Genomic DNA, 115,343 nt, shown 5'->3' on the forward strand with positions numbered 1-115,343 from the left:
TGAAACAAACACATCCCACATAGACCGCCGACCGCGCATCCCTTCCAAATTCATATTAACAATGTCAAAGAACAGGCAACACGGTATCGAATCTCCCTGCCGGTTGTTCCGGCGAGGCGACCCAGCCCCGTGCTGCGGGGCGGGTTATATGCCTGAGGCCCTAGGGTGTCAAACCCTTTTGTTGCATTTTTTTTGCTGTCTTCGGGCCACCCTGGCGCTAGCGGGCGAAAGCCGCTGAATTCTGCGGCTTTCCGTCGAATTCATCATTTGATTACGCTCATTTGCGCACCGCGATCACGGCGCGCCGAAACCGGATTATGTGATTCGCCTGTAACGACTCGAAGAGACGCTGCCACATCGCTTTATAAGACCGGCCTATTTCCTGCTAAAATAGCGGAACAAACAAAGGGGGAAGCGTTTCCGTGAGCAGGATAGACCGTATTGAGATCCACGAATTCACCTTCGAGGTCGAAAACCTCGGCCTCGAGAGCGAATCTGAGAAAGCCGTCTATAACATCGGCTATAAGCCGGGCGGCAGGATCGAACTCTCGAAATACGCCGTGATCATTCGCGCCGACGACGGAACCCAGGGCGAATACGTCACTCATTGGGTCGGCACCAAAGCGGCCCTGGCGCAAAGCCTGATGATGGCACCGAACCTCATCGGCCGCGATCCGGAACAGCGCGAAGGCATCTTTGACGACCTGAAAAGAGAGTTCCGGCAATACGATCACATGGGGCATGGTCCGCTGGATATCGCGCTCTGGGATCTTGCCGGCAAGAAATACGGCACCTCTGTCGCCAAGCTGCTCGGTGGATACCGTGATCGGCTGCCGGCCTACGCCAGCACCTATCATGCCGACCGCTGCGGTGGCCTGGACAGCAAAGAAGCTTTCGTCGACTTCGCCGAACACTGCCATGAGCTCGGCTATCGCGCCTTCAAGATCCACGGCTGGCACGACGGGGACGCGCGCGAAGAATCCGAGAACGTCCGCTATATGGGTGAACGAATCGGCGACCGCATGACCCTGATGATCGATCCCGCCTGCGAACTGCGCACTTTCGCCGATGCCCTTTATGTCGGGCATGCCTGCGACGATGCGGGGTTTTTCTGGCTCGAGGATCCCTTTCGTGACGCCGGCACCTCGGCCTTTGCCCATAAAAGGCTGCGCGAGAAGATCAAGACGCCCCTCCTGCAGACGGAACACATCCGCGGCATCGAACCCAAGGCCGACTTCCTGCTGGCCGGCGGCACGGACTTCCTGCGTGCCGACCCTGAGTACGACATGGGCATCACCGGCTGTATGAAGATCGCCCATCTCGCCGAAGCCATGGGCGTGGACTGCGAGATCCATGCCTGCGGGCCCGCCCACCGGGCCTGCATGTCTGCGATGCGGAACTCAAACTTCTACGAGGTGGCTTTGGTGGGGCCGGATTGTCCCAACGCCGTCCCGCCGGTCTATACCTGCGGTTACAGCGACGAGCTGGATTCCGTCGATGACGAAGGCTGTGTTGCAGTGCCAAATGGGCCTGGCCTGGGAGTCGCCTACGACTGGGATTTCATTCAAAGCAGGCGCACGGCCTTGCATAGCTTCGAATAGCTTAACTCTCGACGGCAATTGACTTTTTGCACAACAGATTGCCGGCAAAGGGCTCTGTCACGCCACAACCGATGGATAAGGATCCGGCAAGCCTTGCGTCACGCTGCACAGCAATGACACAGGCGGAACAGAGATTTTACACGGACGACGCCCGCTAAGGCTTTGCTTTCAATCGCAAATAATCTTGGGACTTCACCAAAAATTAATGTATATGGTTAACCTTACTAGGGGGGCCGGAACTCGGATTCGGCTAATGTTACACGGAGAGTTCGAGTTTTGACGTTTCGCCAACCCACTAACCTGTCTGTTCTGGGCAAAACCACCAGTATTTTCAGCACCGGCAAGTTCGAATCAAGCAGCCTATCGCAGCTTAAGCACAACTTGCTGGCCGCAGGCGTCGTGACGGCGGGCCTGATGGGCGTCTTTACCTTCGGCGTTGGGGCCTGGACCATCGGTGGATGGGTTTTCGGATCCGATACTGCGAGCGTCCAGACGGCCGAAATCTCAAGCCAGGCCACGACCTCAGCCCAAGCGGGGACCTCAATCCAAGCCAGTACCTTAACCAAGAGCGAAAATACCGCGGAACCGGAATCCGCCCCTGAAAGGGAACTCGTGGTACGGGTCAGCGACGACAGCGACCAGAACAGCCAGCCACCCGAGAAACCTGAAATCACGCAAACCGCCGCCCTCAACGACGTCGCAGGCGTCGAAGAGAAAATCGACAATGGCGAAGAAGCGACCGACTCTGTACCGGCTGGCGGGAGCGCGGCTGCCACTGCCTCTAACATCACGGCTCAATTTGCCGAAGCTCTCGCAGGCGTCGGCGACGACACGCGAATCTCCCGCGAAGACAGTATCGCCTTCGCCATGCCCACGCTGGACGCCGATGGCACAAGCACACTGGAGCCCAGAACCGTTACGGTATCGCGCGGCGATACACTGATGGGTCTGATGGTTGGCGCCGGTGCCGGCCGTTCGGATGCCCATGAGGCGATCACTGCGCTGCGCGACGTTTACAGCCCGCGCCGCCTCCGGCCCGGGCAGGATATCGAGCTGGTTTTCGCTCCCATCTCCGAAAACGACGAAGAAGAAGCCAATGCGCAAGGCAGCGTCGACGATACCGCCGGTGGCGGTCAGTTGATGGGTATGAGCCTGCAGAGTGCCGTGGACGAAATCGTCCGGGTTGCCCGCGCGGCCGCAAGCGACGACTTTGTTGCCGAAACGATTGCCCGCCCTCTTGACCGTCAGGTCCTGCACGGCAGCGGCACAATCGATAGCAGCCTCTTCGTCGCAGCGCGCAATGCGAACATTCCCAACTCGGTTATGATCGAGTTGATGCGGGCCTTCAGCTACGACGTGGACTTCCAACGCGAAATCCAACCCGGCGATAAATTCGACCTGCTGTACGAAGCCTTCTACGATGAAGACGGCAAGATGGCGAAGACGGGCAATATCCTGGTCGCGTCGCTGACATTATCGGGTACACCGCTCAACCTTTATGGCTTCACGCCGTCGAGCGGCTTCACGGACTTCTTTGACGAAAAAGGCCAGGCAGTGCGTAAGGCGCTTCTGCGTACGCCGGTTGACGGCGCCCGCCTGTCGTCAGGCTTCGGCCGCCGCAAGCACCCGATCCTGGGATATACCCGCATGCACAAGGGCCTCGACTTCGCCGCGCCGCGCGGTACGCCGATCTATGCGGCTGGTGACGGTGTGATCGAACGGGCAGGCCGGAACGGAAGCTATGGCAAATACGTTCGTATCCGCCATCACTCCAGTTACAAAACCGCTTACGCCCACATGAAGGGCTTCGCCAAGGGCGTAAAAAAAGGCAAGCGCGTCAAGCAAGGTCAGGTCATCGGTTACGTGGGAACCACCGGCCGCTCGACTGGCCCGCACCTGCACTACGAGGTGCTGCGTGACAACAAGCAGGTCAATCCGCGGAAAATCAAGCTGCCGGCCGGCGAGAAGCTGAAGAAAAAAGACCTGAAGAACTTTCAGTCCCATCGGGCCGAAATCGACCAGCTCCGCGAAGACGTCATCGCCCGTAACGCACAGATGGTTCAGGCCAAACCGGCCGACTGCAAAGCGCAACGGACCGTCGATGAAAGCGGCAGTACCACCGCAGATGCCGCCAGCGCCGACGGCTGTTAGATCCTGAGCATTTTTTAGGTTCTCTGGCGACCGCACCGTTTTCACTGAAGCAGTGAAAACCGTGGGTCAGCATCAAGTGCATCGTCAAAACTGTGATTGAACAAGGCCCGCGCAAGGGCCCGCGGCAATTCCAATTCGGCCGGCTCAACGCCGTATGCTGCCGCGCCTTTCATCATCGACACCCTTCCACGGGAAAAGCTGAACGTCCGATGAACGGAGCATTCAGAGAAGGCTCAGCCCCCACCTGATACCAATTGGGCAATCGGGTACGGCAAGGGAGAGCCACAGCGATGAGATGCCTCAAAACACCAGTGCTTTGTTTTCTGTTTGGATTGCTTTTCGTTTTTGCGGTTCTCGTCAACGTTTCTGCGGCTTCCGCCGACGACGACGATCATGATGACAGGCGTCACGCCCATCAAAGTGAATGGCACCATCATGGGCATCACAAAAAACATCATCATGGGAAAGGCCGAAAATATCGCGGGCAACACTGGGTTCGTCACTACGATGACGACGATCACGACGAGAACTGTGAATACGAAGTTGGCCGCTCACATCGCCATCACAAGGGCCACGGGCACGGCGGCCGCAAACACCGGCAATACGACGAGTATGAGTATCAGTCGGACGAGCGTTATCTGGACGACGATCAACCTCTAGATATCCGGCCGGAAGATACCGTCACTTGGCGAAACCCGAGCCTGCCCAGTCAGGAACCGCGTCAGCCAGAGGTGCGCTTCGACAGCGAGACCTCCGAATCTGGTCCTTGCAGGGAATACACTACGACAGCGAGAGTTGGCGGCCGGCTGCAGCAGATCTACGGTCACGCCTGCCGTCAGCCGGATGGGGCCTGGAAATTTGTCCAGTGACCATAAGGTAAGCCCAGAGCGAAATAGCTTGCACATAAGGAGCGCTTGGCGGAATCAGGCAAAGCGCGCAGGCCTGCTGGTGCTGACCGGTCTTCTGTTTGTCTGCGCGTCGATCGGCTATTTTGCCTACGATCTGCCCCTGGCATCGAATCTCGAGACACCGTCAGGGCGTTCGTTCAGCTTCACGAACACCGACGGTAACGGCTTTGCCTTTCGTGGTGTCTACCAGGGCGAAGCGCAGACCTTTGAAGCCCTGCCTGCAGATTTCGTACAAGCCGTAATCGCGATCGAAGATCGCCGGTTTTTCGATCACGCGGGAATTGACTGGCGCGGCATTGCCCGCGCCACCTGGACCAACTTAAGAGCCGGCGGAGTTCGCCAAGGCGGCAGCACTCTGACCCAGCAATACGTCAAGCTCGCCTACCTGTCGCCGGAACGCAGCTTGCGCCGAAAAATCCAGGAGGCGATCCTCGCGGTTTGGCTCGAGTCCAGGCTGAAGAAGAAAGAGATCTTCCGGCGCTACGTTAACCTGGCCTACTTCGGTGCCGGCGCCTATGGCGTCGATGCGGCTGCTCAGCGCTATTTCGGAAAGCCTGTCGGCAGATTGGACCTCGCCGAAAGTGCCATGCTTGCGGGCCTGATACGCGCACCGTCTCATCTGGCGCCGACGCACAATCTCGAGGCGGCACAAGCGCGAGCAGGAACCGTGCTTAAGGCAATGATACAAACAGGCCGCATCGAAGAAGACCGCGCCACCAAAGCCATCGCCCGGCCGGCAAGTCCGAAGACCCTGGCCGGCACCTCAGCTTCAGACGCCTACTTCGCCGACTGGGCACAAGGACAGACGCGCGAACGCCTGGGAGCCGCCTATGGCGATTTCAATGTCCACACCACTTTGAACCCATCGATGCAGGCCATCGCCGAATCCGTCATCAACGAACGGCTCGCACAGTCGGGGCAGAAGCTTGAAATCGGACAGGCGGCTCTGGTGGCCATGACACTCGACGGTGCGGTCGTTGCCATGGTCGGCGGAAGAGACTACCGCACGAGCCAGTTCAATCGAGTCACGCAAGCACGACGCCAACCCGGTTCTCTGTTCAAACTGTTCGTCTATCAGGCCGCTTTCGATGCGGGGTTCTCACCTGACAGCAGATTGACCGACAAAGCCATTACCGTGGAAGGCTGGAGCCCGGAAAACTACAGCAAACGCAACCTCGGACCGGTGACGCTGCGCGATGCCTTTGCAAAATCAATCAACACGGTCGCCGTCCAACTCGCGGAAAAAGTCGGCCGCGAAAAGATTATCGAGGCCGCGGTCGGAATGGGGATCACGTCGCCCCTTACGGCAAACCCGAGCCTCGCGCTGGGAACTTCGAGCGTGAACCTCCTGGAGATCACCGCTGCCTATGGCGCGGTTGCTGCCGAAACAGCGCGCTTGGAGCCGTATGGCGTCCGCGCGATCGACGCCGGCGGGCAGCCGCTGTTCCAGCATCAGACAGCCGGAGGCACGAAGCCGGCCAATACAAGGCGCCGGACCCGGAAGGTCTTGCGCGACCTCCTGGCGTCAACGGTCGAACATGGCACAGGGCGCGCCGCAAGAATCGGCGAAGCGGCGGGCGGTAAGACCGGCACCAGTCAGGATCATCGCGATGCCTGGTTCGTCGGTTTTTCGAATGATCTCGTAGTGGGAGTCTGGGTCGGGAACGACGACAACCGACCGATGAAGGGTGTCACCGGTGGTGGATTGCCTGCTGAGATTTGGCACGACTTCATGCTGCGCAGCAGGCCGTTCCGTCATCAGGCGGCCACCAGAATCAAACTGACAAAGCTCCCCCATATCTCCGCGCCGGCCGATATCACGGCTCGCGGCAAAGACAAGAGAGAAGACGCAGGCCTCCCCGGCTTAAAGTCCGATACAGCAAAAAAGCCACTCCCATTGGGTTCGCAGCAACAGCAGCCTCGGAAACCGGAACGCTTCAGGGGTTCGCCCAAGGTCATAGACACGGCAACCCTGCGGTTCGGTGAAACCGAGGTTCGCCTGGTGGGCGTCGGCAGAGGCAGCGAAAGCTTCATCGGCAATATGACGAGCTATATCGGCGAGCGGCAGGTGCTCTGCAAGCCTTACACCGTACAAACCCACCGCTGCGAAGTCGGCGGCTTCGACCTGTCAGAAGTCGTGATTTTCAACGGCGGCGCCAGGGCTGCAAACGACGCCCCCGCCTATCTTCGAAAAGCCGAGAAAAGGGCGCGCAAAGGCCGGCGTGGTATCTGGGCAAGATAGCGCCGGCCCCTCGCGGTTCAGGCAAACCCGTTACGCCGCGGCAACCAGTTCGCCGTTGATAGTCAAACCGCTCCCATCCGTCGAGACGTGAACCAGATCGCCCTCTGCGATCTTTCCGGCGAGTATGAGACCCGCAAGCGAGTTCTGCAGCTCCCGCTGGATCACCCGTTTCAGAGGTCGTGCGCCATAGACCGGGTCATAACCCTTATCAGCCAGCCAGACGAGTGCCTGGTCATCCAGTTCCAGGCCGATCTTGCGCTCTTCCAGCATCTTACGCAGGCGATCAAGCTGAACCTCGACGATGCCGCTCATCTGAGCACGCGTTAGGCGATGGAACAGCAGGGTTTCGTCCACTCGGTTTAGGAACTCGGGCCGGAAAGCCATGCGTACAACCTGCATAACCTCGTCCCGTACCTGGTCACTGTCCTGTCCCTCCGGCTGTCCGGCGAGTATCTCGCCGCCCAGATTGGAGGTCATGATGATCAAAGTGTTCTTGAAATCGACCGTGCGGCCATGTCCGTCGGTCAAGCGTCCATCGTCCAGAACCTGCAGCAGGATATTGAAGACGTCAGGATGCGCCTTTTCGACCTCGTCCAGAAGCACCACCTGATAAGGCCGGCGCCGCACTCCTTCCGTCAGGGCACCACCTTCCTCGTATCCGACGTAGCCGGGCGGCGCACCGATCATGCGGGCCACACTATGTTTTTCCATGTACTCGGACATGTCGATCCGCAGCATGGCGGTCTCGTCATCGAACAGGAATTGCGCAAGCGCCTTGGTCAACTCTGTCTTGCCAACGCCGGTCGGACCGAGAAACAAGAAGGAACCGATCGGCCGATTGGGATCCTGCAGGCCGGCACGCGCTCGGCGCACGGCATTTGAGATTGCCGAGATGGCCTCTTCCTGGCCGATGACGCGATGGCCAATGACCGATTCCATGCGCAGCAGCTTATCGCGTTCGCCTTCCAGCATCTTATCGACCGGGATGCCGGTCCAGCGCGAAACGACGCCGGCGATGTCGCTTTCGGTGACCTCTTCGTTCAACATCTTGCGGCCTTCGGCGCTTTGCGACTCATCCAGTTGCCGTTCGATGTCGGGGATCACGCCGTACATCAGTTCACCAGCGCGCTGAAGCTGACCCTGCCGCTGGGCGATTTCCAGCTCACCCCGGGCGTGATCCAGCTGTTCCTTGAGCTTTTGAGCGCCCGCGAGCTTGTCCTTTTCAGCAGTCCAACGGCTGGTCAGCTCTGCCGACTGACGCTCCAACTCACTGATCTCGCTCTCCAGCTTCTTCAAGCGGTCCTTTGACGCCTCGTCGCTTTCCTTGCCCAGCGCGGCCTCCTCGATCTTCAGTTGGATCAGGCGGCGATCCAACTCATCAATCTCCTCCGGCTTAGAATCGACTTCCATGCGCAAGCGGCTGCCGGCTTCGTCAACGAGGTCGATCGCTTTGTCCGGCAAGAAGCGATCGGTGATGTAGCGATTGGAAAGGGTCGCGGCAGAGACGATCGCCGCATCCGTAATCCGCACACCGTGGTGCAGTTCATACTTTTCCTTCAGACCGCGCAAAATGGAAACCGTCTCCTGTACCGAGGGCTCGCTCACTACGACCGGCTGAAAACGCCGGGCCAGGGCGGCATCCTTTTCGATATGTTTGCGATATTCGTCGAGGGTCGTTGCGCCGACGCAGTGCAGCTCACCACGAGCCAAAGCGGGCTTTAACATGTTGGACGCATCCATGGCGCCGTCTGCCTTACCCGCCCCCACAAGCGTGTGGAGCTCATCGATAAAGACAACGATCTCACCGCCGGCTTCGGCAATTTCGTGCAGCACCGCCTTCAGGCGCTCCTCGAATTCACCCCGGAACTTGGCACCGGCAACCATGGCGCCGAGATCGAGGGACATCAGTTGCTTGTCCTTTAGCGTCTCGGGCACGTCACCGTTAACGATCCGCTGTGCCAGCCCTTCAACGATAGCTGTCTTACCGACACCGGGTTCGCCGATCAGGACCGGATTGTTCTTGGTCCGGCGCGAGAGAACCTGAACGGTCCGCCGGATCTCTTCATCACGCCCGATCACCGGGTCCAGCTTGCCTTCGCGGGCCGCCGCAGTCAGATCCTGGGCGTACTTCTTGAGCGCGTCGTAACTGTCTTCCGCCGAGGCCGATTCGGCCTTCCGCCCTTTGCGCAGATCATTGATCGCCGAATTTAGCTTTTGCGGCGTCAGGCCGGATTCCTTCAGGACTTTACCGCTCGCTGTTTCCGCCGACATGGTAAGCGCGAGTAACAGACGTTCGACCGTGACGTAGCTGTCACCGGCCTTATCAGCAAGCGTTTGCGCCTGATCCATCAGACGCGCGAACTCAGGGGTCAGGTAGATTTGGCCTGATCCGCTGCCTTCGACCTTGGGTATCTTGTTGAGAGTCTGTTCGACCAGTTCGAGACAGCGCGCCGGATCGCCTCCGGCAGATGCCATCAACTTGGCCACAGTGCCCTCGCGGTCATCCAAAAGCGTCTTCAGAAGATGTTCAGGTGTCAGGCGCTGATGATTGTTGCGGAGCGCTAGACCTTGAGCAGCCTGAACAAACCCGCGGGCCCGATCAGTAAATTTGTTCAAATCCATATTTAGAGCCTTCCTCGTCCGCGCCCGATAAATCTGGCACGCAGTCGACGATGCAAAGAGTTTCTCTGACCATGCCCACAGGATAGCAGCACACGGTAACCACGACGTTGATGAAGATCACCCGTCAAACTGCATATGGGACTGTTGCATAAAAGACACAAGATACGAATCGCCGCATTCGATGCTTATGTGAAATTTCGAACTCCATCTGCCCCGACAACCCAGTATTAGATGATCGTTGGACCTAATCTCTTTGAGTTGTTAGGGTTCCGTCCTCCATTAAGAGAACCCGGCATTCCGCACAGGATTCCAACCCGCCAGACCACTGCACGAATTTCTGGATCTATCGACCAGACGGCCTTGGTATGGCCACCACAAGCGGATCGGTCGGCGCATCAAAGAACCAGCAGGGGGCGCCTTCGATGGCGATCACGATCACAGATATCCGCCGCTACCCGGTCAAGGGAATGTCTGGTCAGCAGCTCGACAGGATCAACGTTACAACCGGCCTCGGTCTGCCCGACGACCGCCGCTTCGCTCTGGCGCACGGCTCGACTTCGTTCGACAGCAAAGATCCTCAGTGGATGCCAAAGAGCAACTTCCTGATGTTGGCCAAGAACGAAAAACTCGCACAACTAAAGACGGCTTTCGATTCGGAAACCGGACATCTGTCGATTGAGCGCGGCGGCAAACAGGTGGTGAACGCCAAAATCACGGATCAGATGGGACGAATGATCGTTGCCCAGTTCTTTGCCGGTTTTCTAGGTGACGAAGCCCGCGGCGCGCCCAAATTGGTGGAGTCGCCGGGTCACATGTTCAGTGACGTGCGCGAAAAATGTCTGTCCATCATAAATCTGGCGTCGGTTTTGGATCTCGAGCGGGTTGCCCGGGCTCAACTGGATCCGATTCGCTTTCGCGGCAATATCATGATCGAGGGCACGCCGGCGTGGAGCGAGTTCGACTGGGTCGGCCAGGAAATCGAAATTTCAGGCGTCCGCTTGAAGGTTCTCAGCGAGATCAAACGCTGCCCTGCAACAAGCGTCAATCCTTCGACCGCCGAGCGCGACATCAACATCCCACTCACGATTCAACGGGGATTCGGACACTTTAATATGGGAATCTACGCCGAAGTGTTGAACGACGGCGAGATATCGATCGGCGACAGCCTTGCCGTGGGAACTGCCTAGTACACCTGAGGTCGCTTCAGGATTTTCACTGGTTCGTCGAGAAACGTGAAGCCTCTACGCAATAGGCATCGAATCCGAACCAGCGATGAGTTCCACCCATCGGCACAACAAAGCCCGCCAACAACTTCGTAAAGTGTCATGGCGGGCTTTGTCATGTTTCGATGGTCGTGCCAACCAGAGTTTGACTCACATTCTCGATCTCTTCCGTCGAGAATGATTGTGCTCTATGCGTTGGCGGCGTTCGGTTCGTCCGAACCTTCATCCTTTTCAGCGGCAGGAGCAGCCTCCACAACCACTTTGCGGGGACGACCACGCCGCTTCGGCGCGGGAGCAGGCTCTGCTGTGTCGACCGCCGGGGCTGCTTCCACGACCGGTGCACCAGTCGCTGCTGTCTCCTGGGTCTCTTCCAGAGGACGTTTCCTAGGCCGGCCACGCCGCTTAGGAGCCGGCGCTGCTTCAGCCGCAGGCACGTCGTCAGCTGTCGCTTTTGTTGAGGCTTCCGTTGCGGCGGCGACAGGTTTGATCGCGGCAGGAATAGATTCTTCCAACGAAGGTGTCGCCGGATCCGGCGGCCTCTTTGACTCCGCTCGCGCTGCTGGCGCCGGCTGAGACTCGGTGGCCCTGGGACGTCCCCGGCCGCGTTCGCCTAAGCGGCCGCCCCGCGGCGCCCGGCGTTGACCTTCATCGCCAGACAGAGGAAGTTCGTTTTGCGAGTTGCGCTCGGAAAATGCAGGTGCATTGCCAGGTGTTACCTCGGGCTGCGGTTCAAGACCTGGGACCTCAGTGTCGTTGCGCGCAGGGCCGCGGCCGCCACGCCGATCCTGATAGCCGGACCGTTCAGAGCGCCCTTGTTCAGACCGACTCTGGTCCGAGCGTCCCTGATCTGAACGACCCTGATTGCCACGGCCGGACTGCGTGCCCTGAGGAGACTGATTGACCTCGATCTCGCCATTTGCCTGAGGTGCCGCGTTGCCTTGCGCCATCTGCGCACCGGTGCCGTTTTGGCTTGGCGCGGTATGGGCACGATGCGAACCTGCCGACTCCGGATCGGTGCTGTCATTGACGATGCGATAATAGTGTTCGGCATGCTGATAGTATGCCTCAGCCGCTATTCGATCACCTGACGACGTCGCGTCCCGGGCGAGGCCAACATACTTTTCGTAAACCTGACTCGCGTTGCCGCGAATCCGGCCGTCTGGGCCGTTGCTGTCATAGGTTCCCGAACGATGCTGGCCACCGCTGTGTTGCTTGCGATTGTTCGTACGACCGCGCGGTCGCCGACCGCCATTAGAATTTTGCTGTCTCATCGTTCACTTACTTAAGAACGGAATAAATGCCGCTCGCACCACTGTCTTCTCAATCGAAAGCTCAGTCTAGCGAGAATGAACCACGCACACTTTTCAGGATCGTGGGGCGCCCCTCAGGACGCAAGAGCAATTGCTCGGCAAAGCCAACCTAGCGGTCCGACTCCCCATTTCCAACTACTTTTTTGCCTTGACTGCAAAACAACAGCGTTCGACCCCGGAAAGATCACACCTCCGCCAGGGCAAACCAAGGCCGGCGTCCAGCAGCATCGCCTCAACAGCCTCCGCCTGACCAACGCCGACTTCCAGTGCCAACAGGCCGGAGTCTTTCAGCAACACTGCGGCTTCAGGGATCAGAATCCTATAGTCCCGTAGACCATCCGGCCCTCCCGTCAAAGCCTGCAAAGGATCGTAGTCCGCGACCTCCGGCGCCAAATCCGCAATTTCGGATTCGGCAATGTACGGCGGGTTGCTCAGAATAATATCCCAGGTTCCAATCAGGCCCGATGTCCAGTCGTGGCACGCGAAATCAGCTCGCGACCCAAGCCCGAGGTTTCTTGCGTTTTCCTCTGCAACTGCCAACGCCTGCCTGGACATGTCAACACCGAGTCCTCTGGCATTGGGCAATTCGGATAACAGTGCCAAAAGCAAACAACCCGTCCCCGCACCCAGGTCGAGAATCCGCAGAGGCTGTGCTTTATCCTCGGCCCACGCAAGAATCCCCTCGATCAGGGTTTCACTGTCGGCGCGCGGGTCCAGCGTGTCAGGGGTGATTTTGAACGTGAGACTCCAAAACTCGCGCTCGCCGAAGATGCGTGAAACGGGCTCGCGTTTTTCCCGCCGGCATACCACAGCTTCAAATGCCTGCTGCTCAGACTGCGTCAAAGCCTTGTCCGGTTCACGCAGCAACGCCGAAGCACCTCCAGGAAGAATCGCTGCCAGCAAGAGGCGGGTGTCGCGGCGGGGGCCTTCGATCCCCGCAGTTTTGAGACGCTGGGATGCAAGATTCAGCGCCTCCGCTGCCGTGATGGTCGTAGAATCGTGCATCGATGAAGCTTTTGGTGCAAGAATCATTGAATTTCGGCGAGCTTTGCCGCCTGATTTTCGGCAATTAAGGGCCCAATCAGCTCCCCCAAAGCCTCTCCGGTGATCACTTTATCCAACTTGTAGAGCGTCAGATTGATGCGGTGGTCGGTGACGCGGCCCTGGGGGAAATTGTAAGTCCGGATTCGCTCGGAACGGTCACCGCTCCCGACCTGGCTGCGGCGATTCTCGGCGAGCTCGTCCTCTTGCTGCTGGCGCATGTGATCGTAGAGACGGGCGCGCAGCACCTTCATCGCCTTGGCCTTGTTCTTGTGCTGGGATTTCTCGTCCTGACACTGCACCACGACCCCGGAGGGCAGGTGAGTGATGCGAACGGCCGAGTCGGTGGTGTTCACATGCTGGCCACCGGCGCCCTGAGCGCGGTAGGTATCGACGCGCAGATCCTTGTCCTCGACGTGAACGTCGACATCTTCAGCCTCCGGCAATACCGCCACCGTTGCGGCTGAGGTATGGATCCGCCCGCCCGATTCGGTCACCGGAACCCGCTGAACACGATGGACGCCGGATTCGAACTTCAGTTCAGCGAAAACCCCGCGGCCTGAGATGGCAGCGCTGGCTTCCTTGACGCCGCCGATGCCCGTGTCGGAGAAATCCAGCACTTCGAAACGCCATCCGTGGGAATCCGCAAAGCGCTGATACATCCGGAACAGCTCCGCTGCAAAAAGCGCGGCTTCGTCGCCGCCCGTTCCCGCCCGGACCTCCAGGATGGCATTGCGCTCGTCGTCCTTGTCCTTTGGCAGCAACAGCAGCTGCACCTCGTGCTGCAGCTTGGGGATCCGTTCCTTGAGGCCGTAGAACTCCTCCTCCGCAAGCGCCTTCATTTCGGCATCGGAGTCGCCATCGGTCATCATTTCGGCGAGATCGGCCATCTCATTCTGTGCCTCACGAAGCTGCGTAATCGCCTCGACGATCGGCGTAACGTCGGAGAACTCCTTGAGCATGGCCGTATAGTCGCTTGAGCCCGGATCATTATGGTGCGCCAAAAGGTCGCGCAATTCGTCATGGCGCGCCGCTACGGCATCAAGCTTTTCGTCCAGGTTCACGCCCTGCTACTCCTTCAAACTCTCGTCACTACGAGCCAAACTCTCGCCGCTTCCAGCGGCTTCACCGACGGAATCCGCGCTTTCATCAGCCTCGTCCACATCGTCTCTGACGCCTTGCGCCAGCCCAAACAAACGCCGGGCCGCGGAAGAAAGGCGTTCCTCATCCGGTCTCTCGGGACCTTCATCAGCGGCATTCTCGCGCAGCACCTTTGATGGTTCGTGGAGAAGCCGATTGATCAGCAAGCGTGTCGCACCTTCGGCGTCCAGCTTTCCTTCGCTTAAAACCTGGTCCCGCACAACTTCGAAATGACGGCGCAGATCCGCGACAGCCGGACCAGCCGCCCGCTCAGCCCAGCGGCGTTCGAAGCGCAGCAGCTCTTCGCCCACAATCTTCCAGGCTGCCATCGTCGCTGTCTCGCGCGAAACCTTACCGGCCAGCGCCAGCTTCTCCAAGTCGTCGAGATCGTAGACGTAAACGCCATCCATCTCGCCGACCTCAGGGGCAACGTCTCCCGGAGTCGAGGCATCGACCACGAAGATCGGTTTCTTGCGCCGTTGCCGGAGCGCCGCCGCTATCATCGCCGGCTCAAGGCTATAGCGCCCGCCCCCTTCGGCCGTGATAACGATATCGGCAGCCGCCAGAGCCAAATCGAGCTGTCCCCAGGGGCGGGTATGACACCCGAACCGATGAGACGCAATCTCTGCCCGGCGGTCGGAGCTGTGCAGAACCGTCAAATTCGCGAGCCCGGCAGCCCGAAACTCGACCGCAAGCAACTCACCCATTTCGCCGAGGCCAACCAGGAGACCCGCACATCTTGCAAGATCGCCGTGCAGGTCCCGCGCGGTTTGCAGTGCCGAAGCAATCAGGGAAACGGGCTGCTGGGCGACCGGTGTCTCGCTGCGCACGCGTTTCGCCGTGGCGAAAGCCGCCTGCATGACCGATTCGATCAGCGGTCCGCCCATGTCCTGTTCGATCGCCTGCCGATGGCTCGACTTGACCTGTCCAAGAATCTGCGGTTCGCCAATCATCTGGCTGTCTAATGAGGAGGTCACCGCGAAGACATGACGCAAGGCCGCACGTCCCCGGTGAAAATAACCCTCTTCATCCAGGATACGATCGTCGCCGCCGATCCGCCGCGCCATAACCTTACGTAAAGCGGATTCGGTCGTGCATTCCGCCTCGGCCCCAGTCATGCGGTCGCCGACTGATTGAGACGCAACAATATCGAGCCTCTCGCAGGTCGATATCACCAGCGCTTCGCGCAGACCCACGGCCTGCAGGTCATCGAGAATAAGCGACTGATCGGCTTCTTCGGCAAAGAGCTGTTCGCGCAGCGCCAGCGACGCTGTCCGCTGGCTGATGCCAATCACGACAAGACGTTCGGTAGGAGGCAGGTCTGCGGCGGCCACAATCCGCCCGCTAGCGATACCGGGCGAGGTGCTCGATCACTGCATCCAGGGAAACGAGTTCCTGTTCGCCTGAGTCCAGATCGCGGATCGTGGCGGAGTTGTTCGCCAGTTCGTCCTCACCCAACAGCACGGCGGCGCGAGCTCCCAGTTTGTTTGCACGCTTCATACGCTTGCCGACATTACCACTGAACCCCAGTTCAACGCCATATCCGGCATGACGAAGCTTCTGAGTCAGCGTCAGAGCGATTTCTTCGGTTGCCTGCCCCACGGGAATCACCGCAATTGGCCTGGGTACCGGCGGATCACGATCCATCAACATGGAAAGCCGCTCGATACCGGCGGCCCAGCCAACACCCGGCGTCGCCGGCCCGCCCATGGTTTCGACCAGACCGTCATAGCGGCCGCCGGCCAGCACCGCGCTCTGGGCGCCGAGCAAGTCCGTCGTGAACTCGAAGGCCGTGTGACAGTAGTAGTCCAAACCGCGGACCAGACGGGTGTTGAGCTCAAAGGCTATGTTCAGACGTTCGAGGCCCTGTTTGACCGCCGCAAAAAAGTCCTGGCTCTCCGCATTCAGATAGTCACTGAAGACGGGGGCCCCTGCGACCAACTTCCGGTCGCCTTCATTCTTCGAATCGAGAATCCGCAAGGGGTTGCGTTCCAGCCGGTCCCGGCTGTCGCTCGATAAGGCATCACTGTGATCAGAGAAATACTCGACGAGGGCGGCACGGTAGGCCTGGCGGCTGTCGGTATCGCCAAGGGTATTGAGTTCCAGCTTGGTATTCTCGTAAACGCCCAGCCCTGAAAGAATATGCGCCCCCAGTGCAATCAGCTCAATGTCGCCCTGCGGTTTCGGCACCCCAAGAAGCTCGGCACCGATCTGGTGGAATTGGCGCTGACGGCCTTTCTGCGGCCGCTCGTGCCGGAACATGGGGCCGGCGTAGAAGTACTTCAGCGGCAATTGCTGGCTCAAACCGCCAGACATCAGGGCGCGCGCCACTCCGGCCGTGTTCTCCGGACGCAAGGTGATCTGCTCCCCCTCCTTCATGGAAAAGGTGTACATTTCCTTGGTGACAATGTCGGAGGTATCGCCAAGCGTACGCTTGAAGACTTCGGTAAACTCGAAGATGGGAGTCGCCATCTCCAGATAGCCGTAACGCTCCGCGGTTTCGCGCGCGATATCTATGACGGCGCGCTGGCGCCGCATCTCGTCAGGCAGTATGTCGCGTGTGCCGCGGACTGGTTGCAGGGCTGACACTTTTTTTCTCCAGGATTCTCTGAATTTTTAGTCTGAAATCTGTGCGGACCGCGCTCTATTCCGCGGCGGCATTCCGCCCGGTACCGGCAGCCTTCTCAGCCTCCATCTCGGCCTCTATCTCTGAAGCCTTGGCTTCGACCAGTTCGACCAGATGATCGACGATATTCTCGTCTTTCAGGCGGTGGTCCTGCAGGCCGGATACATAGACCTGGTGGGTACCGTTCCCGCCACCGGTAAAACCGATGTCGGTCTCCCGCGCTTCGCCGGGTCCATTGACCACACAACCGATCACCGAAAGGGTCATCGGCGTGGTGATATGCGCGAGCCGTTTCTCCAAGACCTCGACAGTCTGGATGACATCGAACTGCTGACGGGCACAGGACGGACAGGAGATCACGTTTACACCGCGATGCCGCAGATTGAGCGATTTCAACAGATCGAAGCCGACCTTGACTTCCTCCACCGGATCCGCCGACAGCGACACCCGCAAAGTATCGCCGATACCGGCCCAAAGCAGAGCCCCCAGGCCGATCGAGGACTTGATGGTTCCGATGCGCAATCCACCGGCTTCCGTCACACCGATATGCAGCGGGTAGTCACAAACATCGGCCAGGCCCTGATAAGCCGCCACCGCAAGAAATACGTCGGAGGCCTTGCAGGAGATCTTGAATTCGAAGAAATCGTTGTCCTCGAGAATACGGATGTGATTGAGCGCCGAATCGACCATCGCCTCCGGGCAAGGCTCGCCATACTTTTCGAGCAGATCGCGCTCCAACGATCCGGCATTTACACCGATCCGCATGGAGCAGCCATGATCTTTCGCGGCTTTGACCACCTCGCGAACGCGTTCGCTGCTGCCAATGTTGCCCGGATTGATCCGCAGGCAAGCGGCGCCGGCTTCGGCGGCTTCGATGGCCCTTTTATAGTGAAAGTGGATGTCGGCAACGACCGGAACCGAAATCTGAGGAATGATTTTCGCCAGGGCTTCCGTCGATCCCTCATCCGGACAGGAAATGCGCACGATATCCACACCGGCTGCTTCCATTGCCTGGACCTGCGCGACCGTCGCGGCAACATCAGTCGTCAAGGTGTTGGTCATGGACTGCACCGTTATGGGTGCATCGCCCCCTACTTTGACCTCGCCAACACTGATTTGACGGGATTTGCGGCGATAGATATCCCGATAGGGCCGAACACTCATGATTTCGCTCTTACCCGTAGTTCTGTTGCTGTGTAAGCGCCGAATCCTGCCGTCTTTTCCCGCGCCTAACATACCTGGCCAATAAGGATGACGGCAGCCTCCGGGAAGAGGAGACAAGCTGGATGGCCCGCAGTGCGTTTGCAGGCGGGAAAATGCGCTCTTTGCACCCAAACTTCAAGGGTGGAGGCACTTCAGGACGATAGGAGGCATACCGGGACTTGCGCCTGCCCGATGACTACTGGGGTGTTGCCCCGGCCAGGAGAACCTGAGGATCGAGTGCCAGATCGCGGCGAACCGAGCCGACCGGCCCCAGGGGCGCCAAAAGCGTGCCATCAACCAGGACATCGATACCGCCGGCGTTTCCAGTCAGGAGAGTCAGGCCCTGTTGGTTGGGAACCCGATAGGTGTCGCCCTCACGCAGAACCCGCGTCAAAAGCAGCTCATTCGTGCTGTCTCTGACCTGAACCCAGGCGTCCTGTGTCGCGCGGAGGATAATCCGTGCATCCGAGTTGTCCTCGCCGTAAATCTGCGGCTGGGTGGCATCGGGTATCGCCACGAGCTGTGTCGTCACGGGTGCTGCCGGCGCCGCAGGAATCTCTGTGGAAGCAGCAGTCTGGTTGGTTGCGGCCTGGTTGGCTGCAGCCTGGTTGGTTGCGGCCTGGTTCGTGACGCTCTGGGATGAAATTACGGTGGTGCCGGTTCCGGAGGAGGTTTCCGATACAGCCGTATCATTCGACGTTCCGGACTGATTCTGCGGTAAAGGCGCGGCCAAAGTCGCAACGGCAACGGTCCCTTGGCCAACCCTATTGCCTGCTGTCGCGTCACCTGCCTGACTACTGGTCGGCACGCCAGAACCGCTCTGGCTGGAGGTTTCGGCAATTTGAGGAGAAACGGGACTAGCCGTCACGGCATCTTCCGTCCCGCTCCGGCTAGATAAGGAAGGCACTGCGGGTTCGGCCTCGCCAGACCCGGTCGTACCAGACCCGGTCGTGCCAGACCCGGTCGCACTGCTCGAAGCACTTTGCGTAACCGTCGGCAATGCGGCCGCGGCCGTAGAGGGCTGTGCTTCACTCTCCTGAGGCTTTGGAACTTCAGTTTCGGAAGATTGCGATTCCGCGACCGGCATAGCTGCGGCATCTGAATTCCCGGCGGTCATGCTATCGGTGGAAAGCGCCTCGCCGCTCGCTGTATTGTTGCCGGATTCGGCATCAGCAGCCCCGGGTTCAGCGTCCGCAGTTCCGGCAACGGCAGTGCGTTCAGAATCAGGTCCAATCGTCAACTCGCCGTCGAAAAGCGCCTGTAACCGATCGGGCAGGGCCGGAATGAAATCTGCGAAACCGGAATCCCGGTTGGAAAGATAGTGCCAGCCGCCATAGGCCATGGAGCCCATAAGCAATGCCACGAACAGGATTGCACCGCCCGGAACCTTGCCTTCGGGAACCGGCGACGGAAACACCAGTTGAGTCTGGTCATCAAGACCGTCAACGTCATCCCGGAAGCGTTGCACGATCTCTTCTTCATCGAGATCGAGATACTCGGCGTAGGTCTTGATGAAACCGAGCGCGTAGGTCGGACCAGGCAAGGCGTCATAGCGCCCCTGTTCGATCGCTTCCAGATAAACATAGCGGATGCGCAGAGCCTCAGCGACTGTTTTGAGATCCTGTCCCAGGAGCTTGCGATGACGCCGCAAGGTCGCAGAGACGGTCTCACGTGGGGCGAGGCTCACGTCGCCGACATTCAGTACAGGTTCTTGATCGTCTTTTTTAGGCTTCACGATATGATTCGCGCCATGATGTTGATTTGAGTGACATAGAAAACCTAAGCATCACGGAAATCTAGAGCATCTTGGTTAACAATGGGTTTTTATTTTGTGTCGCAAAACAGCAAACAGGTCTAGGAATTTCAATGCATTCCTCTATCGCGCCCGGTGCCGTTTCGTTCGGCCACCCGTCTTTTAGCAAAGATAACGTGCCGGCAGCAATGGGCTAGACCTGGACGATGATTGCCGGATCAGATGATAGTATCCGCAATACCGGGGCTTGCAGGCCTGATGCGGCTCCTCGCAACTCACGATTTGACACAAATATGACGTCATCAAGTCCGAGAGAGAGTCTGATCGCTTTTCTCTGAATCGGCGACAACCGTGAATCAGTCCGCCATTCATATGGCTAGAGTTCAACACCCTGCTCTTTAGCGTAGCTCCGCAACCGGTCCCGCAGGCTGTGGTCGGGCAGTTCCAGCCAGCTCGGCAGCAGAGTTTTCAGCGGTGCCAGATTTAAACTGCGGATCATGGTCTTAACCGGCGCAACGCTCGGCGCGGGCATCGAGAGGCTTTCAAAGCCGCAGCCAAGAAGCGCCATGGCTTCCAGGGGATGCGCCGCCATGTCACCGCATAGAGAAAGTGCGACTTGCTTCGCGCTGGCCTGGCTGGCGATGCCATGCAGGAGCTTTAAAAACCCAGGTGCAAGCACGTCATAGCGCCGCACCAGCCGCGGGTTTCCACGATCGGCAGCAAAATGAAACTGAAACAGGTCATTGCTGCCGACCGAAACAAAATCGACTTTGTCCAAGAGTGCCGGTAGTTGCCAATACAAAGAAGGCACTTCCAGCATCACACCTGCCTTGACCATAGAGGGCAGGGTCCGTCCTTTTACGCCTTCGCGCTCAATCTCCCGGTCCAGCAGTGCCCGTGCCGTTTCAAACTCGGCAACATCACTGATCATCGGGAACATGATCCGCAGTTCGCCGCCTTGCGATGCCCGCAACAGCGCGCGAATCTGCTGACGCAGAACCGCCGGACGATCCAGTCCGATTCGTATTGCCCGCCAGCCCATGGCCGGATTTTCGTCAACTTCGCCCTGCCAGTACGGCAAAACCTTGTCGCCTCCGACATCCAGCGTCCGGAAAACAACAGGCTTGCCATCCGCCTGCTCGACGACGCGGCTGTAGAGTTCGGTCTGCGCGGTCACGCCCGGAAAAGTATCGCGGACCATAAAGGCAATTTCCGTGCGATAGAGACCGATGCCGTCGGCGCCGCTGTCGTGAAGGTGCGGAATATCGATCAGCAGCCCGGCGTTGATGTTCAGAGCAATCCGCAGACCATCGAGCGTCACCGGCGGCAGGTCGCGTGTCGCGGCAAAAATCTCCTTGCGCCGGTCCCGCTCTGCGATCGTGCTGGCAAAGGTTGCCTGAACTTCTTCATTGGGACGCAACAGCACCTGTTCGTTGTCGGCGTCAACGACGATACGGTCGCCGGGCCGGGCGGAAGTCACGATGTCCCGGCAACGGCCGATGATCGGAATGTTCAGGGCGCGGGCCATAATGACGACGTGCGCGGTCGGCGATCCTTCCTCCAGAACCACAGCACGCAATCGCGTGGCGTCGTAATCCAGCAGTTCCGCCGGCCCGAGATTGCGGGCGATAAGAACCATATCGTCAGGTAAATCCTGAGGGCCGGTCCCATCGAGCTCCAGCAGGTGGTGCAGGAGCCTGTTTCCGAGGTCCTCCAGATCCGAAAGACGCTCCTTGAGATAAGGATCCTTTACCTTCGCCATGCGGGTGCGGGTATCGACCTGAATTTTCTCGACAGCCGCTTCAGCCGTCAGTCCGCTGAGAATCGCTTCGTCGATCCGGCCGATCCAGCCTTTGTCCTCGGCAAACATCCGATAGACTTCAAGAATCTCGCGATGCTCACCGAGCTCCGCGATATCGGCACGTGCCAGGAGATCATCGATCGCCCCCCGCATTTCAGCAACGGCGGTGACCAGTCGCTCCCGCTCCTCTTCCGGATCATCGGCAATCACCTGAGAGATCACGATCCCGCGGGTATGCGGCACAGCCTGTCCGATCGCGAGGCCGTCGTTCAGCGCCAGGCCGTCGAGGCGCATGGGCTTACCCTGGCCGTCATCGCCAGCGGCGGTTTCATCCAAGAGAGCGATTTCACCACCGGCGAAAAGCTCGGCCAGCAGCATGGCGACGGTTTCGAGGGCTTCAACCTCTTCATCCGTGTAGTTGCGCGGCGTTACGTTTTGGACCGCGAGCACACCGATCACGCGGCCTGCGCGCTGAATCGGGACGCCCAGGAGCGACTGATAGTTCTCCTCTCCGGTTTCCGGCCGGTAAGCGAAGTTCGGGTGCTTTTGGGCATCGGACAAAGCCAACGGCAGAGCCAGGGCTGCGACCTGCCCGACGATACCTTCCTCGACGTGCAGCCGCGTCTGATGAACGGCCTCGGGCTTCAGGCCCATGGTCGCGAAGAGCTCAAGCACGTCACCCGAGCGCAAAACGTAAATCGAACAGACCTCTGCAACGATATCCTGTGCGATCAGCTTGACGATCTTATCGAGCTTCATCTGGCTGCTGCCGCGCTCCTTCATCAGGTCGCGCAGCAGGCGGAGCAGGCGCCGGGATCCGGCCCAATCATGAGACCGGCCGTCGTGAGGCTTTGAATCGGGAGACTTTCCTTCAGGCACCTTGGCCGAAGGACCTGGCTTGCTTTTATCGCTCAGCGGTTCTGCATCCGTCGAATCGCTCACCGCAGGGTCTATTCGACCCCGATTCTGCATCGATGGGTTGCGAGGAGGAGCATTCATAACACGATGATCTTACACCAGTTCGGCACAAGATGTGTGGCGTTTTATGCCGCATCTAGACCATAGGCTGTATGCAGGCTGCGCAGGGCAAGTTCGGCATACTCTTCGGCAAGCAGCACGCTGACCTTGATCTCAGAAGTCGAGATAACCTGGAGGTTGATCCCTTTCTCAGCCAATGCCGTGAACATTTTCTTGGCGACGCCTGCATGGCTCCGCATGCCCACGCCGATAACCGACACCTTCACCACATTTGGATCCGAAGTCAGGGCGTCGTAGCGCAGTTCGTCCTTGTGCGCCTCCAACACCGCAACGGCGCGCTCCATGTCCGTTTTGGTCACCGTAAAGGTCATATCGGTCGAATTGCCGTCGGCGGAATAGCTCTGAACGATCATATCGACATTGATCGAGGCATCTGCCAGAGGACCGAAGATACCGGCGGCGATGCCGGGGCGGTCGGGAACCCGGATCAGAGTGATCTTGGCTTCGTCCCGGCTGTAGGCAATTCCACTAACTAGTGCGTCTTCCACGATTTCATCCTCGTCAACAACCAGCGTTCCTTCGGTGTCATTGAAACTGGACCGCACCTGAACGCGGACCGAATGTTTCATTGCCATCTCGACGGAGCGGGTCTGCAAGACCTTGGCGCCCTGGGACGCCATTTCCAGCATTTCTTCGTAGGTTATCTTTTCAAGCTTGCGGGCTTTGGAGACGATCCGCGGATCCGTCGTATAGACCCCGTCGACATCGGTATAGATGTCACAGCGGTCCGCCTGCAGCGCAGCGGCCAGTGCAACAGCCGAAGTATCAGATCCGCCGCGGCCGAGAGTCGAAATTCGGCCATCGGGGCCGATTCCCTGAAAACCGGCAAAGACGGCAACCTGTCCCTCGCCAAACCGGCGGACAAGATCGTCCACTTCGATGTCCCTGATCCGCGCACTGCCGTGACTGCCGTCAGTTTTGATCGGCGCCTGCCAACCCAGCCAGGAGCGGGCGTTTACGCCAATGGATTGCAGCACGATGGCAAGCAATCCGCTGGTCACCTGCTCTCCGGAGGATACGACCACGTCATATTCGCGCAGATCGGCAAGCTTGGCGGCAGAGTCGACGTAACCGATCAGCTGATTGGTTACTCCGGACATGGCGGAAACGACAACGGCCACTTCATGACCCGCATCGACTTCGGCCTTAACCCGTTGTGCGACGTGGCGGATGCGGTCTAGATCAGCCACCGAAGTACCACCGAATTTCATCACGATTCGGGACATAACGACCTTGAACTAAATAAGGAAACGATCAGGTTGCCCGCAGAGCGGCGGCTATCCATACTCTTTAGCAGGGGCACGTGGCAAGTATGCCGCCGAGCCCGGCATGTAATATTTTATCGAAACGGATCGACATGACCAAGGTTCAAGACCGCACGAGCGTTGACGCGGCTGAAATCGAGAAATTCTCGGCCATTGCCGCCGAGTGGTGGGACCCGGCAGGAAAGTTTCGCCCACTCCATCAGTTGAATCCCACGCGTCTTGGTTACATCCGCGACCACGTCGCCGCACACTTCGGTAAAGATCCTGCCGCGAACCAGCCGCTCGCAGGCCTGAGCATTCTGGACATCGGCTGCGGCGGCGGGCTGCTGAGTGAGCCTCTGACCCGCCTGGGCGCCAGGATGACGTCGATCGACGCGGCGGAAAAGAACATCGGGGTCGCCAGCACCCATGCCGCGGAAGCAGGATTGGAAATCGACTACCGTCACGCGACCGCGGAGGATCTCGCGGCGAAGGGAGAAAACTTCGATGTGGTCCTGAACATGGAAGTCATCGAGCACGTCGCCGACGTAAATTCCTTTTCCCAGGCCGCCTGCGCCCTCGTGAAAGACGGGGGTGCGACCGTGGCCTCGACTCTCAATCGGACCCCGAAATCCTATCTCATGGCTATCCTGGGCGCGGAATACCTTCTGCGCTGGCTGCCGCGCGGGACTCATGACTGGCGAAAGTTTCTCCGGCCGTCCGAACTCACCAGCCTGCTGCGGGCGCAGGGAATGAAGGTCGAGGATATCAGTGGTGTCGTTTACAACCCGCTGAATGAGAGCTGGCGGCTGTCCCGGCGGGATCTGGACGTCAACTACATGCTGTTTGCAACGAAACCCAAAGCAGATCTCGTTTAGACGGAATCGCTCTTGGCGATCTGTTGCACCAATGAATCTGCTCTAACTATTTGAAATAGAATAGCTAACCGGCAATCAGGAGTCGTGGCGAGGCACCCAGGGAACACGGGCAAATTCAACACCCTCTTCCTCCAGGGCCTTGGCATCCTCATCGCTGGATTCGCCGTAAATGCCCCGTGCTTCCGTCTCGCCGTAGTGAATCTTTCGGGCTTCTTCCGCAAAGTTCGTCCCGACATAATCGCAGTCGCGTTCGACATTGTCGCGCAGATCACTCAGCGCGCGCATTACCTCGGCGACCTTTTCCACGTCGGCGTTGGTCGTCACGGAGCCCGAGGCACTGGCGGGTTTTGCAGGTAAGGCCGGCGGCGCGGGAAGCGCGGCGGCGGGGACTTCTGCCGGTACAGGCGCGGGGCTGACGGCCGAAGGTTCCTTGTTCTGCCGACGCGTTGTGACGTTCGGCGCCATCAGGGCCTTTTCAACCCGTTTCGATCCGCAGACCGGGCAGCGTACGACCCCGGCTTCAATCTGCTCATGATAGGAAGCGCTGTCTTTGAACCATGCCTCAAAGACATGTTCCTTCTTGCATCTCAGATCAAAAACTATCATCTCGCCTTACCCATCCCGTTACAGACGGCCGAAGCCGCATGCAGGGCAAAAAAACTGTCTGAAACCCACCTTAGCAGTGATAAGACTCGTGAAACACCCAGGGATCAAGAAAAATGACATCAACGACGCCGGCCTGCCCGAACGCGGCGGAACCGCAGAGTCCTGAGGCGTCCGGCTGGATACGGCGTTTTGCAGGTCTGATTCCGGCGGGCGGCGCGGTTCTGGACCTTGCCTGCGGCGGCGGGCGCCATAGCCGCCTCCTGCTTCAGCTCGGTCATCCGGTCACTGCCGTCGATCGGGATCTCACGCGCCTGGGCGGGCTCGACTCCCACGATGACTTCAGTGCGCAATGCCATGATCTCGAAGACGGCAGCGCCTTCCCGTTTTCGGCAGGAAGCTTTGCCGGCGTGGTGGTGACGAACTATCTCTACCGTCCGATTATTGCGGATATCGTCCGGGCCGTGGCGCCGGGCGGCATATTGCTGTACGAGACCTTCGCGCAGGGCAACGAACGCTTCGGTCGCCCGTCCAATCCCGACTTTCTCCTGGCGCCGGGCGAGCTGCTCGACGCGGCGGCCGGACAGCTTCGCGTGCTCGCCTACGAAGACCTCGTCGTCGAACGGCCCAAACCGGCGGCCGTTCAACGCATTTGTGCGCGCCGCGAGCTATTGGCCTAATGCGGCAGTTGGAGAGCCCTTGCCTGTGACGGAGGCGAACCCATCACGCGTCTTGGTCACAGCCGCGGGACCGGTCTGTGCGGTGACGGTCCCGGGTGCTTCGGGGGGCGCGGCTCGTTTAAGAGGCCTTCATCAGTAACGGATCGAGGTTGCCGCGCTGTTCCAGAGCATAGAGTTCGTCGCAGCCGCCGATATGCTGGCCGTCGATGAAGATCTGCGGGACGCTGGTGCGTCCGCCGGCGCGCTGAACCATTTCGGAGCGGCGCCGCGGCTGCAGCATAATGTCGATCTCGTCATACTTCGCACCCTTCGCCTCAAGCAGGCGTTTCGCCCGCGCGCAAAAACCGCAAAGCATGCTGGAATAGACTTCGATCACAGGATTTTGTTGTTCCGACATTTCGCTCTCTGACATTAAATTATCGCCGCCATTCAATTATCGCCGCCGCCGGCAGAACAGGGACCTCTTCGCGCGGTTCGAGCCGCAGAAATCTATATAACCCCCGAGATTTGGGGTCGTCATCGCCAAATTACAGCCCGGCAGGCCTCAATCACCGTAATTTTACCGCCACAACCTTAATCAAATGCGCGGTCATGTCCGTAAAACCCGCGCCAGCGTCAAGACATCGACCGCCGCGGCGCCTCCGGCGCGCAGGCTTGCGACACAGGCGGCGATGGTCGCACCGGTTGTATAGACATCATCGACCAGAAGAACCCTTCGGCCCTCGATCTGGCCCCGCTGAGACGGCCGGACCCGAAAGGCGCCCGCCACGTTGCGGTGCCGTGCCGTGCCGCTCAGGTGCCCTTGTGGGCGGGTGGCGCGGCGGCGTTCAAGAACCAGTGCATGGAAGGCGATGCCCCGGCTTTGCGCTAATTTCTGCGCCAGCAGCGCCGACTGGTTGTAGCGGCGCAGAAACAGCCGCCGCCAATGAAGCGGCACCGGAACGACGACATCGGCCGCCGCGAGCAGATCACCGCCGGCCAACGCCATCCAGTTTGCGAGGGTCATCGCCGTCTCGGTCCGGTCGGCATGCTTAAAAGCCAGGATGAGAGCCCGGCTGGCGTCGTCGTATCCCAGCGCGGCACGGGCCCGGTCGAAGCTTTTGGGTTTGTGGAGGCAGTCGGCGCAGAGGGGTGCGTCCGCGTTTCCCCGGCCCTGGGAAACCGTCTCGGCCCCTTCAAATTCAAACGGAAATCCGCAGCTATGGCACCAGGGCGGCGCGAGGAACCTCAGGTCCTTCCAACAGTCGGCGCAGACGGTGCCGTTGCGCTCGACAACCACGCGGCACTTCGCACAGGTGGGCGGTAAAACCGCATCAAGCGCCCGGCGCGCGATCATCGTGACAGTCTGCATGTGAGCGAGCATGCCCCGTGCCGGCATGGGAAATCAATCCTTTGCACAAAGCATCACTGCCGCCGATGTTCGATTGCCGGTCATTTGCCAAGCGGGCCGAACTTTGATATCGCCCAGGCGTTCCTGCCCGGGTTAACACCGGGCTAACAACGGATAACGCGATGAGCGATGTAATGAATGTCTTCGACCGTGCACTGGTGCGCAGGCACCACGACCGGGCAGGAGAGACGATCGCAGACTACAGCTTCCTCTTCGACGCCGTCGCGCAAAGGCTCGCGGACCGGCTGCTGGACGTGACGCGGCGCTTCCCCAGATGCCTTGACCTCGGCTCCCGGGGCGGGGCCATGGCGCGTGCACTGGCAGAACGGCGCGACATCGAGCTGATGGTCCAATGCGATCTGTCACCCGCCATGGCAAAGGTCGCCGGAACGCCGTCCCACAGGGTCGCGGCGGTGAGCGCGGACGAAGAATTCCTGCCTTTTGCGCCCGGCAGTTTCGAACTTGTTGTCTCCAATCTCTCCCTGCACTGGACCAACGACCTTCCTGGCGCCCTGATTCAGATCAGGCAGATTCTCAAGCCGGACGGCCTGTTTCTGGGCGCCATGCTGGGCGGCGAGACCCTGCACGAACTCAGAACCGCCCTGATGCAGGCCGAAATCGAGCTGGAGGGCGGCGTAAGCCCGCGCCTCTCTCCGCTTGCGGATCTGCGCGACGCCGGTGCTCTGCTGCAGCGGGCCGGATTTGCTCTTCCCGTCGCCGACGTCGACCGCATCACCGTGAGCTACCCCAATGCCCTAAAGCTGATGCAGGATCTCCGCGGCATGGGGGAGACCAACGCAATCCACACGCGCCGCCAGACCATGACGCGGCGCAGCACCCTGTTTCGGGCGGCGGAAATCTATCAGGAAACGTTCGGTGACAGCGACGGCCGGATACCCGCGACGTTCGATATTCTAACCCTGACCGGCTGGGTGCCGGACGCTTCGCAGCAACAACCGCTGCGCCCCGGAAGTGCGCGCAGCAGGTTGGCCGACGCGCTGGGTGTGGACGAGATTGGAACCGATGAGAGCGCGGGGACGGCGGCGCATACACGGTCCAAGGATCCAAAAGACCAAAGCTAGCTGCCATGGCCACTCGCACAGTTGCGTGGGCTCTTAGAGCAAGTCGCGCAGTTGCGCGCGGGCCTCTAGAGTAAGTCGCGCAGTTGCGCGGGGGCCTCTAGAGTAAGTCGCGCAGTTGCGCGACTAGTGGCACGTCGGCTTCAGGCATCGGATAATCTCCAAGACGTGCCGGGCGAACCCATTTCAGCGCCTGCCCTTCCCGCGGTGTCACCATGCCCTGCCAGATTCGACAAACGAACAGGGGCATCAGGAGATGAAAATCATCGTAGCTATGCGAAGCAAAGGCGAGCGGCGCAAGGCAACTCTCCCGCGTGTCGATCCCAAGCTCTTCTTCAAGCTCCCTGACCAGCGCCTGCTCCGGGGTTTCCCCTGCATCGAGTTTGCCGCCCGGAAACTCCCAGAGTCCGGCCATCGCCTTGCCGGCCGGCCGCTGTGCAATCAGAACCCGCCCATCACGATCAATCAGCGCGACGGCAGCAACAAAGACCAGCGGTTTTGCCGCTGCAGCAGCACGTTCGCCAGCGGCCCAGCAGCCACCCAGATCCGATTCCTCTGTCATGCTGCCCTGCTTTAACTTCGGTAGTCTGCGTTGATATCGATGTAGCCGTGCCCAAGATCGCATGTCCAGACGCGGGCGGACCCGTCACCAACGCCTACATCCACGGCAATTTCGATGGCCTGCCCCTTCATATGTTCGGCGACGGGGGCTTCATCGTAGCCGGGAACAACCCAGCCGTTTTTAGCAACCTCGATACCGCCGATCTTGATCGAGAGGCGGTCTCGGTCCGCGCGCTCGCCTGCTTTTCCCACTGCCATGACAATGCGGCCCCAATTGGGGTCTTCCCCAGCAACCGCCGTCTTCACCAGCGGCGAATTGCCGATCGCGAGCCCGATGGTCCTAGCCGCCAACGGCGTTTCGGCACCCGCAACGTCGATGGTAACGAACTTACTTGCGCCTTCGCCGTCCTTGACCACCTGGATGGCGAGATCGCGCAACAGATCCTCAAGGGCAGCACGAAAGCCGGTCAACGCAGGATCGGCCATTCCGGTCGGTAAAGAATTTTCCGCCTTGCCGGTCGCAAGCAACAGAACGGTATCGCTGGTCGAGGTGTCACCATCGACGGTAATCGAATTGAACGTCCGTTCGTTGGCATCGGCCAGCAAATCCTGCAGCAGGGCCGAGGGCAGATTGGCATCGGTCGCGATGAAGGACAGCATCGTGGCCATATCCGGAGCGATCATCCCGGAGCCTTTGGCAATGCCGTTGATCGTCACCGGCGTGCCCGCGATTTCCGTCCTCCGGCTGGCACCCTTCGGATAGGTGTCCGTCGTCATGATTGCCGCCGCCGCTTCCGGCCAAGCGTCCGGACGCAGCCCCTCGGCCAATTCCGCGAGGGCGCTGGTCAAGCGCTCGTCTGGTAGCGGTTCGCCGATTACGCCCGTCGAAGCGACGAAGACCTCTTCGGCGCGGCAACCGACCAAACCGGCGACGGCATCGACGGTCCGCTCGACTGAGCCGGTTCCGGCCGCGCCAGTGAAGGCGTTCGCATTTCCGGAATTGACCACAACCGCCCGTGCAGAGCCATGGGTCAGCGCTTCCCGGCACCAGAGGACGGGCGCCGATGCGGTCAAAGACCGGGTTAAAACTCCGGCAACGGAAGAGTCGGGTTCAAGCACCATAATGCAGACATCGGTCCGGTCGCGGTAGCGCAGGCCACAGGCGCCGGTCGTGATCTCCAGACCGGCAATCGGCGGCATCACCGGAAAGGCGGCTGGCGCCAGGGGGGAAACTTTTATGGACATCGCACTGCACCTCCAACGATTTACAGCCACCTGATATTCAGGTGGCTGTAAAGCAATTGGTAAAGTGATACTGAAGATATCGGCCGGAGGCTACTGGCTTGTGCCCTCACTCGTGCTTTCGCTTGTACCTTCCGTCGCGGGTGCGGTTTCTTCGGCATCCGGTGTGACGATTTCGATTTCGGCACCTTCGCGCAGTTTCGCGACGATATCCTGATAGGCACCACGCGAGAGTTCGGAGCGCAGGTCCGCCTCCATATCTTCAAAGGCAGGCTGCTCACCCAGGCGGCTCTCCTCGACCTTAATCACATGCCAGCCAAACTGGGTTTTGACCGGCTCTTTACTGTGCTGTCCGGCCTCCATGGCGAAGGCGGCTTCGGAGAATTCGGGAACCATCTGGCCTTCACCGAAAAAGCCCAGATCACCGCCCTGCGAACCGGAAGGGCCGGTCGAATGCTCGCCTGCCAGCGCCGCGAAATCAGCACCGCCATCCAGCTCGACAATCAAGTTTTTGGCCTGATCTTCCTCTTCGACGAGGATATGGCGGGCGCGAATCTCTTTTTGAGGCGGATTTTCGGTCACAAACTTATCGTACTCGGCGCGAATCTTCTCGTCGGTCACCTGTGCCTCAATCTCGCGCAACACATAGATCTGGGAGATAATCTGACTTTCCGCGCGCATAACCCGCTCGCGCACCTCTTCGTCGTCCGCCAAACCGGCGTCACGGCCAGCCTTGCCCACGAGCCTGAGGTCGATGACCTGTTCAATCAACTGAGGAAAGATCAACGCAATCTGGGACTGCTGCTGCGGCGGCAGATTCTGTGCGAGCGCGAGCACCTCCGACTGAAGGATATCTTCACCGCCGACCCGTGCAACAACGGGATCGTCTCCCGCTCCACTATCCTGTGCCTGAACCGGAAGAGCAAATGCGACCGAGAGGGCACAAAATGCAGGAACCAAAAGATTTTTGATGCGCATGTCAGCGACTCCTTAACAAGGCCGGAACACCGGCCCTTTTATTTAAATTATGCCGTTATGTTGCATGCAGACTGCCCAGGCACAAGTCCGCTTGCGTAACAGTTGGGTGAAATGCTGGGTGAAATCCTGCGGCTTGATTCCATTTGGATACCGGCGAAATCTTTCCCGACACAGCCACCAGCCCATCGGGCCATGGCATCCTATTTTTCTGGAAACAGTTCCATATCCGCATCGGCCCGAAGCTTCTTCAGAACGCCATTGATCCTCAGCCTGGCAAGCTCTTCACGAAGTTTCGGCGCGAGTTCCTCGTAGGTCGGCAGAACCGCCTTGCGCTCACTTTCGACTTTAATCACGTGCCAACCGAACTCGGTCCGAAAAGGCCGGCGACTGTAATCCCCGACGCGCAGATCAAATGCCTCGGCAGCAAAGCCTGGATCGAGACTGTCCCGGCGCATAAAGCCCAGATCACCGCCCCGCGATGCGGAATCGCCGGTCGAATAGCTTCGCGCCAGTTCCGCGAAGTCGAGACCGTCATCCAATGACTGCACCACTGCGCGCGCTTCGGCACGGCTCTTAACCACAACATGGCGCAGATGGCGCTCACTTAGAGCAGCATTGGCCCGCAATACTGCGAAGTATCGGGTCCGCACATCCGCCTCGGGAATCTTTGAGGCGATGTTCCGGGCCACATAAGCATCCCTGACAAGGATATCCTCATAGGCCTTAACCCGGCGCTGCAGGTCTTCGTCCTCGTCCAGGCCACCGTCCCGGCCTGCATTGGCGAGAAGCTTCAGATCGATCAAACGGTCCAGCAGCGCGGGAAAAATCGATTCGATCTGACGCCGGTACTCAGGTGGAAGATCACGCGCAGATTCCAGCACGTCTTTCCAACGGATTTCTTCGCCTTCAACCACGGCAACCACGGGATTGCGGCGAATCATCTCCTGCATCGCAGAACCCAAGGTTTGCGACGATGCATCACCTCCGTCACCGGATCCGCCCGCCGCGGCACCTTTTGGCCGCTGCGGCCCGGCAAGCGGCGCAATCGGCTCGACGAGCAAAGGCGAGCCCTGGCGCAGGGGAATTGAAGGCTTCGTCTGCTGAACGCCATCCTGAGCCGACGGATCGATTGTCGATTCCGCTGCGTAGTCCAGGTCGGTTAGGCTGTCCGCACCGGATTGCGCCCAGGCCTTTGATACACCCAATTCAGCCCAACCGGAGGCGCCTGGAAGTGACTCTGTGGAAAACAGCAGTCCCACGGCAATGACGGCGGCGAAGATTGCACCGCTATGTATAGATCTCGAACGGCTGGTAGATCTCAAATGGCTGGGCCGCGGCACGCTATCTCCTCAAAACGTCTCTGACAGATCCTTGGGGCCAGTGGACTCTCATCTTGCATGAAGGACTGATTGGAACAAGGGCGGGCAACAAGAAAGCAGGGTCCCGGCCGCGAGTCCATTTCAGCCAATCGGAAAACTACACGAAGAACCCTATCCATATGGATTGTGTTCTGGATCATGGTTAAATCCTGTAACCGCTGAATAACAATGCCGCTCAATCGCTTGTGCCCAGGGGCAGCCAGCGTTGACAGGCACCTCCCGGGCGCCTATTTGTCACTCCGAGTTCCACTTGTTTTCCGTTTAATTTCTGTTCGAGGTCATAAATGTTCGGCGCGCTCGCAAAGCGGCTGTTTGGATCTGCTAACGACCGTTATGTCAAAGGTCTTAGCCAAACCGTCGACGCCATCAATGCTCTCGAACCAGAGCTGGAAGCCCTGAGTGACGAGGATCTGCGGTCAAAAACCGCGGAATTCCGCCAACGCTTGACAGACGGCACTGCGCTTGACGACTTGATCGTCGAAGCCTTTGCCACCGTACGCGAAGCCGCGAAACGGACCCTCGGGCAGCGTCATTTCGACGTGCAGCTTATCGGTGCCGTCGTCCTGCATCGCGGCCTGATCGCCGAAATGAAAACCGGCGAAGGCAAAACCCTTGTCGCGACCCTCGCCGTTTATTTGAACGCGCTCTCCGGCAAGGGCGTGCATGTCATTACGGTTAACGACTACCTGGCACAACGCGATTCCGAGTGGATGGGCCAGATCTACCGATTCCTAGGACTGACCGTCGGCTGCATCGTTTCAGGCCTGCCCGACGAAATGCGCCGCGAAGCCTACAAATCAGACGTTACCTACGGCACGAACAACGAATTCGGTTTCGATTACCTGCGCGACAATATGAAGTTCCATCTGGAAGAGATGGTCCAGCGGGACTTCAACTATGCGATCGTCGACGAAGTGGACTCGATCCTGGTCGACGAGGCCCGCACCCCGTTGATTATTTCGGGTCCTGCCGAGGATTCTTCTGAACTTTACATTAAGATCAACACCCTGATCCCCAAGCTCGAAGCCGAACACTACGAGATGGACGAAAAGGCCCGCGCCGTCACGCTGACCGAGGTTGGTACGGAACGGATGGAGGAGTTGCTCCACGAGATCGACATGCTGGACGGCGGTTCGCTGTACGACATCGAGAACGTCAGCGTCCTGCACCACGTTAATCAGGCGTTGCGCGCCCATCAGCTTTTCCAGCGCGACAAAGATTATATTGTCAAGGACGACAAGGTCGTCATCATCGACGAGTTCACTGGACGCATGATGGAGGGACGGCGGTTTTCCGAAGGTCTGCATCAGGCCCTGGAAGCTAAAGAAAACGCCAAGATCCAGCAGGAAAACCAGACCCTCGCCTCGATCACCTTCCAGAATTACTTCCGTCTTTACCCCAAATTGGCCGGCATGACCGGTACGGCCATGACCGAAGCGGCCGAATTCTCGGACATCTATCACCTTGATGTGATCGAGATCCCCACCAACCTGCCTTTCATCCGCGAAGACCACGACGACGAGGTTTATCGGACCGCGCGGGAAAAGGACACCGCCATCCTGACCCTGATCAGGGAATGCCAGGAACGGCAGCAGCCGGTCTTGGTGGGCACGGTGTCGATCGAAAAATCCGAGCATCTGGCGGAGTTGCTGAAAAAAGAAAAAATTCCCCATAAAGTCCTGAATGCCCGCTACCACGAGCAGGAAGCCTTCATCATCGCTCAGGCCGGTGCACCGGGCTCGGTCACCATCGCCACCAACATGGCGGGCCGGGGTACCGATATTCAGCTTGGCGGTAACGTCGACATGCGGCTCAAACAGGAAGCCGGCGATATCGAAGACGAGGCCTTAAAGGCCACAAAGACGACCGAGATTGAAGCCGACGTCTCCGCAAAGCAGGGCGTTGCCAAGAGCGCCGGCGGCCTGTTCGTGATCTCGAGCGAACGCCATGAAAGCCGGCGGATCGACAATCAGCTCCGTGGCCGCTCCGGCCGTCAGGCCGACCCCGGCGCGTCCAAGTTTTTCCTGAGCCTGGAAGATGACCTGATGCGCATCTTCGGCTCGGAACGTATGGATTCCATGCTGCAGAAACTGGGCCTTCAGGAGGGCGAAGCCATCGTCCACCCCTGGGTTAACAAGGCCCTCGAAAAGGCTCAGCAGAAGGTCGAGGCGCGCAACTTCGAGATTCGTAAGAATCTTCTGAAGTTCGACGACGTCATGAACGATCAGCGCAAGGTCATCTACGAGCAGCGCAAGGACCTCATGCGCGCGAGCGAAGTGCACGAGACCATCGTCGACATGCGCCACGAAGTGATTGAGGACCTGATTACCCGCTGTATCCCCGCCAATGCCTATGCGGAACAGTGGGAAATCGGCAGCATTCATGAAGAAGTGCTACGGCTGTTCGGCCTCGACCTGCCGGTTGCCGACTGGGCCCAAGAAGAGGGCATCGCAGATCAGGAGATCCGTCAGCGCATCACGGACGCCGCCGACAAGAAGATGGCGGCCAAAACCGCCAACTACGGCGTCGAGGTCATGCGGAGCCTGGAAAAACAAATCCTGCTGATGGTGCTCGACAAGCAGTGGAAGGACCACCTGCTGTCGCTCGATCATCTGCGCCACGGCATCTCGCTGCGCGCCTATGGTCAACGCGATCCCCTGAACGAGTATAAAAAAGAAGCCTTTGAGTTATTCGAGGCCATGCTCGCGGAGGTGCGTGACGAAGTAACTTCGCTGCTCAGCCGCCTGGAATTGCGTGCCGCAGAGCCGGAAGCCGCACAGATCCAGCGTGCGCCGCAGGAGATGCACGAAACCCGGCAAGATCCGGCGTTGGTCGGTGCTGGTGCAGGGGCCGGTGCGGGTGCCGGTGATCAGGGCAGCGGCGAAGCAGCAGCAGTTCCGACCCAAACACGCGCGGCGGCAGCCAACGTCAATCCCAACGATCCCTCGACCTGGGGCAAGGTTCAACGCAATGCCCAGTGCCCCTGCGGATCCGGCAAGAAATACAAACAGTGCCACGGCAAGCTAGCCTGATCCTGTCTCCAAAATAGATCCGGGAATAACATGCAGCTTACGCCGCTTGAACGGGTGGCTCCATGGCGCCGGTCATGATCGCCACCGCATCGGACATGGAGCAATCCTGCGGCCTGATGACGGCGATACGGCGCCCCAGCCTGTGGACATGGATACGGTCTGCGATCTCAAAAACATGAGGCATGTTGTGCGAGATCAAGACGATGGGCAGGCCCTTGGATTTAACATCCAAAATGAGATCCAGAACCCGGCGGCTTTCCTTCACACCGAGTGCGGCCGTGGGTTCGTCCATGATCACGACCTTTGAACCGAAAGCCGTGGCCCGGGCAACGGCAACGCCCTGACGCTGTCCACCCGAGAGGGTTTCGACTGCCTGATCGATGTTCTGTATGGTCATCAGGCCCAGCTCGGTCAGCTTCTCCCGCGCAATGCGGCGCATCTTGGTTCGGTCAAGCTTGCGGAAGAGCGAGCCCGCCAGCCCCTCGGACCTGATTTCACGCCCCAGAAAGAGATTGTCCGCGATTGAAAGCGCGGGCGACAGCGCGAGATTCTGATAGACCGTCTCGATTCCCGCTTCGCGGGCTTCCATCGGCGAGCGGAAGTGAACTTCCTTGCCGTCCAACCGGACCTCTCCGTGATCCGGAAACACAGCTCCGGTCAAGGCCTTGATCAGCGTCGACTTTCCGGCACCGTTATCGCCGATTACGGCGAGAACCTCGCCGGGATACAGCTCGAACTCTGCGTGATCCAGGGCGACCACACGCCCATAGCGCTTTACCAGTCCACTTGCCTGCAGAACGGGCTGTTGTGTCCTCCCGGTCATGTCGAAACCTTCCTGATCCATTGATCGAGCGCCACAGCGACGATGATCAGCATGCCCACGGTAAATTCCTGCCACAACACATCGACACCGGCGATTTTGAGGCCCGAACGGAACACGCCGACGGTCAGTGCGCCGACCAAAGTGCCCAGGATGGAACCGCGGCCGCCGAAGAGGGAACAGCCACCGATGACGACAGCGGTGATCGCGTCCAGGTTTCCCTCGTAGAAGCTCTGGGGACTGACCGAACCCAGCCGCCCGATCGCGATCCAGCCGCCGAGCGCACAAATGGCGCCGGCCACCGCGTAGACGGAGATCAGCGTGCGGTTCGTGCGAATACCCGACAGTTCCGCCGCATCCTTATCATCGCCGACCGCGTAGATGTGCCTGCCCCAGGCGGTCCAGTTCAGGATGTACCAGAAGAGCCCGAACAACCCGATCATCAGGAAGGACCCGTAGGTAAACTGCGCACCGAACACACCGACCCGTTCGCCGAAGAATTTGAGCAGCGGGGCAATAGAATCAATGTCCGAGCTGCGCACGGTCTGGGCTTCCGAATACCAGAGGTTAAGCGCAAAGAAGATCGACCAGGTTCCAAGCGTCACAATGAAGGGCGGCAAACGCAGGCGCGTAATGAGAAAGCCGTTGAGAAAACCGCAGAGGGTTCCAACCGCAAAACCGGCGAAGAGCGCAAAACCGACCGGGAGACCATAAGTCACACCGAGCCGCCCCATGACAACCGAGCTCAGAACCATGATCGCCGCAACAGAAAGATCGATGCCAGCCGTCACGATGATCAGGGTCTGGGCCACTCCAAGGATCCCGATCACGGTGACCTGTTGAATGATCAGGGAAAAATTGAAGGGCGTAAAAAACCGTTCGCCGGCAATCACGCCGAAGGCCGCCAGACTGAACAGCAATACGATCAAAGGCGCGGCTGTCGGGTTGGCATGCAGAAAGTAGTGCAGTTTCGCAAGCGGCCCGTGCGCTTCGTCTTCAAAGGACGCGACCTGCCCCTCTGCAGCCGCCGTCTCAAGACGATCCGTATCCGCCATGATCTGGGCACCCTCTTCTAAGGTCTGTTGAAATTCAGGATGTCGTCGCGGCATGCCGGGATTAACTGCGAACAAGGTCCGCAGGGCGCGCCGAAACCCGCCGCCCTGCAGCGGCGGATTTCGCAATCATCAGCCAGAGGTCAGACCACTGAAGTGATCAGATCAGCCCCAGCACTCAGATCATCCCCAGCACTGGGTCAGACCGTCCTTGGAAGAAATCGAGGGAACGCCGTCGACGGGCTCGTCCGTGATCAGGGTCACGCCGGTGTCGAAGAAGTCCAGTCCCGGAGTGTTCTTCGGCTTATCCCCGCTCGCGGCAAAAGCGGCCACCGCTTCCACGCCCAAGGCAGCCATCTTGAGCGGGAACTGCATCGAAGTCGCGCCGATGATCCCGTCGGACACATTTTGCACACCAGGGCAACCGCCATCGACCGAAACCACCAGCACGTCCTTTTCCTTCCCGAAGGCCTTCAGCGCTTCGTAGGCGCCAGCCGCCGCAGGCTCGTTGATGGTGTGGATCAGATTGATGCCCGGATCCTTCTGAAGGAGGTTTTCCATCGCCGTGCGCCCACCTTCTTCCGAACCTGCCGTCGAATCGCCACCGACGAGGCGGGGATCATCTTCGTCGTACATCTTTTTCACGTCTTTGACATCGATGCCGAAACCTTTGAGGAAGCCCTGATTGCGCAGGACATCGACGGTGATTTGTGCTTCGGACAGATCCAAAGTGGCGATTTTCGCGTCCGCGCTCGAAGATCCCATCTTGGCGGCAGCCCACTGGCCGATCAGCTCACCGGCCTTGAAGTTGTCGGTCGCGAAGGTCGCATCGGCCGCATCGATCGGATCGAAGGGCGTATCCAACGCAATCACCAGAACACCGGCTTCGCGGGCACGCCGTACTGTATCGGTCAGTGCCGCAGGGTCGGACGGTGTAATCAGGATGCCTTTCGCACCCGCCGCCACCAGGCTCTCGATGGCCGAGATCTGCGCTTCGTTGTCGCCGTCGTATTTGCCGGCAAAGCTGCGCAGTTCCATACCGAGCTCAGTGGCCTTGGCCTCGGCGCCTTCCTTCATCTTGACGAAAAAAGGGTTGGTGTTGGTTTTGGTGATCAAGCCGACGATCGTGCCTTCGGCGTAGGCAGGGGACGCCGCAGGAAGCGCCGTTGCAGCGAATGCCGCCGCGCCAAGCAGGGCTGCGCCTGCAATTGAGGTCGTCAGGGACTTTAGTTTTTTCGACATGGATGGTCCTCCCATAGATCGAGAGCGGACTTTTCCGTCCGCGATGTTCGTTCTCAAAGAGGTGTTTGCGCTCAAACGCGCCCTTAGCGGAAAACCGAGCCTCAGGCCCGTCCGCGGACAAACACCCGTATCTATAGAGTTACCGAACACCCCAGGGCTGTCAATAAATAAATCAATTTGATTTATTTATTGACAGCCTCCTGCAAGATCCACATTCTTGCGCAAGCTGCATCCCCGCGTATGGAATGATGGATAGCTCCGAATGACGCTTGAGGAAGCATCGAAAAACCCTGAATCAGCCGGAACAGGCTTGCAGCGTGCCGCGAAACTGGGCGGCGGTACCAACCAGACCGGGGCGCGCGCCTATAACGAACGGCTGGTCCTGTCGCTGATCCGGCGCAACGGCCGGCTGGCGAAGGCCGAACTGGCGCGCATGACGGGTCTCTCGGCCCAGACCATCACGCTCATTGTCAAAAGTCTCGAAGCAGACGAATTGGTCATGAGAACGACACCGACCCGCGGCAGAGTCGGGCAGCCGTCGGTCCCCTTCTCTCTCAACCCCGAAGCGGTCTTTTCCTTCGGGCTGAAGATCGGCAGGCGGAGCGCAGAGCTGGTGCTCTGCGACTTCAACGGCGTGGTCCGGGGGCGTGCCAGCAGATCCTATCCCTATCCCACACCGGCCTCGGTCCTGGAATTCGCACAGCGGCATATGGCGGAAATGCTGGATAGTTTGCCGGAGCATCTCCACAGACGGGTCGTCGGCCTGGGCATCGCGATGCCCTTTGAAATCTGGAACTGGAAAGACCAGATCGCCGGCCCGGCCGATATTCTGGACCAGTGGCGCAACTTCGATATCAGGACGGAAATGGCGGCGGCGAGCGGCCTTCCGGTGATCACCTCCAACGACGCCTCGGCCGCCTGCGCAGCCGAAATTTCGCAGGCCGACAATCTGCAGAACCTCGACTTTCTCTACTTCTTTATCGGCTGGTTCATCGGCGGCGGGCTGGTGCTGAGCGGCTCGCTCTTTCCGGGCCGGACCGGCAATGCCGGCGCCCTGGGCTCCATGCCTGTGACCTCGCCGGACGGGCCGGTTCAACTGATCAAGCGCGCCTCGCTCTATCTGCTCGAAGAAATGCTGATCGAAGACGGGCACGACCCGGCGATCATCTGGTCGCCCGACGGCAACTGGGACGCAATCGAGGACACGCTGGGGCGCTGGCTTGCCATCGCCGCAGATGCGATCGCCCAGGCCATCGCCGCCGCGACATCGGTGATAGATTTTCAGAGCATCCACATCGACGCTGCGGTACCTCCAGGCATTCGGGAACGCATTGTTGCGGAAGTCAATGCAGCGTTCGAGAAGCAGGACCGCCAGGGCCTGGTGCCGGTCAGTGTCGTGGCTGGCGGGGTCGGGACCGATGCCCGCGCAATAGGCGCTGCAATGCTGCCGATCCTGGCCAATTTCACCCGTGACCGGGAGGTCCTGTTCAAGGACGTTCAACTGGGTGAAGGCTAGGGTGCGGAGACATAACCTGTATCAGCCCACTTCCACCCGGGCAGAACGAACCGGACAGGCGGACGCGCAGTCAACAAGTTCCAGCAGTCAGCCATCTCTCGCAGTCAGCCATCTTTTGCTAATAAATTGGCGGTAGGTTCATGCCCACCCGCAATAAGAATTCCGATTCGAGAAGATCGATTTGGCTGAGATGGCATTCGCGACCCCTCTGAAATCCGAGATAAACGCAAAGCTTTTGTCCTACTGGCAAAGTCTGATCACGGCACCAGAGACAATGCCGACCCGGCCGGCCTACTGCCCGATCGACATGCCACGGGAGATCCTGCCGCACGTCTTTCTCTGTCAAATTTCTCCAGATCCCTTCGAAGTCCTCATCCGCCTGCAGGGAACCTACATCGTGGAACGGGCGGGACAGCATCACAGCGGCAAGACGATCACTGCTGAAACCTTTGGAACCGACTATCGCGCGGTCAAACAGGTCTATCGGAAGGTCTACGAAGAGGCCGTGCCTCTGGTGACCGAGGAAAGAGTGGCCTCACCGGACGGACTTTACGTCGTGATGGAGGTCCTGCACCTGCCGCTGGCAGACGGCGACTGCAAGGATAAGGTGTCCTTTGTGACCGGAAGCCTTGATATCATCGGCGGGAACAGTAAATCCTGGATGGAATTTCGAGCCCAGCAATGGTCGGTCATTCGATCGGATCTCCTGCACAGCGTTGCCGCCTAATTCACCTTCCATCACCCTTCCTGCACTGTCTGCGCTGCCAACAGGATGGGCGGAAGATCATGAGATCTGCACGAAAAGCACGATTTCCTAACGCAAGAGTGATGCGGAGCCTCTGTCAATTCGCTTAACATCGTCCTACATGTTTGACTGCATCAATGTCGTAGGGTCGCGCAGCTCAGCCTCCGCTTCAGTTGGTGAAAGCGCATTCGATACGAGGAGGGATGGAAAATGACGGAAACAGCAACGCTTGCCGGCGGATGCTTCTGGGGTATGCAGGAGCTGATACGCAAGCTTCCCGGCGTGGAAAGCACACGCGTTGGCTACACCGGCGGGAAAACCTCTTCGCCGCAATACAGAGATATCTGCACCGGCACGACGGGCCATGCGGAAAGCATCGAAATCAGCTTCGATCCGGAGCGGACCAGTTACCGCGACATCCTGGAGCTGTTTTTCCAGATACATGACCCCACCACAGAAAACCGCCAGGGGAACGACCGGGGCAGCCAATACCGGTCGGCCATCTTCTATGCGACCGAAGAGCAGGCACAGGTCGCGCGCGACACCATCGCCGATGTCGAAGCCTCGGGACTCTGGCCGGGTGCCGTCGTGACCGAGGTGGTTCCTGTGATGGAGTTCTGGGAAGCAGAGCAGGCCCACCAGGACTATTTGCAGAACCATCCAGGCGGCTATACCTGCCACTTCCCGCGGCCAAATTGGCGTTTGCCCCGCCGGGACGCAGCCGAGTAAGACACACCGCACTGAACGGATACCCTGACAAGGCCGCTGAAACGTCCAGCGGCCTTGACCTTTTCGGTCATAATCAATCACTCTATCGCGCTATTTTCTCCATTTTGGCGACGATGGATGGATACGATTGAAGGGATGCGGAGCTTTGCGGCCGTTGCGGCCGAGGGCTCTTTTACCGGCGGCGGCAAGCGCTTGGGGCTTTCCACCAAACTGGTGAGCAAATACGTCCGCCAGCTGGAGGAGCGTCTGGGTGTCCAATTGCTCAACCGAACCACCCGCAGCGTTGCGCTGACAGACGTGGGCCGCGTCTATTACGAGCGGTGCCTCAGCCTCCTCGATGCTTTCGACGAGGTCGAAGCCGCGGTTCAGGACCGGCATCGCAAACCGCGCGGCAAGATCCGCATGACCGCCCCTACCAGTTTTGGCGAGCGGGATCTGACTCGCCTGTTAGCAGGTTTCCTGAAGCAGGAACCGGAGATCTCCATCGACCTGGAACTGACCAACCGCCATGTTTCGCTGGTAGACGAAGGCTTTGACCTGGGTCTCCGAATCTCCTCCCTGACCGACTCGACCATGATCGCGCGCAAACTTGCCCCCATGCGGGTGGTGATCTGCGCAGCACCCGATTACCTCGACAAAAAGGGTCGACCCGATCATCCGGCCGCCCTGGCCACCCACGACTGCATCATCGACACCAACTTCCGGGTCGCGCCGAACTGGCCCTTCAGGATCGACGGCACAGCCACCAGCGTTACCGTCAAAGGGCGGTTTCACGTCAATACGCCACGGGCGACCGCAGAGATGGCTGCTGCCGGCCTTGGAATTGCACTCTGTCCGCATTACGCGGTGCAAAGCTTTGTTGAGGCGGGGCAACTTGAGCTTCTCTTCGTGGAGTATGAGGCCTTCGATTTCGGGATCCACGCCATCTATCCCCACAACCGGCACTTAACGGCGCGGGTCCGTGCTTTGGTGGACTATCTGGCAAAAGAACTTAGGCAGAGCAGAGGATAGCTCCACCATTTATCTACAAATTGTTCATAATCATTCCATAAAACTGCGTATTATCTTCTGAATGGCTTTCCTCTAAATCTCAAGCTGTAAGGGCGGCCCTGTGATCGCCGCTCTATTAGGCCAAGCAGAGATTAGAAGGAACCCAATCATGTCGAACGCCATCCGTATCCACCGTCACGCCCTGTCCGGCCATTCCCATCGCGTGGAACTCTTCGTCAGCCTCGCCGGTATCGTCCACGAGCTTGTCGATGTCGATCTGCTCGCCGGCGAGCACACCAAAGAGCCGTTCTTGAGCCTGAATCCTTTCGGGCAGGTCCCGGTGATCGAAGACGGTCGAGTCACTTTGGCGGACGCCAACGCCATCCTCACCTACCTCGCCAAGAAATATGCTCCGACCTGGTTACCCGAGGACGCCGAGGAAGCCGGCGAGGTTCAGCGTTTTCTGTCGCTTGCCGCAGGGCAGATCAGTTACGGCCCCGCAGCCGCGCGCCTGATCAACGTTTTCGGTGCCGACCGGCACGCAGAGACGGCAAAAGCCACTGCCGCCTGGGCCTTCCAGCGATTGGACGCTCATCTCGACGGCAGAGACTGGCTGGTCGGCAACAACCCAACCATCGCCGATGTGGCGATATACAGCTACACTGCCCATGCGCCGGAGGGCGGCATCTCCCTTGAGCCCTACCCAAACATCCGGTCCTGGCTAAGCCGCGTGCAGAATCTCAAGGGCTTTGTTCCGATGCAGGCAAGCAAAGCCAGCCTCGCTGCTTAACACGTTTGGTCCCCACGCCGCGGCGCAGATGTAACCGCGCCCCAATTTTTTTGGAGGCACCGATGTCCGTGAAAATACAGCAGACTCATGACGGCTGGGCCCATGCAGCCTCTCCTTTTCATGCCGGCGAACAAGAGGTCCAGGAACGGGTCGGTGTACGCGACGTCATGGAAAGCTTCGGCCGCCGCGTCGTGCGGGACTTCATGCCCGATCAGCATCGCGCCTTCTTTGCACAGCTGCCCTTCGTCGCCGTGGGCAGTGTGGATTCACAGGGTCAGCCCTGGGCGTCGCTTCTTGCCGGCGAGCCAGGCTTTATGGTCAGCCCGGATAAGCGACAGCTTCAAATTGACGCAAAACCGGTGACCGGTGATCCCTTAACGGAAGCCCTGGTACCGGGTACATCCCTGGGCCTGCTCGGTCTTGATTTCGCAGACCGCAGGCGCAACCGGTTAAACCTGCGGGTGGATTCGGTTGCCAATGGAATTATTGCTCTGACCGTGGACCAGTCCTTTGGCAACTGTCCGCAATATATTCAGACCCGCAGCCTTTCCTTCACCCGCGACCCAAAGCAAGAGGGAGCCGCCGGCGCCGTCACGCAAATCAAGCGGCTGGATGAAGAAGCCCGCACGATGATCACATCGGCCGATGCCTTTTTCGTCGCCAGTTCATACGAGGCGGGTGAAGACCAGCGCCGTGAAGGCGCCGATGTCTCCCACCGCGGCGGCCGGCCGGGCTTCGTTAAAGTCGAACAGGGGCCCAATGACGACGTCCTGACCATCCCGGATTACAGCGGCAATTCGCACTACAACACACTGGGAAATTTTTTGCTGAATCCCAAGGCGGGACTGACATTTATCGATTTCGAAAACGGTGATCTGCTGATGTTGACCGGAGAGGTCGAGATCATCTGGGACGGGCCCGAAGTAGAGGCCTTCCAGGGCGCCGAGCGGGCCTGGCGCTTTAAGGTCACGCGTGGCGTCCGCGCCAGAGATGCCCTTCCGCTGCGCTGGCGCTTCGGAGAGTATTCACCGAACAGTCTGATCACGGGGAACTGGCAGGAAGCCGAAGCCACCCTTGCCGCCGAAGCCAAACGGAACGCCTGGCGCGACTACCGGGTCACACGGATTGAAGACGAAAGTGAAGTCATTCGGTCGTTTTACCTGGAACCGATTGACGGCGACGGTCTGCTCGGCTTCGAGGCCGGGCAATACCTGACGATCCGCGTCACGCCCGAAGGCCAGGAAAAGCCGGTGGGCCGAACTTACACCCTCTCCTCGGCGCCTTCCGATAAGTTCTACCGCATCTCGGTTAAGCGAGAGCCCGGGCGTTCGGACGAACATCCCGAAGGCCTGGTCTCAAACTTCCTGCACGATAGAATCACCATCGGCGACAAAATCGAAGCCAGGGCACCGCGTGGAGACTTCACCTTCGATGCCGCAGAGAAGCGCCCCGCCGTTCTGCTGGCCGGCGGCGTTGGAATCACACCGATGATCTCCATGGCGCAACACGCGGTCCACGAAGGTCTTCGAACGCGGCATCTGCGGCCCATCACCTTGATCCATTCGGCGCAGACCACGACGCAGCGTGCATTCTTCGAAGAGGCCAGCAGGCTGTCGGAAGCCAGCGGCGGCCTGGTCCGCAGCTTTTCGCTGATCAGCCGCCCGGCAAAGGACGAGCGTCCGGGCCGGGACTTCCATGGCCAAGGACGCATCACGGCCGACGTCCTCCGAGAGATCCTGCCGCTTGACGACTACGACTTCTTCCTCTGCGGACCGTCAACATTCATGCAGGGTCTTTACGATACACTGCGCGGTCTTGGGGTTCGCGATGCGCGGATCGCTGCGGAAGCCTTCGGACCGGCTTCACTGGTCAGGCGCCCGGACGAAGGCACGACGATCGCGGAAATACCGAAGGGCGAGGAAGCGGAGAATGCTTTGGTCGCCTTCGCAGACTCGGATTTCGAACAGCGCTGGAGCCCGGAGGCCGGGACACTTCTGGAACTGGCAGAAGCACACGGCCTGAGCCCCGATTACGGCTGCCGGAACGGCACCTGCGGGACCTGCGCAACAAAGCTCAATGCCGGATCAGTCGCCTACCGCAGCATACCGTCGGCGTCGGTCGCTGAAAACGAAGTGCTGATTTGCTGTGCCGTGCCGGCCAAAGACGACACGGGGAGCGAGCGCGTCGAGCTGGCTCTATAATCAGAATCGTCCGTCGTAGGCGCGTTCGCCTATTTCGGCGGCGATGAGGGTGAACCCCTCTTTCGACGCCAGTCCGGATTCCACCGCAACGGCCATGTCGGCACGGTTATCAACCGCAATGCCACGCCCACCGAGAGCTTCAGCCAGGGCCGGGAAGTCGGTGCCGCCGAAGTCGACGGCCAGATTGCGCAGGCCCTGACCACGCTGCTTCAATTCGATGAGGGCAAGCGAACGGTCGACGAAGACCACGACGACCAGCGGCAGTTTCAGATCGCGCAGGGTCGTCAGCTCGCCCAGGATCATTTCCAGGCCGGCGTCTCCGGTAAAGGCCACGACCGGGCGTTCCGGCGCGGCGAGTTTGAACCCCATGGCAATCGGCAAAGCACAACCCATCGTGCAGAGGCCGCTGGACTGAAGCAAACCACGGGGCTGCGGACAATCCCAGAGCTGGCTAAGCAGGATACGATGGGCGCCGCTGTCGGCCGTTGCGACTCCATCTGCGGGCAGGAGTCGACGCACTTCCTCGATGGCGGCACCGGGTCCCCAGTCCTCGTTGGTGCGAAAGGCCGCGCGAAGGGATTCGCGTACGGCCGCCGCCTCGCCGCCGGACCAATGCTCTGCTTTAGATGCCCCGGAATGGCCACCGATGGCCTGCAATCCGGAAACGATATGACCGACAAATGTCACGGACGCATCGTGCATGCCGTGATGATTGGGCGCGGCGGTGACCTCGATCACGGGGACTTTTTCCGGGTCCCAGGGGCGACACCAGTTCTGGCGCATTTCGATCGGATCGTAACCGGCCAGCAGAATCAGATCGGCCTGCGCCACAAGCGGCAGCAGATGCTCATCGGCGAGCGGCGAGAGGCCGGCGCCACCGAGCGATAGAGGATCGCCTTCCGGCAAAATACCCTTGGCTTTGTAGGTGGTGATCACAGGGATCCGGTGTTCCCGGGCAAAGTCGGCAACGCCTTCTTCACCGCCTTGCGCGAGAACCTCCAGCCCGGCCAGCAAAAGCGGCCGTTCGGCAGAAGCAAAGAGATCGCAGGCCTTCTCCAGGTCGGGTCCGGGCGCGGGCGCTGCCGGGGCGTAGTGAACCGGGACGATCTTGCGCGGCTCCGGCTGATCGGCGCCGGCGACGGACATCGGCACATCGATGTGCACCGGGCCCGGCCGTCCTTCCATCGCAATTGTCAGAGCCTTGGCGACGATTGTCTCAACGGCGCCATCGGTCAGGGTGAAGCTGGCCTTCGTAATCGGATCCAGAAGCGCGCGGTGATCGAAGACCTGGTGTGTGTAACCGGCAGCGGTGGCTTCATCCACGCAACCGGTCAGGAAGATCAGCGGCACCCGATCCTGCTCGGCATTGGCAATCACGTTCACGGCGTTGGCGACACCCGGGCCCAAAGTCGCAATCAGGACACCCGGCGCGCCGCTTGCGTGATAGCTGCCCTCAGCCATGAAGCCCGCGGAATTTTCGTGCTTGGTCAGCGTGAAATCCAGACCGGCGTCCGATAAAGCGTGCATCACGGTCAGGACCTCGCCACCGGGAATGCCAAAGGCGTGGCGGCAACCCGCGTCGTAAAGTGCCTGAGCGAGAATGTCAGCGGCCGTGGTCATGGAAGACTCCTGGAATTGGGTCGGCAAATCAGGGAAAAAGGGACTGGATGGGGCTGTTACCGCGGCAGGTTCAGATAGCCGTCGCGGCTTTGAGGCAGCTTGCGGCCCAGGATAGACGAGGCGATGACCGTGCGCAGAATCTGGGCCGTACCACCGCCAATGGTGAACATGCGCGCGTCGCGCATCATGCGCTCCATGGGATTGTTGCGCGAATAACCCGCTGCGCCGAAAACCTGCAGGGCATCGCTGGTCACTTTAATCGCCATCTCGGACGCAAAGACCTTGGCCTGCGCTGCCTCCAGCACATCGGGAAACCCCTCGCCCGCTGCGGCTTTGTGCAGCAGGGCACGGGCGGCATCGACCTGGATCGACATATCGGCCAGCATCCACTGCAGGCCCTGAAATTCGCAAATCGGACGACCGAACTGCTCACGACTCTTGCTGTAGTCAAGGGCTTTTTCGTAGGCGCCCGCCGCCAGACCAAGCGCCACCGTGCCTGCGCCGACGCGCTGGGCATTGTAAGCGGTCATGAGCGCGCCGAAGCCCCGCCGCAGGCCCTGCGGCGGCATCAGCAGCATGTCCTTATGAACCGCAAGATCTTTGAAAAGGATTTCGGTCTCGGGAATACCACGCAGACCCATGGTGGGTTCGCGGCGGCCGACGATCAAACCGGCCTCCGGCTGCCCCACCTCAAGATCAGGCACCTCATCACGCACCACGATGAAGCCACCGATTCCCTGTTCGGCCGCGCCGTCGAAGACGCGGGCAAAGACCAGATGCAGGCGCGAGACGCCACCACCCGTGATCCAGTGCTTGCCACCATTTATGATGTAGTAATCGCCCTTACGGTCGGCACGGGTGATCATCTCTGTTGCGGCGCTGCCGGCGGTCGGCTCGGTGATGCAGATGGCCGGCTTGTCGCCACTGAGCACGATGTTGGCAGCGAGGGATTTTTGCGCCTGGGTGCCGTACGCCATGATTGCGCCGATAGCGCCCATATTGGCCTCGACCGCGATGCGCCCGGTGACGCCGCAGACTTTGGCCATCTCCTCGATCACCAAGGTCGCATCAAGATAACTCAAACCGGCGCCCCCGTGCTCTTCTGGGATGGTCATACCGAAGAAACCCGCCTCATTCAGGGCGCGGACGTTGTCCCAGGGATAGGTTTCTTCGCGGTCTATGGCTGCGGCGCGCTGTGCAATAACCTCCTGCGCCAAGGCGCGTGCCCGGGCGCGCAACTCTATCTGATTTCCAGACAGGTTTTCCGGCATTGCAGTCTCCTCAAAGTTTGATTCCCAGCACGACAGTTGCCGGTTTGACGCTTCTCAATCAGTTTAGCTGGAGAGGCAGGGATTTGGCGAGTGCGATGAGTGGCTCGGCGGTGACAACCCATCCAACCCTGGGAAGATCTGAGCATGAAGATGCCTAGGCCATGATACCATCAGACGGCATTATTTTACGAACCACCCTGACTTGAGCCGACCAAAACCGCACCATCTTTTTCTCAGGATGCCACACTATCTGATATAGTGTTCGACCTAGCCACGGGATCGAAGTTGTTCATGGAACAGAGTGAGCTTGATCTCTTAGACAGCATCGGAAACCCGGTTTTCGTTCTGGATCTGCAGCCGTCGCGCTGGTTGACCTATATCGCCTGGAATCAGGCCGCTGTGGAGCGAAGCGGTTTTAGTAAAGAGCAAGTCATCGGGAAAACCGCGCGCGAAATCTATCCGGGACGCTTGGGGCGGGCGGCCTATGACCGGCATGCCGCTGTCGCCGAATCGGGGATGCCGGCCAGCTACGAAATCGTACTACCGCTGTCTTTCGATGACCGAGTCGTCAAAACCACGCTGATGCCCCTGAGAAACGCGGAGGGTAAAGTGCATCGGCTCATCGGCTCCTCGATCGACCTTTCATCGGAACGCCAACAGCAGACGGCCCGAATTCTGGCGGCCGCGGAGGTGAAGGCCCTCACAAGCGAAATGGAACAGTTCGTCGCCATGGCGGCGCATGATCTGCGTACACCGATGCTGAACGTGCAGGAAATTGCCTACATGCTGCGGGACGGCTTTGAAGATCATGGCGACGGGAAGCTGGAACTCATCGAACTGCTCGAGACGGTGAGTATCAAGGCGACAACACTGATCTCCGAAGTTTTGTCCTACGCAAGAGCGGTAAATGCTGAGATCAGGCAGGTCGAGTTCGATTTTGGCGAGCTCTGTGCAAACATATTTACCGTACTTGATCCGCAGGAGGAACATCGCCTGGTATCATCGGCGGCGCGCTTGATCTCCGATGATGTCGCCCTTCAAATTATTCTTCGCAACCTTATCGATAATGCGGTCAAGCATTCAGGACGAGGTTGCGTCGATGTACGCATTTGCGTTGCCGCGGCAGGCGACGACTGTCTGGAGTTTACGGTTCGTGACAATGGGCGAGGTTTCGATGACCCGTCGCTTGCCTTCTTGAGCAGCGGCACATTCCGCACGGAAAGCGGTTTTGGGTTGCTCGGCATTAAGCGCCTGGTCAACGCCCGGGGCGGTAAAATTCATGCCGAAGTCCCTAAAGATCAAGCCGGCACAATTATCAGCTTTACCTTTCCAGGAAAAATATCAGACCAATAGCTGGTATTGCCCCCTGCGAGAACACCACAACTGGAGTCAGCAGCTTGATCGACCAAACAACACTCATCACCTATCTTATCGTGCTCCTGGGCTTCGTTTTCATCCCGGGACCGGCGGTCCTGCTGACACTGGCGCGGGCCAGCAGTTCGGGGACGAGGGTAGGGCTTGCGACCGGTCTGGGCATTGCCGCCGGGGATCTGGTGCACACGGCGATGGCAGTGCTGGGGATCTCAGCGGTTATTCTGACATCCGCAGTGCTTTTCAGCCTGATTAAGTACCTGGGAGCCGGTTATCTGATCTACCTGGGCATCCGCGCGATTCTCGAGAAACCGCAAACCGGTCAACAGAATCGCAACTCCGGGCTTACACCGCCAAAGGCGTTCCGTCAGGCGGTTCTTGCCGAAGTCCTAAACCCAAAATCCGCCCTGTTTTTTCTGGCCTTCCTGCCACAGTTCGTGCAGCCCGGAAACGGCGCCGTGGCCCTGCAGCTTACCACTCTCGGCGTTCTCTTTGTCCTGATGGGTCTCTTCAGCACAGTGGTGGTTGCGATCTTCGCCGGCCATGTCGGCGCATTCCTGCGCCGCAATCCCGCCGTCCTGCGCTGGCAGGGAAAGGTCGTCGGCGGGATCTACTGCGCCCTGGGAGTGCGGCTCGCCCTGCAGGAGCGGTGAATTTTATGCGGATTACGCGCTGCCCGATTTCGCCAGATCGATAAAGGCCCGCCGCCGTCCCTTGCCGTACCGCCGTGCCAACGCGAAGCCCGCCAATCCGAGATCAAAGAACGCCAGCTTGCCCGATTCCGGGACCAGCGCCCCCCTTGGCGCTGCCGCTCCCTAGCCGATGGACAGCAAGGGTGAATGATCAGTTTGAATGGAGGCCGGACCTGGAAGGTCGCGCCGATGACGATCCCCAAGGCCTGCTTATGCCAGCCGCGACAAAGCCAGCATAACGGGGATTTACAAGAGGGGTCCTGTAGACAGCCCAAACCGCGGGCAATTGTGTACAAAATTTTGTATTTCTGGGAGCCTTACACCAAAGACAACGGTGGAGCAGCGCCTGATGCTGACCAAAGTTGCCGGAATGTTTGTCAAAATCGCCTTCGCCAGCGACGCCGATGTATTTTTGGCGCGCGGTCAGGCGACGCGGCCCGTTGCCCGCTTCAACCGGCGTGGTGAGGACGCGCTCTACCTGAGTCCCGACGAGATAAGTGCACGAGTTGCAATGGGCCAGTACGTGAAGCCCGGCGATCCACCGCGTGTCCTGATCCGCTACGAAGTCGAGCAGTGTGATCTCTTCGATCTGAGGCACCCGGACGCCGCTTCCACCTATACCCTGGCCCGTCAGCGCTGGCAGGACGCCCTGGCACGCGGCGAGGAGCCGGCGTCCTGGCGTGCCGCGGATGAGATCCGTCAAGCCGGCCACGTCGGATTGATCGATCCTTCGCGCCGCAGGCCGGGCCTTTGGCATATCACCCTGATGCGCTGGAATGAGCCGGGCGCCCCGCGCGTGGTGCCTGTCGGCTCCCCGATCCCGATCGAGGTTGATCCCGGCCATCGGTGAAGGCGCGTCGGCGACGACCAACCCGCTGCATAGCCGAGAAAAACAATCCCTCGGAGCCGGTCCGCTTGACTACTGACAGAACCATGTCAGGAGGTGTCGGTTAGAGTGCCATTCATCCTTTTCACTGAAACAGTGAATAACGATCAGACTCTAGTTTGCGGAAGCTTCGAAGTGATTGATTTGAAGCCGGTAGCAAGGAGGGAAACTCATGGCATTCCAAACAAATCGACTGAACAAGCGCTTCAAAAAATTCATTGAAAAACAGAAGCTGTTCTTTGTTGCCACAGCTGCGCCGGAAGGACGGGTCAACCTTTCTCCCAAAGGCCTCGATTCCCTGAAGATCATTGACGACAATCAAATCGTCTGGCTGAGCGTAACGGGCAGCGGAAACGAAACGGCCGCACATCTTCTCAAGACACCGCGGATGACCTTGATGTTCTGCGCGTTTGAAGGAAGCGCCCTGATTTTGCGCGTTTTCGGAACAGCTGAAGTGATCTACCCCCGGCACGATGAATGGGAAAGACTATACGGTCTGTTCCCGGATTACGCCGGCGCGCGGAATATCTTTAAGCTGAAGATCGATCTTGTCACCACCTCCTGCGGCACAGGTGTCCCGGAGATGGCCCTCGTCCGGACCCGGGCGGAGACGGAACTGGTGCCTTGGTATGATGAAATGGGGACTGATGGCGTCGATGCCTTTTGGCGCGAGAAAAACGTCAAGAGTATCGACGGCGAGCCCACGGGCATCTTCGAGTAAAGCAATTGGCCAGGACGGCGCTTTAAATAGCATAAACCCGTGCTACCCGGCCAAGGGTCGGGCATGGCTGGGCAAAAGCCGTCTAAAGATTATTGCGCAGATGTTTGTTCAATCGTTTTCAGCGGGAGGGATGTACTTCGCGCGGTACTCAGAATTTCCGACAAAGAAAACGGCATGCCCTCTGACTTGAAGGTGGTCACGAACAAACCAATAAGAACGTCCACCTCATTTACACTGTTAAGGGTCGGAAACACTATTCTTTCGTAAAAATGACTGTCTTTCTCAAAATCAAAGTTGTTTATCACATGGTGTATATTGAGAGCGAAGGCAGCATCGCAAAAATCACTGTGAATTATTTTGTAGACGTCGCTGCTCACAACATTTTCGAAATCCTCGCCGGTAATGTTTCTATGATAGGCATTGCAGATAGCGGTACCGGCAAGGCGCACCCTAAATCTCCGGGCCGCGCGGTCCACATCCATCAGAAAGACAAAAGGCAACAATTCCGGGATTTCTGTGGGCTCGATGTCCGTGCGCAAGGGGATCCGGCGATCGCCCCGTTTCGATAACCAGTAGTGCAGCAGGCCCCGAACCCTCGGATCCCGTATATTCGAATCGAACGATTTCAGGTCGCTACCAAATTCGTTCCTGTGATCCATCACGAGCGGTCCCAAATAAGCCGTTCGAACTGTGCCGAATAGAGCGAAACACTAGCCACAACCGCCGAAAACGGCGATCTTCAGTCTTTTTAACCCTAATCCGCATTAATTCGCAATCATACGAAAGCCTGGGGACCTCGGCCTCTTAAGGTGAAAAGCCTTAGAAAACGGATAATCTCTGTCTGTGATTGCGCGGCTGTTGATTGCAGAGAGGCTTCGCAACGATTTCCACACACTTTGGGTATATTTTGAGCCGCCTGGAGTGGAGCTGATCTTGATGGGAACAAGTAAAGGCGCGTACTGACCTCTAGCTATACCTACGAGAGGTTGATTCGCATTCTTCGCAGGTTCGGCAAGAATTGATCAAGCACCGGATAAAACGGCATCTAATTTTCAGGACGGCGCGACAGGGGTCGCGGGAGTAGGACGGCATGCTCGGAGAGAGCAACAACATCGTCATAAACGATCGCCGCATTACCATGGAAGCCCTGGAAAAGCTGATGGTGGCGCAGCGCCGCTTTGCCAAGGGCCAGAAAGCGGCCGGACGGATTATCCTGAAGGAATGCGAGCTCGTAAACCTGGATTTCTCCTCGTCTTGCTTTGCAGGCGCCCACTTCATCGCCTGTAACTTCTCGGGCGCCGATCTCACCGACGCCGACTTCAGCCGGACGGTGCTCTTCGGATCGAAGTTCGAAAACACCAACCTCACGCGCACAAATTTCGAAATTGCGAACCTGCAAGCCGCGGTCTTCGATCAAGCCATCTTGCATGAAACCCGTCTCAATAAGGCGGATATCCGCAAAGGAACCCTGATTCGCGGCCAGGAGAAGGACAACACCGCGGTTTACCGCGAGATCGAAACCTCCTTCCGGGAAGCCGCACTGACCGGCGCCAACTTCGAAAACGCCTCTCTGCGCGGCGTAAATTTTTCAAGCGCCCTGCTCGATGGGGTCAATCTGAAGGGCGCAGACCTGAGCGGTTCCCGCTTTCATGGCGCGCAAATCAAGAACGTCGATGTATCCCAGGCGATGGTTCTGGAAGCGGATTTTCGGTCGGCCTCCTTCGAGAATGTCATCCTCGGGGAAAGTGCCCTGATCCTGGCTGCGACGGCGCAGGTCAAACCGGTCACCGAGGAAGAGTTGGAGGCTGTCATCCAGCAGCACGAGACCTGGGTTGATTCAGGCGGCAAAGAAGGCAAACGCGCTTCCTTCGACGAACAGAATCTCGCCGGTCACGATTTGACTGGCCATAACCTGGCCACGGTTTCCTTCAACTACGCCAATCTCTCCGGCGTGCAGTTTTCAAGAATGGTCCTGGCGGCCTGCAACTTTGAATATGCCAATCTTCGTGACGCGAATTTATCGGGCAGCGATCTGCGCGGCGCCGATTTCAGCAATGCCGTGTTGACCGGCGCCAAGCTGGACGGCTGCGACATCGGCACGCTGCCCGATACCGGCCTTGCAACACAGTTTCCCAGCACCTGAACGCAAAAATTCCAAGCACCTGACCGCGAAAACCTGAAGCTCTGCCGCGCCTTTACGAAGCGCTGGCAACATCAACGATTTGTATAGCTTTAGCAGCGATAATCAATTTTGAATGATCGTTCTTGATTGGAATGGTCGCGGTCTTTGTGCGGACGGATGGCCGCGGGCAGATAGCCTCGGGCAGATAACCTCGGGCGAACGCCGTTCGAGCCCATCATTGCAGTAAACTGAACCGGAAACGACTTGGGGACGGCATGTTCAGACCGAACCACAACATCGCCATAAGTGACCGACGCATTACCCCCGAAGTTCTGTCGAGGCTGACAGCCGCGCAGAAACGATTTGCCAAGCGCGAAAGATGCGCCAGGCGCATCATCCTGAAGCAATGCGACCTCGCGAATCTGGACCTGACCTCGACCTGCTTTGCCGACGCGCACTTCATTGCCTGTAACTTCTCCCGCGCGAACCTCACCGATGCGAGTTTCAGCAGGGCGGTTTTGTACGGATCGAACTTCGAGCGCGCGAACCTCACGCGGACAAACTTCGAAAGCGCCAATCTCAGGGCCGCTGTCTTCGACCATGCCAAATTGCATGAAACCTGCCTCAACAAGGCGGACATCCGCAAAGGGACGCTTATTCACGGCCAGGAAAGCAGTGGTGACGCGGTCTACGACGAAATCGAGACCTCGTTTCACGAGGCCGAACTGCGCGGAACCAACTTCGAGAATGCCTCCCTGCGCAGCGTAAACTTCTCGGGCGCCAAACTCGATGGCGTGAAGCTGAGGGGCGCTGATATGAGAGGTTCCCGCTTTCACGGCAGCGATATGAAGAACATCGATGTCACCAGCGCCATGCTTCAGGACGCGGATTTTCGTTCGGCGGCTTTTGAGAACGTCGAACTCGGAGAAAGCGCCCTGATTCTGGCGGCGGCGGCGCCCAGCGAACCCCTTGCACGGGAAGAACTGGAATGCATCATCCAGAGCCATGAGGCCTGGGTCGATTCAGAGGGCAAAGAAGGAAAGCGCGCATCCTTCGCCGAACAGAATTTGTCCGGTCATGACCTGTCCGGCCGGAACCTGGCCACGGTCTCGTTCAATTACGCAAATCTATCCGGCGTGCGGCTTTCCCGAATGGTCCTGGCGGCCTGCGATTTTCAGTACGCCAATCTGCGCGGTGCAGATCTGACCGGCAGCGATCTGCGAGGCGCCAATTTCTGCCACGCCGTCACCACCGGTGCGGAACTGGAAGGCTGCGAAATCGGCCCGCTCGAGGACACCGGCCTCAGAACCCGGATGCCGGATAGGCAGTCCGCATAGTCCCTGATCGTTGTTCACCAAAGCGGTTTGCGATTGGCTTGCGTCAGAATCCGCCGCCCCGCAATCCGCAGGCTGCTGATTTCGGGCGTAAATTTTGAGATTGCGTTTTCGGAGAAACACCAAACGCGATAGAACCAGGATTATCCTAAATCAACCTCAACCGCATAAAGTGGAGTTGCCTGGTCAGGAAAGCCCTTTCTGGCCCATTCCCAGGAACTTGTCGCGGCGCTGCTGCTTTAAGACCGTGCCGTCCTTGCGGCGCATTTCGACCAGCAGGCGTTCGACCACATCGCCGACCGCGGTGATGGTGGTGTCGGCACCCCGGTGGGCGCCGCCCAGGGGTTCGGCCACGACCTCGTCAATGACGCCGAGTTTCTTCAGGTCCTGCGCCGTCAGTTTCAAGGCCTCGGCGGCTTCCTTGGCCTGATCGCCGCTGCGCCACAGGATCGAGGCACAGCCTTCGGGCGAAATCACCGAATAGATCGAGTGTTCCAGCATGATGACCGAGTTGGCGGAGGCGAGCGCAATCGCCCCGCCGGAGCCACCCTCGCCGATGATCACGGAAATCACCGGCACCTTCATGCCCAAGGAAACTTCGATACTGCGGGCAATAGCCTGGGACTGGCCGCGCTCTTCCGCGCCGATACCGGGATAGGCACCGGCCGTATCGACCAGGGTGATCAGGGGCAGGCCGAACCGATCGGCCATCTCCATCAGGCGCTGGGCCTTGCGGTAACCCTCGGGCCGGGCCATGCCGAAGTTGTGCTTGACCCGGGCGTGGGTGTCGGAGCCCTTTTCCTGGCCGATCACCATGACGGAGTAGCCCCGGAAGCGCCCGATGCCGCCGACGATCGCAGCGTCCTCTGCAAAAGCACGGTCGCCCGCCAGCGGCGTAAAGTCGTCGACCAGTTGTTCGATGTAGTGCCGGAAGTGCGGCCGGTCCGGATGGCGCGCGACCTGGCTTTTCTGCCAGGCTGTCAGGCGGGCATAGGTCTGGCGCAGCAGCCGGTCGGCCTTGCCCTGCAGCTTGGTGACTTCCTCGGCGATGTTCATGTCGCCGCTGTCCGAGAGATGCCGCAGTTCCTCGATCTTGCCTTCGAGTTCGGCTATCGGCTTTTCGAAATCCAAAAAGTTATGCATGACCTTTTCCTGACGACCCCGGTGCGGACTTCAAACCGCGAACCCGGATCCCCGACCCAATGAACCCGGAGCATCCTGCGCCGTCCCCGGCACCGGCAAGATGCTCAACCCTCTCGTTTCAGATCAAATATCCTGCCCCCGACCGAACGCGGTCTGGTGCAGTTTGATCTCGCGTCCTGAACCTGAAATTCGGGTTCGAAAGGACACCAACTTATAGATTCCAGTGTGATTCAGCCTCCAAAGTTCGTCACATATCGTGTGGCGAACTCCGGAACCATCACACCAGTGGGGATTATCATCCCGATCTTTGCCCCCCGCAGACCGTCAGGCAAAGGCTGTACCACAGTTTTAGCACAGCTTCCTCACATCGCGGGCCTGTCTAACACAGCCGGGGGCGGGCGTGAAAGCAATCGCGTTAAAGAATCTGCAACAAATCACGAAAAAATCGGCTTGAAATCCGTCTCCCCCGCTCCACGCCTTGACTTGCCACAGCAGGCACCCGATGATCGCGGCCGTTCCTAGGGGGGCCTTATTCCAACCGAGAGGTCGGATTTAACAGGCTGAGATATTGGGCAGGCGTTGAATTGCCCAGTGACCCTTCGAACCTGATCCGGGTAATGCCGGCGCAGGGAAGGAAACCGGTCCTCACTGTACGAGGGCTCTCCGCAAAGACCCTCCGCTACTCACTCCCGGATCTCCTGGCGCTTTTTCGCGTGAAAAGGCGCTGATCATCTGAGTCTCGCATGCGAGGCGAATATCGGATTAAGGAGGTCCGCCATGTTGTCCAACTTTACTTTCAAGTCTCCGTTTGGAGCCTTTCGCCTGACCCTCACCGCCCTCGCGCTGACGATGGTCTCGAGCCTCTCCATCTCAGCAGCCCACGCAGCCGAGAAGACCACCATCCTGCTGGACTGGTTCCTGAACCCGGACCACGGGCCGTTGGTGGTGGCGCAGCAGCGGGGTTACTTCGCCGAGGAGGGCCTGGAGGTCGAGCTGATCGAGCCCGCCGATCCCAACGACCCACCCAAGCTGGTCGCCGCCGGCCGGGGCGATCTCGCGATTTCCTATCAGCCGCAGCTGCATCTGCAGGTCGAGGCCGGTCTGCCCCTGACCCGCATCGGCACCCTGGTCGCCACGCCGCTGAACACGCTGCTGGTGCTGGACGACGGCCCGATCAAATCCATCGCGGATCTGAAGGGCAAGAAGGTCGGTTTTTCGGTCGGCGGTTTCGAGGACGCCATGCTGACCGCCATGCTGGCGCGCCACGGCCTGACCACCGATGACATCGAACTTATCAACGTCAACTTCTCGCTCAGCCCGGCGATCCTCTCCGGCCAGGTCGACGCGGTGATCGGCGCCTACCGCAACTTCGAACTCAACCAGATGGACATCGAGGGGCACAAGGGCCGGGCGTTCTACGTCGAGGAAGAGGGCGTGGCCGCCTACGACGAACTGATCATGGTCGCCAACAACGAAAAGCTCGACGATCCGCGCTTCCCGAAAGTGCTGCGCGCGCTAGAGCGGGCCGTGACCTTCATGATCAACCACCCGGACGAAGCCTGGGGCGATTTCATCAGCTACCGCAAGGAGCTGGACGACGAGCTGAACCGCCGCGCCTGGCGCGACACCCTGCCGCGTTTTGCATTGCGCCCTGCCGCGCTGGACAAGGGCCGGTATGAGGCCTTCGCCGCGTTCCTGCAGGAACACAAGATGATTGAGAAACTGGTCCCGGTCGAGGGCTATGCGGTGGAGTTGGATAGATAGGGTTTAGAGCCGCTATCGCCGAGTTCGAGGCCAACCCTCTCCGGATTGTTTGGTGAAGTTCGACTGACGTCGAACCGGCACCGGCCCGGGTTGTTTAATTGAGTTCGGTGCCGGCCCGCTCCCCCTCCCGGCCACTTGGCGGGGTTCGATTAGGTTTCGGCTAGCGCCGAAACCGGCACCAGCCCGCTCCCCCTCCCAACCACCCAATGCGATTATCCTGTGGGTGGTTGGGAGGGGGAGCGGGCCGGCACCGAGACTAAACCAAAGAGTCCCTTTAAAGATGAGCGACATCACCCCCCAAAATAAAGCGCCCGCCGCTGGCGGCTTCACCGACCGTCTCCGCGACTCTTCCGAGCCATTCTGGACAGCAGCAACCACCCACCGCTTCACGCGCCAGCTCGCGGACGGAACCCTGCCGGACGAGGTCTTCGTTCGCTACCTGATCCAGGACTATCACTACGTCGATTGTCTGGCCCAGGCCGTCGGCTTCGCGGTCGCGCTGGCGCCCGACATGGCGACCCGCCGTCCCTTAGCTGGTTTCCTCTCGGTCCTGACCAACGCCGAGAACGATTTTTTCCTTAAGTCCTTCGAGCGCCTCGGCGTCCCCGAAGCCACCTGGCGCAACACTCCACCATCACCGGTCACGCAAGCCATCTCAGACGCCATCGTCGGCGGCGCCAGCGGCTATGCTGGTTCCGGACAATACCCGGAAGCCATGACCGTCCTGCTCTGCTCCGAATGGGTCTACCAGGCCTGGGCGGAACCGGTCGCAGATGCAAAGCCGCCCCAGCCGCAATACCGCGAATGGATCGAACTGCATGCCACGGCGGAGTTCGTGAAATTTGTGGAGTGGCTGCGGACGGAGACGGACCGGGCCTGTAAGGGGTTGGATGCGGCGCGGCAGGCAGGTTTGGTGAAGTTGTTCAGGAAGGTGACGGAACTGGAAGCGGCGTTTTTTGAGGGAGCTTTTGGGGGTTAGTGATGGGTCCCGCATCTTCGGCGGACGCACGAAATACGGCTTGGCTCCCGCCAATTGATGGCAGTCTTCTTCAAAGATCACAATTATCCACCTCACCTGCACTGCAGACTAAACAAAACACCAGACCCTTCCGCTGTCATTCCTGTCTTTGAATCAGGGCGGTAAGGGCGGATGTGATCTTTGCGAGGTCGTGGCTTTTGGACAGCTTGTTCATATGTGCGTGAATCATGGGGCCATAGATCGTCCACATTTTTTTTCGCACACGCCGGCCTTTCTTCGTGATCCGCAGCAGCCTGCCGCGCCGGTCGGACTCGAACACCGACTCTTCCACCAGCCCGTCTTGAATCATTCGGCGAAGCAAACGCGACAGGTTCGACTGTTCGAAGATGAGCCCTTTTTCCAGCTCGAAAGGGCGCAGTCCCGGACCACCGGCGCATTCAATCGCCCACAAGGCGTCATACCAGCGCAGGCGGGGCAGGCCCTCTGCCTTGAGCACAGAATCCATCGCACTGTAGAGGGAATCCTGCGCCCGGTTCAGCGCCATCCACAACGCCGTCTCTTCTGTTGTCGGGTACATACTCTCAACTTTCTGTGACCGTACTCACTATTCCGTAGCAACGAACGTCTTTACCATATAGATGTATTTTCATCTATTAACAACAAGCCTTGCCTGTTGCAGAATATCACCGCCGGTAGCGAGAAGATTGGCGATGAGATTGGTGATGAGATTTTGGCAAGATGGCGGGCAAACGTGGGAGTGAAAGTAATGCGACTTAAGAGATTTTTCCGGTTTGTGGCCCTGCCGCTGTTGGTTGCTTTGCCGTCCGCCGGCGCTTTTGCAGCGGAAACCTATTATGCCGACCAGGGGCATACGGAAGTACGCTTCGGGTGGAACCACGCGGGCGTTTCCATGCAGAACGGTGAATTTATCACGACGAAAGCAACGCTGGTTCTCGATCCGGACAACGTTGAACAGTCTACACTTAACGTAACAATTGACTCGGCAAGCGTTTCAAGCGGGTTCGTTCCCCTTGATGACCACCTGAAAAGCAAGGATTTCCTGGAGGTCGAAACCTATCCGGAAATTACCTTTGTCAGCACGTCGGTTACGAAAACCGGAGAGATGACGGCCGATGTGACGGGAGATCTTACCATCCATGGCGTGACGAAGCCGGTCACACTGAAAACGGCTTTGACGCACCGCGGCGACCATCCGCTCGGTGGGGTTATCGACTACTACAAAGGAAAGTGGGTAGCCTTCTCGGCAACGACGGAGATCGACCATCAGGCCTTTAATGTCGGCGGGTTCTCAACCGGTCCGATCTCGATCAACATCGTCACGGAAATGAAGGATCGCGAATAGCGAGCCCCTGGTGGCGGATGCATCGCAAGCGTGGCACCTTTGAAGGTAAGCTGTACAAAAGCTCTTCGCCGCCGCCCTGCGATAACGCGCGTCCAACTTTGGATCCTTGTTGAGCAAACATAATCAGATGCTTCTAAACACGCGGGAAACTTATGGTCTGGTTGCTCAACTCCTTCATTGGGTCACCGCAGGGCTGATTTTGACACTGCTTCCGCTTGGCCTCTACATGGAAGGCTTGCCGCAAGGCTCAGCGGAAGCAGTGCTTCAAAAATCCTGGTGGTACTCCCTGCACAAGACACTCGGGGTTCTCCTGTTTCTGGTCGCGCTCGTCCGGGTGGCCTGGGCTCTGGTTCAACCCCACCCAAGGCCGTTGAACGCGGAGAGGACGCTTGAGAGCCTGGCGGCGCAAAGCGTTCATTGGATGCTCTACGGGGCGATCCTGTGTATGCCCCTGACCGGCTGGCTGCATCACTCGGCGAGCGAGGGCTTCGCGCCGATCTGGTGGCCGTTCTTTCAGGACCTGCCGCTTGTTCCAAAAAACCCGCAGCTCGCGGGCATCTTCGGAACGGCACACGTCTTCACCGGCATCCTGCTGGGTCTTGCGTTGGCGCTTCATGTGGCGGGCGCGCTCAAACACGCCGTCATCGACCGCGACTCCACCTTGCGCCGCATGATACCCGGCCGGTATCACGCGGCAGCGGCAAATCCAACGGCAAGTCCGGTCGAACCAAGGTTCGCGCGGCTTCCCGCAGTTCTGGCGGCGCTGTCATTCCTGGTCGTCGGCGTGGCGACCCTTACCGATTTTTCGATCAAGCGAACGAACGGCGGAGCGGACATCGTCATCACGAACGGGGCAGAAGCCTCTTCTGCGGGATGGACACTCGACAAGCAAAAAAGCCGCCTGGACATTCAGATCATCCAGATGGGCAATCCCGTTGCCGGCAGCTTCGAGAAGTGGGATGCCGTTGTAAATTTCGACCCCGACAATATTGAAACCGCGTCTCTCGAGGTGCAGGTCGATGTCGGCAGCATCTCCCTCGGCGGTGTCAGCGAGCAGGCCAAGGGTGTGAACTTCCTCAACGCGGCAATGCATCCGATTGCGAATTTTGTGTCTGAGAGTTTTGTCCATTCAGGCGAGCACAGCTATGCGGCCGATGGTCAATTGTCTCTGGCAGGACATCGTCAGCCGCTGGCTTTGCCATTCATGCTTCGAATCGAAAACGGCCGTGCCTATGTCGAAGCCGAACTTACGATCGAGCGGCTCGCGTTCGGCATCGGTGAGAAGGGCTTTACCGACGACGGACAACTGGGATTTGGGGTGCTGGTCAAGGTCATCCTGGAAGCCGAGAGAGCCGCACCGGGAGCAGAATAACCCTCGCCCTTCCGCTCGAAATACCAGCGCCGTCATGCTTCACCCCTTGTCAAAACAAGGAAAGCCCTGAAACAGAAACACAAGAAGGTTGGGAGATGAACGGAAATTGCCGCCGTAAGTTATTAAGGGTCATGGCTTTCGGGCCGGCGCTCACTTTTTCGACCGCATCGGGCACTGGTCTCGCGGCACAGAAACGAGAAGAGCCTGAACCCCTCATACAGCCGTCTGAGCAAAATCCCGCGCATTACATCGCACGCGCAAAGGATCTGGCCGATACCTCAATCAAACTCGGCGACGGCACGGGATACGGTGCCGTTCTTGTGAAGAACGGCCTGATCGTAGGCGAGGGACGAAATCGGATTTATTCGCTAAACGATCCGACGGCCCACTCCGAAATCGACGCGATCAGGGATGCCTGCCGCCGATTGACGACTCCCACCCTGGAAGGCTGTGAGATCTTCTGTTCCGCGCGGCCTTGCCAAATGTGCGACACTGCCTGCTATTGGGCGAAACTGAAGCGGATTCATTACGCATCGGCGAAATCCGAAATCATCTCCGTAGTCCCGCACTATTCCAGGTGCTGACGACCAACGATGCTTCCAGGCGGAAGCGGTTTGGGCGTGTACTGTGCACCGATGTTTCACAACACAAAGCATGCCTATGACCGCTGGCAGAAGAGGTGGGGCAGTATGAGGACCGATCAACTTTAGGTACTTTTGCGTCTCCAAAAAGACTAAGCGTGTCACTGCTCCAAGCGGCCGATCAGGAAGCCCGCGAGCACCGCGAGCGCGGCCAGCGGCAACACCACGTAAAGGGCGTCCGACCAGTTGCCGGTCTGCTCCACGACATAGGACGATATCGCCGGACCGGTGAGTTGCCCGATGGCGACACCCTGCAGCATCAATCCGTTGACCGAGGAAACGTGGTTGGGGGACGGCACGTGGACCGGGACGCCCGCGAACAAAACGCCCGGGATCAGCCCGCCGAAGGCAGAGAAACAGACGGCCGCCCCGATCCGAAGCATCGGCGGGAAACTGTCGTTCAGAACGAACACCGCCGCGATCGCCAGAATGAGGGAGGTGGCGATGACAATGCTGGCGCGGGAAATGCCGCGGCCGAGCAGCCAGGCCGAGCCGAGGGTGCCGATCAGATTGGCGATGATGACGGCGGCGCCGGCCACGCCCGCCGCCGGCACGCTCCAGTGCGCCTGCTCCACGAGAATCAGCGGGACGAAGCTGCTGATGATGAAGAACTGCGACGCGTAGGAGCCAAATCCGAGCGCCAGCAGCAGCGGGCCCGGCCGTTTCACGACGACGAGCGTGCCGGCAATGGTCACGGGTTGTTTTTTGGCCAGATGACCGGGTTGATCGCTGGACGGGTTTTCGGGCGGATATTTCCGCGCCGTGAAAGCGAAGGCGGCGGCAACGATGACAATGGCAGCGGCGGTCACTTGCCAGACGCCAGGCCATCCGATGTCTTCGACGATCAGTCCTGATACCAGCAGCATGGAGCCCATGCCGGCCGGCATGTAGCTGGACCAGATGCCCATGACCTTTTGCCGGTCGCGCGTCTGGCTGGCCCGCAGCAGCAAAGGCGGTATGGAGACCACCGTCAGGAAGAACCCCAATCCCTCGCCGGTGCGGGTCACAAGAAGGGGCAGTGCCGTGGTGGCCGCCGATCCGGCGAGCGAGGAAAGGGCGGCAAGCCCCATGCCGAAAATCGCGATGCGGCGCGGCCCGAAGCGGTCGGCGATCGAGCCGGCAAGCACACCGCCGAACCCCGCGATCAGGGTGAAGATGGAAACGACAAGCCCGGCCTCGAACAGCGACAGACCCATGCCGGCACGGATCACGGGCAGCGCCGCCGGCGCCTTGCCGATCAGCATCGCAACCGCAATGCCTCCGGCAAGGAATATCAGGACGTCCGGCCAGTGGGTCTTTTCAGTTGTCATTGCCGATGTTCATGAGGTGATTGCGGGAATGCGACCGTTGCGTAGGTGCTCCAGGCGCAAGTGGTTTGCGTGTCGTGTCAATCAGTGCGAAACGAGCTCCCCCACCCCTTGTCGCTGGTAAGGTTTCTGCGGCCGGTATCAGGGTTGTGGATTGTCGGGAGATGTCGAGCGGGTATCTTTCAGGTGAAATTGGGCCAGATGAATTTATGCCGGGTGTAGGATAGGGAGTCAGGTCTTGTTTTGTGCACCGATAGTTTAGCACCAAATACGTACCTCAATTCGGATAGGGCATTCCCAACTGTGAGTGGCTCGCGGCGACCTCACCCTACATTCCCCGCCAACGCCTGCTCCGTCGCGGACCGATAGGACCGGCTGACCGGCACCACCTCACCGCTTTGCAGGCGGAGACGGAGGTTGGCACCGTCTTTGAAAGGTTCGGCGATGGCGTCGAACGCCACCCAGTGGGAACGGTGGACCTGGATGCCGGCCTGGGCGGGCAGGTCCAGCAGGATATCGGAAAATCTGTGCAGCACCATCCGGGTCTCCTCCGTGGTCTTCAGGCGCACGTAATGTTCCTGGGCTTCAGCCCAGAGGATCTCGCCTGAGAGCGGCGGGTCGATGCGGGAGAGGATGGCGGTGGAAGGTCCTGCGGTGGAAGGTTCGGCGGCGTGAGGTTCGGCGGCGCGAGGTTCGGCGGCGCGACGTTCGGCGGCTGCGACAGTATCTGACGGAATTTCGCAAACTGCTTCTGCCTCACGTGCTGAGGGTGGCTCTGCTCTAGACGGTAACAGACGCGCCATGAAGATCTTGGGAAGGCTCAACAGCAGGCAGAGCACCAGATGGTTGTCGGAAAGAAAGAGCAACTCGAGTCCAAACTCGGTGAACTTGGACGCGGGTGCGGCGGCGCCGGCCTCCAGGCCCAACTCCGGATACCCCAGCACGATATCGAAGGCGGTGATGGCCAGCACGAAGGGCGGCAGGCTGATCCCGATCGCCAATGCCGTCACCAACGCAAAGGAGCGCGGCTCGGGCAGATAGCGCTCGATCACCTGGCGCAGAGCGACGAACAACAAGGTCTCGATGAAGAGGCGGATCAGCCAGTAGGCATAGAGGCCGGAGAGCGCGGTGACTCCGATGGGCGCGACACCGTTGGGAGCGACTTCGGAGGCGGCGATCAACAACGCCGCCAGGACAGCGATCGCGATAACGTAGGTTTCTTCGCGCCTCCACACAGCCTGGAGCCCCCGTTCGTGCATTCCATTCATGCTTCTTGAATGGCAGCGTCCTTGCAAGCCCTTAAAAACAAGGCGGTTATTTCACGCCCGCATTTCAACACAGGAAGCGAATGAGTTGCACTCACGAAGTTGTGCGGCAAGCCCTGTTTCGGTGCGGGATTTTATCTTCAATACTTCTGGCGGGTTTTGACCGGCAAGGCTTCGGCGTGCGCTTCGCATGGGACTGACACCCCTTAGTGCAGACCGAAGCACCGGGAACAGGTCACGCAATTCAATCAAACCAGGGTCCAAGAAATCGTGCCGGAGCAAATCGGTCGGATCACACCAAAGATCGCTTCACCCCGCACACCGCAATAAAGGGAACTGTCATGACCATTACGCGAACTCTGACCGCGGCACTGCCACTGGCTGCAATTACACTGGCTCTGGGTGTCACTACCGCCAGTGTCACACTTGCATTTACTTCTGAGGCACAGGCCGCCGACAAGACCATGGGCTTTTTCATCACCAGCGTCGGGCCGGGTGACGGCGCGAATCTGGGCGGGCTGGAAGGCGCAGACGCCTACTGCGCCAAGCTGGCAACGGAGTCGGGCGCGGCCGGGGCGGCGGGCAAGACCTGGCGGGCTTATCTGAGCACCGAGGAAGACGGCAAACGCGGCATCTCGGCGCGCAACCGCATCGGCCAGGGCCCCTGGTACAATGCGCTCGGCGAACTGATCGCGGTCGATCTGGACCAGCTGCACCTGAACCCGAACATCGTGCTGCGCACGGCCCTGGACGAGAAGGGCGGACACGTCAACGGCCGCGGCGAGAAGCCCAACCGGCATGACATCCTGACCGGCTCCATGGCCGACGGCACGGCCTACTTCCCGGACGACAAGGACCATACCTGCAGCAATTGGACCAGCAACGCCAGCACCGGCAGCGCACAGGTCGGCCACCACGACCGCCACGGCGGCGGCAACACCTCCTGGAACTCCGCCCACCCTTCGCGCGGTTGCGGTGAAGCCGACCTGCCCAAGACAGGCGGCGCCGGCCTCTTCATGTGCTTCGCGGCGGACTAACGCGTCTCGGAGAAAGATATGCGGGGGAAGAGCAATCCCCCCGCTATTCTGCGGCCACGGTCTTCGTTTCTGCCTCGTTCAGACTCCGTTCACTGCCGGGACATTCGCGCGGGAAGGGCGCGAGCGCGCTGAGGAGCAGCCAGTCGGGCAGCGCGCGGCGCAGGTCTTTCGGGCCTTCCACGCGGATGTGGCCCTGGCGGATTTCCGCCCGCAAGTCGCGAAAGCCGCGCCAGGCCTCGACGAAGCGGCGGATGTCGGCATTCAGGATCACGTCGGGATCGTAGCCGGGATTCTTGAGGCACATGTCGACCTTGCCGTCCTTATGCACCAGCCAGAAACGGCGGAGTTCAGAGGGCGTGCCGGTAAAGAGGAATTCCAGAACCGTGCGTCCCGCGGGCATGGCCCCGACATTAAGGCGCGTGTGCATGCTCCAGGCCAGAAAGGCCGGGTCCAGATCGTCGTGCTCCATGTCGCGAGACCAGCGCTGGCCCCAGACTGCGAGATCCATGATGATCGGCTCCAGTTCACTGCCGGCCTGGGTTGGGAGATATTCGAAACCGCGCGCGTTCGCGAGCGGCCGGCGCTCCGCAAGACCGGCCTGCTCGAGCCGGGCCAGGCGCTGGGTCAGAAGCGTGGCGGAGATGCGCGGCACGCCGCGGTGGATCTCGTTGAAACGGCGGCAGCCGTCGAGCAGGCGGCTCATCACCAATAGCGTCCAGCGTTCACACAGTAACTCCGCAGCCAATGCCAACGGGCAGTACTGACCATAACCTTTCATGGCGATCGATCCCCTTCGCTGTTATCTGCTGCCGTAAGTTTTTCAGGACTCGCAAGGCATAACAACTCCAGAATCTGTAGTACTCCAGATTCCTCACTATCTCCGTGAACCTATTCGCGGCAGGCTGGGGTCTGTCGGAAAGCGGTAAAGGAGCCTGCGGTATGTCCGGGGAAAAGTGGGTGGAACGGCTGCGCGGTGCGGTCCAGGGCCAGTTGCTGCTGCCCGAAGACCAGGGTTACGACACGGCTCGGCAGGTCTGGAACGCCATGATCGACCGGCGGCCGGCGGCGATCCTGCACTGCGTCTGTGCAGACGACGTGGTAGTCGCGGTGAAGACAGCAGTTGCTTACGGACTGGCGGTATCGGTGCGCGGCGGCGGACACAATGTGGCGGGCACGGCAGTCAGCGACGGCGGTTTGATGATCGATCTGTCTAGCTTGCGCAGTGTTCAGGTGGACGCGAAGAGGCAGCGGGCATGGGTCGAGGGCGGGGCGACCCTGCGGGATCTGGATGCCGCGACTCAGGCTCAGGGGCTTGCAACACCGGGCGGCGTGGTCTCTTCAACAGGGGTCGCGGGACTGACCCTCGGCGGCGGTTTCGGCTGGTTGTCACGTCTGCACGGCCTGACGTCTGACAACCTGCTGTCGGTCGAATTGGTGCTGGCAGACGGTTCCCAAGTCCGGGCGAGCGCCGAGGACCACAGCGATCTCTTTTGGGGCTTGCGCGGCGGCAGCGGCAATTTCGGCATCGCCACGAAGTTCGAATTTGCCCTACACCCGATCGGCCCGGAGATCCTGTTTGGCCCGACGGTCTACCCTCTGGAGGACGCTCCGGCGGTGCTGCGGCATTATGAAGCCTTTGCGCTTGAGGCGCCCCGGTCCTGCTGTGTCTGGGCCAATCTGATGACCGCGCCGCCCCTGCCGTTCCTGCCGGAAGAGTTTCACGGCAGCAAGGTCCTGACCCTCATGCAGTGTTGCGCCGGTGACCCAGAGGAGGGACGGAGGCTGCTGGCGCCTTTGCGGAAATTCAGCACGCCGCTGGGCGATGCGGTCATGCCCCGCCCCTATACGGAAGCGCAGTCGATCCTGGACGCGGCTTACGACAAAGGCGCGCGTAACTACTGGCGCTCGCACAATTTCCTGCGTCTGGAGGATCCGTTGCCCGACACTCTGTGCGAACTGGCAGCAGACCTGCCGACACCGGAATCAGACATCCTGATCAGCCAGCTCGGCGGCGCGATTGCCGATAGGGCGCCCGGCGACAGCGCCTATCCCCACCGGCAGACGAACTTTGCGATCACACCGGGGGTGCGCTGGCGCGATCCAGCGGAAGACGAGGCCAGGATCGCTTGGCTGCGCACTGCCTCCGACGCCCTCGCGGCGCAGGCGGAAGCGGGCAGCTACGTCAATTTCATCAGTGAAAGAGAGGGCCGCGCGCAGGAGGCATATGGCGCCAACTATGGGCGGCTCACCGCGCTGAAGGCGGAGTATGACCCGGAGAACCTGTTCCGCTGCAACCAGAACGTGGTACCGGCGTGACCAGCGTGGCCGGCATCGTGAAACAGAAGGCACAACAAAGAAGGAGAGCGAGATGAGACTGACGACAAACCTTCTAATGGTCCTGGCTGCGGGAGGTGTCAGCGCTTGCGGTCATATAGCGGAGAGTCAACAGGGCCTGCGCGAGCTGCGCACGGGCGTGGAGCGCATGGCCAGCGACGCGGCACCGGCCGTTCCGATCACCGGGGCCGAGGCCCGCCTTGTTACGTCATCGAGGGGCGCCGCCATGCGGCTGAGCACTTCCGGCCTGCAGGCCGGTCATGTGACGACCGCCTGGTGGGTAGTCATCAACGCGCCGTCAAACTGTAACGCCCAACCCTGTTCGCCCGACGACGTGATCGGCCGTGCGGACGCTGTCGAAACACAAATCGTCTACGCAGACGGCGCGATTGTTGCTGCGGATGGCTCGGCGGAATTCTCGTCCTATCTGCCGCAGGGCGATGTACCGCAGGGCTGGTACAGTCAGCGCTTCGAGGCCCCTACCACGGCGGAAATACACCTTGTACTGAACGACCACGGCCCGCTGCTGCCGGAGCTGGCCGCCTCCATGCTGCGCTCCTACCGCGGTGGCTGTCGCGACGACAGCCTGCCGCCGCCCTTTCCGGACAGCGCAAAAGCCGATGGCGCGCCCGGACCGAATAGCTGCGCATTGGTCCAGGACGCGATCTTCCGGCAATAAGCCGAGCTGCCCTGCCTTACCCCGCCGCAGCGATCTGCTCGGCTTTCTTGACCATCACTTCGGCCTGCTTGATCGAAGCGATGTCGATCAGGCGGCCATCCAGGGAAACGGCACCTTTGCCTTCGGCCTGAGCTTGTTTCATGGCGTCCAGGATGCGTTGGGCCTGAGTGATTTCCTTTTCCGAAGGGCTGTTGACCTCGTTGGCGATATCCACCTGACTGGGGTGGATCGCCCACTTGCCTTCGCAGCCGAGCACCGCGGCGCGGTAGGCTTGAGCCTTAAAGCCATCGGGGTCGGAGAAGTCGCCGAAGGGGCCATCGATCGGACGCAGGCCATGAGCGCGGGCGGCGACCACCATACGGGCAACGGCATAGTGCCACATGTCACCCCAATGGTAGTCGCGCGGCGCATCGCCGTCCTTGTCCGTAAGTACGCCATAATTGGCGTTGGGACCGCCGATAACCGTGGTGCGCGCTTTGGTCGAGGCGGCGTAGTCGGCAACGCCGAAATGCAGGCTTTCGTTCCGCTTGGATGCGGCAGCGATAGCGTCCACGTTGGCCATACCCAGCGCAGTCTCGATGATCATCTCGAAGCCGATCTTCTTTTTACGGGCCACGGCGTCCTCGACCTGAGTAACCAGCATGTCGAGCGCGTAGACGTCGGCGGCTGTGCCGACCTTCGGGATCATGATCATGTCAAGACGCTCGCCGCCCTGCTCAATGATATCCACCACGTCGCGGTACATGTAGTGGGTGTCCAAGCCGTTGATGCGGACCGAAATGGTTTTGTCGCCCCAGTCGAGATCGTTCAGGCCTTCGATGATATTCTTGCGGGCCTGGGCCTTGTCGTCGGGTGCCACCGCGTCTTCCAGATCGAGGAAAATCACATCGGCGGCGGACTTGGCCGCCTTCTCAAAGAACTGCGGGCTGCTGCCCGGGACCGCCAGTTCGCTCCGGTTCAGACGTGCGGTGGCCTGTTCGACAATGGTAAAGCTCATGGGATTTCCTCGCTCTCTGGAATGACACTGCCTGATATTGCTGTGCAACATCAGAGCGCGCGTAGCGCCATACTGCACAGCATCCGGGTAATTTCCGGTAAAATTTGCAGTGCAGTATAGACAGATTCTTTCGCACCGCAACAAAGCTTTTGAGTGAGTGATGACTCTTGAGTGCGACGGTTATTTACGTAATCAGACAGGAAGGAGAGATACCGTCCAACCAGCCCGCGAACTCCTACCCGCAGGCCGGTGAAGCTATCCTGTCTGGGATCCCTTTGATAACCGACTTGGAACTTTTTCTAAGTCTCCGCGGCGGGGGTCTTTCCGCTGCGGGTCCGCATCATGAACGCCATGACGGGATGTCTCGCATGCTCAGCCGGGCCTTCAACTCCGAATAGCGTCTCCGGCTGACGGGAACCTGGTCGCCATTGCTCATAGTGCATAGATATGCGCTTCCGGAGCGTGCCAAATCCCGGACGTGGTCCAGGCTGATCCAATGCGATCTGTGGCACTGGACGCCACCGAGTTGCGTCAGGCGTTCAACACAGTCACCGAACTGTTCCGTAAGCAACACAGATCCGTTTGTGGTCACGAGTTCGACGTAGTGATCCTGGGCATGCATTCGAATGATGTCGTCACCTAACGAAAGAGGAACAGTATCAATCAGACTCTTCAGTGACGGGCGGGTTGCCTCTGTGTGACCGTCATGAACCGGTGCAGCCCGGGCGAGAATGAAAACCACGACCAGCGCCACGGTCAAGGCAACCGGCGCGACCGCCATAACCTCGCTGATGTAGATTTTGACCGGGTGCAGAGCCGCCACAAGCTCTTCGTCCGGCTTTCCAAATCCATAATCCAGCAGCAAAGACACGGGTGCGAAAAGAACGGGCAGAAGCAATGTCGAGGCAACAGCCGGTAGGAGAGCAGGTAGTCCAAGGCGCTGGAAAACCGCCAGACCCGCCAGGAACAGGGCAGCGGCAAATAGTATATGCGGCGACCACAGCCCAAAGGCAGCCAGAATAGGCAGATCCGACGTGTGATCCGGCTCGAGAACCAATGCAATGCATCCGCCGATCAACGCGGCGACCAGCACCTTCTTCGGAAGCGCTCGCCAGTCAATAGCCGTAAGCGAAACTTCATTCAGCGTCATCGACGAAATCTAGCAACTGCCTTGCGAGTGGTCGAGAAACAACCGCTCACGAAATTTCACTGACCGTCTGCGGAGCCGGGAAACCATCCGTTCAGTCCCCATGGCGAATGGAGCCCGCCCGTGTCAGTAAACCCGCAGTTTTCAGCCAAATGGGTCTTCAAATGGAACGTTATGTACTTTCAGCGCGGGTCTTGCATTGGGTGATGGCCGCGGGCTTCATCTTCATGTGGGCTTGCGGCTACGCAATGACATCGCTCGTGTCGGACGACTCCCCATTGCAGGAGTTCTTGTTCGGGCTTCATATCTCAATTGGCGTAACGTTGCTTCTCCTCCTGGTGATACGCATCGCGGTAAGAACCTCAAACTCGCCCCCACCGCTCCCGAAAGCTATGGCCAGATGGGAGGTAATCGGCTCACATCTCGGCCATCTGGGGCTTTACCTGCTGCCGGCAGCGGTCATCCTCATCGGTTGGGCCGAAACTGATTTTGGCGGTCATGGCGTCAAGTGGTTCGGTTTATCGATGCCGAAGATATTCCCGACAATGAAATCACTTTGGGGGCAGGATCTCGAAACCGCCACTTCGACACTGCACGAGTGGCTCGCATACGCGATGCTCGCGCTGGCGGCGGTCCACGTCGCAGCGGTGATTAAGCACCGCTGGATTGATGGACACGATGTCCTAAAGAGAATGACCTTTTAGGAGCAATCGGCCTCTAATTCCTGTCCGAAAGCGGATGGTGGTTAAGCACCAGGGATTTCATGCGCTCGCTGAGCACGTGGGTGTAGATCTGGGTGGTAGAGATATCGGCGTGGCCAAGCATCTTCTGCACCGCGCGTAGATCAGCGCCATGATCCAGCAAATGGCTGGCGAAGGCATGGCGCAGGACATGGGGCGAGACCTTGGCATGATCAATACCGGCAGCGATGGCAAGGTCTTTGAGAAGCTGGCCGACCCGGTGGCGGGTCAGATGCCCGGATTTGCCGCGGGATGGGAAGAGCCAAGGGGATTCAGGCGGTTTTTTGCTTCCGTTCGCTTTGGCTGCCAGTTTGCTCATCAGAAAACGGGAACGGATCTCGCGGAACTCTGACAAGGCTTCACGGGCAGGGACGCTCAGGGGCACAAGACGCTCGCGCCCGCCCTTGCCCTGAACCAGAAGCACACGCGGGTCGCGGGCAGTGGCCGACAGCGGTAGGGAGACCAACTCGGATACCCGCAGGCCAGTGGCGTAGAGCAGTTCCAACAAAGTGCTGAGGCGCACGCCCTCTGGCGAGGGGTCGGCACGGGCCGTGGTCAGCAGGCACTCGACCTCGGCTTCACTGAGGACTCTTGGCAGAGGCCGGCCTTGACGCGGGCTTTCAAGACCCGTTGTCGGGTCATCACCGCGAAGACGGTCTTCGTAGAGGAAACGATAGAACTGCCGCAGGGCTGAGAGCCGCCGGGCGGCAGTGCGCGGCGCCATGCCGCTGGCGGTCAGAGTTCGAAGGTAGGCGCGTAAATCCTCGGTTTCAGCGTCGCCAAGCCCCTTACCCCGCGAACCGAGGAAGTTCTCGCAGTGTTCAAGATCGCGGCGGTAAGCATCCAGGGTATTGGCGGCCGCACCGCGTTCGGCGGCCAGCATTTCCAGAAAAGCATCACTGCTTGCACCCAGGGAAATGGGGGCAATCCCGGGCATAGTCTAGAGCCCGCTGGCTTCAGCAGCTTCCATGGCCAGAGCGCGGGCTTCCCGGTCGAAGCCGAGGCGGCGGAGGCTTTGGACAGCCGTGGCGATCGCCAGGAGATCATGTTTTGCCGCCGCCGGGTTCTGCGCAGAGATGGCCGCGAGCAAGATACTTTCACCCTTGCGGTTCGCTCGGCTGGCCTGCCCCAACGCCAGGAGAATGACAGGATCGGTGGTCGCGATGACGGAACCGTGGTCGTCGCCCTCTTCGACCTCCGGCGCCTGCCAGGACGTCGATAAAGCCAGGTCCGACCAGGTTAGATCGTCATTTTCGCCGACGGCATCCAACAGCGCACGCAGGAGAATGGCCTGGCGTGAGGAAATGGCCACGTCCCCGCCATCCGGCAGGTCGGGATCGGCGCCCTCACCCTGCCCGGCCAGCACAAAGTCACGCAGGTACTCGGCGCGCTGCGGATACCATGCAGCCAGCCCCATTTCACCCGTTCCTCCCAGTGCCGTGACTCCTGCGCCCGACAGGCGCTGATAGGGCCAGAGCCCAAGGGCAGCTCCCTTGGCCTGCGGACTGACGGCAACAAGCCGGCCGGCCTGCGTCGCCCAGGCGTCGGCCTGTTCCGTACGGCCGGCCATATAGAGCGCCCGTCCCGCCGTTTCGGTAAACCACAGCAATTCACGCGTCGGCTGGATATCGATCAACAGCGGCATCAGCACCTTGTTGCCAACGCCGGCTAGGCCGTCATCCTTCATACGGCGAAAGGCCTCGTTAAGGATCTCAGCGCGTGCCACCGGCAGCGCTTGCTGACCAGCAGCCTGAAACAGCAGGGCCCGCCCGCGCACGCCGTTGCTGATGGCAGCGGCTTCGATGGGCGCCTGCAATTCGTCATTGCCAAAGGTGAAGCCACTGTAGAGTTCACCCAGGCCGGAGGCCGGGAAGCTGCCGACGGCAACCGCCTGTTCCGCCGCCTCGGCCCGTTCGGGCAGATTATAGGCGGGCGATGCCGCAATTGCCGCCAAAACCGTGGGACGTGCCGTGCTGACATCGTCGGGCAGAACCCGCTGGTTCGTGGCCCGGGCCAGGGACATGTGCAACGGCGACGGATCGAGCGAGGTCACGTCGCTGGTGGCGCCGCCAATGGCGGCTTCGGCGGATTCGACCAGTTCGAAGAAGGTGGCGTCGTCATCACCACCCTCGCGCAAAAGATCGAGCCCCAGGATCGCACCGTTCAGATCGCCCGCGACGATCTGGCAATACATCAACGCCTTGGGCCAGAAGGGATCGGCGGGATAGGAGACGACGGCATCACGCACGATGGCGCAGGCTGTCACATCGTCCTGCAACAACATCAGGGTTTCGACCTGGACGCGGGTAATCACCTCATCGACGTCGCGGCTGGGCACAACCGCCAGAAGCTCGTTCAATCCCTGGGATTCGCCAAGCGCCGCGAGGGCTTCGGCGCGCAGGGACAGAAAACTGGATACCGTGGCGGCGCTCCCGCCGATTCCAGCTGAACGCGCCACCAGACCCGCGTCGTTGCGTGTCTCCTGGCTGCGAGCCAATTGTGCCAGAGGCACCGCTGCCGTTGGACGGGCGGCGGGCGGGTCGGCAACGGACAACAGTGTCCGCCGCAGCAGATCCCGAAGCGTCGGAGACGAAACACCTGCCGGTGTACGCCGCAACAGGCCTGAAATCGTCGTACGGTCGCTGCCGCGCCAAAGATCCGCCCCCAGCCCGCCACTTTCGGAATCAATCGCGCCAATGGAATTGGGATCGACCGCTGAGAGAGAATCGATCTCAATGCCCTTCTTCCGCTGTGCCGCAGGCTGATTGACGGTCAGGCTCTTGACCGCTGCCGCCGAGGGAACCTTGGCCGCGCCGGGCTGCGCCCCCGGCTGCTGTCCGGGCACCAGAGAGATCGGCGGCGTCAGACGAACCGGACTGCCTGTTTTTTGAGGAGCTGCGTCCTGTTGGGCGTATACGGATGGAACACCTGCGCCCAGACCAAGCACCAGCAGCGCTGCCGCAGCCAGGAAGCTGCCTGCCGTTACGGACCCGGAGGGCCGCAACAGGGGACGACTAGCGGGGAAAGCGCTCATTGGAGAGGACTTTTTCGACAGGAGCGGAGGGCGCCGGAATGTCCCATGTCGTCAGGAACAACGCACCCGCGCCGACCAGACCAAACAGCAGGACGACGGCGATTAAGCTGGTTTTTCTCATGGGCGAAACTGCGGGCTTTGGATTCGTAGGAAAACAAAGAGTGGCATGCTTGGACTCTCTCGAAAAGAGCGGATCGCCGCTCGCGGCCAAAATTCATAGAAAAATCAGCGTGCGCGCGCCGTCTGAAGCGTCTTGATATCATATCGCCGACCCGACTAAAGAGGCCTTCATAGGCCCAAACACCCACATAGCTGTACGCATAGCAAAAATACGCCAAAAACACGCGACTCATTTCGGCGTCGTGCGGCGCGCAAGGCTTGCATCGCTTTCGGGAAACGACCATAACTTTGGAGTATGGCGAATTTGCGGCAGTTTTCTTAGGGTCTGATTGTTTATCGGAACTCAAAAAGGAAGCTGGGCCAGCGTCGCTGAATTAGATTTGATCCCGATTTGCCGTATTTGGGATCGCAGGGGCGCCGAGACCGTAGTCGTGACGGCGAACGCCCCCATAATATGGCAAAAGGCCCGGCGAAAGCCGGGATGGGAAATAACGGTCGAAAGACGTGAAGACAAAGATTGCAGACCCGGCACCACAGGACGACGAAGCGGGAAAAGAGACCGCCGAATTACGCCTGCCGAAAGCTCTGGTGCTGGTCGGACTGATGGGCGCGGGTAAGAGCTGTATCGGCCGCCGGCTATCGGAAGCTCTGGAGCTTCCTTTCGTCGACGCTGACACGGAGATCGAAGCGGCTGCCGGCTGTACCATTCAGGAAATTTTCGAACGGCACGGTGAAGCCGCTTTCAGAGACGGAGAACGCCGGGTCATCGAGCGGCTGCTGAACGGCAAGATTCAAATCCTGGCGACCGGCGGCGGCGCCTTCATGGATCCGCGTACCCGCGAAACCATCCGGCAGCACGCAAACTCGCTCTGGCTGCGCGCAGACCTGGATCTGCTGGTCAAACGCACCAGCCGCCGAAACCACCGGCCCCTGCTGCATCAGGGCAACCCCCGTCAGATTCTCGGCGATCTCATCGACAAGCGCTATCCGGTCTATGGTGAAGCTGACGTCATTATCGATTCCGTCGACGGGCCCGTGGAGACGACGGTTCAGCGTGCTCTGGACGCCATCACCGCCTTCCTGTCGAACCAGGGCGAGGCCCGCGAGGATACCAACAGCCTGCGCAAGGCCGGGGAATAATAAAGATGACATCGACGGAAAGCCTGGAGGTCTCGCTCGGCGACCGGGCGTACGAAATCAAGGTTGGAAGCGGGTTGATCGCTGAAGCCGGCAGCCATCTGCTGCCGGTCCTGCGGCAAAAGTCCGTGTTCATCATCACCGACGAAAATGTGGCGACGCTGCATCTGCCCGCGTTGGAGCGCTCTCTTGAGGCTTCGGGTATCGCCTTCAAAAGTCTGGTACTTGCCGCGGGCGAACAAACCAAGTCCTTCGCCAAACTGGAAGAGCTGATCGATCACCTGCTGGCGGCGGGCGTCGAGCGCGGCTCCACCTTGGTTGCCTTGGGGGGAGGCGTAATCGGCGATTTAACAGGTTTCGCCGCCGCCGTTACCCTGCGCGGTCTCGACTTCATCCAAATTCCAACGACACTGCTGGCTCAGGTCGACAGTTCCGTCGGCGGCAAAACTGGCATCAATACCGGGCGCGGAAAGAACCTGGTCGGCAGTTTTCATCAGCCCCGGCTGGTACTGGCCGACATGGATGTGCTGGAGAGCCTGCCGCGGCGCGAATTCCTGGCCGGCTATGCCGAAGTCGTCAAATACGGCCTGATCAACGATCCCGGGTTTTTTGCCTGGCTTGAGAAAAACGGCCAGACTTTGATTGATGGTGACCGGGATCTGCGCCGCGAAGCCGTGCTGACAAGCTGCCGGGCGAAAGCGGACATCGTTGCCCAGGACGAACGGGAAGCTGGCCTGCGCGCACTGCTGAACCTGGGCCATACCTTTGGTCATGCCTTCGAAGCCGAAGCCGGTTACGGCGGCGGGCTGATCCATGGGGAAGCGGTCGCTCTGGGCATGGTCATGGCGTTCGATCTCTCGGTGCAGATGGAACTCTGTCCGCCGGAGGATGCCGCACGAGTCCGCGCACATCTTCAGCACTGCGGACTGCCTGTCGACCTGACTGCCATTGGCGGTAACGCCCGCACCGGCGCGGGCTGGAGCAGCGCCACACTGGTCTCGCATATGATGCGGGACAAAAAAATTTCGGATGGCCGCATCACTTTCGTCCTCGCCCGCGCCATCGGCGAAGCCTTTCTGGAACGCAATGTCGAACTGAATGATGTCGAAGGCCTGCTCAAGACGAGTCTCGCCGCGTAACAATCTTTACCCAAAGGACAAATTGAAGACCCGCCATGGAAACTGAGCTGATTATCGCGTTGTGGGCCATCGTTGCACTGCTGGTGATCTCGGCCTTCTTTTCAGGGTCCGAGACGTCCCTGACGGCTGCATCACGGCCGCGAATGCACACCCTGGAACAGGACGGCAATCACCGGGCAGCCGTGGTCAACCGACTGTGGGAACGCAAGGAACGCCTGATCGGCGCCATCCTGCTCGGCAACAACCTTGTAAACATCTCGGCCTCCGCCCTGACAACAAGCTTGATGATCGGCTGGTTCGGTGAAGCCGGCGTCGCCTATGCAACCCTCGGCATGACGTTGCTGGTCCTGATCTTCGCAGAGGTTCTGCCCAAAACCTACGCCCTGCATAATGCCGACAAATCGGCATTGGCTGTCGCGCCTCTACTGCGGCCGATCGTCTTGGTGCTGGGGCCGATCACCCTGACGATCCAATGGATCGTACGTTCGACCCTCAAACTCTTCGGCATCGACCTTTCCGCCAGCCTCGCGGAGGACGTGGCAGAAGAAGAATTGCGCGGCGCGATCGACCTGCATTCGGGCATCGGCGAGGAAATCCGGCACGAGCGTCAGATGTTGAGATCCATCCTGGATCTGGGCGACGTCGAGGTCGAAGAGATCATGACCCATCGCAAGAATGTGGTCGCAATCGACGTCGACCAGCCACCGGCCAAGATCGTCGACGACGTTCTTACCAGTCCTTACACCCGATTACCGCTATGGCAGGGCGACAGCGATAATATCGTCGGCGTCCTCCATGCCAAGGCTCTTTTGCGCGCCGTCCAGGCCAACCCGTCCGATCTTGAAAGCCTCGATGTCGGCTCGATAGCTGCAAAGGCCTGGTTCATCCCGGAATCCACGGACCTGCTGTCTCAGTTACAAGCCTTCCGCAGCCGGCACGAACACTTCGCCATCGTGGTCGACGAGTACGGCGAAGTGCTCGGGATCGTGACCCTGGAGGACATACTGGAAGAGATCGTGGGAGATATCGCCGACGAGCACGACGTCGATATCGACGGCGTACAGCTCGAAAAGGATGGCTCGCTGCTGGTCGACGGCGAAGTCACCATCCGGGATCTCAACCGCCAGTTCGAGTGGTACCTGCCTGACGAAGAGGCTTCGACCATCGCCGGCCTGGTCCTGCATGAAGCCCGGCGGATTCCCGACATCGGACAGGTCTTCGTTTTTCATGGCTGCCGCTTCGAGATCGTCGGGCGCATGCGCAATCAGATCACGTCGATAAAGATCGAGCGGCTACCCGATGGCGCAAGCACCGGAGCCGCAGAACCGACAGTTGCTGCGGGTTAAAAAGTTGCACACCAAAAAAGAGACTTTGCCATCCGGGTTTTTAACCCTTTAAGAGAAATGTAAGTCTTCCGCCTATAGCCTGAACCCAGCAGGAGCGTTGTGCTCTTGGCTTAATCTTAAAATTGGTTTCGGGAACAGGTTTTCATGTCGGGGAATACTTCGTCCGCCCATAAAGGATCTGAACAGATTGGATCTGGGCGCAGTTTGTTTTGGACCTTGCGCCGCATCCTCTTGGTCCTTGGTCTTGCCGCGTCGCTCGCGACCGCCGGTTCGCAGCTTTGGGTTTTCGAGAATTTCCAGAAGTTCGCGATCGGCAACGTCAACGCGTCCTCATCGGAGCTTCTGCAGTTCCTGATCAAAGATCGGGTGACAAAGCAGTACGACCAGATTATCGGCCCGCTGGTCAGTGGCTGGGTGCGCGAAAAGCTGCTCGCGAAGTCGATCAAGGATGGCGATGCCAAAGCTATTCAGGCCTCCGCCGACGCTTTTCACCGGAACAAAGAGGTCACGCAGAAGCAGATTATTCTGCGCAATGTCGTACTGTATGATCTCAACATGCAGGTTCTCACCCATTCTTCGAAAGGAAGCGGCGAGACCATCTCGTCCAACCCAACTGTTCTGGGTGAGCTTGCAAGCCGCGACAAGGCAGCGCAACGCCGCAGGTCCGATTACACTTGGCAAAGCGAAGCCGGCCGGCCACTGCACAGCATGATTCTGCCGGCCGGCGGTTTCAAAGCCGTGGGTTTCGTGGAACTGGTCACGGATCCCTTGAATTACATCACGGATCTGGGGCAGGTCGTCGACGCTGACATTGCCGTGACGGATCGTAACGGCGAAATCATCGTCGATGCCGATGGCGCGCCGATCTTCGAAAGCCTCAGCGCCCGGACCACCGCAGCGCTTGCGAACGAAAATGGTGGAAACGAGGTCAACTCAGATGCTGCAACGCCGTCCAACGCCGAGGCATCCCACAGTCAGGAATCAGGAGCGTCAGCAACTGTCGATACGCCGGAGACGCCCGCAAACACAGGGGTAAACACAGCCGCAAACAGCGTGATCATTGATGTTGTCGTTCCGGGTAACCTCAATGACGCGTGGATCAACGCCAAGCTGACCCGTGACATCTCGTCCTTTTCAACCGGATTGTCCGATCTGAGAAACGTCGCCATCGAGTTGCTCGCAATGGTCTTCCTTACGGCCTGGCTGGCCGGCTGGCTGCTGCTGCGCTTCGCTGTCTTCAGCAAACTCAAGGCATTCTCGCAAGCCATGACCCATATCAGCAGCGGACGGAACGATATCGAGATCCCGCCGAGCGGAAAGGACGAATTCCAAAGCATGGGACAGGCTCTGGCGAAACTGCGTGAAAACGTCGGAAATGTCATGCGGCTGCAAAACATGGTCGAAACCAATCCGGTCAATACCTTGCTGATTGACCTAAACGGTCACATCGTCTTTGCCAATCAGGCCGCGCGTACAGCGCTCGGCAAGGGCGGCAACGAGGCCTCCGATCTTATCGGACGCTCCTGCGAAAGTTTCGCATTGGGAGCTGAATTCAAAGCCGTTGCAATCGATCAGGACAAGCTGCCCCTGCAAAGAACTTTCGAAACCGACGGACTGGCCCTCGACGTGGCGGTTTCGGCGGTCCGGGAAGACGATGGCCGTTTTGTCAGCAGTATGATGACCTGGTCGGAAATCACCGAGCAGGAGGAAAACCGGCGCTTGTCCAGCGACCTGATGACCGAGGTCGAACGGGTATCAGGAATCGTGGCCGAGCAGGCCAGGGTTCTGGAAGAGTTGTCGGCATCCCTGGCGGACCAATCGGATCAAACCGTCAAGCACTCCAAGGACGCCGGCAGCATCGCCCAGTCTGCCTCGTCGCGCGCCCAAACCGCAGCTGGTGCAACAGAGCAGATGACTGCCAGTGTCACCGACATTTCGAGCCAGGCACAAGAAGCCCGGAGTACGGTCAATGATGCGCTGGCCGCACTCAATCGCGGGAACGATGCGATCGGCGACCTGAGAGAATCCAGCAACAATATCAACGAAGTCGTGGACCTGATTTCGAGGGTCACAGGACAGACCAAACTTCTGGCCCTGAACGCCACAATCGAAGCTGCCAGCGCAGGCGAGGCTGGTCGAGGCTTCGCAGTGGTCGCAAGCGAAGTAAAGGCTCTGGCAGGTCAAACGGAAGAGTCGACCGAACAGATTTCCACCATGGTTTCCAGTATCCAGACTCAGGTGAATTCAGCGTCGGTCTCGATGGAACACGTCCGCAAGGTCATGCAGCAAGTCGAAGAAATTCAAAACGGCATCGCACAGGCCATCACCGAACAAAGCCAGTCTGCCAACGATATCTCGGAAAATGTGGGAGATATTGCAAACGGTTCCGAGCGGATGTCGCAGATCATCGAACAGGTGCACTCTCAGGCGGATAATACAGGCGGCACCGCGCAGAACCTTCTGGACGCCTCGCGCGGTCTCGCCTCCGAAGCTCAATCTCTATCGAGCCGGATTTCCGAATTTCAGTCTCGGCTCGCCCAGATGTAACCTCAAGATGCCGTCAACAGATGGCCGTACGAATTGTTGGGACCCGGCATGTTGCCGTTCTGCCGCCGCCACACTATATTTCGCTGCTTGGGGCAGCCTGGATCGGATCAAATGCCATTAAGCTGCGCCATCATTTTCAATTAGATCAGGATATCCGCGATCGATTAAGTTCAATTGACCGCGCTTCGATCTAGCTGCTTTAGAGAGCAGACGTTCTCTAACACACTGAAAGAGGGGCTGATTCACGTTTCGCTCTGAGACGACGCAAAACAACCAGCCTCCAACGAAAGGGTTTCATGGCGCTGTCACCAGCAGTCGAACGCGAACTCCAGCATACACGGCGCTTCGACTTTAAAGGATTTGCGCGGAAAGACGGTCTTTGGGACATCGAAGGCCATATGACCGACGTTAAACCTTACGGTTTTCCGAACGATTTTCGCGGCTATATAGAGGCCGAGGAACCGCTTCACGATATGTGGATCCGCCTGACAATTGACGAAGAGTTCCTGATCCACGGCATCGAGGCCGTCACCGACGCTGGTCCCTACGAGATCTGCCCGGTGATCACGCCCAACTTTCAAAAGGTCGTGGGCCTGAGGATCGGTCCGGGATGGCGTCAAAAGCTTCGGAGCAAAGTCGGCGGCGTCGAAGGCTGCACGCATCTGGTGGAAATGCTCAGCGCCATGGCGACGGTCGCATATCAAACGCTGTATCCGACTCTGGCAAAAAAGCGGAAGAAATCACCTGCACCACCGACGACCAAGCCGCCACTCCTCAACAGCTGTCATACCTTTAGCAGCGACGGCGAAGTGGCGCGGAAAAACTGGCCCGCATTCTACACCGGCGGTAAGGCAGAAGCCGCCAACGAATAAAGCCCTACGACGCCAGTTGCGAAAGCTGCCAACCTAGTGTGGTGCACTAGACCGCACCGTCTGTAACGGCTTCATCCGCAGCCGAATCGTCTACCAAAGAACCGTGGCCGGCGATGGCGTGGCCTTCCTCGGTTGCAGCAGCCATAAAATACGCGAGGATGAAAACACGCACCGCAGCTGTGAGGCTCGATTCGTTCCGTCGCGCATCGATCATTGTGCAGAGTTCATTGGCGTTCTTCGATTCACGCCGGCACACTTCGCTCAGGGCGTCCCACATCACTGGCTCCAGGCGCAGGCTCGTCCGGCGTCCGGCGACCAGAATATTTCGGCTCACCAGGCTGCTTTCGGACCGCACCTCCTGGCCCTGTCCATCTTGCCCTTCCGCACCCGACCGAATCAGTTCACTTCTCCTACCGACCAATAACACGACCCAACAGGCAGACTTCATTTGCCTCTATAGGTGTATTTTTTTTATGACACACTATTATAGATAGATCTTTTTTCGTCAATGCCCACATTAGGTGTGTTTGGAAAAGTATAATACACTTAATTGGTGCATTTAAATTATCGCCTCGTGTCTTCCAATGGTGCAAGCGTTTTTAACTGGAGCGCGTGAACAGTGTCGGAAAGTTCATCCGCCAAGAGATTATAGACCATACGTTGCCGATCAACTCGAGATTTACCATCGAAGAGTTCGGAGACGACCTCTACCCTGAAGTGCGTTCCGCCGCCCTCGCGCCAACCCGAGTGCCCCTCATGTTTGTGCGAATCGTCAACGACCGTCAGCCGCAGAGGCGACAAAGCGGCGGTCAGTTTTTCCTCGATACGTTCGGCTGTCTTCATGGTTCGATCGTCCTGTGCATTGAAAATATTGGTCTCTCGTTTGACGTTCCGTCGTCAACTCACCCCTTAAGGATTGTTTCGGACTGTCGGGTATCCCGCCATGGCAAGGGAGCGGCAGCGACGGACTTTTTGCCTAGGTTTTACGCAAACTGCACCTGCCAAGATCCAAGTCAATAGGCGTAAGGCTTCGCGATCCATCCGGTCTTAACGGTAACCTGCGAAATTCACGCTACAATCCTTGCCTCACCCGAACACCGCATCCATAATTTGGTTATGTCACGCTCGGCACAAAGATATTCGGGATATTCCGACTCGCGCGCAACTGCCGCCGAATACGCTTGTCAGTTTCCTGGCTGCGGTCTCGACGGCGTTTACCGCGCCCCGAAGTCGCGCCTTCAGCTCAACCGCTATCTCTGGTTCTGCCTGGAGCACATTCGGCTGTACAACCAGTCTTGGGACTTCTTCAAAGGCATGAGCGAGCAGCAGATCGAGCGGGAACGCCGCAAAGACGCCGTCTGGCAGCGGGAGACCTGGCCCTTGGGACAGGATAAGCCGCAGGCGAGGCGATGGCGAAGCGATAATCTGCACGACGATTTCGGAGTTTTCGGAGACCAGGCGAAATCAGAAACTCCCAAGCCGCCGGAGAGCGAAGAATCCGAAGCGCTCTCGGTCCTTGGACTGAAACATCCCGTGACCTTTCAGGAAATCCGCACAAAGTATCGAGGACTGGCCAAACAGCTCCATCCCGATGCAAATGGTGGTGATCCGGAAGCGGAAAATCGTCTCAAGGATGTCACCCGGGCCTACGCGTCGCTCAAGATATCTTTCCGACAAAGCCCGTAACACCCACGGCTTCCACTCTTTTCGAACACCTTCATCAACGGACCGTAACTTATGTCTTCAGCACCTGCCCTCGGCGGCTCAGAAATGCCCAATGCGGGACCGGATATCACGGTATCGGCACGCCAGACCTTCGGGATCGACAGCGACATGCAGATCCCGGCTTTCAGCCAGCCGAACACCTATGTCCCCGATTTGGACGAAGCCTATCGCTTCGACCTCGACACCACGCTCGCTATTCTCGCCGGCTTTGCCCATAACCGCAGAGTCATGGTCCAAGGCTATCATGGGACCGGAAAATCGACCCATATCGAGCAGGTTGCGGCACGATTGAACTGGCCCTGCATCCGGATCAACCTGGACAGCCATATCAGTCGTATCGATCTGATCGGTAAGGACGCCATCGTCCTGAAGGACGGCAAACAGGTCACCGAGTTCCGGGAAGGTCTTTTACCCTGGGCCTTGCAACGCCCCACCGCATTGGTGTTCGACGAATACGATGCCGGCCGGCCCGATGTCATGTTCGTGATACAGCGTGTGCTGGAAGTCGAAGGCCGCCTGACGTTGCTCGATCAGAACCAGGTAATCAAGCCGCACGCGGCTTTCCGCCTGTTCTCGACCGCCAACACGGTCGGACTGGGTGATACCACGGGTCTCTATCATGGCACCCAGCAGATCAACCAGGGCCAGATGGACCGCTGGAATATCGTCACGACCTTGAACTACCTGGCTCACGACGAAGAAGAGAACATCGTTCTGGCCAAGTGTCCGGACTACGACGACAAGGAAGGCCGCGAGGCCATCGCGGCCATGGTCGCCCTGGCCGACCTCACACGCAGCGGCTTCGTCAACGGCGATATCTCGACTGTTATGAGCCCGCGGACGGTGATCACCTGGGCGCAGAACGCAAAGATCTTCGGTAACGTCGGTTTCGCCTTCCGCCTCACTTTCCTGAACAAGTGCGATGAGATCGAACGCGGGATCGTGGCGGAATACTATCAGCGTTGCTTCGGCACCGAACTCCAGGAAGGCAGTGCGTCGCTCGTATAGAGCGGCGGCGGCATTAGCATTCTGCCGGCATTTGAGAATACCTGAAGCCTCAAGAGCCGGCGGGATGTAGAGCGCGAAGCGAAGAACATGGACCAAAGCGAAAGCCCGATCGAGAGATTCAAGCGCGTGACAGCGGCGACGCTGCGCGCCATCTCGGAACGTGAAGAAATCACAGCGACCTTTACCCCGAGCGGCCAAGGCCTCTCGGGCACAGAGGTTCGTCTGCCGATGCCGGCACGCGACCTGCCGGCTTCCGATGTCGCCCAGGTCCGGGGGCAAGCCGATTCCGTGGCCTTGCGCCTAAAATACCACAACGAGGCGATTCACCGGGGCCAGCGGCCTCAATCGGAATCGGCACGCGAAGTCTTCGATGCGGTCGAACAGGCCCGTTGTGAAGCCCTGGGCATGCGACGCATGACGGGAGTCGCGGCCAACCTGGAAGCAACTCTGGCCGAACAGTGCCATGCCAAAGGCTTGACCCGCGTCGCCAGCCACGAAGACGTGCCGCTGTCGGAAGCCCTCCGGGTTCTCGCTCGTGAAGCGATCAGCGGGATGCCGCCGCCGCCGGCTGCGCGCAAACTGCTCGATCTCTGGCGGCCGCATCTGGACGCCAACGTGCTTCGGGATCTCGCCGACATGGGTTCGGCCGCGGAAGATCAAGAAACCTTTGCGCGGGTGGTCAAGCAGATGCTGCGGCATCTCGATCTTGATGCAACGAGCGACGACGACTTCGGCGATGAAGACGACCAGAATGAAGATGGCGACGGGGCCGAGGACGCGCCCTCTGATTCGCGCGGTGAAGGCGAACAGCAGGAATCTGCGGAAGATCAGCAAAGCCTGGAAAGCCAGCAAGGCGAAGCGATCGAGGATGATTCCGGTGAAGGTCAGGAAGCCGACGCCGATGGCGAGATGATGGCCGATGCGGGCGACGAACAGCCCGGCCAACCGACCGAAACACCCCAGCATCAGGACCGCCGCAACTCGCTGGATCAAGCAGCTTACCACCCCTACACATCGATTTTCGACGAGACAATCGATGCGGCCGAACTCTGCGATCCGGATGAATTGAACCGATTACGCCAGATGCTGGATCAACAGTTGGCTCATCTGCAGGGCGTGATCGCCAAGCTTGCCAACCGATTGCAACGCCGTTTGCTGGCGCAGCAAACCCGCAACTGGGACTTCAATCTCGAGGAAGGCATTCTCGACACCGCGCGGCTGACCCGTGTCGTTGTCAGCCCCACGCATTCGCTCAGCTACAAGCAAGAGCAAGACATGGAGTTCCGCGACACGGTCGTGAGCCTGCTGATCGACAACTCCGGCTCTATGCGCGGCCGACCGATTACGGTTGCCGCCATGAGTGCGGATATCCTGGCGCGCACCTTGGAGCGCTGTGGCGTCAAGGTTGAAATCCTGGGCTTCACGACCCGAATGTGGAAAGGCGGCCAGTCACGCGAGCGCTGGATCAGCGACGGGAAGCCGCCGAACCCGGGACGCCTCAACGACGTCCGCCATATTATCTACAAATCGGCGGACGCGCCCTGGCGCAGAGCCCGTAAGAATCTCGGACTGATGCTGCGCGAAGGCATCCTGAAGGAAAATATCGACGGCGAAGCCCTTCTATGGGCGCATAACCGGATCGTCACCCGATCGGAGCAACGGCGCGTCCTGATGGTGATTTCGGATGGTGCACCGGTGGACGATTCGACCCTGTCGGTCAACCCGGGCAATTATCTGGAGCGGCACCTGCGCGAAGTCATCACCTACATCGAGAACCGCTCACCGGTTGAGCTGCTGGCCATCGGCATCGGTCACGACGTGACACGCTATTACAAGCGCGCCGTCACGATCGTCGACGCCGAACAGCTGGGTGGCACGGTGATGGAGAAGCTGGCGGAGTTGTTCGATGAGGGCGGTCCGAATGCCGCGACGCACCATCACCGCCGCCGGCGGAGTGCCGGCGGCAGCTAATGCTTCTGAAAGCTAAGACGACATCTCCAAGACCCCCTAGCCCAGGTGTTCCTTGAAGAACGCCAGGGTGCGCTCCCAGGCCAGCTTGGCGTCGGCTTCGTCGTAGCGGGCCGAAGTCGGGTTGGCGAAAGCGTGGTCTGCTTCGTACCAATAGGATTGGTTCGACTTCTCAGCCTTGGCCATCTCGCCCTCGAAAGCCCCGACCATCTCTTGATTGATCCACTTGTCCGCCGTGGCATAGTGGCCGAGCACGGGTGAGGTCAATGCCTTGAGATCTTCGGCTGAGCGGGCCACCCGGCCATAGTAGACCACAGTCGCTTCGACAGGTGCCGCAATGGAAGCATTCAGCGACCAGCCGCCGCCAAAACACCAGCCCACCGTCCCGATTTTGCCGCCAACCGCGTCATGGTCGCGCAGCCAGGCGACCCAGGACTGCAACGTGTTTGTCGCCTGATCGGGATCCACCGCCTGCATGTAGGCGCGGGCGTCTTCTGGCTGGTTCGCGACCTTTTCGTCATAGAGGTCGACAGCGAGGGCGATATAGCCTTCCTTGGCCAGTTCGGCGGCAACGACCTTGATCTGGTCGTTCAAGCCCCACCACTCGTGTACCAGCAGCACGGCAGGCGCAGGCAGCGCGGCGGGCATGGCCAGGGCCGCCTTTACGTCACGTCCGTCCTGGGTGGTGATCGAGACCGTCTCGAGATCCTCCGCCGCAGCCTTTGCCAATCGTGGATCAGCCAAAACAGCTGCGAAAGAAGTGGCGGCAATGCCACTGAGAACCTGTCTGCGTGCTACTGTCTGCATGGAAACCTCCCTGTTGACCGTCTGTGCGGCCGGTGGTGATTTTGAGAACGGCTCATCGGTGATAAAACCGGATGAGACAGAGGCTGATTCACGTTTGACTTCAATAGAAAGTAAAGCGTTCAGACTCCTGATACCGGGTTATAGTTAACGCCTAACGGGATGTTTTCAACTTCAGGGCAATCCTCAGAGGCTTGCAATGCTTCACAAATCCGTGCAATTCCGCCGACGTTCAGGGAAAAGCTTGTCAATTGTCACAGAAATTTCTTAGCTCAGTTCGCTTCTTGCCGCTCGCAATCGCAATCGGCTGCGCCGGCGCGACAGGACCGGTTCAGGCCGATCCGGTTGCCGTGTCGGCGACGCAACGCCCCTTCCATCCCACGCGGCCAGATCGCCGGCAGATCGGGAAGCTCCTATGGCGCGGCGGCCTGAAATTGACCTCTCCTTCCGGCAAATTCGGTGGACTCTCGAGCCTCCTGGTGGCCGATGACCTTGGTTCGATGATCGCCGCCAGTGATGATGGTCAATGGTTCGGCGCAAAGCTGAGTTACGCGCCAGACGGCACGCTGACCGATTTATCCGATGGTGTCATGAATCCGATTACCGACCTCGCGGGCATCCCTTTGACTGACAAGCGCTGGCGCGATGCCGAGTCGCTGACACGCCATGCAAACGGCGATCTGCTGGTCAGCTTTGAGCGAAATCACCGGGTCTGGCGCTATCCTTCCAACCCTTTTACCGGCGGTGACGCGCCGACATCCCTGCCGACGTCCCTGCCGACACCACCACCTCTGACAACGACCTTCGGCAATGGTGGTATCGAGACATTGGTCACCCTGCGCGACGGGCGGATTCTGGCAATCACTGAGGCTCAGGAATTAGAGGGTGCGGACAATCAGACCGCGGCCTATCTCTGGGACGGCAAGCAGCCAAAGGGCGAGAAAACCTGGGTCAACCTGCGGTTCCAGCGCGAGGGTTCCTTTAAGCCGACGGGAGCTGCAGGACTGCCCGGCGGCGGGATTCTCGTGGTCGAGCGATCCTTCACACCCTTTACCGGTGTCGCCATGCGGCTACGGCGTATCAAGGAACAGGATATTGCGCCTGGAGCGACTTTAATGGGCGAAGAACTGGCAGTCATCCGGCCGCCTCTGGCCATAGATAACATGGAGGGAATCGACGTGAAACGCGGACCGGACGGCGAAACACTGGTCTACCTGATATCGGACGACAATTTCAGTGGTTTGCAGCAGACCCTGCTGCTGCTCTTCGAACTACAGGAATGATCCCGTGATGTACCTGCGCAAGACACTTGTACGCAAGTTCCGGGCATAAAAAAGGCCCGTTGAACAACGGGCCTCTTCTCGAACTATCTGGCGTGCGCCTTAGGCAGCAGCCTGATTCTCGATGACTTTCTTGACTCGGCGCTTGAGCTGACGGGCTCGCTGGCCCAGCTTGGCATTGGGAGTCGAGAGGAGATAGGCATCCAGACCGCCGCGCTTTTCGATGGTACGGATGGTGTTTGTGCAGAGCCGGAACTGAACAGTCTGACCCAGGGCATCGCTCAACATCGAGGTCTGCTGAAGATTCGGCAGAAACCGGCGGCGAGTCCTGTTGTTCGCGTGACTTACGTTATTACCGGCCTGAACACCTTTACCGGAGAAGTCGCAACGACGAGCCATGATACCATTCCTAGATAAGCTAAAACGCAGGCATAAAACGATAAGCCGGGCAGCTCTGCCCGGTGCGGGGCGGTTTTTACGGCAGCTATCCCCAGGCGTCAAGGTGAAAAAGGGGGATTCCGGCCCCGCGCGAGATTCAGTCGGGAATCGCTGAAGATTTCGCCGAATTCACCGTTTTACCCTTACCTCAGTCTTCGGCTCTCACTGTCTCGCCGAGAAAAGCCGAGAGAAGCTGCCGGGCAGCGGACGCGGGGCTGATTTGAGCCTGCATGACCTGATTCTCCAAGCTTTCCAGGCGTTCGGCAACAGCCGGATGCTCCCGGAGGCGCCTCAGCAGAGTATCGCTGATTTCGCTCCATAGCCAGGTTTTGGCCTGCAGCGCGCGCTTATCGTTAAGCTCCCCGCTGTCAGTCATGATTTCCCGGAACGCCACAATGCGCGCCCAAATCTCGTCAATGCCGGTCTGGTGCAGTGCTGAGCATTGCAGCACCGGCGGCTTCCAACGCGCACTGGCGGGTCTCAGAAAGCCCAGGGCGGCATGATACTCCGCCGCCGCGCGTCTGGCAGCCGGGGCGAGGTCGCCGTCGGCCTTGTTCACCACGATCATGTCGGCAAGCTCTACAATGCCCTTCTTGATGCCCTGCAGTTCGTCGCCACCGCCGGGCAAAAGCAGGAGGAGGAAGAGATCGACCATATCTGCAACGGCGGTCTCTGACTGTCCGACCCCCACGGTTTCCACCAGCACCACGTCGAAACCAGCTGCCTCGCAAATCAGCATCGCCTCTCGCGTACGCCGGGCCACGCCACCCAGGGTTCCGCCGGCCGGTGATGGGCGGATATAGGCGGCCGGATTGCGCGCGAGCTGCTCCATGCGGGTCTTGTCTCCAAGGATCGACCCGCCCGTGCGCTGAGAGGACGGATCAACCGCGAGCACTGCCACCCGATGACCCTGGGCGATCAGATGCAGACCAAAGGATTCGATGAAGGTCGACTTTCCAACACCGGGCACACCCGAAATTCCCACCCGGATTGAATTCCCGCTTTGGGGTAACAGATCGGCGAGCAAGGCCTCGGCATCCCCCCTGTGATCGGGCCGCGTGGATTCGATCAGAGTGATGGCGCGGGCCAGGGCACGGCGGTCGCCGGCCAACACCCCGTCGCTTAACACTGGCTTCAAGAAGCTCCTCCTTCGGAGCCTGTATCGGGATCGCTTGGCCCCAGAGGCTGACCATAGCTGAATTCGACGAAGTTACCGTCGGGATCCCGCACACCACAATAATATCCGACCGGATAGGGTTCCTGCCGTGGCGGCCAGGCGAGATAGCCTGCGCGCTCGGCGACTTCTGCCACCCGGTCGACCGCATCCCGGCTGTCGAGCGCAAAGCCGAAATGGCTGAAGTCGTTTTCGGCCTGGTCACGGCCCGGTCCACCTGGAATCAGGACGAAGATAAACTCCGTCTCGCGGCCTGGTTCGGCCATCCAGACAACGCGCGTGCCCTCATCTTCGCGTTGGTGAACGATGTTCATGCCGCAGATGTCGCGGTAGAAGCCGATCGAAGCCTCCAGATCACGCAGATGGAGTGCTATGTGGGTCAGGCGGGGTGTCATGTCCTTCTCCTCTCCACAATACCCTACCTCAAGTTACATCCAGAGGCAGAGGCGGTGAAGCCTGCAGAGGTGGCGCGTGATCGGTTTCTCGACGCTGGAGGGCGCTTTCCTGCTGACGCCGCCACATGGTGGCGTAGTGGCCTTCCCGATCCAGCAGCTCCTCATGCTGACCACGCTCGACGATCCGGCCGGCATCGAGAACTATAATTTCGTCCGCATCAACGACCGTGGAGAGACGGTGTGCGATCACCAAGGTGGTTCGGTCCCGAGATACTTCGGTCAAGCTGCGCTGGATCTCGCGCTCGGTCTTGGTGTCGAGGGCAGACGTGGCTTCGTCGAACAACAGAATAGCCGGGCGCTTGAGAATGGTTCGGGCGATGGCCACACGTTGCTTCTCGCCGCCGGAGAGCTTCAGGCCGCGTTCGCCGACAATGCTGCCGTAACCGTCCGGTAGCCCCCGCACGAATTCATGAATGCGAGCCAGCTTGGCTGCTGCCTCGATTTCTTCCTTGCCTGCATCGGGCCGGCCATAGGCAATGTTGTAGTAGACCGTGTCGTTGAAGAGCACCGTATCTTGCGGGACGATACCGATCGCCGCGCGCAGGGAATCCTGGGTGACTTCGCGCAGATCCTGGCCATCAATCAGGATCTGACCATCCGTTACATCGTAGAATCGGAACAGCAGGCGGCTGATGGTGGACTTGCCGGCACCGCTGGGACCTACAATGGCGACGGTCTTGCCGGCAGGTACGGTGAAGTCTACGTCACGCAGGATCGGCCGGCGCGCGTCATAACCGAAACTTACATTCCGAAAAACGACTTCACCGCCTTCGGGTGCCAGAGATCCGGCATCCGGCCGGTCGACAATCTCGGCGCCGGTCCGCAGGAGATCGAACATCACCTCCATGTCGATCAAGGCCTGCTTGATTTCCCGATACACCGTGCCCAGCAGATTGAGCGGCATGGCCAGTTGAATGAGGTAGGCGTTGACCATGACAAAGTCGCCCAAAGTCATGTTTCCGGCAACGACCCCCATGGCGGCCATGATCATGATCAGGACCACACCGATCGAGATCACAATCGCTTGGCCCGCGTTCAGGGCCGAAAGGCTGACTCGGCTGTCAATCGCCGCACGCTCATAGCTTTTGAGCGCGGAATCAAAGCGCTGGGTCTCGTGTTTCTCGTTGCCGAAGTACTTCACTGTTTCGAAGTTCAGCAGACTGTCGACCGATTTGGTGGTGGCGTCGTTGTCGGCGTCGTTCATGCGCCGGCGCAGCTTGATGCGCCATTCGGTCAGCAGGAAAGTCAGCAAAATGTAGAGAGCGATGGTGACGATCGTGACCGCCGCAAACCGCCAATCGAAGAGATACCAGAGAATGCCGCTGACGAAGAGGATCTCCAGAACGGTCGGCAAAATGTTGAACAGGACAAAGAAAAGCAGAAACTCGATGCCCTTGGTGCCGCGGTCGATGGCACGGGTCAGCCCGCCGGTCTGACGCTCGAGATGGAAACGCAGCGACAGACGATGCAGATGCTCGAAGGTCTGCAGAGCCACCTGGCGGATCGCGTGCTGGGCAACCTTGGAGAAAACCGCATCGCGGATCTGGCCGAAAGCAACACCCAGGATCCGGGCCAGGCCGTAAGCCAATAGCAGACCGAGCGGCAGAACAATCAAAGGCTCGCTGGCAGCCAGTCCGGCGGCCGGGGTCAGGGCGTCGACAGCTGAGCGTAAGAGGAGGGGAACATAAACCGTCGTGACCTTGGCCCCGACCATCAGCGCTAGCGCAATTAACACCCGAATACGAAGATCGGCCCGGCCGACCGGCCAGAGATAGGGAAGCAATCGCCGTAGGGTTGCCAGTTGTTTTCGGGTCGAACCCGCACCGTTCCCGGCATCGCTCGAGAGCGTTTTGGACGCTAGGCTACGCATGCCTCAGAAAAACCCTCTTACGCAGTTTGCCGATCAGACTCTCCATTAATCAGCGAGAGAGCGGTTCACGTCCTTGACTGCTGCGATCAAAAACGATCCTGCTCTAAGACTTGCGGCCAAGAGAGCGCGATAGCAAGAGATATAGCTTACCGACGTCCGACGTCATAAAGGCAGCGGAAAGAATATGTTCCGGATCGCAGTCTGCGGACTGCTTGATCAGAGAATCGAACTGGTTCAGGTAACGGGTGACCTGATCCCTGAAGCGTTCGTCCTCGTCATAGCGCGCCTTGATCTCTGGCGACGCCAAACGGTCCGACTTTCGAAGGAGGCGCCGTGCAAAAACCGACTTGTCGCCGGAACGGTAGGATTTCCAGAATTCTGCGGGCAGATCTTCTTCGATGAACTTGTTCAGATCGATCGCGCTGGAATTCAAATCCTCCATCATGACCGTTGCCGTGCGGAGGAAGACATCCCGGCTGGCCTCAATTGACTTTTCCCGAAGCGTCCGGGCCTGCATAGCGGCCTCGTCGGCCGCCGCGAGCAGATCCTTGCCCTGATCCTTGAAGATCTGACCGGAATCGCGGGCCTGCTGAAAGGCATTGTCAACGGTGGAGCCGAAGTCGTTGGCCTGGGCCTCGAGATTTCCGCCCAGATCTTCGGCGCGGGAGATCGCGCGGTCGGCGGCAGTGCGGACCTTGAGGGAGATGCCATCGATGGTGTCGGCCATCTTGCCCAGGCGATCGAGGTTGCTCTCTGCAACCTTGTTGACTTCCTCGGCCTGTGCCTGGAGCTGCTCCCTGATTTCACCTGACGTGGTTTTCGATGCGTTGGAGGCCGCCGTGATGGCCTCGGCTTGCTGCGACAGCGTACCCTTGACCTCTAGAAGAAGTGCTTTGAAATCCTTACTAAGCTCGCCGAATCCGAGCACCTCTTCCCGGACGGCTGCACGCAGATCACCTGCCGAGCTGTTGGCGGTTTCGGCGGCCAGCGTCAAGACCCTGCCCTGGCTGCGGAAAATCTCCACGACCTTGGCACTTTGGGCCACTGCATTGTGCGCCGCTTCATCGAAGTTATTGGTGCCCAGTTTCAGGGTTTCAGCAATGCGGTCGACCCGTTCACTGACCCGTTCCGCATGCATGGTAAGGTTTTCGGAGTGACTGCCGAGCAGTTTGGAGACCTCGCCCGCTTGGGCAACGGCCCGGGTTCCGGCGGCCTCGATCGCCGAAACCATCGGTTCGATCTCGGCACCTGCGTCGCGCAGGGATTCACGTGCCACTGCTGCAGAATCTGCCAAGCGGTCGATTTGCTGCGCACCGGCCTGTTCGATCTCATCGGCTGCGCCGGAAGCCGCCTCCCGCAGGCGGTCAACCACCTGATCGGTCTCCGTATGAAGGATCCCACCCTGCTCTCGCAGGATCTCGGTGATCAGCTTCGCCCGTGTGGCCGCGAGCTCGAAGGAGTTGCGCACATCCCTGGCGTCGACCTTCAGGCCGTCGCCGACTTTCCGTGAAGTTTCCGCGAGCTCCGTTGTAAGAACGCCGAACTGATCGCGCTCTGCCGCCAGCGCACTGCGCACGCCAGCAACCCGCGTATCCGTATCGTCAAAGACCTGGCCCAGCAGATCGATCTGCTGCCGCATCGCTTCGTTGAACTGCCGTGCCTGGGCAAAGACCTGTTCACCTGCCCCCGCAAAAGCCCTGAGGTCCCGCTCAAGATCCGCGTGAAGCGCATCCCCGGATGCCAACACAGCTTCGCGCGCTGTCCCTAGTTCCTCGCTGCGGCGTGCCAGATGGGTCGCAACGTCCTCGGTCGCGGCTATGGTCTGATCCGCGGCGGCCTGCAAATCGGCGACAGGCTGTTTCAAGGCGCCGGAAATTCGACTGACCATGGAATCAACTTGGACCGCAGCGTCATCAAGCGCCTTTAACTGACTGTCGACGGATTCGCGCGCGGCAGCCATCAAACCGTTGATGCGGGTCGATGCGGATTCGACATCTTTCGCCTGCGTGGAGAGCGACTCCTTGAGCTGTTCAGCCTGGGACGCGGCCCGAACAGAGGCGCCGGAAAGTTCGGTGGTCTGCGATTTGAACGACTGGCGCATCGCGTCCATGCGTTCGAAGATCTCGTCCGTCGTCTCGGTCAGCTCGTTGGCCTGCGACTTCAAGCTATCGCCGATTTGCTGAACCCGGGTTTTGGCCGCATCATCCGGGTAGACCATGGCATCGAAATGGCGAAGCAGCTTTTGCACCTCCTCGGTCACCAATTGCCCACGCAAAAAGTAAACCAATACCAGCCACAACAGTGTTGGCGGCAGGCAGGCACCGGCAACTCCCATCGCCAACTCGTGGGGCAGCAGCCGCTGCAATCCATTCCAGCCAACAAAGGTTTCGACGTAGTAGGCGCAGGCACCAAGCCAGGCTGCCGTCACCAGCAGCCCGATGATCCCGGTAATGACCGAGCTCAGCCTCACAAGCCCCCCCGTTTTTGTTTATGCCGCGGCGCGACGTTGTTTAACGATACCCAAAATTTCATGCGCGGCATGTGGAATATTTGTCCCCGGTCCGTAGATGGCCGAAACACCGGCGGACATTAGGAAGTCATAGTCCTGAGGTGGAATCACGCCACCGCAAACCACGATTATATCTTCGGCGGCCTGGGTCTTCAAAGCTTCGATCAATTGCGGCACCAGGGTCTTGTGACCCGCGGCCTGGCTGGAGACCCCAATGACATGCACGTCGTTTTCGATCGCCTGCAGGGCCGCCTCCTCGGGTGTCTGAAACAGCGATCCCACATCGACGTCGAACCCGATATCCGCAAAGGCGGTCGCAATCACCTTGGCGCCGCGATCGTGTCCGTCCTGCCCCATCTTAACCACCAGCATCCTGGGGCGCCGCCCTTCCATCTTGGCAAAGGCACCGATCTCTTCCTGGATTCGGGCAAATCCCTCATCACCTTCGTAAGCGGAGCCATAGACGCCCGAAATGCTGCGAATCACGGCGCGATGCCTGGTAAAGACTTTTTCGAGTGCATCTGAAATCTCCCCGACGCTTGCCCGCTTGCGGGTCGCTTGGACGGCGAGTTCCAGAAGATTGCCCGATCCTGATTCAGCTGCATGGGTCAATGCCTCCAATGCGTTGCGACAGTCGTCGTCGCTCCGGTCCGCGCGGACGCGGTTGAGACGTTCGATCTGACTGAGACGCACAGCGGTGTTGTCGATATCGAGGATATCAATCTCATCCTCGGTCTCAAGACGGTATTTGTTGACGCCGACGACAACCTCTTCGCCCCGGTCGATGCGTGCCTGCTTACGGGCTGCCGATTCTTCAATCTTCAACTTCGGCATCCCGGATTCGACCGCCTTGGTCATGCCGCCCAGTTCCTCGACTTCTCCGATCAGCTTGCGGGCTTCGGCAATCAGGCTGGCCGTTAGGCTTTCGACGTAGTAGCTGCCCGCCAGAGGGTCTACCACCTTGGTGATGCCGGTTTCCTCTTGCAGCACCAACTGAGTGTTTCGAGCGATGCGGGCCGAGAACTCGGTCGGCAGCGCGACCGCCTCATCCAAGGCGTTGGTGTGCAGTGACTGAGTACCACCCAGAGCCGCCGCCATGGCCTCAATCGTCGTACGGATGACGTTGTTGTAGGGGTCTTGCTCCGTCAGGGACACGCCTGAGGTCTGGCAGTGAGTGCGCAGCATCAGGGAGCGCGGGTCCTTGGGGTTAAAGAGATCCCGCATCAGGTGCGCCCATAAAAAGCGCGCGGCACGCAGCTTGGCGACCTCCATGAAGAAATTCATGCCGATTGCGAAGAAAAAGCTAAGGCGCGGAGCGAAAGCATCAACTTCCAACCCCTTCGAAAGGGCGGCGCGAACGTACTCAATGCCGTCGGCAAGGGTGAATGCCAGCTCCTGAACCGCATTCGCACCGGCTTCCTGCATGTGGTAGCCGGAGATCGAGATCGAATTGAACTTCGGCATGTGCTGTGAAGTGTACTCGATGATATCAGCCACCACCCGCATGGAAGGCTCGGGCGGGTAGATGTAGGTGTTGCGGACCATGAACTCCTTGAGAATGTCGTTCTGAATCGTGCCCGCGAGCTTGTCCTGAGACACGCCCTGTTCCTCGGCAGCCACGATATAGCCGGCAAGAACCGGCAGAACCGCCCCGTTCATGGTCATAGAGACCGACATGCGGTCCAGAGGAATCCCGTCGAACAGGATCTTCATATCCTCGACGGAATCGATCGCAACCCCCGCCTTGCCGACATCGCCGACGACGCGAGGGTGGTCGGAGTCGTAACCGCGGTGCGTCGCCAGATCGAAGGCGACGGAAAGGCCCATCTGTCCCGCCGCCAGGTTCTTGCGATAGAATTCGTTCGAGGCCTCGGCCGTCGAAAAACCGGCGTACTGGCGGATCGTCCAGGGACGCCCCGTGTACATGGTCGCACGTGGACCCCGCAAAAACGGCGCAGATCCGGGCATGGCACCCGCGGTTTCCAGACCTTCCAGATCTTCCGAAGTGTAGAGGGGTTTAACTGCGATTCCCTCAGGGGTTTCCCAGACGAGATCCTCGGACGAACCACCCTTGAGTTCCTTGGCGGCAGCGGCCTGCCAATCCTGGATCGTCTTGTCCGGAAAATCTGCCATCGCGTTCCCTTGAGTCTGAGCCAATCGATCACATAGCGATCTACACCCTATGTGTCTCGCCTCATTGACCTTTTGCGGTGCAGTATAAGCCGCTCCAGCAGCGCAAGTCCAACCTGTGCGTTGCCGTCCCGGAATCACTACCGGCGTCGATCACTTCAGGCAGGGTACGTAGCAGTGCTTTGCGGGGAAAGGCGCAGAAATTCGACCGGTTCGTCGAAACCCTTGAGAAGGGTTGTCTCGATCCGGCAGTCCAGCGGCTCAAGCAACGGACCGACGGCTGGGTCTGCAGCGAGACTCTTGGAGATCACCACATCGCCGCCTTGGGACGTGCCCTGCAGACGGGCGGCCATGTTCACGGTCGAACCGAAATAGTCCAAACGGCCATTAAGGGTCACGGCAATCGATGGCCCCTCGTGGATGCCGAGCTTAATGACGATGCCTTCGTCCGGACGGCCGGCGTTGAAGGATTCGACCTGGTTTTGAATTGCCAGCGCCGCCCGAACCGTATCAGCAGGATCGGCGAAGGCCGCCATGATCGCATCGCCGATGGTTTTGACCACGGCCCCGTTGTTGGCCCGCACAATGGCCGCCAAAAAGGCGAAATGATCGCGCACAAGGTGGTAGGCCCGCGCGTCGCCGATAGCCCCATAAAGAGCCGTCGATCCCTGAAGGTCGCTGAACAGGAGACAAACCCGCTTTATCTCGACTTCATCACCCGGCCGCAAAACCTGATCGGAAAAGAGGTCGCGGAACGCCTGCATGGCTGTAACCCGGTCGGCAGTCAAAGCGTCACGGACCCAGGGGCGCTCCTCGAGAATCAAGGTCAAAGGCCGATGACCCTGATTGCTCAGTGTCATGCAGCCTTTTCGATCGCTGTCCGCAGTCTTGAAACCTTCGGTGTCGGCGACCAGCGCCGGAAAGGCTTTGCCCTCCTCAAGGTCTATGTCCAGTTCCGGACCAGGTTCCAGGCTTCGCAAGCGGTAGCGTCCGGCAGTTAGGTCAATGGGTTCTTCACGCGTCTCGCCTGGTTCGAGCGTAAGCTGAAGCACAACATGCGGGGTGCTCATGGGCCCGAAGAGGCAGTATTCGCCCACCGAAATCGACCGCAGCGCAGGCGCCGGGTGAAAACTCAGCTCGACATTGCGCGAGAAATCGCCGTCGTAGTCGATGTTGCAGGTATCGCAGTGCGCCCCGCGCGGCAACTCGTCGAGACTCGCCACAGAGGCCTTTGGTACCCGGCAGCGTGGGCAGAGTACATCCCAGCGCAACGCGAGCAGACCGGTGCGGGCCGCCTCGAGGCAGAGCTCGATGACGTTGCGTTCGTTTGCCTCCCACTCCCGCGCCAGCTTGATCGGCCGCAGATGGACGAGATCGACTTCCTGGGCACTCCGGACCAGTTCAGCAAGCTTTGGTGCCAGGCCGTGGCCGTGGCCCGAGTCTTCGATGGCGGTAACGATGGAGTCGATCCGAGCCTGGGTCTCGGCGTCCGGCACCGGCGGCTGGAACTGAAAGGCCATGGGCAGATCACCCGTGGCGAACCGACCGGCATCCTCTGCCAGACGGCCAAAGGTCTTGCCCGCACCGGTAAAGAAATTCGTACTCAAGATGACGTGGCCGAGCAGGTTCGCCGCCTCTGCCTCCAGGTGATATTCGCAGCGACAGCCCGCGCCTTCAGGCACGAAACGCAGCAGGGCGTTAAGTTTCTTCAGCGGTCCCTTGGAAAAATCCCGGCGATGCTCGAACCACTGTCCGGTCACCCAATTGACGGGCCAGTCTCGCCATCGAAGTGTGATAGGGCCAAGGCGGACATGGCCGAGATAAATGACCGAACCGTCGTCTTGGGGAATTTCTTCGATGTCGTGTTTGGGCAGGCCGGCTGCCTCGTTGAAACGGGCGGTATCTGCAAGACTGGGCCAAAGCCTTTCAGGCGGCACGTCAAAGTGCCAAACGAACGTGCGGCTGTATCGTTTCCCCATAAACCGGTACCAATCCCAGCTTTGCGCCGAATATCAAGCAAGCCTGTTCGTCTGGAAGCCGCCGACTGCGCCTACCAGCGGAGTCTCGGCAGCACTGCTGTCGGCCTTGCCGGAGCCGCAGCAAACACAGCCTCGAGCTTATCAGGCGCAGGCATTCCTGCAGAGTCTACGTCCAGTTCTTTTCTATGGATGCCATCGGCGACAAAAATACCGGCGATCCCGACGGCCTTGGCCCCCGCGATATCCGTGCGCAGTGAATCGCCGATGCCGGCAATCCGGCTGCGGTCGGTCGCACCCATCATCTCGAAGCAGCGTTCGTAGACGCCGCGATGAGGCTTACCGTGTGAACGTAGATCACCGCCGAGTTCTTCGTAACGCGCAGCGACACTGCCGGCACAAAACTCCATCACACCGCCGCGGATGACAACAAGGTCCGGGTTGGCACAGACCATGGGCAACTGAAGTGCGACAGCCTCCGCGAGCAGATCGTCATAGTCTTCGACCTTGTGATCGAAGGAAAGAGTTCCGGTGTTGAGAATGAAGTCTGCGCCGGCCAGTTGCGCGACAAAGTCGTAATCCAAGCCCTCTCGCATACCCAGATCGCGTTCCGGCCCCAGATGATAGCAACGTCGGCCCAGTTTCCGGTACCAGTCGTCCGGCCGTTCACTGAGATGCTGCCAGGCGTCTTCGCCGGAGGACATCACGACATCCGCAAGGTCAGGCGCAATGCCGAGATCTTGATTGCGCGCAATGACGACCTCAGCACGCCGCGGCGCATTGGAAAGGATCGCGATCTGCTTGCCCGCGTCCTTCAGGCGCGAAACGCAGTCGACAGCTTCCGGAAAGGCCTGCACGCCGTCGTGCATGACACCCCAGAGATCGATGATGTAACCGTCGTAGTTATCGGAAAGGGCCGACAGGCCGTCGTGAATCGAGATCACCTGAACCTAAAATCAATGCGGAAGGGAAAGACACGTTCTTGTGCCACAGTGATGGCTGCAAGGGAAGAACGCTTGTGGATTGGCGGGAGCCGCCGGTTGTTTAGGCCGCGGGACGGGCAAGGCGGGGTTCACCGAACAGAAATCCCTGTCCGTAGTCGATCTGCTTATCGAGAAGCCTGCGCAGGGTGTCCTCAACTTCGACCTTTTCCGCAACCAGATTGATCGGAACGCCCTTAAAAGCTTCGAGCAGGGCATCGACTTCGGAGGTTCCGGCTGCCAGTCGTTCGGCTTCGATCTTCACGAAGCGAATGTTCGCCGAGGCGAGCGCAGGCAGATCCATCTGCAGATCCGTCACCTGATCAATTGAGAGCCGGCAACCAACGCGCGCCAAGCGTTGAAGGTGACGTTTTTCGATCTCCCCGAAGTTCGCAAATTCCGACTGGGCAAACTCAAAAATCAGATTCGGCCCCAAGACTTCGTTGTTTTCGAGAAACTCGACGAAGTCGCCAAAAAAGTCATCGTCCCGCAGGGTATGGGGCGAGATGTTGCAAAAGAAATCCAGATTGTCGCTGCGGCGCTGGATCTTGCGCACCAGTTGAACGCAACGGAACAACAGCATGTTGTCGATCGCCGTAATCAGCCCTTCGCGTTCCGCGACCGCAATATACTCTTCCGGGAGGATCATCAGATCTTCTTGGGTCCGAACGCGTGAGAAGCACTCGTAAAAGCGCCGCTTGCGTTGCGGCATACTTACGATGGGCTGGAGAACAAAGCTGATTCGATCGTCCCGGAGAGCCTTTTGAACCTGTTCGAGAATCTCATCTTCACTCAGGTTACGGACAACCGTCGGCAGAACGCCCTCAGTGGCTTCGTTTTTTTGCGGTGAAACGTCTTTGAGGCCGACGTCGGCACTTTGCAAACCAGGTTCGGCCGGACCGGAATTGATGGATGGCGGGGCGGCGGACACAGCCGGTTCAACGACCAACGTCTGCTGCGGTTCTGACGGCGCCGATCCCAGTGACTTCAGGACACGAACTTCGGTAATGGCCTCACCGACAGTACCGGGACCACTCGACGCGCGCGCCGAATGCACGACAGCCTCTACCGCTTCGGCGAGCGCCTTGTTTTCGCGCCGCGACCAATTGAGCTGCTCGTGGAGTTCGGTCTGCGTATGCCTAAGTGCTAATATTTGCCGCCCGAAGAAGGTTTCCCGCGAAACCCGCTGATACATTTCGTGAACCAGCGCACCGGCCAGGAAAATAAGCAAGCCGATTACCACCGCAACCGGCTGGTCGAGACGGGGTACGCGCAAGGGCGCCACCACCGCCACGGCGATTGCCAGCGCCGTGTAGAGTCCGAACAACAGAATATTGCGAGCCACTGACATGCGGACGCGAGTTCCCGACTTGATCGTAATTTCAGGTTGGAGAGTGTGCCCCGGCAGGTCTTGAAGGATGGTTAACAAAACCTTGTAGCGGCTAACATTTTTACGAAGACGCCGGCGGCCCGGCAGCCCATTGAGATCGCTTCCGGCTTGACAGAAAATTCCCGACAGGCCATCCAATCGGCCGAAACATCGAAACGCGCCGGCCAAATCGGATGAAAACCGGATGGCCAAGCCGAACAGGAGAGAACAGCAGTGGTCACGATCTACCACAATCCGAGATGCAGCAAATCCCGCCAAACCCTTGCCTTACTGCAGGGCGAAGGCCTTGAGCCAGAGATCGTCGAATACCTCAAGACTCCCCCGACAGCGAAAACACTGTCGCAGCTGCTAGAGCAACTGGGTCTGGAGCCGCGCGAACTGATGCGCCGCAAGGAAGCGATCTACAAGGAGCTGAAGCTCGACGATCCTGACCTGACCCGCGACGCCCTGATCGCCGCCATGGTCGAGAATCCCATCCTGATCGAACGGCCGATTGTCAGTTCAGGCACAAAGGCTGCACTGGGACGCCCGCCCGAAGCGGTTCTCGATATTCTTTAACGCGGCGAGGCTGTCACCGCTTTACCGATGCGCTGCCCCCACTGCATCAGTAACCCGTTCGTAGCCGTCTCGACGCAGAAGTTGGGCCAGGTCACGCTTGATGCGTTCGACCAGGCCCGGGCCTTCATAAACCAGCGCGGAATATAGCTGGACCAGGGAAGCGCCTGCGCGGATCTTGGCGTAGGCATCGGCACCAGTGCCGACACCCCCGACACCGATCAACGGGATACGCCCTTCGGTCAAGCGATAGACATCCCCCAGAACCCGGGTCGAGAGGTTGAACAGCGGCCGGCCGCTCAACCCGCCGGTTTCTTCTCGGTCGTTGCCACGGAGAGAATCTGGACGTGTGATCGTGGTGTTCGAAACCGTCAATCCGTCGAGCCCGTGTTCAAGTGCGACCTCGGCGATATCCTTCATATCCTGATCGGTCAGATCCGGCGCAATCTTAAGCACCAGTGGCGGCGCTTTATCGGCATAGTTTTCCTGGAGCGCCGACTTGATTGCGCCAATCAGATCGTCGAGCTCGCTCCGGCCTTGCAAGGCGCGCAGGCCGGGTGTGTTCGGCGAAGATACGTTAATCACCAGATAGTCTGCGAATCCACCCAGCGCCTTCGCACCGGCAAGATAGTCGCCAACCGCATCTTCGGCATCGCGGTTCTTACCTAGATTGACCCCCAAGGGACCAGGCAATGGCCCTTCGCGCCATTTTCTTAGACTCTCGGCTGCCGCGTCACTGCCCGCGTTGTTGAACCCCAGGCGATTGATCACGCCACGATCTTCCGGCAGGCGAAAAATGCGCGGTTTGGGATTCCCGGGTTGAGCACGGGGCGTAACACTGCCGATTTCGACAAATCCAAACCCAAGCCCAAAGACCGGGCCGACGACGGCCGCGTTTTTGTCAAAACCGGCCGCCAGGCCGATCGGATTGTCAAAAGACCGATTCCACAGCGTGACGGCCAGGGCGGGATCACTCTCGTCGGGGCGCGAGGGGCTCATCCCCCTTTTAAGCGCCCACAACGTTAGGTCGTGTGCAGTTTCAGGGTTCAAGAGCCTCAACATCGGACCCAAAATCCGAAAGCTATTCACGCGGCTTTTCCCGGTTGTCGTTCACCAAGTCAGACAACCTAGGAAAGAGATGGCGGCCGTCGGGCCCCATGGGCAGGTCGTCCACCTGCCGAACCGCTTCAAGGGGCAGATCACTATAGAGGTGCGGAAACAAGGCTCCACCGCGCGAGGCTTCCCACTTGAGAGATGCTCCCAAGGCTCCCGGATCGACGGTCAACAAGACCAGGTCGGTCTGCCCACTTCGATGCTTTGCCGCTGAAGCTTCAACCTGCTGCGCGTCCGAGAAATGGATGAAGCCATCTGCAAGATCCTGAGACGATCCGGCATAGGAGCCGCGTGACTGGGCCGCAGCCCACTCTTCACGCCGACAAATGTGAAAAATCATATTTTCATACATGATAAGAAACTTATCTCACTTTTAGCATCAGCGTTAGGTTGTATTACTATCCTTGCAATCTGCAACTTTCGGTCAATTCTGCATTGCAAATTGCAACAGTCTGTGATCCAAGCTGGACATCGGCGAAACATTCGGCGCTGGAGGCAGCGAATACAAGGCGAATTTCCATGTGGCACATTGCTTGCACAAGCATAGCGAGCATCGTTCAAATGAAAGACCGCCATCGAGGTGACCATGACAGTCAGAGAAGATGATAAAAACGACGTGCGCGGCAGCCGTGCCCTCCAAAATGCACTCGACGCGGTTGGCGCTGTCGGCGACTCGGGGTTCGTGCTTGTCCCAAGCGAACCCAGCGACGAAATGATACTTGCAGGTGCCCGCGCCGGCGGCATCAGCACCGGTCTCGCGCGGACAGTTTATCGGGCAATGCTCGGCGAAACCAGTTAACTGTAACGGCAAACATCGGCGCGACCTGTTTGGGGCACACAAACCGGCGTTGCCGAAAAAGTAAGCAAAGATGCTTTTTTTGTGCGGTCGTTCTCGACATTCACAGTTGAGAACAAGGACTGCCCTGCAGCTTGAGTGCCGTTTGCCGCACTTTAATGAGATAAAGCAGCTTAACTGGCTCAGGACTGGCGCAGAATGCTTCAGTGGAAGTGCAGTGTGTCGGGGAGCAGTTTTAGCTGCAACCTGCGGATTTTAGCAATGAATATGGCTACCCTGTGGCCTCCCCGCCCTGAATAAATTCATCATTTTTGCAAGGCAATCTGCGGAAATTCACCGGTCCTGATCCATTAAATTTCTTCACACACACAACGACCCCGTTTATCGCTGGATTCAACGTCCTAAAGACCCTACATGCAGCATGAAGGAATGCGACTTTTATTCCTACTGCATGCGAACGGTATTTATAAGATAATCTTCCCATGTTGAAACACGACGATGTCTGGCGGGCTATCGATAGTCTGGCGAGACAGTATAATCTGTCTCCGTCGGGACTTGCGCGACAGGCTGGCCTTGACCCCACGACGTTCAACAAAAGCAAGCGTGTTACTTCCCAAGGTAAAAAGCGCTGGCCGAGCACCGAATCAATCGCAAAGATCCTCGCCGCTACGGGTGCATCCCTTGCCGAATTCGTCAATATCATCGGCGAAGAAAATGCGGGCGCGATCGCGCAGCGCATTCCCAGCCTGGATACCCTGCAATCGTCGAAGGACGGTTATTTCGATCATCAAGGCGCGCCCAGCGAAGAGGGCTGGGATGAGATACTTGCGCCGCACATAGAAGATCGAAACGCCTTCGCGCTCGAGATAAGCGGCAGCAGATATGAACCCGTGTACCGCGACGGCGATCTGATCGTCGTGTCACCGGGCGCGAGTATCCGGCGCGGCGACCGCGTGCTGATCAAACAGCACGGCGGCGGCATCATGATCTGCCAACTGGTTCGTGAAAGCGCACGCCGGATCGAACTAGCGCAAGTCGGCAATTCCTCGGCCTCTACCGCTTTGCAAAATAAAGACGTCGCCTGGATGTCGCGTATCATCTGGGCCAGCCAGTAAAAGCAGCCTGCAAGGCTCCGCAACGGCGATATCAACAATTCCCATCAGTGTAAATGCGGGCTTTTTCGTAGGATTTGCTCCGTTTATGTCGGCATCCGAAGGCTAGGCTGAATCTTTGGTTGTGCCCTCAAATCAGCGACAGGACTTGGCAAGAGGTTTTAATATGGTAGCGTTTGCCGGCTCGAAGTGATCGAGCTTTCCGCAAACAAGTTCCCCAGACCCGAGGACGAATATATGAAGGCCGTGCATTTCATTGATGGAAGCTGGCAGGAAGGTAATCCGGCCATCTTAGGTCCGATGACACACGCCACCTGGATGGCATCGGTCATCTTCGACGGCGCGCGTGCCTTCGAAGGCGTAACACCGGATCTCGATCTTCATTGCGAGCGCACGGTTGCCTCCGCCATCTCTTTCGGCCTGAAGCCGATCGTCCCGGCCGGTGAAATTCTGGAAATCGCGCGCGAAGGCGTTTCCAAGTTCAGCCCCGACGCCGAACTCTACATCCGCCCCATGCTCTGGGCGGAGACCGGATTCGTAGCGCCGGACCCGGAGAGCACGCGTTTCTGCCTTAGTGTGTTTGAAGCACCGATGCCGGACCCTAAAGGAATGGGGGTTCAGCTATCCTCTTTCCGTCGGCCGTTACCCAGTATGGCCCCGACGCAAGCCAAGGCGGCCTGCCTCTATCCCAATTCCGGCAGAGCACTGCGTGAAGCCCTAGACAATGGCTTCGACAACGCCGTCGTGCTTGATGGCCTTGGCAATGTGGCGGAACTCGCCACGGCAAATATCTGGATTGCCAAGGATGGGGCGGCGCATACGCCCGCGCCGAACGGTACTTTCCTGAACGGCATCACCCGTCAACGGGTGGGCAAACTTTTACAGGACGCGGGCATCCCGGTATACGAACGCTGCATTACCTGGGAAGAGGTTATGGACGCGGATGAAGCCTTCAGCAGCGGAAACCACGCCAAAGTTGTCCCAATAACCAGAATCGGCGACCGAAATCTTCAGATGGGTCCAATCTATCAAAAAGCGAGAGAACTTTATTGGAACTGGGCTCACGGAGGTTGAATTCTGGCGTATTTATTTCTAACAAACGTTACAAATATCTGGAAATTAACCGAACTCTAAACTTTTTTACTCAGGTTCCATTCCTAAGAACACTAACAATCCAAGATGTTAGCGCTCTTGAGAACGAGCACTGTCTATTGAAACCGTCAAGACCGTGCATCGTCCTCTAACAATAGGAAGTTGAGGCTGGTTCGACTGTGTTCCTTGAATCAGGATTAAGCGGTCAGCCTCTAACCGACGGAGAAGACCTCCGTCTAGGGATTGGAACAGGAGTATCCAAGTGGCGTCACTCGATATGGATGGCCCCTTTGCTTTAGATAGTAAAGCGATACAGAGCAAGGTTGCCGGAAATCCGGGGAATTTTGCCTTGGGTACGATGACGGGCAACAAGCGCTTCGCTGTCCGCATTGTCGGAAGAAGCGACGACAACCTGCAGAAAACCCTGCTGAAGGAACTCAAACGCGGCACCGGTCAGCCTGGCTTTTTTGCGCGGCTTTTTGCCGGCAAAAAGCGCATCAACGCTTTTAAATTCAGTCATGCCAGGGATGCGCAAGCCGCGTTCAGCAAGGAATGCCGGAACTTTCATAACTTCGGCGGTTCGAAAAAACTGGCAAACAAAGCCCACCCCGCGCCGCCGCCCGGCGTTAAGGCGGCCTGCGAATACTGCAAGGGTAAGTAAAACCCCAGACCGGGAGCGGTCAGGCTCCCGGGACACCCGTGAACATTTACGCCAGATCCTCGCCATCGAGGGCACGCTGGATTAGGCGGCAACTCTCATCCAGACCATAGAGTGCAAAAAACGAGCCCAGGCGCGGTCCCTGTGACTGCCCCAGCAGAACCTCGTAGAGTGCTTTGAACCAATCGCGAAGATTGGCGAAATCGTGGTTTTTGCCGATCTCGTAAACCTGGGTCTGTATATCCTCCGCCGAGGTTCCTTCAGGCAATTCTTTCAGTTTAGCCAGCAGATCTTCCATCGCCGCACGTTCACTGTCGTTCGGACCCCGATAGCTCTTGGATGGCTTGACGAAGTCCTGATAATAACGGATTGCGTAGCCGATCAGGGAGTCCAGGAAAGGCGTATTCTCGGGCGTTGCCTCCGGCACATAGCGACCGACGAAGCCCCAAAGAACCGCGCTGTCCTCCGTATTGCAGACACCCGCGAGGTTCAGCAGGATCCCGAAATTCAGCGGCGAAGATGCCGAAGGAACCTTTCCGGCGTGGATATGCCAGGCCGGGTTCTCAAGCTTGCGGTCCGGCTCTTCTTCTTTAACCTTTCCGGCAAAGGTCAGATAGTCATCGACCATGCGGGGAATGGCATCGAAGTAGAGGCGCTTCGCAGTGCGTGGCTTCTGATACATGAAGAGCGCCAAGCTCTCCTGCGGAGCATACTGAAGCCATTCTTCGACCGACAGTCCGTTGCCCTTGGACTTGGAGATCTTTTCGCCCTGCTCGTCCAGGAACAGCTCGTAAGTGAAACCGCCCGGAGGCTTACCGCCAAGGGCCTTGGTAATGCGGCCACCGAGCTTAACCGAATCCATTAGATCCTTGCCCGACATTTCGTAGTCGACATCGAGTGCATACCAGCGCATCGCCCAGTCCGGCTTCCACTGCAGCTTGCACTGTCCGCCCGTGACCGGCACCTCGACCAAATCACCATCGGCGTCGCGGTAGACGACGGTTCCGCGGTTCGCATGCCGTTCGAGGATCGGGACCTGCAGCACCTGCCCGGTCTTCGGACAGACTGGCATGAAGGGGCTGTAGGTCTCCCGGCGCTCCGGCCCAAGGGACGGCAGCATAATCTTCTGGACCTCGTCGTACTGATGCAGAATCTTGCGCAGAGCATCGTCGAAGCGGCCCGCCTTGTAGAGTTCAGTCGAAGACTGAAACTCATAATGGAAACCGAAGCTGTCGAGGAAGCCGCGTAGCCGGGCATTATTGTGATGTCCGAAGCTTTCATATTCTCCGAAGGGATCCGGGATCGAGGTCAGAGCCCGTCCCAGGTTTTCGGTCAGCATTTCCTTGTTCGGAACGTTGTCGGGAACCTTGCGCAGGCCGTCCATGTCGTCTGAAAAGCAATAGAGCTTGGTCGGGATATCGCAGATCGTCTCGAAGGCATGACGCACCATTGAAGTCCGCACCACCTCGCCGAAGGTACCGATATGCGGCAGGCCCGAAGGTCCGTATCCGGTTTCGAAGAGAACGTAGCCTTTCTCCGGCGTTTTCCCACCGATGCGCGCCAACAGATTGCGTGCTTCCTCGAAGGGCCAGGCCTTTGCCTGGAGGGCCAGTTCTCTTTCGCTCGACATATTGTCCGTCACTTACGTTTGCTTAGCCGGTCTGGGCGACCGTAGATTGGAAAAAAGCAGCTGTTCTCTATAAACAGTCCGCAAAGGTGGGGCGAAACTAGGCGCGCGGGGCCGGGAGGTCAACTTTGCATCGGCAGGGTTTGGTTATCTTTCCAAGACCTGTCTTCCGCCGTGACCTGCATTGGATTCTATCGATATACTCCGCGCCATGTCCCGAAGGAATGAAGTTCCTGCGGCGCGCGGCGCCAATCACGACGCGGCCCCGCCCAGCGACCGCAACCCTCAGCCACCAGGCTTGCAGCTGCCGGCAGCTCCTATGCTGGCGGTTGGCCTGACCCGCGCCGTATGGCTGGATCAGGATGGGGAGTTGAGTGAACTTTCACTGCGCGAAGCTGCCAATCGCGCACGCAACGAAGCCCCAATTCTGTGCCATGCAAAGGCAGTGGCGCGGCGCATGGGTTGCGATCCCTTTCCGGCGTACGATTTACTCGAACTTTTTGCCTTCGTTCGGCCTGCGCGCTTTTGCACGCCGACGCCGCGCGGTTTGGCCAACGAACTGGGACTGCCGACGCCCGACAGCCTGGATGCCGAAGCCAGCATCCTGCCGCAGATTGCCCTGGGCCTGCTGCGGGAACTGGCAGCGCACAGCAGCCGCCGAGACCCTTCGGCACGTGATATCGCCTGGGCCATGGCCCGGACCGGCTGGCGATGGGGCCCCGCGGCGCTCTCCGCCGTCGAGGTGATGGATAGTGGTGATGAGCGGCACCGGGCAAGGGGCCTTCATGTCTGGGATTTTCTCGCTGAATGGAGTGAAACGGCGCCACCTGCGCCGCCGGGAAGTGACACCGTATCAGCGAGCGAGGCACGCCAACGCCTGGCTGAACTGCTGGACAGCGATTCTGAGGCCCGGCCACAACAGGCGGATTACGCCTCTGCGGTTAGTCAAGCTTTCGCACCACGTACTGCCGCCGAGCAACCTAATCTCGTCCTTGCCGAAGCCGGGACCGGAACAGGAAAAACCTTGGGTTACATCGCACCTGCGAGCCTCTGGGCACAAAAGAATGCGGGACCGGTCTGGATCTCGACCTATACCCGGAACCTGCAACGACAACTCGATGACGAACTCTCCAAACTCTACCCGGAACCGCGTTTGAAGTCAGAGCGGGTGGTGATCCGCAAAGGGCGGGAGAATTATCTCTGCCTGCTGAACTTCGACGAAGCAGTGACCGGACTTTCGGCTCGGCCCAGTGACGGTGTCGCCATCGGCCTGATGGCGCGCTGGGCCGCCTGGACCCGCGACGGCGACATGGTCGGCGGCGACTTTCCAGGATGGCTCGCGGATCTGCTGGGCCGCGCTAAAACCCTCGGCCTGACCGACCGGCGCGGTGAATGCATCTATTCGGCTTGTGCTCACTACCGTAAATGTTTCATCGAACGCAATCTCAGGAAGGCAAAACAGGCCGAAATTGTCGTGGCCAACCATGCGCTCGTGATGATCCAGGCAGCACTGGGCGGGGGGGAGGACGGCCAATTGCCCACCCACTACGTGCTGGATGAGGGACATCACGTCTTCGATGCCGCCGACAGTGCTTTCGCCGCCCATCTCTCAGGACAGGAAACCCATGACCTGCGCCGCTGGCTGCTAGGCGGTGAGCAAAGCGGGCGTTCCGCCGGCCGCGCGCGTGGTCTGCGGAGAAGACTGGAGGACCTGGTTGCCGCCAATCCGGACCTGACCGAATTGCTCAACAAGACCCTACAAGCTGCAAGCGTCCTGCCTGGAGAGTCGTGGCATCAGAGAATCGCCGACGGACGGACGACAGGACCCGCGGAGCAATTTCTGTGGGGCGTGCGCCAGCAGGTCTACGCACGCAGCAGCGGGCACGACAGCCCCTACAGTCTAGAGGTCGATGCACGGCCAGCCGAACCGGAACTGCAGGCGGCAGCAGCGGCGCTGAAAGAGGCTTTGGTCAACGTCCTGAAGCCCATGGAGGGTCTGAAGAAGGGCCTGCAGGCGCGGTTGGATGACGATGCCGACAAGCTTGACAGCGACACGCGGCGCCGGATCGAAGCCTCGTGCCGAAGCCTGGAGCGGCGCGGACAGCTACAGATTACGGCCTGGTGTGCCATGCTGGATGCTCTGCAGGCCGATACGCCACCGGAGTTCACCGACTGGTTTGCGGTCGAGCGCAACGGTGGTCACGACATCGATGTCGGGATGTTCAGGCATTGGAAAGACCCGACCATCCCCTTTGCCGACGCGGTCCTGCGCAACGCGCAGGGCCTGGTCATCACCTCGGCAACCCTGACCGACCAACCGGGGAGCGGTTCGAAGGAATCGGAAGATGATTCAGCCGATGTCATGTGGAAAGCGGCGGAACTGCGAACCGGAGCGCTTCACATGGAGAATCCCGCGATCCGGGCTCTGGTGGCTTCACCCTTCGACTATGAAAAACAGACCAGGGTCTACGTGATCTCGGACGTCCGAAAAGATGACCTGACCCAGGTCGCCGCGGCCTATCGCGAACTGTTTCTGGCTTCAGGCGGCGGTGCGCTTGGGTTGTTCACAGCCATTTCGCGGCTGCGCGCCGTGCGCCAGCGTCTCGTCGAGCCTCTGGAACAGGCAGGCCTGGACCTCTACGCGCAGCATGTCGATGCCATGGATATCTCCACCCTGGTCGACATCTTCCGCGACGAAGTCGACTCCTGCCTGCTGGGCACGGACGCAGTGCGGGACGGCGTCGACGTGCCGGGTGATGCGCTGCGACTCATCGTTTTCGATCGGGTGCCCTGGCCGCGGCCCGACATTCAACACCGTGAGCGGCGCAAGCTGTTCGGAGGACGGTCCTATGACGACCGGCTCGTGCGCCTGAAACTACGGCAGGCCTTTGGACGGCTCGTCCGCCGGGACCGGGATCGTGGCATCTTTGTCCTGCTGGATCCCATGATGCCGTCACGGCTGCATGGTGCTTTCCCCAAGGGTGTGGTGCCTCAAAAGGTTGGACTGGCACAGGCGGTGGACGAAATCAGCAGCTTTTTCAGTAAAGACGACACGGATCCGTTCAACTGATCCGAAGCAGGTTCAGCAGGGCGGAAATCGTCACGACCGAAACCACCGTCGAAATCATGATCGTAGCCGTCGAGCGTTGAGTATAGATGTCGTAGCGCTGAGCCAGAACGAAGACCAGAGCTCCGGTTGGCAGTGACGCCATGATCACTGCTGAAGCGGCCCAGACCGGATCCATGTCCATCACTCCGAATGCCAGCCAGGCAGCAAGCAGCGGGTGCAGGATCAGCTTTAGCAGAACCAGTACCGATATCTCACCCGCACCAGCGGTGAAGGAACGGCCGACCATGAAAAGCCCCATGGCGAAGAGGGCACAAGGGCCCGCAGAAGCCGCCAGAAGGTCACAAAAGGCGCTGACGGCGACGGGGAGCGGGATGCCAGCCGCCGAAAACAGCAGGCCGACGAGGGCAGACATCACAAGGGGGCTGGAAAAGACACCCATGACGGCATTGCGGAGGATTGCCAGGCCGCCGCTCTTTTGATTGAGATCGACTTCGATGATGACCGTCGCGAGAGCCAGCACCACCGTACCGTTCAGAACCGTCGCAATCACGCCCGGCAAGGCTGCGCGCTCACCGAAGGCCAGGAGCAAAAGCGGAATGCCCATATAGCCGGTGTTCGAGAAGACTGCTGTCAGACCATTGAGACCCAGAGCACCGATTCGATTGGGAAATGCGAAGGTGGCTACCAGCATTGCCACCCCAAAGGTGCCCAGAATGCCGCCGCCAATGGCCAAGAGATACTGGGTATTGAAAATCTGTGCTACTTCGACCCGCGACATGGAAACGATGAACAAGGCGGGTAGGGACACGTAGTAGACAAAGGCATTCAGCGCTTCGCCGCTGGATTCCCCTAAAATATTGAAACGACCGGCAAGGTAGCCGGCCAGCATAATCCCAAAAACGGGCAAAACGACGTTTAGTACTGCATCCATGGCCGCGGAAACTGCCTTCCATGCAGCAAACTGTCGAGTGCCGAATTTGCATCGCTCCCTTGCAACTTCGCATGATGGCGGTATATAGCCAGTGTCGCTGCGGACAGGACCAGGGCCGGACAATCCTCCTGCCCACCAGGTTTGCAGCGGCGGTTCCGTTTGAACGATTGCCCACAGCGTTATCAGCAAGCCTTTTCAGTATAGAGAGAAGCGAGCCGTCCATATGATCGACCATCATGCCGCCCTGATTTACACCATGGTCTTGGTGTCCGCCGCCGACCGTGAAATGACGGACTCCGAACTGTTGACCATCGGCGACGTGGTCAAGCATCTGCCGGTCTTTCAGGACTACGAAGAAGGCAAACTGCTTGAGACTTCGCGCGACTGCGCCGTCCTACTCAACAACGACGATGGTCTGGAGCGCGTTCTGAACGTCATCCTGGCCGGATTGCCCGAAAAGCTGAGGGAAACCGCCTACGCCCTCGCCTGTGACGTCGCGGCGTCCGATGGCGAAGTCAGCCAGGAAGAGCTGCGTCTACTGGAACTGCTGCGCCACCGCCTTCAGGTCGGCCGCCTGCCCGCCGCCGCCATCGAGCGAGGCGCCCGGGCACGCTTTATGACGCTTTAAAACGCTTCTGCACTTCACATGCCATAGTTTCAGCCTCAGCAACCTCGGGGGATGCCGGCAGTGCATTGCCGCATCTATTGGACACTTGGCCCTGTCCGCGGCAGGGACTAGATTGTCTCCCGGCCGCGGTAGCGGTGTAACCAGGGTTTTGCCGGGTGCAGATAAGTCATGAACGCGAGCCTGTCAGTTTCCACACAGACTGCCTCAAGCGACTCAGACCGGAATGTCGGCGTCTGGCTGCTTGTCTGCTGTGCGATGATCCTGGCAATGGCGGTGATTGGCGCAATTACGCGCCTGACTGAATCCGGGCTTTCGATCATGGAGTGGGCGCCTGTTATGGGGGCGCTGCCACCTCTCTCCGATGCCGAGTGGCAGCGCGTCTTCGGACTTTACCGCCAGATCCCCGAATATCAGCAGGTGAACGCCGGGATGAGCCTTGAGGAATTCAAGACCATCTTCTGGTGGGAATTCATCCATCGCCTCTGGGGCCGTCTCATCGGTGTGGTCTTCGCCGTCCCCTTTTTCTGGTTCCTTCTCCGCGGCCAGCTGAAACGAAGCCTGATTCCACATTTAGTCGTGATGTTTCTGCTCGGCGGCCTGCAAGGCGGCCTGGGCTGGTACATGGTCGCGAGCGGCTTCGCCGACCGTACAGACGTAAGCCAATATCGCCTGACGGCGCATCTGCTGCTGGCCATCGCGATCTACGCCTACATCCTATGGGTCGCATTCGGACTCCTCCTTCCTCGTCCACCGGCATCGCCGGCCGTGAACCTGGCCGGACTGCGGCGTTCGGTCATCGGATTGATCTGTCTGATCACGGTGACGATCGCTTCAGGCGGCTTCGTCGCCGGCCTGAACGCAGGTCTGATTTACAATACTTTTCCCCTGATGGACGGCGATTGGATCCCGGACGATTATGCGGCGATCTCACCATTCCTGTTGAATTTCTTCGAAAACATCGCTGCGGTGCAGTTCAACCACCGGGTACTGGCCGTGGCCAGCGCCTGTGCCGTATTGTTACTGTGGTTCTGGTCCCGCCGCATGGCGCTTTCGGACGCCGCCCAAGGAGCGTTTTCCCTTCTATTAGCTGGCGTAGCCGTACAGGTCGCGCTGGGAATTTCAACCCTGATCCTAGTGGTGCCGATTTGGCTCGGCGCCTTGCATCAGGCAGGAGCCATCCTGTTGCTTTCCCTGGCTTTTTGGGTACTGCATCATCTACGCAGCGCAGAGCACGGGCAGGACGACTCAACGGTGCAACGAAGTT

Annotated in this window: 96 protein-coding genes and 1 riboswitch (1 of these 97 running past the window's edge); of the genes, 47 read left to right on the forward strand and 49 right to left on the reverse strand. The window is 59.3% G+C overall.

The window, feature by feature from the left end; genetic code table 11:
* Positions 1 to 422 precede the first annotated feature (422 nt).
* The 4 genes from QMZ18_RS00005 to QMZ18_RS00020 all read left to right on the forward strand — a co-directional run bounded on the left by QMZ18_RS00005 (position 423) and on the right by QMZ18_RS00020 (position 6,902).
* Positions 423 to 1,601, forward strand: a complete 1,179-nt coding sequence (locus QMZ18_RS00005; protein ID WP_282604171.1) for an enolase C-terminal domain-like protein — start codon at positions 423 to 425, stop codon at positions 1,599 to 1,601.
* Between the two features lie 276 nt (positions 1,602 to 1,877).
* Positions 1,878 to 3,752, forward strand: coding sequence for a M23 family metallopeptidase (locus QMZ18_RS00010; protein WP_282604172.1), 1,875 nt, complete (start codon positions 1,878 to 1,880; stop codon positions 3,750 to 3,752).
* A gap of 290 nt (positions 3,753 to 4,042) precedes the next feature.
* Positions 4,043 to 4,621 (forward strand): hypothetical protein, encoded by a 579-nt coding sequence (locus tag QMZ18_RS00015; RefSeq protein WP_282604173.1) that lies wholly within the window; start codon positions 4,043 to 4,045, stop codon positions 4,619 to 4,621.
* Positions 4,622 to 4,649: 28 nt separating this feature from the next.
* Complete coding sequence (locus QMZ18_RS00020; RefSeq protein WP_282604174.1) at positions 4,650 to 6,902, forward strand: PBP1A family penicillin-binding protein; 2,253 nt, start codon at positions 4,650 to 4,652, stop codon at positions 6,900 to 6,902.
* Positions 6,903 to 6,932: 30 nt separating this feature from the next.
* Here the strand turns inward: QMZ18_RS00020 and clpB are convergent, their stop codons facing one another.
* Complete coding sequence (gene clpB, locus QMZ18_RS00025; protein ID WP_282604175.1) at positions 6,933 to 9,524, reverse strand: ATP-dependent chaperone ClpB; 2,592 nt, start codon at positions 9,522 to 9,524, stop codon at positions 6,933 to 6,935.
* A gap of 365 nt (positions 9,525 to 9,889) precedes the next feature.
* Between clpB and QMZ18_RS00030 the strand changes: the two genes are divergently transcribed.
* Positions 9,890 to 10,711, forward strand: coding sequence for an MOSC domain-containing protein (locus QMZ18_RS00030; protein ID WP_282604176.1), 822 nt, complete (start codon positions 9,890 to 9,892; stop codon positions 10,709 to 10,711).
* A gap of 224 nt (positions 10,712 to 10,935) precedes the next feature.
* Here the strand turns inward: QMZ18_RS00030 and QMZ18_RS00035 are convergent, their stop codons facing one another.
* The 9 genes from QMZ18_RS00035 to QMZ18_RS00075 all read right to left on the reverse strand — a co-directional run bounded on the left by QMZ18_RS00035 (position 10,936) and on the right by QMZ18_RS00075 (position 23,885).
* Positions 10,936 to 12,018 (reverse strand): DUF4167 domain-containing protein, encoded by a 1,083-nt coding sequence (locus QMZ18_RS00035; RefSeq protein WP_282604177.1) that lies wholly within the window; start codon positions 12,016 to 12,018, stop codon positions 10,936 to 10,938.
* 174 nt (positions 12,019 to 12,192) lie between these two features.
* A complete protein-coding gene (gene prmC / locus QMZ18_RS00040) occupies positions 12,193 to 13,062 on the reverse strand; it encodes a peptide chain release factor N(5)-glutamine methyltransferase (RefSeq protein ID WP_282604178.1) in 870 nt (289 codons plus the stop codon).
* Positions 13,063 to 13,085: 23 nt separating this feature from the next.
* The gene (gene prfA / locus QMZ18_RS00045) at positions 13,086 to 14,162 is read right to left on the reverse strand and encodes a peptide chain release factor 1 (protein ID WP_282604179.1); all 1,077 of its coding nucleotides are present in this window, start codon (positions 14,160 to 14,162) and stop codon (positions 13,086 to 13,088) included.
* Positions 14,163 to 14,168: 6 nt separating this feature from the next.
* Positions 14,169 to 15,572 carry a glutamyl-tRNA reductase gene (gene hemA / locus QMZ18_RS00050; RefSeq protein WP_282604180.1) on the reverse strand — a complete coding sequence of 468 codons (1,404 nt, stop codon included), beginning with the start codon at positions 15,570 to 15,572 and terminating at the stop codon, positions 14,169 to 14,171.
* A gap of 10 nt (positions 15,573 to 15,582) precedes the next feature.
* A complete protein-coding gene (hisS, locus tag QMZ18_RS00055; RefSeq protein WP_282604181.1) occupies positions 15,583 to 16,827 on the reverse strand; it encodes a histidine--tRNA ligase in 1,245 nt (414 codons plus the stop codon).
* Positions 16,828 to 16,882: 55 nt separating this feature from the next.
* Complete coding sequence (gene ispG, locus QMZ18_RS00060; RefSeq protein ID WP_282604182.1) at positions 16,883 to 18,028, reverse strand: flavodoxin-dependent (E)-4-hydroxy-3-methylbut-2-enyl-diphosphate synthase; 1,146 nt, start codon at positions 18,026 to 18,028, stop codon at positions 16,883 to 16,885.
* A gap of 235 nt (positions 18,029 to 18,263) precedes the next feature.
* Positions 18,264 to 19,802, reverse strand: a complete 1,539-nt coding sequence (locus QMZ18_RS00065; protein WP_282604183.1) for a RodZ domain-containing protein — start codon at positions 19,800 to 19,802, stop codon at positions 18,264 to 18,266.
* Positions 19,803 to 20,196: 394 nt separating this feature from the next.
* Positions 20,197 to 22,563: a phosphoenolpyruvate--protein phosphotransferase gene (gene ptsP, locus QMZ18_RS00070; protein ID WP_322097105.1), complete on the reverse strand. Its 2,367-nt coding sequence runs from the start codon at positions 22,561 to 22,563 to the stop codon at positions 20,197 to 20,199.
* Between the two features lie 101 nt (positions 22,564 to 22,664).
* On the reverse strand, positions 22,665 to 23,885 hold the full coding sequence (locus QMZ18_RS00075) for an aspartate kinase (RefSeq protein ID WP_282604184.1): 1,221 nt from the start codon (positions 23,883 to 23,885) through the stop codon (positions 22,665 to 22,667).
* A 131-nt stretch (positions 23,886 to 24,016) separates the two neighbouring features.
* Here QMZ18_RS00075 and ubiG point away from each other — a divergent pair, with 131 nt between their 5' ends.
* Complete coding sequence (gene ubiG, locus QMZ18_RS00080) at positions 24,017 to 24,781, forward strand: bifunctional 2-polyprenyl-6-hydroxyphenol methylase/3-demethylubiquinol 3-O-methyltransferase UbiG (protein WP_282604185.1); 765 nt, start codon at positions 24,017 to 24,019, stop codon at positions 24,779 to 24,781.
* Positions 24,782 to 24,856: 75 nt separating this feature from the next.
* On the opposite strand, the gene QMZ18_RS00085 is transcribed toward ubiG, so the two are convergent.
* The gene (locus QMZ18_RS00085; RefSeq protein WP_282604186.1) at positions 24,857 to 25,387 is read right to left on the reverse strand and encodes a DUF1178 family protein; all 531 of its coding nucleotides are present in this window, start codon (positions 25,385 to 25,387) and stop codon (positions 24,857 to 24,859) included.
* A 113-nt stretch (positions 25,388 to 25,500) separates the two neighbouring features.
* On the opposite strand from QMZ18_RS00085, the gene QMZ18_RS00090 reads away from it, so the two are divergent.
* Positions 25,501 to 26,064: a bifunctional 2-polyprenyl-6-hydroxyphenol methylase/3-demethylubiquinol 3-O-methyltransferase UbiG gene (locus QMZ18_RS00090; RefSeq protein ID WP_282604187.1), complete on the forward strand. Its 564-nt coding sequence runs from the start codon at positions 25,501 to 25,503 to the stop codon at positions 26,062 to 26,064.
* 118 nt (positions 26,065 to 26,182) lie between these two features.
* On the opposite strand, the gene grxC is transcribed toward QMZ18_RS00090, so the two are convergent.
* Both grxC and QMZ18_RS00100 read right to left on the reverse strand, forming a co-directional pair.
* Positions 26,183 to 26,461, reverse strand: coding sequence for a glutaredoxin 3 (gene grxC, locus QMZ18_RS00095; protein WP_282604188.1), 279 nt, complete (start codon positions 26,459 to 26,461; stop codon positions 26,183 to 26,185).
* Between the two features lie 192 nt (positions 26,462 to 26,653).
* Positions 26,654 to 27,442 (reverse strand): ComF family protein, encoded by a 789-nt coding sequence (locus tag QMZ18_RS00100; protein WP_282604189.1) that lies wholly within the window; start codon positions 27,440 to 27,442, stop codon positions 26,654 to 26,656.
* 134 nt (positions 27,443 to 27,576) lie between these two features.
* Between QMZ18_RS00100 and QMZ18_RS00105 the strand changes: the two genes are divergently transcribed.
* Positions 27,577 to 28,536 (forward strand): methyltransferase domain-containing protein, encoded by a 960-nt coding sequence (locus QMZ18_RS00105; RefSeq protein ID WP_282604190.1) that lies wholly within the window; start codon positions 27,577 to 27,579, stop codon positions 28,534 to 28,536.
* Positions 28,537 to 28,633: 97 nt separating this feature from the next.
* On the opposite strand, the gene mutT is transcribed toward QMZ18_RS00105, so the two are convergent.
* The 4 genes from mutT to QMZ18_RS00125 all read right to left on the reverse strand — a co-directional run bounded on the left by mutT (position 28,634) and on the right by QMZ18_RS00125 (position 32,654).
* Entirely contained in the window at positions 28,634 to 29,095 is a 462-nt protein-coding gene (mutT, locus tag QMZ18_RS00110) for an 8-oxo-dGTP diphosphatase MutT (protein WP_282604191.1), read from the reverse strand.
* 11 nt (positions 29,096 to 29,106) lie between these two features.
* Positions 29,107 to 30,339, reverse strand: a complete 1,233-nt coding sequence (gene argJ, locus QMZ18_RS00115) for a bifunctional glutamate N-acetyltransferase/amino-acid acetyltransferase ArgJ (RefSeq protein ID WP_282604192.1) — start codon at positions 30,337 to 30,339, stop codon at positions 29,107 to 29,109.
* A gap of 90 nt (positions 30,340 to 30,429) precedes the next feature.
* Positions 30,430 to 31,314 carry a peptidylprolyl isomerase gene (locus tag QMZ18_RS00120; protein WP_282604193.1) on the reverse strand — a complete coding sequence of 295 codons (885 nt, stop codon included), beginning with the start codon at positions 31,312 to 31,314 and terminating at the stop codon, positions 30,430 to 30,432.
* A 200-nt stretch (positions 31,315 to 31,514) separates the two neighbouring features.
* On the reverse strand, positions 31,515 to 32,654 hold the full coding sequence (locus QMZ18_RS00125) for a peptidylprolyl isomerase (RefSeq protein WP_282604194.1): 1,140 nt from the start codon (positions 32,652 to 32,654) through the stop codon (positions 31,515 to 31,517).
* Between the two features lie 323 nt (positions 32,655 to 32,977).
* Between QMZ18_RS00125 and secA the strand changes: the two genes are divergently transcribed.
* Positions 32,978 to 35,725, forward strand: a complete 2,748-nt coding sequence (secA, locus tag QMZ18_RS00130) for a preprotein translocase subunit SecA (protein ID WP_282604195.1) — start codon at positions 32,978 to 32,980, stop codon at positions 35,723 to 35,725.
* Between the two features lie 37 nt (positions 35,726 to 35,762).
* Here the strand turns inward: secA and QMZ18_RS00135 are convergent, their stop codons facing one another.
* The 3 genes from QMZ18_RS00135 to QMZ18_RS00145 form a co-directional block, all read right to left on the reverse strand.
* Positions 35,763 to 36,548: an ATP-binding cassette domain-containing protein gene (locus tag QMZ18_RS00135; RefSeq protein ID WP_322097106.1), complete on the reverse strand. Its 786-nt coding sequence runs from the start codon at positions 36,546 to 36,548 to the stop codon at positions 35,763 to 35,765.
* Positions 36,545 to 37,600: an ABC transporter permease gene (locus QMZ18_RS00140; protein ID WP_282604197.1), complete on the reverse strand. Its 1,056-nt coding sequence runs from the start codon at positions 37,598 to 37,600 to the stop codon at positions 36,545 to 36,547. Before QMZ18_RS00140 ends, QMZ18_RS00135 begins: the two co-directional genes overlap by 4 nt.
* Before the next feature lie 180 nt (positions 37,601 to 37,780).
* Positions 37,781 to 38,839 (reverse strand): sugar ABC transporter substrate-binding protein, encoded by a 1,059-nt coding sequence (locus QMZ18_RS00145; protein ID WP_322097107.1) that lies wholly within the window; start codon positions 38,837 to 38,839, stop codon positions 37,781 to 37,783.
* A gap of 262 nt (positions 38,840 to 39,101) precedes the next feature.
* On the opposite strand from QMZ18_RS00145, the gene QMZ18_RS00150 reads away from it, so the two are divergent.
* The 6 genes from QMZ18_RS00150 (at position 39,102) to QMZ18_RS00175 (ending at position 45,810) form a co-directional block, all read left to right on the forward strand.
* Positions 39,102 to 40,355, forward strand: coding sequence for an ROK family transcriptional regulator (locus tag QMZ18_RS00150; protein ID WP_282604198.1), 1,254 nt, complete (start codon positions 39,102 to 39,104; stop codon positions 40,353 to 40,355).
* 190 nt (positions 40,356 to 40,545) lie between these two features.
* Entirely contained in the window at positions 40,546 to 41,082 is a 537-nt protein-coding gene (locus tag QMZ18_RS00155) for a PAS domain-containing protein (protein WP_282605567.1), read from the forward strand.
* A 228-nt stretch (positions 41,083 to 41,310) separates the two neighbouring features.
* A complete protein-coding gene (gene msrA / locus QMZ18_RS00160) occupies positions 41,311 to 41,829 on the forward strand; it encodes a peptide-methionine (S)-S-oxide reductase MsrA (protein WP_282604199.1) in 519 nt (172 codons plus the stop codon).
* Between the two features lie 117 nt (positions 41,830 to 41,946).
* Positions 41,947 to 42,840 (forward strand): LysR family transcriptional regulator, encoded by an 894-nt coding sequence (locus QMZ18_RS00165; protein ID WP_282604200.1) that lies wholly within the window; start codon positions 41,947 to 41,949, stop codon positions 42,838 to 42,840.
* Between the two features lie 148 nt (positions 42,841 to 42,988).
* Positions 42,989 to 43,609, forward strand: a complete 621-nt coding sequence (locus QMZ18_RS00170) for a glutathione S-transferase (RefSeq protein ID WP_282604201.1) — start codon at positions 42,989 to 42,991, stop codon at positions 43,607 to 43,609.
* Between the two features lie 62 nt (positions 43,610 to 43,671).
* Positions 43,672 to 45,810, forward strand: a complete 2,139-nt coding sequence (locus tag QMZ18_RS00175) for a pyridoxamine 5'-phosphate oxidase family protein (protein ID WP_282604202.1) — start codon at positions 43,672 to 43,674, stop codon at positions 45,808 to 45,810.
* On the opposite strand, the gene QMZ18_RS00180 is transcribed toward QMZ18_RS00175, so the two are convergent.
* Positions 45,811 to 47,430 carry a thiamine pyrophosphate-binding protein gene (locus tag QMZ18_RS00180; RefSeq protein ID WP_282604203.1) on the reverse strand — a complete coding sequence of 540 codons (1,620 nt, stop codon included), beginning with the start codon at positions 47,428 to 47,430 and terminating at the stop codon, positions 45,811 to 45,813.
* Between the two features lie 56 nt (positions 47,431 to 47,486).
* Positions 47,487 to 48,701 carry a 3-sulfinopropanoyl-CoA desulfinase gene (acdA, locus tag QMZ18_RS00185; RefSeq protein WP_282604204.1) on the reverse strand — a complete coding sequence of 405 codons (1,215 nt, stop codon included), beginning with the start codon at positions 48,699 to 48,701 and terminating at the stop codon, positions 47,487 to 47,489.
* A gap of 291 nt (positions 48,702 to 48,992) precedes the next feature.
* Between acdA and QMZ18_RS00190 the strand changes: the two genes are divergently transcribed.
* The 4 genes from QMZ18_RS00190 (at position 48,993) to QMZ18_RS00205 (ending at position 52,371) form a co-directional block, all read left to right on the forward strand.
* The gene (locus QMZ18_RS00190) at positions 48,993 to 50,054 is read left to right on the forward strand and encodes a PAS domain-containing sensor histidine kinase (protein ID WP_282604205.1); all 1,062 of its coding nucleotides are present in this window, start codon (positions 48,993 to 48,995) and stop codon (positions 50,052 to 50,054) included.
* A 44-nt stretch (positions 50,055 to 50,098) separates the two neighbouring features.
* Positions 50,099 to 50,725 carry a LysE family translocator gene (locus QMZ18_RS00195; protein WP_282604206.1) on the forward strand — a complete coding sequence of 209 codons (627 nt, stop codon included), beginning with the start codon at positions 50,099 to 50,101 and terminating at the stop codon, positions 50,723 to 50,725.
* A gap of 388 nt (positions 50,726 to 51,113) precedes the next feature.
* Complete coding sequence (locus QMZ18_RS00200) at positions 51,114 to 51,614, forward strand: RES family NAD+ phosphorylase (RefSeq protein WP_282604207.1); 501 nt, start codon at positions 51,114 to 51,116, stop codon at positions 51,612 to 51,614.
* Positions 51,615 to 51,822: 208 nt separating this feature from the next.
* Complete coding sequence (locus QMZ18_RS00205) at positions 51,823 to 52,371, forward strand: pyridoxamine 5'-phosphate oxidase family protein (RefSeq protein ID WP_282604208.1); 549 nt, start codon at positions 51,823 to 51,825, stop codon at positions 52,369 to 52,371.
* A gap of 89 nt (positions 52,372 to 52,460) precedes the next feature.
* Here QMZ18_RS00205 and QMZ18_RS00210 read toward each other — a convergent pair whose 3' ends face one another.
* Positions 52,461 to 53,030: a PAS domain-containing protein gene (locus tag QMZ18_RS00210; protein ID WP_282604209.1), complete on the reverse strand. Its 570-nt coding sequence runs from the start codon at positions 53,028 to 53,030 to the stop codon at positions 52,461 to 52,463.
* Positions 53,031 to 53,461: 431 nt separating this feature from the next.
* On the opposite strand from QMZ18_RS00210, the gene QMZ18_RS00215 reads away from it, so the two are divergent.
* Together QMZ18_RS00215 and QMZ18_RS00220 are read left to right on the forward strand one after the other, a co-directional pair.
* Complete coding sequence (locus QMZ18_RS00215) at positions 53,462 to 54,514, forward strand: pentapeptide repeat-containing protein (protein WP_282604210.1); 1,053 nt, start codon at positions 53,462 to 53,464, stop codon at positions 54,512 to 54,514.
* 254 nt (positions 54,515 to 54,768) lie between these two features.
* The gene (locus QMZ18_RS00220) at positions 54,769 to 55,830 is read left to right on the forward strand and encodes a pentapeptide repeat-containing protein (RefSeq protein WP_282604211.1); all 1,062 of its coding nucleotides are present in this window, start codon (positions 54,769 to 54,771) and stop codon (positions 55,828 to 55,830) included.
* A 183-nt stretch (positions 55,831 to 56,013) separates the two neighbouring features.
* On the opposite strand, the gene QMZ18_RS00225 is transcribed toward QMZ18_RS00220, so the two are convergent.
* Positions 56,014 to 56,970 (reverse strand): acetyl-CoA carboxylase carboxyltransferase subunit alpha, encoded by a 957-nt coding sequence (locus tag QMZ18_RS00225; RefSeq protein WP_282604212.1) that lies wholly within the window; start codon positions 56,968 to 56,970, stop codon positions 56,014 to 56,016.
* 510 nt (positions 56,971 to 57,480) lie between these two features.
* Positions 57,481 to 57,619: riboswitch (TPP riboswitch) on the forward strand.
* 200 nt (positions 57,620 to 57,819) lie between these two features.
* On the opposite strand from QMZ18_RS00225, the gene QMZ18_RS00230 reads away from it, so the two are divergent.
* Together QMZ18_RS00230 and QMZ18_RS00235 are read left to right on the forward strand one after the other, a co-directional pair.
* The gene (locus tag QMZ18_RS00230) at positions 57,820 to 58,734 is read left to right on the forward strand and encodes an ABC transporter substrate-binding protein (protein WP_282605568.1); all 915 of its coding nucleotides are present in this window, start codon (positions 57,820 to 57,822) and stop codon (positions 58,732 to 58,734) included.
* A 280-nt stretch (positions 58,735 to 59,014) separates the two neighbouring features.
* On the forward strand, positions 59,015 to 59,713 hold the full coding sequence (locus tag QMZ18_RS00235; protein WP_282604213.1) for a TenA family protein: 699 nt from the start codon (positions 59,015 to 59,017) through the stop codon (positions 59,711 to 59,713).
* A gap of 136 nt (positions 59,714 to 59,849) precedes the next feature.
* On the opposite strand, the gene QMZ18_RS00240 is transcribed toward QMZ18_RS00235, so the two are convergent.
* Positions 59,850 to 60,290: a MarR family winged helix-turn-helix transcriptional regulator gene (locus QMZ18_RS00240; protein ID WP_282604214.1), complete on the reverse strand. Its 441-nt coding sequence runs from the start codon at positions 60,288 to 60,290 to the stop codon at positions 59,850 to 59,852.
* 189 nt (positions 60,291 to 60,479) lie between these two features.
* Here QMZ18_RS00240 and QMZ18_RS00245 point away from each other — a divergent pair, with 189 nt between their 5' ends.
* The 3 genes from QMZ18_RS00245 (at position 60,480) to QMZ18_RS00255 (ending at position 63,032) form a co-directional block, all read left to right on the forward strand.
* Positions 60,480 to 61,076 (forward strand): YceI family protein, encoded by a 597-nt coding sequence (locus QMZ18_RS00245; RefSeq protein ID WP_282604215.1) that lies wholly within the window; start codon positions 60,480 to 60,482, stop codon positions 61,074 to 61,076.
* Positions 61,077 to 61,203: 127 nt separating this feature from the next.
* Complete coding sequence (locus QMZ18_RS00250; RefSeq protein ID WP_282604216.1) at positions 61,204 to 62,448, forward strand: cytochrome b/b6 domain-containing protein; 1,245 nt, start codon at positions 61,204 to 61,206, stop codon at positions 62,446 to 62,448.
* A gap of 95 nt (positions 62,449 to 62,543) precedes the next feature.
* Positions 62,544 to 63,032 (forward strand): nucleoside deaminase, encoded by a 489-nt coding sequence (locus tag QMZ18_RS00255; protein WP_282604217.1) that lies wholly within the window; start codon positions 62,544 to 62,546, stop codon positions 63,030 to 63,032.
* A gap of 158 nt (positions 63,033 to 63,190) precedes the next feature.
* Here QMZ18_RS00255 and QMZ18_RS00260 read toward each other — a convergent pair whose 3' ends face one another.
* Both QMZ18_RS00260 and QMZ18_RS00265 read right to left on the reverse strand, forming a co-directional pair.
* A complete protein-coding gene (locus QMZ18_RS00260) occupies positions 63,191 to 64,399 on the reverse strand; it encodes a CynX/NimT family MFS transporter (protein WP_282604218.1) in 1,209 nt (402 codons plus the stop codon).
* A gap of 320 nt (positions 64,400 to 64,719) precedes the next feature.
* Positions 64,720 to 65,655, reverse strand: a complete 936-nt coding sequence (locus QMZ18_RS00265) for a LytTR family DNA-binding domain-containing protein (RefSeq protein ID WP_282604219.1) — start codon at positions 65,653 to 65,655, stop codon at positions 64,720 to 64,722.
* Between the two features lie 347 nt (positions 65,656 to 66,002).
* Here QMZ18_RS00265 and QMZ18_RS00270 point away from each other — a divergent pair, with 347 nt between their 5' ends.
* Positions 66,003 to 66,698 (forward strand): lectin, encoded by a 696-nt coding sequence (locus QMZ18_RS00270; protein ID WP_282604220.1) that lies wholly within the window; start codon positions 66,003 to 66,005, stop codon positions 66,696 to 66,698.
* Between the two features lie 43 nt (positions 66,699 to 66,741).
* On the opposite strand, the gene QMZ18_RS00275 is transcribed toward QMZ18_RS00270, so the two are convergent.
* Positions 66,742 to 67,476: a helix-turn-helix domain-containing protein gene (locus QMZ18_RS00275; RefSeq protein WP_282604221.1), complete on the reverse strand. Its 735-nt coding sequence runs from the start codon at positions 67,474 to 67,476 to the stop codon at positions 66,742 to 66,744.
* Positions 67,477 to 67,637: 161 nt separating this feature from the next.
* On the opposite strand from QMZ18_RS00275, the gene QMZ18_RS00280 reads away from it, so the two are divergent.
* Together QMZ18_RS00280 and QMZ18_RS00285 are read left to right on the forward strand one after the other, a co-directional pair.
* Positions 67,638 to 69,014, forward strand: coding sequence for an FAD-binding oxidoreductase (locus tag QMZ18_RS00280; RefSeq protein WP_282604222.1), 1,377 nt, complete (start codon positions 67,638 to 67,640; stop codon positions 69,012 to 69,014).
* 52 nt (positions 69,015 to 69,066) lie between these two features.
* Positions 69,067 to 69,711, forward strand: coding sequence for a hypothetical protein (locus QMZ18_RS00285; protein WP_282604223.1), 645 nt, complete (start codon positions 69,067 to 69,069; stop codon positions 69,709 to 69,711).
* A gap of 16 nt (positions 69,712 to 69,727) precedes the next feature.
* Here the strand turns inward: QMZ18_RS00285 and QMZ18_RS00290 are convergent, their stop codons facing one another.
* Positions 69,728 to 70,708, reverse strand: coding sequence for a CoA ester lyase (locus tag QMZ18_RS00290; protein WP_282604224.1), 981 nt, complete (start codon positions 70,706 to 70,708; stop codon positions 69,728 to 69,730).
* Between the two features lie 340 nt (positions 70,709 to 71,048).
* Positions 71,049 to 71,858, reverse strand: coding sequence for a LytTR family DNA-binding domain-containing protein (locus tag QMZ18_RS00295; protein ID WP_282604225.1), 810 nt, complete (start codon positions 71,856 to 71,858; stop codon positions 71,049 to 71,051).
* A gap of 161 nt (positions 71,859 to 72,019) precedes the next feature.
* On the opposite strand from QMZ18_RS00295, the gene QMZ18_RS00300 reads away from it, so the two are divergent.
* Positions 72,020 to 72,559: a cytochrome b gene (locus tag QMZ18_RS00300; RefSeq protein ID WP_282604226.1), complete on the forward strand. Its 540-nt coding sequence runs from the start codon at positions 72,020 to 72,022 to the stop codon at positions 72,557 to 72,559.
* A 13-nt stretch (positions 72,560 to 72,572) separates the two neighbouring features.
* On the opposite strand, the gene QMZ18_RS00305 is transcribed toward QMZ18_RS00300, so the two are convergent.
* The 3 genes from QMZ18_RS00305 to QMZ18_RS00315 are packed head-to-tail and all read right to left on the reverse strand — an operon-like array spanning position 72,573 to position 75,750.
* Positions 72,573 to 73,532: a site-specific tyrosine recombinase XerD gene (locus QMZ18_RS00305; RefSeq protein WP_282604227.1), complete on the reverse strand. Its 960-nt coding sequence runs from the start codon at positions 73,530 to 73,532 to the stop codon at positions 72,573 to 72,575.
* Positions 73,533 to 73,535: 3 nt separating this feature from the next.
* A complete protein-coding gene (locus QMZ18_RS00310; RefSeq protein WP_282604228.1) occupies positions 73,536 to 75,629 on the reverse strand; it encodes a hypothetical protein in 2,094 nt (697 codons plus the stop codon).
* Positions 75,610 to 75,750, reverse strand: coding sequence for a hypothetical protein (locus tag QMZ18_RS00315; RefSeq protein WP_282604229.1), 141 nt, complete (start codon positions 75,748 to 75,750; stop codon positions 75,610 to 75,612). The genes QMZ18_RS00310 and QMZ18_RS00315 overlap by 20 nt, the downstream gene beginning before the upstream one ends.
* Before the next feature lie 515 nt (positions 75,751 to 76,265).
* On the opposite strand from QMZ18_RS00315, the gene QMZ18_RS00320 reads away from it, so the two are divergent.
* The 5 genes from QMZ18_RS00320 to QMZ18_RS00340 all read left to right on the forward strand — a co-directional run bounded on the left by QMZ18_RS00320 (position 76,266) and on the right by QMZ18_RS00340 (position 82,790).
* Positions 76,266 to 76,889, forward strand: a complete 624-nt coding sequence (locus tag QMZ18_RS00320; protein ID WP_322097156.1) for a shikimate kinase — start codon at positions 76,266 to 76,268, stop codon at positions 76,887 to 76,889.
* Between the two features lie 5 nt (positions 76,890 to 76,894).
* Positions 76,895 to 78,025, forward strand: a complete 1,131-nt coding sequence (aroB, locus tag QMZ18_RS00325; protein ID WP_282604231.1) for a 3-dehydroquinate synthase — start codon at positions 76,895 to 76,897, stop codon at positions 78,023 to 78,025.
* A gap of 35 nt (positions 78,026 to 78,060) precedes the next feature.
* Positions 78,061 to 79,371: an HlyC/CorC family transporter gene (locus QMZ18_RS00330; protein ID WP_282604232.1), complete on the forward strand. Its 1,311-nt coding sequence runs from the start codon at positions 78,061 to 78,063 to the stop codon at positions 79,369 to 79,371.
* A gap of 144 nt (positions 79,372 to 79,515) precedes the next feature.
* Complete coding sequence (locus tag QMZ18_RS00335; protein ID WP_282604233.1) at positions 79,516 to 81,918, forward strand: methyl-accepting chemotaxis protein; 2,403 nt, start codon at positions 79,516 to 79,518, stop codon at positions 81,916 to 81,918.
* A 296-nt stretch (positions 81,919 to 82,214) separates the two neighbouring features.
* The gene (locus QMZ18_RS00340) at positions 82,215 to 82,790 is read left to right on the forward strand and encodes a DUF2889 domain-containing protein (RefSeq protein ID WP_282604234.1); all 576 of its coding nucleotides are present in this window, start codon (positions 82,215 to 82,217) and stop codon (positions 82,788 to 82,790) included.
* A gap of 46 nt (positions 82,791 to 82,836) precedes the next feature.
* On the opposite strand, the gene QMZ18_RS00345 is transcribed toward QMZ18_RS00340, so the two are convergent.
* Positions 82,837 to 83,124, reverse strand: a complete 288-nt coding sequence (locus QMZ18_RS00345; protein WP_282604235.1) for a ribbon-helix-helix domain-containing protein — start codon at positions 83,122 to 83,124, stop codon at positions 82,837 to 82,839.
* Between the two features lie 230 nt (positions 83,125 to 83,354).
* Positions 83,355 to 83,633, reverse strand: coding sequence for a BolA family transcriptional regulator (locus QMZ18_RS00350; RefSeq protein WP_282604237.1), 279 nt, complete (start codon positions 83,631 to 83,633; stop codon positions 83,355 to 83,357).
* A 273-nt stretch (positions 83,634 to 83,906) separates the two neighbouring features.
* On the opposite strand from QMZ18_RS00350, the gene QMZ18_RS00355 reads away from it, so the two are divergent.
* The 3 genes from QMZ18_RS00355 (at position 83,907) to cobT (ending at position 87,494) form a co-directional block, all read left to right on the forward strand.
* The gene (locus tag QMZ18_RS00355) at positions 83,907 to 84,476 is read left to right on the forward strand and encodes a J domain-containing protein (protein ID WP_282604238.1); all 570 of its coding nucleotides are present in this window, start codon (positions 83,907 to 83,909) and stop codon (positions 84,474 to 84,476) included.
* Between the two features lie 51 nt (positions 84,477 to 84,527).
* A complete protein-coding gene (gene cobS / locus QMZ18_RS00360; protein WP_282604239.1) occupies positions 84,528 to 85,523 on the forward strand; it encodes a cobaltochelatase subunit CobS in 996 nt (331 codons plus the stop codon).
* 87 nt (positions 85,524 to 85,610) lie between these two features.
* Positions 85,611 to 87,494, forward strand: coding sequence for a cobaltochelatase subunit CobT (cobT, locus tag QMZ18_RS00365; RefSeq protein ID WP_282604240.1), 1,884 nt, complete (start codon positions 85,611 to 85,613; stop codon positions 87,492 to 87,494).
* Between the two features lie 36 nt (positions 87,495 to 87,530).
* Here the strand turns inward: cobT and QMZ18_RS00370 are convergent, their stop codons facing one another.
* The gene (locus QMZ18_RS00370; protein ID WP_282604241.1) at positions 87,531 to 88,298 is read right to left on the reverse strand and encodes a dienelactone hydrolase family protein; all 768 of its coding nucleotides are present in this window, start codon (positions 88,296 to 88,298) and stop codon (positions 87,531 to 87,533) included.
* Between the two features lie 248 nt (positions 88,299 to 88,546).
* Between QMZ18_RS00370 and QMZ18_RS00375 the strand changes: the two genes are divergently transcribed.
* Positions 88,547 to 89,578, forward strand: a complete 1,032-nt coding sequence (locus QMZ18_RS00375; RefSeq protein ID WP_282604242.1) for an esterase-like activity of phytase family protein — start codon at positions 88,547 to 88,549, stop codon at positions 89,576 to 89,578.
* 99 nt (positions 89,579 to 89,677) lie between these two features.
* On the opposite strand, the gene rpmB is transcribed toward QMZ18_RS00375, so the two are convergent.
* The 9 genes from rpmB to QMZ18_RS00420 all read right to left on the reverse strand — a co-directional run bounded on the left by rpmB (position 89,678) and on the right by QMZ18_RS00420 (position 102,458).
* Entirely contained in the window at positions 89,678 to 89,974 is a 297-nt protein-coding gene (rpmB, locus tag QMZ18_RS00380; RefSeq protein WP_282604243.1) for a 50S ribosomal protein L28, read from the reverse strand.
* Positions 89,975 to 90,161: 187 nt separating this feature from the next.
* Positions 90,162 to 91,151, reverse strand: coding sequence for a methylmalonyl Co-A mutase-associated GTPase MeaB (gene meaB, locus QMZ18_RS00385; RefSeq protein WP_282604244.1), 990 nt, complete (start codon positions 91,149 to 91,151; stop codon positions 90,162 to 90,164).
* Positions 91,148 to 91,582: a VOC family protein gene (locus tag QMZ18_RS00390; protein WP_282604245.1), complete on the reverse strand. Its 435-nt coding sequence runs from the start codon at positions 91,580 to 91,582 to the stop codon at positions 91,148 to 91,150. The genes meaB and QMZ18_RS00390 overlap by 4 nt, the downstream gene beginning before the upstream one ends.
* A gap of 28 nt (positions 91,583 to 91,610) precedes the next feature.
* Complete coding sequence (locus tag QMZ18_RS00395; RefSeq protein ID WP_282604246.1) at positions 91,611 to 93,512, reverse strand: ABC transporter ATP-binding protein/permease; 1,902 nt, start codon at positions 93,510 to 93,512, stop codon at positions 91,611 to 91,613.
* Between the two features lie 103 nt (positions 93,513 to 93,615).
* Positions 93,616 to 95,982 carry a hypothetical protein gene (locus QMZ18_RS00400; protein WP_282604247.1) on the reverse strand — a complete coding sequence of 789 codons (2,367 nt, stop codon included), beginning with the start codon at positions 95,980 to 95,982 and terminating at the stop codon, positions 93,616 to 93,618.
* 18 nt (positions 95,983 to 96,000) lie between these two features.
* Positions 96,001 to 98,154, reverse strand: a complete 2,154-nt coding sequence (scpA, locus tag QMZ18_RS00405) for a methylmalonyl-CoA mutase (protein WP_282604248.1) — start codon at positions 98,152 to 98,154, stop codon at positions 96,001 to 96,003.
* A 155-nt stretch (positions 98,155 to 98,309) separates the two neighbouring features.
* Positions 98,310 to 100,130 (reverse strand): adenylate/guanylate cyclase domain-containing protein, encoded by a 1,821-nt coding sequence (locus tag QMZ18_RS00410; RefSeq protein ID WP_282604249.1) that lies wholly within the window; start codon positions 100,128 to 100,130, stop codon positions 98,310 to 98,312.
* Between the two features lie 71 nt (positions 100,131 to 100,201).
* Positions 100,202 to 101,071 (reverse strand): TIGR01459 family HAD-type hydrolase, encoded by an 870-nt coding sequence (locus tag QMZ18_RS00415; protein ID WP_282604250.1) that lies wholly within the window; start codon positions 101,069 to 101,071, stop codon positions 100,202 to 100,204.
* 100 nt (positions 101,072 to 101,171) lie between these two features.
* Entirely contained in the window at positions 101,172 to 102,458 is a 1,287-nt protein-coding gene (locus tag QMZ18_RS00420) for an EAL domain-containing protein (RefSeq protein ID WP_282604251.1), read from the reverse strand.
* Positions 102,459 to 102,710: 252 nt separating this feature from the next.
* On the opposite strand from QMZ18_RS00420, the gene arsC reads away from it, so the two are divergent.
* The gene (gene arsC, locus QMZ18_RS00425; protein WP_282604252.1) at positions 102,711 to 103,055 is read left to right on the forward strand and encodes an arsenate reductase (glutaredoxin); all 345 of its coding nucleotides are present in this window, start codon (positions 102,711 to 102,713) and stop codon (positions 103,053 to 103,055) included.
* Between the two features lie 21 nt (positions 103,056 to 103,076).
* Here arsC and QMZ18_RS00430 read toward each other — a convergent pair whose 3' ends face one another.
* Both QMZ18_RS00430 and QMZ18_RS00435 read right to left on the reverse strand, forming a co-directional pair.
* Positions 103,077 to 104,114, reverse strand: coding sequence for a quinone-dependent dihydroorotate dehydrogenase (locus tag QMZ18_RS00430; protein ID WP_322097157.1), 1,038 nt, complete (start codon positions 104,112 to 104,114; stop codon positions 103,077 to 103,079).
* Positions 104,115 to 104,133: 19 nt separating this feature from the next.
* Positions 104,134 to 104,517, reverse strand: coding sequence for a DUF952 domain-containing protein (locus tag QMZ18_RS00435; protein WP_282604254.1), 384 nt, complete (start codon positions 104,515 to 104,517; stop codon positions 104,134 to 104,136).
* A 234-nt stretch (positions 104,518 to 104,751) separates the two neighbouring features.
* Between QMZ18_RS00435 and QMZ18_RS00440 the strand changes: the two genes are divergently transcribed.
* The 4 genes from QMZ18_RS00440 (at position 104,752) to QMZ18_RS00455 (ending at position 107,826) form a co-directional block, all read left to right on the forward strand.
* Entirely contained in the window at positions 104,752 to 104,964 is a 213-nt protein-coding gene (locus QMZ18_RS00440) for a hypothetical protein (RefSeq protein WP_282604255.1), read from the forward strand.
* A gap of 479 nt (positions 104,965 to 105,443) precedes the next feature.
* The gene (locus QMZ18_RS00445) at positions 105,444 to 106,076 is read left to right on the forward strand and encodes a helix-turn-helix transcriptional regulator (protein ID WP_282604256.1); all 633 of its coding nucleotides are present in this window, start codon (positions 105,444 to 105,446) and stop codon (positions 106,074 to 106,076) included.
* 234 nt (positions 106,077 to 106,310) lie between these two features.
* Positions 106,311 to 107,147, forward strand: a complete 837-nt coding sequence (locus QMZ18_RS00450) for a branched-chain amino acid aminotransferase (protein ID WP_282604257.1) — start codon at positions 106,311 to 106,313, stop codon at positions 107,145 to 107,147.
* A gap of 280 nt (positions 107,148 to 107,427) precedes the next feature.
* Positions 107,428 to 107,826: a hypothetical protein gene (locus tag QMZ18_RS00455; RefSeq protein ID WP_282604258.1), complete on the forward strand. Its 399-nt coding sequence runs from the start codon at positions 107,428 to 107,430 to the stop codon at positions 107,824 to 107,826.
* A gap of 46 nt (positions 107,827 to 107,872) precedes the next feature.
* Here the strand turns inward: QMZ18_RS00455 and QMZ18_RS00460 are convergent, their stop codons facing one another.
* Complete coding sequence (locus QMZ18_RS00460; protein ID WP_282604259.1) at positions 107,873 to 109,453, reverse strand: lysine--tRNA ligase; 1,581 nt, start codon at positions 109,451 to 109,453, stop codon at positions 107,873 to 107,875.
* Between the two features lie 208 nt (positions 109,454 to 109,661).
* Between QMZ18_RS00460 and QMZ18_RS00465 the strand changes: the two genes are divergently transcribed.
* Complete coding sequence (locus QMZ18_RS00465) at positions 109,662 to 112,520, forward strand: ATP-dependent DNA helicase (RefSeq protein ID WP_282604260.1); 2,859 nt, start codon at positions 109,662 to 109,664, stop codon at positions 112,518 to 112,520.
* Here the strand turns inward: QMZ18_RS00465 and QMZ18_RS00470 are convergent.
* Positions 112,513 to 113,451 carry an AEC family transporter gene (locus QMZ18_RS00470; RefSeq protein WP_282604261.1) on the reverse strand — a complete coding sequence of 313 codons (939 nt, stop codon included), beginning with the start codon at positions 113,449 to 113,451 and terminating at the stop codon, positions 112,513 to 112,515. The genes QMZ18_RS00465 and QMZ18_RS00470 overlap by 8 nt on opposite strands.
* A 223-nt stretch (positions 113,452 to 113,674) precedes the next feature.
* On the opposite strand from QMZ18_RS00470, the gene QMZ18_RS00475 reads away from it, so the two are divergent.
* Both QMZ18_RS00475 and QMZ18_RS00480 read left to right on the forward strand, forming a co-directional pair.
* On the forward strand, positions 113,675 to 114,079 hold the full coding sequence (locus QMZ18_RS00475) for a tellurite resistance TerB family protein (protein WP_282604262.1): 405 nt from the start codon (positions 113,675 to 113,677) through the stop codon (positions 114,077 to 114,079).
* 168 nt (positions 114,080 to 114,247) lie between these two features.
* A protein-coding gene (locus QMZ18_RS00480) for a COX15/CtaA family protein (RefSeq protein WP_282604263.1) crosses the window boundary here: on the forward strand, positions 114,248 to 115,343 show its 5' portion. The gene runs 23 nt beyond the window's last position; 1,096 of the gene's 1,119 nt are visible here — the first part of the coding sequence; it begins with the start codon at positions 114,248 to 114,250; its stop codon lies beyond the right edge, outside the window.

This window comes from Pelagibius sp. Alg239-R121 (assembly GCF_947331435.1).
Lineage (GTDB): Bacteria > Pseudomonadota > Alphaproteobacteria > Kiloniellales > Kiloniellaceae > Denitrobaculum.

What these genes read in the sequence shown, in the direction of transcription:
- QMZ18_RS00015 (WP_282604173.1), top strand. Translation starts at nt 4,043, where the DNA reads ATGAGATGCCTCAAAACACCAGTGCTTTGTTTTCTGTTTGGATTGCTT.
- clpB (WP_282604175.1), bottom strand. Translation starts at nt 9,524, where the DNA reads ATGGATTTGAACAAATTTACTGATCGGGCCCGCGGGTTTGTTCAGGCT.
- QMZ18_RS00030 (WP_282604176.1), top strand. Translation starts at nt 9,890, where the DNA reads ATGGCCACCACAAGCGGATCGGTCGGCGCATCAAAGAACCAGCAGGGG.
- QMZ18_RS00035 (WP_282604177.1), bottom strand. Translation starts at nt 12,018, where the DNA reads ATGAGACAGCAAAATTCTAATGGCGGTCGGCGACCGCGCGGTCGTACG.
- prmC (WP_282604178.1), bottom strand. Translation starts at nt 13,062, where the DNA reads ATGCACGATTCTACGACCATCACGGCAGCGGAGGCGCTGAATCTTGCA.
- ispG (WP_282604182.1), bottom strand. Translation starts at nt 18,028, where the DNA reads ATGAGTGTTCGGCCCTATCGGGATATCTATCGCCGCAAATCCCGTCAA.
- QMZ18_RS00075 (WP_282604184.1), bottom strand. Translation starts at nt 23,885, where the DNA reads ATGTCCCGAATCGTGATGAAATTCGGTGGTACTTCGGTGGCTGATCTA.
- ubiG (WP_282604185.1), top strand. Translation starts at nt 24,017, where the DNA reads ATGACCAAGGTTCAAGACCGCACGAGCGTTGACGCGGCTGAAATCGAG.
- QMZ18_RS00085 (WP_282604186.1), bottom strand. Translation starts at nt 25,387, where the DNA reads ATGATAGTTTTTGATCTGAGATGCAAGAAGGAACATGTCTTTGAGGCA.
- QMZ18_RS00090 (WP_282604187.1), top strand. Translation starts at nt 25,501, where the DNA reads ATGACATCAACGACGCCGGCCTGCCCGAACGCGGCGGAACCGCAGAGT.
- grxC (WP_282604188.1), bottom strand. Translation starts at nt 26,461, where the DNA reads ATGTCGGAACAACAAAATCCTGTGATCGAAGTCTATTCCAGCATGCTT.
- QMZ18_RS00100 (WP_282604189.1), bottom strand. Translation starts at nt 27,442, where the DNA reads ATGCCGGCACGGGGCATGCTCGCTCACATGCAGACTGTCACGATGATC.
- QMZ18_RS00105 (WP_282604190.1), top strand. Translation starts at nt 27,577, where the DNA reads ATGAGCGATGTAATGAATGTCTTCGACCGTGCACTGGTGCGCAGGCAC.
- mutT (WP_282604191.1), bottom strand. Translation starts at nt 29,095, where the DNA reads ATGACAGAGGAATCGGATCTGGGTGGCTGCTGGGCCGCTGGCGAACGT.
- argJ (WP_282604192.1), bottom strand. Translation starts at nt 30,339, where the DNA reads ATGTCCATAAAAGTTTCCCCCCTGGCGCCAGCCGCCTTTCCGGTGATG.
- QMZ18_RS00120 (WP_282604193.1), bottom strand. Translation starts at nt 31,314, where the DNA reads ATGCGCATCAAAAATCTTTTGGTTCCTGCATTTTGTGCCCTCTCGGTC.
- secA (WP_282604195.1), top strand. Translation starts at nt 32,978, where the DNA reads ATGTTCGGCGCGCTCGCAAAGCGGCTGTTTGGATCTGCTAACGACCGT.
- QMZ18_RS00135 (WP_322097106.1), bottom strand. Translation starts at nt 36,548, where the DNA reads ATGACCGGGAGGACACAACAGCCCGTTCTGCAGGCAAGTGGACTGGTA.
- QMZ18_RS00140 (WP_282604197.1), bottom strand. Translation starts at nt 37,600, where the DNA reads ATGGCGGATACGGATCGTCTTGAGACGGCGGCTGCAGAGGGGCAGGTC.
- QMZ18_RS00145 (WP_322097107.1), bottom strand. Translation starts at nt 38,839, where the DNA reads ATGTCGAAAAAACTAAAGTCCCTGACGACCTCAATTGCAGGCGCAGCC.
- QMZ18_RS00150 (WP_282604198.1), top strand. Translation starts at nt 39,102, where the DNA reads ATGACGCTTGAGGAAGCATCGAAAAACCCTGAATCAGCCGGAACAGGC.
- QMZ18_RS00155 (WP_282605567.1), top strand. Translation starts at nt 40,546, where the DNA reads ATGGCATTCGCGACCCCTCTGAAATCCGAGATAAACGCAAAGCTTTTG.
- msrA (WP_282604199.1), top strand. Translation starts at nt 41,311, where the DNA reads ATGACGGAAACAGCAACGCTTGCCGGCGGATGCTTCTGGGGTATGCAG.
- QMZ18_RS00165 (WP_282604200.1), top strand. Translation starts at nt 41,947, where the DNA reads ATGGATACGATTGAAGGGATGCGGAGCTTTGCGGCCGTTGCGGCCGAG.
- QMZ18_RS00170 (WP_282604201.1), top strand. Translation starts at nt 42,989, where the DNA reads ATGTCGAACGCCATCCGTATCCACCGTCACGCCCTGTCCGGCCATTCC.
- QMZ18_RS00175 (WP_282604202.1), top strand. Translation starts at nt 43,672, where the DNA reads ATGTCCGTGAAAATACAGCAGACTCATGACGGCTGGGCCCATGCAGCC.
- QMZ18_RS00180 (WP_282604203.1), bottom strand. Translation starts at nt 47,430, where the DNA reads ATGACCACGGCCGCTGACATTCTCGCTCAGGCACTTTACGACGCGGGT.
- acdA (WP_282604204.1), bottom strand. Translation starts at nt 48,701, where the DNA reads ATGCCGGAAAACCTGTCTGGAAATCAGATAGAGTTGCGCGCCCGGGCA.
- QMZ18_RS00190 (WP_282604205.1), top strand. Translation starts at nt 48,993, where the DNA reads ATGGAACAGAGTGAGCTTGATCTCTTAGACAGCATCGGAAACCCGGTT.
- QMZ18_RS00200 (WP_282604207.1), top strand. Translation starts at nt 51,114, where the DNA reads ATGCTGACCAAAGTTGCCGGAATGTTTGTCAAAATCGCCTTCGCCAGC.
- QMZ18_RS00205 (WP_282604208.1), top strand. Translation starts at nt 51,823, where the DNA reads ATGGCATTCCAAACAAATCGACTGAACAAGCGCTTCAAAAAATTCATT.
- QMZ18_RS00210 (WP_282604209.1), bottom strand. Translation starts at nt 53,030, where the DNA reads ATGGATCACAGGAACGAATTTGGTAGCGACCTGAAATCGTTCGATTCG.
- QMZ18_RS00215 (WP_282604210.1), top strand. Translation starts at nt 53,462, where the DNA reads ATGCTCGGAGAGAGCAACAACATCGTCATAAACGATCGCCGCATTACC.
- QMZ18_RS00220 (WP_282604211.1), top strand. Translation starts at nt 54,769, where the DNA reads ATGTTCAGACCGAACCACAACATCGCCATAAGTGACCGACGCATTACC.
- QMZ18_RS00225 (WP_282604212.1), bottom strand. Translation starts at nt 56,970, where the DNA reads ATGCATAACTTTTTGGATTTCGAAAAGCCGATAGCCGAACTCGAAGGC.
- QMZ18_RS00230 (WP_282605568.1), top strand. Translation starts at nt 57,820, where the DNA reads ATGGTCTCGAGCCTCTCCATCTCAGCAGCCCACGCAGCCGAGAAGACC.
- QMZ18_RS00235 (WP_282604213.1), top strand. Translation starts at nt 59,015, where the DNA reads ATGAGCGACATCACCCCCCAAAATAAAGCGCCCGCCGCTGGCGGCTTC.
- QMZ18_RS00240 (WP_282604214.1), bottom strand. Translation starts at nt 60,290, where the DNA reads ATGTACCCGACAACAGAAGAGACGGCGTTGTGGATGGCGCTGAACCGG.
- QMZ18_RS00245 (WP_282604215.1), top strand. Translation starts at nt 60,480, where the DNA reads ATGCGACTTAAGAGATTTTTCCGGTTTGTGGCCCTGCCGCTGTTGGTT.
- QMZ18_RS00250 (WP_282604216.1), top strand. Translation starts at nt 61,204, where the DNA reads ATGCTTCTAAACACGCGGGAAACTTATGGTCTGGTTGCTCAACTCCTT.
- QMZ18_RS00255 (WP_282604217.1), top strand. Translation starts at nt 62,544, where the DNA reads ATGAACGGAAATTGCCGCCGTAAGTTATTAAGGGTCATGGCTTTCGGG.
- QMZ18_RS00260 (WP_282604218.1), bottom strand. Translation starts at nt 64,399, where the DNA reads ATGACAACTGAAAAGACCCACTGGCCGGACGTCCTGATATTCCTTGCC.
- QMZ18_RS00265 (WP_282604219.1), bottom strand. Translation starts at nt 65,655, where the DNA reads ATGCACGAACGGGGGCTCCAGGCTGTGTGGAGGCGCGAAGAAACCTAC.
- QMZ18_RS00270 (WP_282604220.1), top strand. Translation starts at nt 66,003, where the DNA reads ATGACCATTACGCGAACTCTGACCGCGGCACTGCCACTGGCTGCAATT.
- QMZ18_RS00275 (WP_282604221.1), bottom strand. Translation starts at nt 67,476, where the DNA reads ATGAAAGGTTATGGTCAGTACTGCCCGTTGGCATTGGCTGCGGAGTTA.
- QMZ18_RS00280 (WP_282604222.1), top strand. Translation starts at nt 67,638, where the DNA reads ATGTCCGGGGAAAAGTGGGTGGAACGGCTGCGCGGTGCGGTCCAGGGC.
- QMZ18_RS00285 (WP_282604223.1), top strand. Translation starts at nt 69,067, where the DNA reads ATGAGACTGACGACAAACCTTCTAATGGTCCTGGCTGCGGGAGGTGTC.
- QMZ18_RS00290 (WP_282604224.1), bottom strand. Translation starts at nt 70,708, where the DNA reads ATGAGCTTTACCATTGTCGAACAGGCCACCGCACGTCTGAACCGGAGC.
- QMZ18_RS00295 (WP_282604225.1), bottom strand. Translation starts at nt 71,858, where the DNA reads ATGACGCTGAATGAAGTTTCGCTTACGGCTATTGACTGGCGAGCGCTT.
- QMZ18_RS00300 (WP_282604226.1), top strand. Translation starts at nt 72,020, where the DNA reads ATGGAACGTTATGTACTTTCAGCGCGGGTCTTGCATTGGGTGATGGCC.
- QMZ18_RS00305 (WP_282604227.1), bottom strand. Translation starts at nt 73,532, where the DNA reads ATGCCCGGGATTGCCCCCATTTCCCTGGGTGCAAGCAGTGATGCTTTT.
- QMZ18_RS00310 (WP_282604228.1), bottom strand. Translation starts at nt 75,629, where the DNA reads ATGAGCGCTTTCCCCGCTAGTCGTCCCCTGTTGCGGCCCTCCGGGTCC.
- QMZ18_RS00315 (WP_282604229.1), bottom strand. Translation starts at nt 75,750, where the DNA reads ATGAGAAAAACCAGCTTAATCGCCGTCGTCCTGCTGTTTGGTCTGGTC.
- aroB (WP_282604231.1), top strand. Translation starts at nt 76,895, where the DNA reads ATGACATCGACGGAAAGCCTGGAGGTCTCGCTCGGCGACCGGGCGTAC.
- QMZ18_RS00330 (WP_282604232.1), top strand. Translation starts at nt 78,061, where the DNA reads ATGGAAACTGAGCTGATTATCGCGTTGTGGGCCATCGTTGCACTGCTG.
- QMZ18_RS00335 (WP_282604233.1), top strand. Translation starts at nt 79,516, where the DNA reads ATGTCGGGGAATACTTCGTCCGCCCATAAAGGATCTGAACAGATTGGA.
- QMZ18_RS00340 (WP_282604234.1), top strand. Translation starts at nt 82,215, where the DNA reads ATGGCGCTGTCACCAGCAGTCGAACGCGAACTCCAGCATACACGGCGC.
- QMZ18_RS00350 (WP_282604237.1), bottom strand. Translation starts at nt 83,633, where the DNA reads ATGAAGACAGCCGAACGTATCGAGGAAAAACTGACCGCCGCTTTGTCG.
- QMZ18_RS00355 (WP_282604238.1), top strand. Translation starts at nt 83,907, where the DNA reads ATGTCACGCTCGGCACAAAGATATTCGGGATATTCCGACTCGCGCGCA.
- cobS (WP_282604239.1), top strand. Translation starts at nt 84,528, where the DNA reads ATGTCTTCAGCACCTGCCCTCGGCGGCTCAGAAATGCCCAATGCGGGA.
- cobT (WP_282604240.1), top strand. Translation starts at nt 85,611, where the DNA reads ATGGACCAAAGCGAAAGCCCGATCGAGAGATTCAAGCGCGTGACAGCG.
- QMZ18_RS00370 (WP_282604241.1), bottom strand. Translation starts at nt 88,298, where the DNA reads ATGCAGACAGTAGCACGCAGACAGGTTCTCAGTGGCATTGCCGCCACT.
- rpmB (WP_282604243.1), bottom strand. Translation starts at nt 89,974, where the DNA reads ATGGCTCGTCGTTGCGACTTCTCCGGTAAAGGTGTTCAGGCCGGTAAT.
- QMZ18_RS00390 (WP_282604245.1), bottom strand. Translation starts at nt 91,582, where the DNA reads ATGACACCCCGCCTGACCCACATAGCACTCCATCTGCGTGATCTGGAG.
- QMZ18_RS00395 (WP_282604246.1), bottom strand. Translation starts at nt 93,512, where the DNA reads ATGCGTAGCCTAGCGTCCAAAACGCTCTCGAGCGATGCCGGGAACGGT.
- scpA (WP_282604248.1), bottom strand. Translation starts at nt 98,154, where the DNA reads ATGGCAGATTTTCCGGACAAGACGATCCAGGATTGGCAGGCCGCTGCC.
- QMZ18_RS00410 (WP_282604249.1), bottom strand. Translation starts at nt 100,130, where the DNA reads ATGGGGAAACGATACAGCCGCACGTTCGTTTGGCACTTTGACGTGCCG.
- QMZ18_RS00420 (WP_282604251.1), bottom strand. Translation starts at nt 102,458, where the DNA reads ATGTCAGTGGCTCGCAATATTCTGTTGTTCGGACTCTACACGGCGCTG.
- QMZ18_RS00430 (WP_322097157.1), bottom strand. Translation starts at nt 104,114, where the DNA reads ATGTTGAGGCTCTTGAACCCTGAAACTGCACACGACCTAACGTTGTGG.
- QMZ18_RS00435 (WP_282604254.1), bottom strand. Translation starts at nt 104,517, where the DNA reads ATGTATGAAAATATGATTTTTCACATTTGTCGGCGTGAAGAGTGGGCT.
- QMZ18_RS00440 (WP_282604255.1), top strand. Translation starts at nt 104,752, where the DNA reads ATGACAGTCAGAGAAGATGATAAAAACGACGTGCGCGGCAGCCGTGCC.
- QMZ18_RS00445 (WP_282604256.1), top strand. Translation starts at nt 105,444, where the DNA reads ATGTTGAAACACGACGATGTCTGGCGGGCTATCGATAGTCTGGCGAGA.
- QMZ18_RS00450 (WP_282604257.1), top strand. Translation starts at nt 106,311, where the DNA reads ATGAAGGCCGTGCATTTCATTGATGGAAGCTGGCAGGAAGGTAATCCG.
- QMZ18_RS00460 (WP_282604259.1), bottom strand. Translation starts at nt 109,453, where the DNA reads ATGTCGAGCGAAAGAGAACTGGCCCTCCAGGCAAAGGCCTGGCCCTTC.
- QMZ18_RS00465 (WP_282604260.1), top strand. Translation starts at nt 109,662, where the DNA reads ATGTCCCGAAGGAATGAAGTTCCTGCGGCGCGCGGCGCCAATCACGAC.
- QMZ18_RS00470 (WP_282604261.1), bottom strand. Translation starts at nt 113,451, where the DNA reads ATGGATGCAGTACTAAACGTCGTTTTGCCCGTTTTTGGGATTATGCTG.
- QMZ18_RS00475 (WP_282604262.1), top strand. Translation starts at nt 113,675, where the DNA reads ATGATCGACCATCATGCCGCCCTGATTTACACCATGGTCTTGGTGTCC.